Source organism: Asticcacaulis excentricus CB 48 (assembly GCF_000175215.2).
GTDB lineage: Bacteria > Pseudomonadota > Alphaproteobacteria > Caulobacterales > Caulobacteraceae > Asticcacaulis > Asticcacaulis excentricus.
On the sequence record NC_014819.1, the window covers coordinates 1 to 115,343 of the forward strand.

Consider the following 115,343-nt stretch of genomic DNA (forward strand, 5'->3'; position numbering starts at 1 on the left):
TAATGTACTTCAATAAACGGTCAATTTTACTCATTTATATTGACTAGCATCCAACAGCCTGTGACATGTATTCGAAATCTGCGTCAGCACACATCCGATCATAGTGTTGGATAAGCCCCCCCTGCCCTAGAAGCGGCAAACTCATTGCGCAGATTTAAATGTCTACTGGTGCATGTCCGACCGTAAATCTGTGCCCCTTTGATGTTCAGAGGCCCTCATGGCTTCCGGCGTCTTTCGAGGCGTAAGGGCGTTTGGTCCCCGGGCGTAGCCATTTGTTGGACTGATAGTGGGCGATCTTGTCGCTTTTGTCCCCGCATCGGCGTCATGCAGGCGCAGCTCATCCGCGCCTATGCGGCAGAATTTGGAGTAACAGTCGCGACCGGAATAGCGAAGATAACGTCACTACTTGACCGGGTCCGGTCTGACGAATCCGTGCCGGACCTGGCGTGGGACCTCTTTTGACAAGGCGACGTTGCCCCTTGATCTTATCCAATCTTGAGTTCGCTCTGGTGGTTGGTTGAGCTGCTCCCCATTTCTTGGACACCCGAAACTAGAATTTCTGGGGGTTAGGGCTCATGGTGCAGCGAGCGGCAAGTCTATATAATTATTCATAATATTTTCGAAGCGGACTCTCAACACATCACTTCACACCGCTTATCGTTTATTATTCTTGCCTTCAATTTTCTCACCAAGCTTTTCAATAAACTTATAAAAATAATGGAAACCTACACAAGCGACCATGAAACCGACCCCGGTCAATACATTAAACCAGCTTGCTCTACCGTGGCCGAAAGTCATTTCATACAGATAACTGAGGGTGATTATAGTCGCCACGCCAAAGGAAATGGTGAGTGGTAAGTGAAAAAACCAGCGCACGTTTGTAGCCTTTCTTTACTGACAGCCTAAGGGAGGGGTAGCGGCCGCTACCTTCCGCGTCCATCCGCGGGCAATATACGCTCCGTATCCTCGAACAGGTCCGCCTGACCAACCTGCGTCGCCACCGAAAGTACCTAGCGGTCCGCTTTGTTCGAACTCGATTTCCGCTCCTAGGTTCCAGGCAACCCCGCCTTGCAGAGAGCTAGCTGTTTCGTCACTACTCCAAACTGCTTTTGGGCCTGAAGCCTGTTCCCAGTTAAAAAGCTCCATGAAGCTTGGTACATCTTTGGTTTTGCCCCCGGCGCCGACGTAGAGACCGCCACCTGCTAAGATCGTACCTGAGCCTTCTAAATATAACTGCGACCCCGTGAAATCAAGTCTAGACCAGGCTCCTCTTGGAACGGATATCCCGGGGCTGAACTCTCCACTAAGACCACCAACCAGCACCATGGCTGTAGCCGAAGGTCCGAAGGGCAAATCATAGTTATCATATGGCCCCGCAGGGCAACTTGGTAACGTGTTTGTTTGAAGGATAAAGGGTTCGGACGTCGAGACTCGTTTTTTCTTGCCCCACCCGAGCTGCCGCTTCAGCCACTTCCAAAAGTTCCAAGCGTCTTTAGCTGTATCATCATCACCATTGTCGCTCCCCTTCCCTTTTTTCGAGCCGCAAATAACGATGACCTCTGGAGTGCTCTCTTCACACAGTCCCGATGGATCTTTCCCATTCATCGGGTCATTGTGAACGTAGGCGTACCAGTTCATGCCATCGTCGTAGCCGATAGGATCAGTCTGCAGGAAGCGGCCGAGCGTTGGCGAGTACATGCGGGCTTTATAATAGTAGAGGCCGATTTCTGAGAGGTAAGCTTGGCCGGTGTAGCGGAAACGGCTGAACAATGAACCACTGGTCGTGTAGGGCACGCCGTACTCGTCATAGGCATAAGTTGAATTCACCGTGCCGTTGCTGTTCAGAACCGCCTGAATCGATCCCTGGTGATCGCTCATAAAATAGTATTTGGTTCCTGTGCCAGAGCCCTCGTACCAGACAACTGGTTCATCGATCCCAGGGCCATGAACATAACGCCGCAGCAGATTGTTCGATCCGTCGTATTCCGCTATCAAGTCAGTACCGTCATAGAGGAACTTGGTCGTCACACCGGCTTTCGTGATCGAGAGCAAACGATTGGCCGCGTCATACGTAAGAGTCGCACCGGTGGACGTGGACGTGAGCATGTTGCCGACAGTGTAGCCATAATTGACCGCGCCATCGGAGGTCATGTTGCCGCGGCCATCATGGGAGAAGCCTGTTCCGTTGACGTTGGATATTTGATTCAGGCCATTGATCGCATAGGTCAAGGTTTTGTCAGCAGTCGGGATGACTTGGAACAGGCTGTTGGTCTGAGTACGGGTCGCAATCTGGTTAGCCGTATTATAAGTAAAGCCCTGCGAGTTCACTGAAGCGTTGGTAAGGGTACTGAGATTTGCGCGGATATCGAAGGTGTAGGTCGTATGCTGGCCATTGCCGCGGTACAGGTGCGCGCGCCGGCCGTGGGCATCATAGTCCATCGTCGCTAGCGTCGCCGAGCCGTCTTCATAAATACCTGCAAGGGAGCCATCCGGATTGTACGTGTAGAGGACGTGCAGTCCGCCCGGATAAATCAGCTTGGAACGGCGGCCATAGGCGTCGTACTCGTATGAAACCGTTCCCAAAGGCTGGACGTTAGTTTCAAGGGCACCAAGGGAGTTGAAGGTAAATGTCTCGGTCACTCCATTGTTGGTGTGGCTCGTGACTTGGGCGAAGTTGTTATAGCTAAAGCTTTCGCTGACAGCACTATTGCGCGTAGAAAGACGCCCTACAGCGTCGTACGTCAGGCCTATCACTGGGGAAACACCACCAGTCGGACGAAGATTTATGCTGTCAACCCTGCCGGTCGAAGCATTGAAATTGACCTGCTGACAGTCGGCGACGCTGGCAGCGCCACTCGGCGTTACAGTAGGGTAGCAGGTCTTGTACATACGATTGAAGCTGTCGTAGCTGTAAGCGGTCCAGTTGCTCGTGGCGTCACGTTCAAAGGTCAGGTTACCATTGGCGCTGTCATACTGCTTAAAGCGATCGACGCGGGCCTGGCCCGTTCCTATTCCGCTCTCGGAGGTAAGAAGGGCACCAATGGCATTGTAGGTGTACCGCGAGATACGATCGTTACCGTCCGACCCAGCAGTACCAAGGACACAGGCGTCAGTGGAAGAGATGCTGCCGAAAACACCTGGATTCATGCGTTGAGCAACGCACTTTACGCGCAGGAGCGTGTCGTAATTGCGCTGCGCAACCTGTCTCAGAGTGCCGCCGCCATCATAGTGGTAAGCCAAGTTCGGCAGGCCAGTCGCGGTCTCGAAGTATGTATGGTCGCGCGCTAGCAGCGTCATGTTCGTGATGGCCGTCCAATCCGTGCCGGTCACGCTACCTGTGTTAACCTGACCCACCCGATTATCGTTATCAACGAAGTATCGGATGGCAGGACGCCCGAGGCTGCCAGCACCATCAGGATCCATGCCAATCTTTCCGACTAGCCGATTACGATGATCATAGAACGAATAGACGGCGTCAAAGGTACCGGGCTGGGGACCATCGGAGATAACGAGATTTCCCTTGTAATCATAAGTTTCAGTCGCTGTCTGAGACAGCGTACCATTGCCACGGCTCACCGTCTTCGTCATCGGCAGCGCGTTAATGGCTGTATAGGTAATGCTCGTCTTGGCTTCATCCACCGTGCCGACGCAGCCGTCGGCTACATCGCCCACCATACAGGATGAGGTTTCCGACAGGCGCCAGACCCCCGGCTGAGGGACATTCCCGCCGACATCATTCTTGATTGTGGGGAAGACCTGAGTGTAACTGTAACGGACTTCCGGGCGCACACTGTTCACAGCAGGCTTCTTCTCGCTCAGAATCCCGCCATGCGTCGGATCATAGGTAAAATCAGTCCGGACGCCAGTAGGGTCGATGACGTAGTTGGGCTTGTTACAAGTCTTGATATTAGAACAGCTAGGGTCGTAATTCGCCTGGGCTGTCAGCGGCGTTCCGCCGTTTTTCGGATAAATCGTAATCTTAAAGACGTTTCCGCGCGCGTCATACTCATAGAAGGTGTAGCCGCCAGTCAGCGTAGTTCCACTATAGGTCGCGTCAGGGTTAATGACGCGGATAATGCGTCCGTTCGTGTCGTAATCGTATTTCGTTGTTTGATTAAGCTCGTTCTTGTCAGAAATCACCTTGCCCTTGGTCAGGTCGGTGACAATGACCCGCGTACTGCCGTTCACATCCGTGACTGTCGTCGTCTGGAGAGAACCGCTTGTGGAGTAAGCGTAGTTCCAATAGGTCGAGCCAACCTGGACTTTGGTGACCTTGTCGCCAGTGCGGGAAATCGTTTTCTGGGCGCCACTTGGCAACGTTACCGTCGTGCTAGCCGCAAACGGGCTTGTGCTCGACACGCTGACAAGGGCGGCGCCGGTACCATCCGAATAGAGCCCCGCCCCGATCGCCAGGGTCGGCCAACTTGTACTGTTGGGTGGTGTGCAACTGTCGGCAAAGATCCCGCAGTAATCTATGCCGGTGTTTATGATGTAGACCTTGTTGATGACCAGCTCATAGTTTCCAACTGACGACTCATATTTGATCATCCAGCCCAACGAGCTGGTAACGGTCAGTGGAACGCGATACGTGTAGGTGGTTGGCGGAGAGGCAGGCGCAGTAAAGGTTTGCGTCTTGTAGTAAATGCCGATGACTTCGCCATCTGGCTTCTCGATCTTGAACAAGCTTCCCGCATTAGCGGCAAGACCGGATGGCGCTGTCATCGAACGGTCAAAGGTCGCGACAGTCCCGTCCTTCATGGTGTAGGCGCACGTCGCAGGCACGCATGTTAGAGTGTTTACGCCCCCCTCAATCGGTGAGTAGGTCGACCCATTCAGCTTGAACTTTTCACTGCTCGTACCGATCGTGACAGTCAAATAGCTGCCATTGGCATCCGAAGAACTGTTCAGGACCCCGGAGAAGTTGTCGAGATATTTCGGATCGAAACTCGTTCGCGATTCGCTAATGCCCGCCGTCGAGATCGAAGGGATCGGGAACTCAAACTTCCCGCTCATCAAATCGACGCCGTTACCGTCGATCGACGTCGTAACAGGGACTGAAAGCGCGGTGCTTTGGGCGAATGCGGCATGACCGCTCGCTAAGGCAAACACCGAAAGTGCAGACAATGCAAGCGCGCGGATGCTCGTGGAAATTGTCAATTTCCCCTCCCCCAGTTATAGTTATATTTATCACGCTATGGGCGAATTAATTGTTTGTCAATCGGCATTAATTTCGCTACGGTTGAGAAAAGAACGTCGATAAGGGGGGAAACGTGAAAAATCGTCACAAATATGCAACCATATTTGCCGCGACCGTTCAGCTTTTGGTGGTCAGCGCCGCTTCAGCTCAAACCTATACATACGACGATTTGGGGCGCCTGAAGATCGTCACATATTCAAACGGAGTAAAGACCGGTTACAGCTACGACCCGGCAGATAACCGCACCAAGTCCCAGACGGCGTTGAATGGCGTCCTGAATTTCGGCTCGCCGCCGGTCTGCACGAACTGGACGATCGCAGTCGGGAACGTACCTCCACCTCCGATGGGCACCAATAACGTCACCATTAGCCCACCGGCAAATAGTTTTGTCAGCCATTGTACCGATCCAGACGGTAATTCCATGACGCTGACCTCACCTACAAACTTGAGCTTCCCTATCTCCAGAGGGCAGACCATATATGTACCGTACACGGTATCGGACGGACAGGGCGGCACGGGCAGCGCCACGCTAACTATCACATTCCCTTAGGGACGCACTAGGGTGTGGTGACAATTTAACTATTTGAGCCAGAGCATTATGGCGGCCAGCTTTATGAATCCGAGGAAGTTCGCAGCCAGTTTGTCATAGCGTGTTGCGATGCGTCGCCATTGCTTCAGCTTTGCGAAGAAGCTTTCGACTCCCCAGCGCTGCTTGTAGGCGATACGGTCATATTCGTGCTGATATCTGCGGTGCCGTCGTGGTGGAATGACCGGTTCGCCGCCTTGTTCAAGGATCACGTCATGCAAGCTGTCTGCGTCATAAGCGCGATCGGCAAGGACGTATTGTGCTGGCAGGCCGCGGATCAGATCACAGGCGGGGGCCATATCATTTTGCTGGCCGGGGCCGAGATCAAAGCGCACCGGTAAGCCCAAGATGATTGTTAGCGACAATGGCACCGAGTTCACCAGCAACGCCATCTTGACCTGGGCTGATCGCAGCCAGGTCGAGTGGCATTACATCGCTCCCGGCAAGCCCAACCAGAACGCCTTCGTGGAAAGCTTCAACGGCCGGCTAAGAGATGAACTGCTCAATGAGACGCTATTCAGCTCCATGGCTCATGCCCGCGTCATTCTCCAGACCTGGCGCAACGACTACAATACAAATCGTCCGCACTCGCGGATCGGCTGGTTGACGCCCGTGGAGTACGCCAGAAAATTCACCCCGCGTCGTGATCAGGCGCTGCGCTCAATGCGCGGCTCCGCGCCTGCCACCGACGCTCGCCCCAACACCAATTTCGGCAAAACCAACCGCCGGAGCGAACTCAAACGTGGATAAAATCTGGGGGCAACGTCGCCAGCGGCTCTGCAACGCTGAGCAAGTCGGGCATGGTTGTAGAAGAGCACCCCGTCCTCCGCCCGTGATTCGAGTGGCTGCCATGGTGCCCCCGGCCGGATTTGCTCCTGCGTTCAATGCGGCGTTTAACGCACTGACTTCACAACACTGCCCGTGGAAGGGCTTCACTGACTGAGAGCGAGCGATATCATTTAGCGCCTGCGTCAATGTTGGGTTTGTCGCGCCGCCGCCTGCACCGGTGCTCAGGCCAGTAAACACTTGCCCTTCCCGAGTGACCAATGCACCAGCCGTCCCTGTCGTTGCACCTCCCGCTCTTGCCGCCTGGCCAGCTAATCGCGCCTCGGCGATAGCAAGTTCGGACGCAACCATTCTACTTCCGGCATTGCCGGTACTCAACGCTGAGGGAACGCCACTCAAGTTTCCGTTGAAAGCACCCTCAAGCGCACCACCAAATAGCTCTGCTCCCATCCCAATAGCTGTATCCACAGGGTATCGAGCCATTTCTCCGAAGCTTGGTTGACTCGTATCGACTGAACCTAAAGGCCAGATTGCGTCGGGGCTTGTCAGCGCTTGCCGCGTGGACTCCGCTGTATCCGGGTACATTAACTGAGGAAAAGTTTGCGTCCCTGAATGCCCTATGGGCATCTAGGGACAAGTGCTATGGGAACCTGCTACTCGCACATTGATTTCAAAGAACGCTTCAAGCTTTTCGATTTGGCAAAGGCCGGAATTTTGTCGATCGACGAAATCGCGCGCATGTTGGGCCGTCATCGCTCGACGATCTATCGCGAAATCAGTCGAAACTATCACAATGACGTCTATACAGAGTTCCGAGGCTGGTTTCCATAGACGGCGGATATGAAGGCGCGCAGACGTCGGCGTCGGACTGCCAGATTGAACCGACATAAGGCTCTGTGGGAATACGTGCTGAGCCGCCTCAGGATTGGGTGGTCCCCTGAACAGATTGCTGAGCGGTTGAAGCTAGAGATGCCGTCGTTTCCCATAATCTGCTGCGAAGCTATTTATCAGTTCATTTATTCGCGCTTTGGCCAGAGGCTTGGGCTTTACAAGACCTTGCATTGGCATCGGAAACGCCGGCGTAAGCGTGGTGGCCGCAAGCCGCGAGGATCTCATATCCCATTGTATTGCGACATAAATAATAGACCTGAAGATATCGCTAAGCGTGAAACTTTCGGCCATTGGGAAGGCGATTTGATCATTTTCAGGCGCGAGCATGGCAAACGCAATCTCACCAGCTTGGCAGAGCGTAAATCGCGCTTTCAGGTCCTTCTGAGCAACGCGGACCGTAAGTCAGCCGATGTCATAACGAAGATCATCGAACGCTTCGGCCCCCTCCCCGCACATGGCCGGGAGACCGTGACATTCGACCGCGGCACAGAATTCATGGCCTGGCGGATGCTGCATCAGAACATCGGAATCAAAAGCTATTTCTGCGACACAGGTTCGCCTTGGCAGAAAGGTTCTGTCGAAAATAGCAATGGCCGCTTGCGCCGACACCTACCGCTGGATACGGACCTCGCTCAGTTATCGGACGCCAAACTCCAAGCTATAACCGACGCCATGAATGCCAAACCACGCAATTGTCTTGGATTTCAAACGCCCCGGGAAGCTTTCGACCACCATTTGAGGCAACTCAATTGAAGTGCTATCATCAGCCAGAAAATGTCGCAGTTCAGATAGAACCCGCCGCCGTGGCCGTTGGCCGTTGGCCGTCAATGTGCCGCTCAAGATCGAGCTCAAACTGGCCATATGGGTTCACGTTAAGATAAATCAGCGGCGTCAGACCTGAAGATAGATTGCACCCCCATTGTGCAACCGTCAATGGCAACAGATTTGTTCGCTAAAAGTTCCTCGAATTGGCCAAAATCCCAGCAACGTTGTCATTGGGCCGATGAGTAGCGATCGGTCTGCGCGGGATGCCGGATAGATTAAGATCTATGCGGCTTGCCTCTGCGGGCGAGCACCCCTAGGTTTTCGGCACCTTCAATCTTCAATCCCGGTTGACTCAGTTGAACGAGCCTTTCTCGATAATCCGTACTTTAAAAAAACTGACAGACACGCGTACTTACGAGGCTGTCCGGCGTCACGTTTTAATGATCGCCATTACTAGTTGAATTTCTCCATTGCCAGAATCCAGATTGCGTGATTATTGTATACAATATCCGAAGTTGGGGAGGGTGATATGCTTCAATCGCGACGCACGGTCTTGACTGCCTGTATCTGTGCTTTGTCCGGGGCCATAGTGCTGACCCGCTCCAAAAGGGTTCTCGCGGCGGACATCACCTACAAGTATGACGACTTAGGGCGCGTGGTTCAGGTCAACTACCCAGACGGTACACAGACGGTGTACTCTTATGATCTGGCCGGCAATCGAACACAGGTGTCGAGATCAAATGTTAATGCCGCGACCTTAGTTCAGGTGACTTCCGCATCAAACCTGCGCGCCTTGGCCAACGCGGCTGGATATACAGGCGCAAGTAGCGCCAATTATCAGTTCGTAGTGGCTTCAGGAACGAGCGTGTTGGGCGCGGCCAATGGTGGCATTGCCATCGACACGGGGGCCTGGCCGGCTGGCGTCTCACTGGCTTTGGTCGTCAATGGCAATGTTTACGGCGGGGGCGGTAAAGGCGGGAATGGCAGTGCCTCCGTCGCCGGTGGCAACGGCGCTGCAGGTGGGGATGCTGTCTATTGCCAGTACCCGATAAGTATTACCGTCAATGCCGGAGGCTCGATCAAGGGCGGCGGTGGCGGTGGAGGTGGCGGCAGTTACAATACTGTTGCCGGGGGTAAAAAAGGCGGTGGCGGCGGTGGGGGCGGTTTTCCAAATGGTGGTGGCGGTTCCGGGGGCGTGGGCAACAAAGGGACTGGCGGCGTTGGTGCTGGGGGCACGACTAGCGGCGGTGGCGCGGGTGGCGCGAGCACCCCGGCCGGCAACGGCGGTTCCGGCGGAAATGCGGGCGCAGCGGGCAACCCGGGAAATGGCGAAGATTACACGAGCAGCGGAGGTGCTGCCGGATACGCTGTCCGTAAGAATGGCAACGCAGTAACGGTAAGCAATTCGGGCACCGTTACAGGTCCGGTGGGCTAGGGGGATGATTATGTGCAAAAATATTATCAAAAGCGCTGGCGCCATCCTTGGACTGATTGTGGCGACAAGTTTAGGCGGCGGCGCCTATGCGCAATCCAGCAGTCCAACGCCTGTCGCGCCTACAGTTACCTCCGTTGATCAGAACGACGTGGACCTGATCACTGGCAAATTGCGCATGCCAGCCATCACCGTCTCGGCGGGGAGCAATGGAAGTGGCATCGCCCGCTCTGGAACGTCATTCGGGTTCCCCGGTGAGGATAACTTCACCGGCGTAATGAACCAGGACGACTACAATTTGCGCGCGGTCAGCCTGGGCAACACGACAGAGAAATTTCAGGGGACATTCACGAACAACATTTGGTCCTACGTTCCCCTGGATGGCGCGACCAGTACGTTGAATTGCTCGTACAACCTCTGCAATTACACCTTGAAAGACGGCACAGTCGCTGTCTACGACATGAACCTTGCGTCTAACGTTGCCTATCCTGCGGACCTCGGAGCGCCAATCACGATAACGCGACCGGATGGTGAGGTCATCACCCTCACCTATAAAATGACGACGGTAAGTACGGTGAAGTACCGTCAGTTGGTTTCCGTGTCGAGTTCCCTAGGCTGGATGATCAAGTACAACCCGGCCGACGCCAATTCGAACAGAACGATACAGGTTATCAACACCGCCGTTGACTATTGCGATCCGGCGGCTGACACCTGCACCGCCCTTAGCCAAAGCTGGCCACAAGTTACGATCAGCCTTTTAGGGGCAGGCTGGGCTGTCAAGGATGCCAATAACAACCAGACGACCTACACCCTGACCGGCGGGGTGGGCTATACTGAAATAACCAACCCATCCGGATTAAAGCGAACGATCAGTTACTATTCGACCGGGGACTATAAAAACCGTGTCCACCAGGTCACTCAAGGCGGATCGACCTGGACCTATGCCTATAGCACCAGTGGAACCGTTCTCACGACCACGGTCACCAATCCGCAGGGCAACACGCGGGTGCTCCAATCGGATACCGGCAATCTGCATGTGCTTTCGGTGCAAGATGAAGCGGGCCGTGTCCTGTCCTACACCTACAGCCCGACGACAGGCTATGTCACACGGGTAACCAATCCGGATGGGAACACCGGCGGCGGCTATACCGATTATACCTACGACAGTCGCGGTAACGTCACCCAGATGACGGTTGTGCCGCAGTCCGGCTCGGGCCTGCCCAATATCGTCACGTCCGCAACCTACGAGACCGGCTGCGCCAACATCAAGACCTGTAATAAGCCATTGACGGTAACGGACGCGACAGGCGTCACCACCACCTACACATATGATGGCAACAGCGGCAGCGTTCTAACGGAAACCTCACCGACCGTAAACGGGGTCGCAACACAAATACGCTACTCTTATAGCCAGGTGACGCCGCAGATTAAGAACAGTGCGGGCGCACTGGTCGCAAGCACCCCAGTATGGCGGCTGACAAAAACCTCCACTTGCATGACCACGGCCAGTTGTGCCGATACGACCGATGAGGTCAAAACGGTTGTCAGTTATAACTCCCCGAATGTCTTCCCAACCACAACAACGACCAGCCGGGGTGACGGTTCATATGCGAACACGACGACCCTGACTTATGACGCCGTCGGCAACATCACCGTTTCTGACGGGCCGAAGCCCGGCACGGTCGATGCAACCTATTACTACTATGACAACCTGCGTCGGGTAGTGGGAATGATCGGGCCCGATCCCGATGGTTCAGGGCCACTGAACCGTCCTGCGGCACGCAAGACCTACGATGTTGATGGCCACTTGACTGTTGACGAGTCAGGGACCGTTACGACCGTCAGTTATGCCGCCCTCACCGGTTCCATGACGGTACAGGAAAAGGAAACGAACGAGTACAGTTCCACAACGGGCCTCGCCATGACCGCTCGCTACTACGACTCGGCGGGCTCCCTGAAGCGCGTAACGCAGCGATCGTATGACAGCCTGTTTCGTGTGGATTGCGTGGCTCAACGTCTGAACGAAGCCGCATTTACCTCTTTACCCGCCTCGGCCTGTACATTGGGAACGGCCGGCGCCGACGGCAATGATCGCATTTCTAAATACGCCTACGACGCCACGGGCGCCGTGACCAAGGTGACGAGCGCCTACGGCACATCCCTGGCATCGGACGATTTTGTAAAGGTGTATTTGCCCGCCAGCGGTCGTATCGAATCGATCTCCGACGCCAAGGGCAACAAAACGAGCTATTTCTATGATGGCCTGAACCGTCTCATCAAGACGTGCTTTCCGCAGGCAGGCAATGGTACTGTCAGTTCGACAACAGATTGCGAGCAGACAACTTACACTGGGGCAAGACCAACGTCCGTTACCTTGCGCGACGGACAAACCATCAATTTCGCCTATGACGCCATGGGGCGGGTCAACGGCAAATCCGGCGCCCTTACAGAGAGTTTCACTTACAATAATTTCGGTCAGTTGGTGTCGCACACTAATAATGGTGTGACATCGACCTCCGCCTACCTGTCGATGGGCTGGCTTGCCAGTGAGACCGGGCCCAAAGGGTCTGTATCTTATCAATACGACACCCATGGCAAGCGGACGCGTCTGACCTATCCCGATGGCTTCTATGTCACCTACGAATACAATGACGGCGACCAACTGGTCGCCATCAAGGAGAATGGCACGACAACCATCGCCTCCTTTACTGCGGACGATTACAGCCGCCGTCACGTTCTCAATCGCGGCAACGGCGTCACGACGACCTACGACTATGATAGCCAGTCTCGCCTGAATGGCCTGACAACGACCATTCCAGGCTCGCCCGCCGACAATATTGTTATGGGATACGCCTATTCGCCAGCGGACCAGATCAAGACCCGTAGCGTTGGAACAACTGGTTATTTGATGACTGGTATGTCGTCACAAACGACTGGCTACACGCCCAACGGCCTAAACCAGATCGCCACCGTCGCGGGCACCAATCTATCCTACGATGCACGTGGGAATATGACGTCGGATGGCGCCGTTACCTACAGCTACAATGTCAACAATTTGCTGACCGGTACCTCCACAGGGGCTAGCCTGGCATACGATTCCGAGAACCGCCTCTACACGATCAGCAAAGGCGGCGTGACGACCACATTTGTCTATGACGGCACGGATCTGATTGCCGAGTATAATGGTTCAACCCTGCTACGGCGCTATGTCCATGGCCCGGACAGCGATGAACCCTTGGTGTGGTACGAACCCAGCGAAACCGGCGTGTTGGCAAAGCGCTATTTTACTGCCGACAATCAAGGCAGCATCATTGGCATCACAGCTTCCAACGGCGCGAGTTGGGCGATCAATGCCTATGACGAATATGGCGTACCGCGCGCCGGAAACGCTGGCCGTTTCCAATACACGGGGCAGGTCTATCTGAGCGAAATCGGCCTCTACTATTACAAGGCGCGTCTGTACTCTCCGACGCTTGGCCGGTTCATGCAAACCGATCCGATTGGATACGGCGATGGCATGAACATCTATGCCTATGTCCAGAACGATCCGATCAACGGTTCTGATCCAACGGGTCTAACCGGCGCTACCGATTGCCATTCGGACTCCTGTCGGGGCAAGGCTCTGACAACCGATTGCCCGCTGGGCGATAAGGTCTGCGAACAAGCTGCAATGGCGGACGCATATAATGCCGTCCAGGAGGTGGTCGTCGTTGGAAAACGACGCAACGAGCGCCCGCTCCTTAAGTTTGCGGTTTCGATGCTTCCCGGGGGCGATCTGATCAACTGTGTTGCTTTTGGTTGCAACCGTCGCGAATGGGTAACGGCCGCCGTTTGGGGGGTGGTTGATCTCGCCGGAGGCGAGGCATTCAAAATTGGCGGCAAGATACTTATCAAGGTGGCACCAAAGGTCGCGGAGCTGACATTCACGACTTTCAAGGGAGTCGGGTATTTTACGAAGAAGTGTATGTGTCTGGTTGCAGACACCGAGGTAGCGACACCGACAGGCCTTGTGGCTATCCAGGACATTAAGGTTGGTGATCTGGTTCTGGCCTATAATGAAGCCAATGGCCAGGTCGTCGCGAAGCCCGTCTCAGCCCTGATCCGTCCGGCACCGCAAGCCACCTTCGAGGTTAAGCTCGAAGCCGCCGCCAATCAGGACCGTGAAGTCTTCCGCGCCAGTGCCGATCACCCCTGGCTCATGACCAATGGCCAATGGGTACATACTCAGGACCTAAAGGTCGGCCAGCACGTCAAGACCGCCACCGGTATCGACCTCGTCGTCACCGCTCTTAAGCCCACTGGCAAAAGCGAGCAGACCTACAACCTAACCGTCGATGACCTGCACACCTACCTCATCGGCAATGATCATGCCGTCGTGCATAACTCTGGAACATGCCGATTGCTGTGGAAACTTACCAAGGAGGGGGCCGAGAAAGTGGCAAATGGTCCATTTGGTAAGCTTTACAAAAGTGCTCCAGATAAGTTTGGTAATGTCTATTGGTGGTCAAAGGATATTGCGGGACATGGTGGATCAGCTTTCAAAGTATTTGAAGAAGGCTCGGATGGTCTACATTGGTATAAAGATGCCGACAAGTATGGAGATTTTATCGTAGGAAAGCACAAAGGGGACACTGGTTTATTCATTCCGTGGAGTCAGATACATTGATAGAATCAGCAGAAGAATTCATACGATTGAGATTTTCAGAAGTGCCAGAGGACTACCAAAGAAGTCATCTGGAACCGGCCTCGATAGAAGTCTGGAGGGAGCTTCTCACTAAAGATGCAGATGTGCGCTATTGGGTTGCGCACAATCGCACGGTTCCCATAGAAATATTAGAAATATTGTCTAATGACCCCGATGCAAAGGTGCGAGAGCGGGTCGCAGGAAAAGGGAAAATTGCTCGAACAATCTCCTTCCTCGAACACTTTTCAAAAGATAGTGAAGAGAAAATTCGGCGAAAAATTGCACTAAATAAGTTTACACCAGTCTACATCCTAGAAAATCTGGCAAAAGATGAGTGTGCATGGGTGAGCGACACCGCAAAACTCGAGTTAAAAAACCGAAATATTTAGGACGATCCGCGCCAGTGCCGCCCCCCCCCCCTGGCTCATGACCAATGGCCAATGGGTACACACTCAGGACCTGGAGGCCGGCCAGCACGTCAAGACCGCTACCGGTATTGATCTCATCGTCACCGCTCTCAAGCCCACCGGCAAGATCGAACAGACCTACAATCTCACCGTCGATGACCTGCACACCGACGTTGCCCCCAGGTTTTATCCACGTTTGAGTTCGCTCCGGCGGTTGGTTGAGCTGCTCCCCATTTCTTGGCCACCCGAAACTAGAATTTCCGGGGGTTATGAGGCTTCATGCCCCACGCGTTTGAGTTTACGCATGTAGGGTTTGAGGCACCGGTAAATGGCCTCAGGGTCTGTGGCTCAGAGAAATTGCAATCCAATTTTTCCATCATGCCGGGAATTTCACGCGCATGCGCCAAACTGTCCTGGAGTCGCACGCAATTCCGAAAAAGAGTGCGCTTAAATTTTTGCGTATAAGAAATGTCGTGAATCAAAAGGCGAATTGCCGTTCAAAGAGGGGAAGAAAAGCCTCACTAAGCCCCCGCCACGCTCCCTATCTGCGTGAGTGCCGTCAGAACGCCGCCCATCAGCGCACCGATCATCAGACCGAGACCAAGAATAAGCACCGGCCCCAGAATTTTGGACAGTTTGGATATCCGCGCTAAGGCCTCCGCCTCGCTACGCTCACCGGCACGAGCCAGCATGGGCCCCAGTTGACCGGAGGTTTCCCCAACCTCGCAGAGTTTGAGGATGGCTTTCGGGAATCCCGGCACCTGTCGCAGCGCCTCACTCAGCCGGCGGCCCTGTCGGACAGCCTGGACAACACCGTCTATCCGCTGTCGGGCAATCCCAGAGCCCATGCTTCGCTGGCTGAGGCGGATGGCTTCGGTAATCGCCGCCCCGCCCGAGAGCGTGTCACCTAAGCCCCGCGCAAAGCCACCATAGACGAGCCCCCGTACGATGGGCCCCATCGGCCCATCCAGCCACCACTGATCAGCAATATGTCTTAGCCCACCGTAGCGGTAGGCAAGGATGGTGCCAAGGCAGAGGAGAATCAGGGCTATAGACAGATACCCCCAGCCCCATTGCAAGGCTTGGCTCATCCATACGATTATCTGGAAATACACCGGCACGGATTGTCCGGTCTCATCAAGAAGTGGCGCAATAGCCGGCACCACAACAAGCAGAATGACGGTAAGAGCGGCCACCGCGGTGACAAAAACAAAGGCCGGATAACTCAGCGCTTCAATCAGTTGCTGCCGGATGAGGCGCCGGGCCGCTAATACCTTTGCGGCGGCCTCCAGCCCCGAAGGCAAATCCCCCCGCGCCTCACCCGCCGCGATCAAAGCGCCCAGATGCGCCTGTCCTGCCGGGAACAAAGGGGTCAGGGCCGCTTCAATCGTCGATCCGCTCAAAATCTTACCCGCCGCAGCCTTCAGCCCCTTGCCTTCATCATCCAGAATTCCCAGAGCCGTGCGGATATCCGCCCCTGTACGCAAAAGCACGCTGAGATTGGTCAGCAGCGCCTCAAGGTCTGCGGGTTTGTTACGAAAGACGGAGAGAAACGCGCCACCTGCCAATGGCTTGGTTGCGGCGTAGGGTGTGAGTTTGAGGGGCTGAAGTTGCTGAGCCCGCAATCTGGCAAACGCATCGGCTTCGTCACGGGCGTCGATTATACCCTTTTCGACACGCCCGGAGAGGCTCATAGCCCTATAACGATAGCGGCTAGTCATCCGTCACCGTCAACACATCTTCAAGCGTCGTTTCGCCCTGGCAGATCAGATCAAATCCCTCGTCCGTCATGGTGCGCAGGCCGAGCGTCCGCCCGTAGGTTTTCAGGACATCGAGACTGGCCCCCTCACCTACACGGGCGAGGAAGAGATCATCGGCCCAGAGGCCTTCGGCCAGCACCAGACGCCCGCTATAGCCCTGTCCCCGACAACGCGGGCACCCGACCGGCCGGAATACTCGCACCGGGGCTTGCCGCCCCAGACGCTCCGCATAGGCAGCGAGGGCCTCAGACGGTTTATCTTCCGTTTTACAGGCCCCGCACAGTCGGCGCACCAGCCGTTGCGCCATTACGCCTTTGAGCGAGGCGGCAAGCTGATAGGGCTCGACCCCCATATCGTTCAAACGCGGGGCGACGGCCAATGCCGTATTTGCATGCACGGAAGCGAGCACGAGGTGCCCCGTCATGGCGGCCTGAACTGCCACGGCCGCGGTTTCCGCGTCACGGATTTCACCTACGAGGATGACATCCGGATCGTGGCGGAGGAACGCCCGCAAGCAAGCGGCGAAGGTCAGACCGATCTGACTCTGGACCTGGGTTTGCGAGACATGTTCAAAATGCCTCTCGACGGGGTCTTCGACGCTGAGGATTTTCTTTCCCGAGCCCTTGAAGGCGGCCAGAAGGGCGTACAGCGTCGTCGTCTTGCCCGACCCCGTTGGACCGGTGACCAGAAACAGGCCATGCGGTGTTCGGACGGCGCGTTCAAGGAGCGCCGTGACAGTTTTTGGTAGGGCCAGTGACGCAATATCCTGAGGCGCCTGCGCCCGGTCCAAAAGACGCAAGACAGCGGATTCGCCAAACACGGTAGGCGCGGTCGCAACCCGCACATCAACCGCGCGGCCGGCATTGACGAAGGAGGCCCGTCCGTCCTGAGGGAGCCTACGCTCGCCGACATTCAGGTTCGAAAGCACCTTGATGCGCGAGACGACGGGCGCAGAAAGGTCGCTGGAGGCGGTCATCAGGTCAATCAGATGGCCATCGACACGCAGGCGTATCAAAAGGTCGTGCCTTCGGGGCTCAAAATGAATATCTGACGCGCCACGATCCACAGCGGCAGCAAAGGCCGTATTGACCAGTTCTACAGCCTGCCCTTCGACGCTGGCGTCTTCTACCAGTGCCAGATCGCGTTCGATGCGACGTTCATCGAACTCCGGTGGCGGTCCCTCGGCCCGCACATCAAAAGCGGTTCGCCAATCCATCACCCGTGCGATCAGAAAGCGCAGTTCCCTTCCGGTGGCAAACCCCAATCCCGCGCGCATCTCTGCGTCAAACGGGTCACAGACCGCACAGACGAGGACATCCTCCTCAAGACGCAAGGGCACGGCCCTGACCTTGCGCAGAAACTCCGGCCCCAGTCCGAGTGTTTCGGGCTCTATCTCGGAGGGTTCATTTTGTGCGTCCCAGACCCGGTACCCCGTGACTGCCGAATAGGCCTCGGCGAGATCATCGTCCGACAACTGACCGAGTTGGTTGAGTACAAGCTCGACAGGCTGAGAGGAGCGTCTCGCCACAGCTTCCGCTCTCGATATCGCCTCAACGCTTAAACGTCCCGACACCAGAAGATGATCGAGGACATCATCACGCTGAAAGGTCGCAAAGGCCTCCGTTTCAGAGATGCCCCAGGTCTCATTCATTGTACGCCTCCCAAGGTTTCAAGCGCCAGCCCATGCAGGATTGGGGCCTCAATAACGACCCCGACGACAAAGGCACCCGCGGCAATGAAGGGCCCGAAGGGTATGCGACCCCGTCGGCGCGTGAGGACGATGAATACTAAGGCACCCAGACTGGCCAGAGTGAAGGCATAGGCTACCGAAGAGCCGAGCCAAAGCGCCAGAGCCGACATCAGCTTGATATCCCCCTCACCCAAAGCCGCAACGCCGGATCGCTTTTGCAGAATAAACTGTAGCGCCTTGAGAACGATAAAGACGCCGGCTGCCCACAACAGGGAGGTCAACCCCTCGCCCCGCACAACCGACAAGAGACCGGAGAAGACGAGAACCATAAAAACCAACGGATTTGGCAGCCGAAAGGTCTGGATATCGATAAGGCTGAGCGCGAGTAACGCAAATCCCAAAAGCCCGACCGCAAGCGCCTGCGGCAGCGGTAGGAGGGATGCACTTAAACCGAGTACACCGGCGCCCGCGAACTCACCCCAAAAGTGGATCGGATCAATCTGAGCCCTGCACGTCCGGCAGCGTCCACCTTGAATTAGCAACGACACCATGGGGATCGTTTCGCTCCACCGAAGCGGCGTGCGACAGTGGTCGCAGACAGAACGCCCAAGGTGATTAGCCTCACCGCGCGTTGAGCGAACGGCTGTATTCGTCACAAAGGAGCCGATAACGAGGCCCACTACGGCACCAAGCGCCGCAAGACATGGCGCCGGGATATCGGGCAGGACTTGGCTTGGCGTGAGAGCGCTCATTGTAGGTCCGCCCTTCGTCAACGAACCGTGCCGATGATATCCTGATCGACGCCCTTACCACCCTCTTTTCCATCGGCCCCAAGGGACGTGACCGTCGCAACGCCGTCGGCGTTCAACGCGTACACGAGCGGACGCCCCCATGGGTCATTGAGAGATTTCTTGTCCTTCAGATACGGCCCAAGCCATGCTCCTTCTGCTGGCGCTGAGACCAGCGCCGTCAAACCCTCAGACGACGACGGATATTGCCCCATGTCCTCGCGGTAGTTTTCCAGGGCGGCCGTCGTCGTATCGATCTGGAGCGCGGCCGTCTTGGCGCGAGAACGAGACAACTGGCCGAGCAGCGAAGGTGTCAGGACCGCCGCAATCAGGGAGATAATGAGAATGACCACCAGCATTTCAGTCAGCGTATAGCCGGCCTCGGCCTCCATATCTCTTACAGAACGCATGACGGCATCTCCCTTAAGGTGTAGGTGTCATTGAGTATGACCGCAAAGGGCCTGACCGGGTCACCGGTAAACCGGATGAGTTGCTCACGGACCTCTTGACCCAAAACCGCCCGCAGGCGCCAGACCTGACCATCCTTGGCAGCATTCGCAAAGCCGCTAACGCGACTGGGTCGATCCTTGTCTGTCGGGCCGAAGCCGAAAGGAGACGCCAGTTGCCGGAAGCAGTCATTGACCGGCCATCTAAACCGCGGCTCCGTTCGGCCGTCCTTTACGGTCTTGAGGTCATTCGTCGTCACCGACTTAGTGCGATGCGCCAGCGTCACCGCAGAGACTTCAGACACTTTATCGATCGGCCACTTATAGGCTTCGTTCTCGGCGACCACCTGAACCGCACGTCCGCTCAGCGTGTAATCACGAGACAACACATACTCACCCTCTGAGGTCGTCACCTCCGCCGCAGCACGGGTAAGGGCTTCATCCATGGCGATATCCAGTTCGACCTGAACCAGTTCGCGTTCAGCCCGCTTGCGATCCTGCTGCGCGAGAGCGAGTATCGCGACACAGATGACACTCAAGGCCGCGCACAGAATAAGCGCTGTCATGGCGGCGTACCCTCCTTCACTGGACCGGTGCAAGGCGACGCCCCGCCAGATCACGAATATCCGCCCCAAAATCCTCCCACTGCCGATTAAAGGCTGCCGGATCCCGGAGAATTGTCACCTGAATGAGCACAATCAGTTCGGTCCGGTCTTTATTACGCGCCCTTTGCTTGAAGAGGTTGCCGAGGCCCGGAATGTCCTTCAGCAGCGGCGCTCCCCCCTCGCTATCGCTTTCCGACGAACTGATCAGGCCGCCCAGAGCCACAACGGTGCCTTCGGGGATGATGAGGCTACTCTCTAACTTGCGCTGCTTGATGGTCGGCGAGTCGATGCCAGAGGTCTGGGTCCGAGCGACCGAGCTGACCTCTTGCGTGACATCCATAGCCACCCGGTTATCGTTCAGAACCCGCGGGGTCACCTTCAGCGTAACGCCCGTATCCCGGTAGTCAATGGTCGAAACGATAGGGGCATTGCCGCCATTGGTCGATTGGGAGTTCTGTTTGACGATCGGCACCTGATCACCGATCTGAAGCGAGGCGGTTGCGTTTTCACGCGCCGTCATCTTGGGGGCGGAGACAATGCGGACCTTGGACTTGGAACTGAGGGCGTTGAGCGCCGCCTTGATATCGCTTCTCAGATAGTTGACAGAAAATCCGGGTGCCTGCGGGGCAAGGCTCGTGGAGTCGGTCGTGTAGTTCGAGAGACTGAGCGCGCCATTGATCGTTTGCCAGTCCACCCCAAAACTGAACTCGTTGTTCAGCGTCACTTCGACAATGGACGCTTCGATCGTCACCTGAGCCGGCTCGCGATCCACTTCGTTGAGCACGCTCTGGATGCGGACACGTTCGGCTTCCGGGGCGCTGACAATCACCGTATTGGTCTCCTTGTCCGCGACGATACGAATATTGCTGTCCGTATTCGTGTTCGTTGCCTCTGACGCGGTGGCGGTCGTCGCACTCTCTCCTGCCGGTGTTTCCCGGCTGGTCGAGGTTTCGCGGCTGGCCACGCTGCTGAGACCCAGAAGCTGATTAAGCGTGCGAGCCAGAGCTTCGGCCGATACCCCTCTCGGGCGATAGACCAGAAAACTCAGAGCCTGGTCGGTCGAGGGCACATCAAGACGGGTCACCCAGCCACTCAGTTCATCGAGCACCTCTTTCGAGCGCGAGAACGCAAACACGCCGTTGAGCCGCTTCATAGGCGCGATCGTTACGGAACCCGTCCCTGAGGCCTTGAGCATCTTCTCCAGATCGCCCGCCACTGTGGTCGCACTGGCATTGCGTAGCGAAAAGAATCGGATGCGGGCCTCCGACAAGGTACTCTGATCAAAGAGTCTGATCGAGGACATCGCGCTTTCGATCTCATCTGCCGTGCCGCCCAGAAGAATGAGCGACAACTTGTCCGAACTGAACAGGACAAGCTTCTCGCGCGACAGGCTTTCCAGCACTTTGGCGACTTCGGAGGCGGCCGCATACTGTATCGGGACCGCCCGGACCTGATATCCTACACGGCTCAGACGGCTCGACCCATCATTAATGGCCGCGCCCACAGAGGCGTTGGCGATGGGCCTGACCACCAGTGTTTCGCCTTCGCGGACAATAGCCATGTCATAGGCATTGAGTGCCCCTTCGAAGGCCGCAAGGAGCTGAGGCTTCGTCAGGCGCTGGTCTATCCGGAAGTTCATCTTGCCCGAGACGCCCGGATCAACGCGGTAACTGACACCGAGGCCGTTGCCGAGAATTTCCTCAGCGACCTGCGCAATATCGGCATCCTTGAAGTTATAGCTAAAAGCCGCAGGCCGGGGTTGCGCGGTATTTTGCGCCATGACCGGTGAGACGATCATCCCCGATGTCATTGTCAGACAGACGGCAAGGCCTGTCGCTTTCATCCACGTCAATTGCATTATCCTGCCCCGCCCACTGCGGGCTCATTGATACTGATCGTGCGCGCACCCACAGGGGTGTCAAAGCGCACGGCATTTGACCCGACCTCGATCAGAACCAGTTCATCCTGAGTTTCACCGATACCCATCCAAACAGCGGGCTGACCATCCACCGAAACGAGGGCGGCTCTACGACCGGGCGATATAGAAATTCCGATCAGTTTGACCGCCTTCTCCTTGTAGGCATTGGCGCCCGTTGACATAACAAAGATGGGCTGCTGAGCGAGCAGGGTGACGTCCGAAAGGGCGGCACCGACGGCAACGGGCCCCGCCTTTGGCAAGGCTTTAAGCTGCGACTGAATAAGGTCAAGGCGTGCATTTACAGGTTGGGTCGGATCGGCCACGAACACCGCGACCCCGCCAAGGCTCGCGGCAATAGCGGTCCCCAATGCCATCTTTTCCCAATCAATTACCGGCAAAAGACACGCCCCTTCAGATCGAGTTCAACCGCGTCAGTTTTATTGCGCACCGAGACTGAGTCCAGAAACAGTGTCGGACGGAACTTCGAAAGCCCATTGAGCCCATTGACCATCGCCTCGTATTGTCCGCTGGCTTTGATCGAAACCGCATAAGCCTGAAGAGGTGAGCGGGTATCCGTCGCTTGCGGCGGGGCGATATCGAGAGCCGTCACCTCTAAGCCACTGCCGCCCAGAGCCAGACCCAGTTGGTCCTTATAACCTGCAAAGAGCTTACCGCCACAGACACTCCCCGCCGGAAAGGCCTGAACGTCTCCCGGTGCCCGTGCAGAGGCCTGAAGCGATTTAAGCTGCGCCTCCATGGCCGCCAGCTTCCCTTCGGTTTCGCTGGGAACGCTAAGTGCATAAAGGCCCGCAGAGACGACCAGCATACCCGCGGCCGCCAGTCCGGCTGGCCAGAGGTCGCTCAGTGACGTGGTATGGCGTTTGGGTTTTGAGGTGAGGCTGATCACGGGACACGCTCCGTCGATGCGGGCGTGGTCGCACGAGGCTGGCTATAGACCCAAAGCGAGACACCCCGCCGCACGGGCTTTGGTGCCTTTTGCAGATCCACAGAGCCCGCCTTCAAAGGCACGGTCTCGCCCCGCACCTCCAGTGCCCAGTCTCCACGGTCCCAGTGAAACGCCTCAATCCGGGCAGAGGGGTCACGCGAGATCGTCACGGTGCGCAGAGCATTCACCGCGCCCTGAACATCGCGGCCCTGAAGGTCAAGTTCAGAAAGCGCCTGTGCATTCTGGCGGGTCTTGACCAGCCCTGCATTCAGTTTCGTCATTCGCTCAATCTGCGGCTGGAGTTGCGCAAGCCGGTCCTCGACCTCAGCGCGACGTTTCAGGACAAGCCCTATCTGGAGCACCAGCGACAATATGACGACGACGATGGCGCCTAAAAGCCATACCCGCTGGCGCAACTGAGCCGCCTGTGCCGTCTTCGAGGCAATCTCCACCTTTACCGGCTGGCCCTGCACATCGACCGTAAACGAAAGGCCCTGAGGCGGAACACTGCCTTTCAGATAAACCGCCGCAAAGCGACCCGACTCTCTCGGCCGCCAGGGCTTCAGGCGCTTCACCACAATCGTTAGACCGCCGCCGCTCATCCCCGCCATGGGCGAGGTATGACGCGCGTCGAGCTGAGCGGCTTTCTCCTGATCCCACGGGAAGGCCGGCGGCGTCGTAATCACGCGCGTAAACGGCTTGATCTCACCCGGTTGTGCATTGAGCGCGTTCAAGGCCCCTCCCCCGCGGACTGCGATGCTTGCGCTTCCCCACCTTGCGGTCTGCGGCACGCCCGGGAGATCATGTCAAACTGACAGTCTGCGGGATGATCCACCTTGAGCTCGATCGCAGCGGCTACCCTGCCCTCTTTGTCGAGTACAATCAAGGCGTTTAATCGCTCTTTGGTGGCATATCCTGAGGTTTCTTCCGAAGTGACAGACAGGGGCCATTGCGGTGTTTCCTGACCCGCCACCACATAGCGAAACTGATACCCTTTCGGAGGCTTTATCTCACACGGCTTCTGGGCACTGGGCAGGCAGGTTAGCCCCTGCGGCGTCGCTGAAAACTGGTCGGCATAGAGGGGTTCTAGGGCGTTTAGCTCCGTCTGCAGACGTTGCACACCGTCCCGGCGCGCCTTAGCCACGACGACCTGTTCGACTGTCCGTTTTTGGTCTTTGGCTGAAAGTCTTGCCAGTTGCAGAACGCCCGCGAGAGACAGGCTGATAACCAGCAGGGCAATAACTGCCTCGGTCAGCGTAAAACCGTCGTCATTGCCCGACTTCATGGTACAGTCCCCTCGCAGGGACGCAGACCACTCAGGCGATAGCTGCGTTTGAACCGAACATGCTTTAGCGCCAGGGTCACCCGACACGCGCTAAAGGCACCGACAGGCTCTTTGGAAATGTCCGCCTGATAACGAAACCCTGCCACGTCTCCGCTCTGGGTGCCGGGTGTCTTGGGAACCGTCGCCATCAGATAGGAAAACGCAACGGCGGCGGCACGATCCGTCTCGGCTCTCTGACGATAGCTGCGCGACAGGCCAAGAGCGGTCAGAACAACGGCCGCCATCAGGGCGATAATCATCACGCCCGTCACCGCGTCGATCATGATAAACCCGTCGTCGTGTGATCTCTTCGGCAATAGCCTACCCCCCCTAAGTCTGGGACATGTTAACTCAGGGCTTTTGTCCGCTCAACAAATTGGTGTATTCAATCACCATGTCTGAGGGCGGGTCATCACAGGTACACAATGGTCAGAAGGCGTTTGGCCTGCTACTTGCCGTTTGCCTGCACCTCGGCCTGATCTACGTGTTTGCCGTCTCATCTTCAAAGGGTCTGCCAATAGACGGCATGGACGGCAGCGAAGGCGATCTGATGCAGGGCTCGGAGATCGCCATGGATGTCTCCCTGATGGAGGCCACGGCTCCCATGCCATCGCCAGACACGCCCAACTCGACATCTGCGGTGGAGAAATTTATGGCGATGTCAGAGGCGACATCTGCCGAGACCGCCGTCGCGCTGACGGTTGCGCAACCCAGGGCAAGTTCATTAGCACAAGCCCTGGGAGAAGAGCTGTTCACCCCAAAAGGGGCGGAGACCGCGACTGGGCTCAAGACCGATGCGGCCACCTCAATAGTCAAGGTTGAGGGCCGCGACCGCAAAACGCCAAACGATCTCTGGAAAGCCATTGAGCCGTGCTGGCGGAGGATTGCTGACAAGGACACTCAGCCTGTGACGCTTGAGGTGACTTTCTCGCCGCTGGGCAATCTCGCGAAACCGCCAGTTATTAAACGCGATCCGACCGTGCCGCTGACCGACAAGGCTTTGCGATCAGAATCTCAAGCGATCACAGCGCTGTCACAGTGTGGCCCCTACCTGATGGCCTATGGACAGTCGGGTGTCGTGGTGGGTTTTCCGAAACCTTGAGCCGGGGCAGCTAAGAGAGCGGCGCGATACCACCACGGACTCAAAGCTGAGTTAAGCTGCATTCTTATCAGCGATAAGCTAAACTATATTACAATTTAGAAAATAAGGATTCCTATATTCATCAAACGACTGACGTAAATGCTTATCTAGGGCCTATCCGGAAAAATTATAAACTGATAAGGCCAAATTCTTTTCTTGCTTCTACCACATTTTATACAGCTTTCTGTAGTAATTGATCCTTTAAAAAGCCATCCGTATCCATCATCTGCGATATGCGTTGTACACCTAGGGCACCTCAAGAATGGATAATTTGAGGCCAAAATTACTCCGAACGTTAAAAGAAAAGGGAAAGCCAAGCCATTATTTGGAATAAAAGACATAGAAATCACCACTATAAAAAAACCTAAGACTGTGACGATATTTGAGCGAATTAACATTTAATTTGCCTTACAGTTTGACGGGAGCTTGCCCTTCTTAACAGCCAGATCAACCAAACTAGCGACCAATTTCGTCGTCGCAGACATACGTGTTGGGCCGTTTGAGAATGTACGAGTGAAATTTCTGGAGTAGGAGATCGTTCCCCAGGGCCCGCCACCGATTCCAACCGAGTAAAAGTTTGTGCCTTTCAGTGAAAAGTCCAGTGCTGAGGTCTGTGTTTGTCCGGCGCTCAAAGGGACACTTACGTACGGAGCTACTGGTACAGCGAAGTTGGCCTGATGAGAGAAACCTTGAACATTATCAACGGTGCCCATAAGAAACGTAACAGTCAAACTCCCCCCAAGGTTTTTTCCAATTTCTGCACCACCAGATACAAAGGTGCCAGTGCGGAATGATCCGTCTGCCCCGCGGCCTGCATAATAGCCGGCTCCTAAATCTGCACCAAAACCGGCTGTTGAATTTACTCCTGCTGTGTAAATGACGGTGCTGCAGGTGGCATATGCTACACCATTCAAAACCTCTTCAGGCTTAACATCTACATAATCGACCAAAGTGGAGACATACCTCCACAACTGTTCAGATCTCTGCTGCTGCTGTGAGTAGTAACGCTGACAATCAGAATCGCAATTACCTTTTAACCCATAAACTATTACTGTATCTATCTTCGGGCTTGCGCCCAATCCGCCACGAGTATCCCCGGTAAGACCCTTAGGATCCGTCATGTTGACCGGATCTCCGTGGACGTATGCGTACCAGTTCATCCCGTCACCGTAGCCGATGGGATCGGTCTGCATGAAGCGGCCAAGAACGGGATGATAGATACGCGCCTTGTAGTAGTACATGCCGATCTCTGGAAGGTAGGACTGCCCCGTGTACTGGAAGCGCCCGGCGTTGCCGGCCCGTGGCAAGCCATATTCATCGTAAGCGTTGGTGGCAACCTGCCCGCCGGAACCGTCGGTGATCAGGATGATCGACCCCTGCTCGTTGGCGTGTAGGAAGTATTTCGAGCCGTCTGCGTTATACTGAACAAGAGGCTCATCATCGCCCGGGCCGTGGACATAACGACGTTGAAGCGTACCGTTGCCATCGAATTCCGCGATCAGGTCAACGCCATCGTACAGGAACCGCGTGGTCGTGGAGTTCTTATTGACGCTGTAAAGACGGCCGGATGCATCATATCCAAGCGTGGTCATAATGCCCGACTGCGTCGCCGTCACCATCAGGTTGTTGGCGTTGTACGTAAACGTGCCGCCCGTATCCCCGGTGATGTTACCGCGCAGGTCGTGGCTCAGTGGCGTAGACCCGATCTGGCTCACCTGATTCAACCCATTGATGGTGTAACCAATCGACTGGTTGGTCGGGGTAAAGCCGTAGGCACTATTGTTTCCCGACTTTGACGCAATCTGATCGGCTGGATTATAGCCATAGGTGATCTGGTTGTAGTGAGAAGCACCGCTTGTGCCCTGCGTCAGATATTGTAAGCGTAGGCTGGCATCGTAGGCATAGCCCGTGTTCTGGCCGTTTTGGCGGACCAAAGCGGTTCGTTGACTGTAGTTGTTGAACGAGAAACCGGCGAGTTGTGTCGAGCCGTTCTCCTTAATGGACACCACCTCATCGCCATTGTTGTAGTCATAGGTGATAAATGGATTGCCCGCAGTCGGATAAGTTAAGCGGATGCGGCGCCCATAATCATCATACTGGTAGCTCACGGTTCCCATAGGCTGGGCCTCGCTCAGAAGCCACCCGTGAGCATTATAGGTGTAGCTACCTGTAGAGGGGTTGCCGTTGATCGTGTGCCCGTTAGTCGAGTTGGTACGGTAGGTGACCTGACTGAAATTATTGTAGGTAAAGGTCTCTGTAACTACCCCAGACTTGGAAGAGACGCGACCCAACGTGTCATACCCGAATGAGATCGTGCTCGTATTGTCGCGCAGGGTGACCTGGCTAACCAGACGAGTCGCCTGAGACGCGCCTGTGACAGTGGTTGCTCTATAGGTTGTCGTCTCGCAGTCCGAGGTGTTCGTAGACGCGCCGTTTGGAGCAGACGGATAGCAGGTCTTGAACAGGCGATTGAACCCATCGTACTCGTAGCCCGTCCGATTGCCCTTAGCATCGGTTATGGCCGTGAGGTTGCCTGTGGACGTCGTGGTGTCAAAATCAAATGTCTTGACGTATTCATTGCGCGAAAAGGCGGTACCAACCCCTGTGGTAACACTCGTCAGAATGCCCATCACCGGGTGGTAGTTGTGCTGGGTAATCCTATCCTTTGTCCCATCCGGATTCGCTGCCCCTTGCGCACATGCCGACGCAGGGAGGTTGCCGTAAACATTTGAATTAAGGCGGACGGCCTCGCAGGTCACGCGTCCCATATTATCATAGGATCGTTGGGTCAGGTCCTTAGGGGTACCAGCCTCTGCGCCAATGTAATGTCTTGCAATTATAGCCAGCCCGGTTGATGTATCGAACTGATTGGTGTCCGTTTGCTGGACAGTGAACGCGTTGAGATCAGATACCGCCTGATTCCAGCGGTCCAGCGCCGTCGAGCCAGAGTAGGTAGAGCCCGGCACTGTCCCGACCTCGACCTTGCGCGCGCGCCCATCTGAATCGTACTCGGTTTTCGATGCAACACGCTGACGTGCCGCATCGTTCAGGTCCGGGTCAACGCCTATTCCCGCCGTCTGGCGACCAAGTGTGTCGTAAACAGAATAAACTTCGTCAACCGCGCCAGGCTTTGGTCCATCCGCCACGATAGCCTGGCCATTATCATTATATGTGACAGTTGCGGTGATCGGCAGAGAGTTGTCCCCGAGCTTCGTCGTTGTCTGTGTGGGTAGAAGATTGTTAGTGCCGTAGGTAAACAGAGTCCTCTTCTCGTTAGCCCCACCTACACAAGACGCCAAGTCGCCAACCATACAGGTCGAGGTTTCGGTCAGCTTCCAGATTGGAGTTTGGGCGGTCATGCCCCCGGAAGAGTTTTTGATGAAAGGCGTGAGCTGCGCGTAGGTGTTCCGAACCTGGGGCCGCGCGCCATTTACGCTGGGGAGTGTAATCTTCTGCACCTGACCAGAGGGCGTATGATACTCGTACTCTGTACGAACGCCATTGGCGTCAATTACAGCCGTTGGCTTCATACAGTATTTGCGAGATGCGTCGTCGGTGCAGGCATTGCCATACTCTGAGGTCGTCACCAAAGCGGTGGCCATGTTGACGATCCCGTTCGAAGCGCCGCCTTTTGGTACAACGATGACTTTTGTTGGTCGCCCAACGGAGTCATACTGGTAGTCTGTGAATCCGCCGCTACCATCGCTATCAGGCGGGGACAGGCGCAATAACTGTCCAAACGCGAGGCCGCTACCGGTGTTATAAAAATAGTTCGTGGTTCGCCCGGCCTGATCCGTCGTCGAGGTCACCTTGCTCGATGGATTGATCCTCGTGATGCGAGATTTGCCATCAGGCCCCGTCACTGTGGTGTCGACATAGCCTCCGACACGAATGTAACTGTACGTCCATGTTCCCCCGCCGACGGTCACTTGGTAGACTAAGCCTGCATTGGCATGGCTGGCGGGATAGTGGGTAATTGTCTTTGTCACTCCAGATGGAGAAGAGATCGTCGTGGTATCGCCGCTGATGGTGTAAGAAACCAAAGGACTTCCATTGCGAGCGATAGACGTTGTCGAACCACTAGTCGTAGCCGTTACGGTCGGAAATGTAGAGGCCACAGCACAAGAGCTTGCTGCCACATCGCAGTAGGTAGACGCTGAATTTACGGCAGTAACCTTGATGACCTTGAACGCGGCATCCACCTCGTACTTCAACATCCAACCTGACGAACTGCTCGCGGTTTTGACGGCTCTGGCACCTGTACTGTCGGAATAATAGGTGTACGAGACAGTTTCGCCGTCCGGCCTCGTCACCTGAGATAGAACGGCCTTGGCTCCATTCGTGCGGGTATACTGGACAAGCGTTCCTTCTGACAGGACAAGGGTGCACGTCCCTGGATCTGATGGTGCAAGCATGGTGCAGGTGAGCTTTTCCAATCCACTGTCTGACGATGTGTACGGGCTGGGGGTCAACTGACCGTTCGTGGATTGGACGAAAAAGCGATAAACTGCGCCATTGTAGTTTGCTAGGTACGTGAACCCGATAAGGCCTGAAGGCGGTGCTGAAATATCGAGAAAGCCCGCATGATTGTCCGCGACACCTGCAGCCGACTGGAAGTACTGTGTAGCCCGCGCGATTCCACTGCCACTCGAACCAATGCCAACATCGAGATCGGGGAGTTTCTCTTTGCCAGTCGCCAAGTTTACGCCGTTCTCATCAACTAGGGACAGAACTGGCGGCTGAACAAGGTTTTGACCATGAGCCCCGCCACAGCCCACTGTGAATGCGCCGATAATAGCCGCATTGACCATTATGGCGCGCGCACGCCTGAGTAGGCTAAACATGCCATCCCCTCCCCTGTTTCCCTGCCGTTTGGGTTGAGAAATACCGCGAACGGCGATTTTGACAAGGGGGGTAAAAAACAGATTTTCACACGAAAATTGTCAGAAAAACCCAACCCAATGTTTTTTTAAAACAATTTGAAAAAATAATTTTTCGCTTGCCTGGAGTTGTGGTTGCGTCAATCATATGTCGAGAAACACGTTTTGCGGGCGGGGATAAACATCATGAAGTCAGATAGTTCGCGGCTCCTGGCGTGTGCAGTGTCGGCTGCAGCTTTGTTTTTGACACTCGTGCCAATTGTTGCCAATGCCCAGAACGTCTCCTACACCTACGACGATTTTGGTCGTGTGAAGGAAGCCGTTTATGCGGACGGAACGAAGACAACTTACAGCTATGATGCCGCCAATAATCGAACAGCAGTGACGACGGCACCTCAAGGGAGTAATCCCCCACCAAGTAGCAATCAGCCTCCGGTCTGTACAAATTGGTCGATTGTGCATTCAATCCCGGCACCTCCGCGCGGGACCAACACAGTCTCTGTGAGCCCGCCCGCAATAGCATATACGAGCCGCTGTTCTGATCCAGACGGCGGTACGATTACCCTCCTGTCCCCTTCTATGCCGTTCACAGTGACCACCAACCGGGGTGAAACCAAAACTTTCACTTACACCGTTTCCGACGGCCAGGGCGGAACAGCCAGCGCGCTTTTTACAGTTACCTTCAACCCCTAGTCGCGAGGCCAGAGTATTAACCATGAGCAAAAAGTCAAAACTCTTGCTAGGCAGCTTGATTATTGCTGTTGCTGGACTAACACCCGTTATCGCCTCCTCGGAAGCACAAAACACGGCTCCGGTATGCCAGCCTAAAACCATCACCATAAACTCCGCGGAGACGAACTACGTCACGAGCATTTCGGTCTCGCCGACAGAGTTGCAAGCCTGCGCAGACAGCGATGGCGACTCCGTTACTGTGATTACGGTAAAGAGCCCCGGCGCGCTTGCACCGGACGGACGCATAACAATTCCTTATCCCGGACAGGACGGTCAGGCCGTTACGGTTTCCTATGTTGTCTCCGACGGCAAAGGCGGCCAAAGCTCCTCAACAATTACGTTGAAGAACCCATAGGAATGGGTAGGCACCGACAGACCAGGCGAAGGAAGCACATGAAAGACAGCCGGTCATTGATGAGAAACTCAGTCCGATCGTCGCCCAGATTGTTCTGTGTCTGAATGACCAAGATCTTGAACATCATGACGGGTCAAAGGGTGGACGGCCACCCTTGGCACCGTCACCATAACCCACAGCAGCCTGTAGTGCCGGACGAAAAGCCTCGAAATCAACAAACCTGCCGTAGGCCTCGAGTTGGTCGCCGAGATCACTCAGCCGCTTCAGGCGATCTTCAACATCAAAAAATCCAGCCTGCCCCTTCATCGAAATCCCCGATGCAAACCCAGATCAGTGAATCACGATCCCTCCCTCTTGACGAGGGGTTTTTAGAGCCGTCCAACTGAATTGTTTGATCTGAAATTTACCTATATATTTTTCAATGATTTGCGACCCCCATATGATACAACTCCATTTTCGTTGAACAGTACGGGAAGGCTGGCGTTAGAGTAATGTTTCCACCTCTGAAATAATCTTGCGCGTAACTGAAAAATCAGCATCAAACTATTTTTCGAAACTAGGGTCCGGACCCAATAAGCGGGTTTTCATGGGTGGGATGTTGTGATTCACTGCCTCGTCCGAGAGGTTGTGAGATGGCTGATTTCTTTTGGTTTTCCGATGCGCAATGGGAGCGGATCGAGCCCCTGTTGCCGACTGATGTACGGGGCAAGCCGCGTGTTGATGATCGCCGGGTTCTGAGCGGCATCGTCCATGCACTGCGTTGTGGTGGTCGCTGGGCGGATTGCGCCGATATCTATGGGCCGAAGAAGACGCTCTACAATCGCTTCGTCCGCTGGTCCGAACGTGGCATATGGGAGGGCATTTTCAGCGCGCTTGCGGGTGCCGAGGATGCGCCGGATCGGCTGTTCATCGACAGCAGCTGCATCAAGGTCCACCGCTGCGCGGGAGGGGGAAAAGGGGGGCCTTGGCTCATGGTATCGGCCGCACGAAGGGCGGACGCAACACCAAACTCCACGCCCTCTGCGACGCGAAGGGGCGTCCTCACGTCCTGCTCCTGACACCCGGCAACGTCCACGATTGCAAGGTGGCCAAGCTGTGCATCGAGGCCCTGCCGCCCTCCGCCGAACTTGTCGCCGACAAAGGCTATGACAGCCAGGCCCTGCGTGAATGGCTCAACGCGCGCGGTACCGAGCCCATCATTCCGCCGCGCAAGAACCGCAAAATCCAATACGAATACGACAAGGCTATCTACAAACAGCGCAACGTCATTGAGCGCATGTTCTGCCGTCTAAAGGACTGGCGTCGCCTCGCCACACGCTTTGACCGAAACATCAAAAACTTCTTGAGCGCCGTCGCACTCGCCGCCGCTGTTATCTGGTGGCTGTAGTGAGTCCGGACCCTAGGCCGAAAACTCATAAAACGGGTTTTCAAGGTGGCGTATGCGTGATTCAAGGCTTTCATTGATTTGGAGGCCTTTTTCATGACCCGTCGCCGCTACGAGCTGACAGAGAAGGAATGGGAGATTATTGCACCGCTACTGCCGAACAAGCCTCGCGGTGTCCCTCGTGTTGATGATCGCCGCGTCATCAACGGCATCTTATGGCGGTTTCGGACAGGTTCGCCATGGGCGGATGTTCCGGAGCGGTACGGACCTTCGACCACCTGCTATAATCGCTTCGTCCGGTGGCGCAAAGCTGGCGTTTGGGACCGGATTTTTGCCGATATATCAAAGGCCTTTGACGGCGATATCATCATGATCGACTCCTCCTGCGTCCGCGTGCACCAACATGGTGCCACGGCAAAAAAGGGGGCCTTGACGATGGCTGCATGGGACGTTCCCGTGGCGGGTTGACGACCAAGATCCATGCGGTCGTCGATGCCGAATGCCGCCCAATCGCGCTGGAACTGACTGCCGGGCAGGCTCACGATAGCCAAATGGCTTTGCCTATGTTGAGCGCTATGAGGGAAGGTACGATCGTGCTGGGCGACAAAGCTTACGACACCAATGCATTGCGTATTGCCGTCAGCGAAAAGAAGGCGTGGGCCAATATCCCTGCCAAGAGCAATCGGAAGGCCAGTTTTGCCTTCAGCGGATGGGTTTACAGGCAAAGAAACCTGGTCGAACGCTTCTTCAGCAAGCTCAAGCAGTTCAGGGGAATTGCCACACGATACGACAAAAATCCCCTTAACTTCCTTGCCGCTGTCAAGATTGTAGCCTCTCGCATCTGGATCAAAGCGTTATGAGTCTACGGCCTAATCAAGTTAGAATCTTTTTGTGGGCCTGATTAATGCCAAAAGTCCGCGCCCTACCAAATAAACAATCCCACTTATCGTGAAAAACGGCAATATATACAGCCATAGCATAAAGCCGGCCCATTCATTCGAGAAGTCTGAATAGGAGCCGTAAGAAAGGGAGATGTAAACGAAAATATACAAGAATTCGATCAGAGTCAAGCAAATAAAAGACGAAATCACAAATGTAAAGTAATAAATAATTTTGCGACCAAAACACAAAAATCCATAAGCTGACGACAGGAATGAAGTAGTATAGAAAATCTGTAATGGATCTAAATTATTGAAAAAACCTCCATCACGCCCAATAATAACATGATCGGATATTATTTGGTGAAATATTGACAAGATAAAAGCCGCAATCAATATTGCGAAAATGAATATAAAATGATTTTTTTTTATTGACATTTCTAAATTTATTCCTTTTTTTCGTTGCTTGGCTCGGGCATTTCCAGTTCTACCCATCCATCCTGCCGAGCCTCTTCTGACTCAAGGTATTTTTGATCATCCTTTGGATTCATATTGTTCTTATGCTTTATATTCGCGGCATCCTGCGCTTTTTGAATCGCGTGGCCGCAGTTCGCCAAAGCAGCGTGATAATATGACCGAATCGATTTGGTGGCTGCAGCAATCAATCGCTTATCTTGACCCTTAGTTGTTGTCTTTTCGTAAGCTGCGTCATAGCCTCGATTTGCAGCGAATTGAAGAGCCTGTTCTTTCGTCTTGAACGTCTCTTCGACAGGTTCGAGAGCTCGCCCCCCAATGAGTTCATTGCCATCACTACGCCCCTCCTTCGATTGGAAGATCCATCCATCCTTTGCGTTGCCGACGATGTGTGCTTCATGAGCGATGTTGTTTCCCATGTCCGCAAAAACAACGATTTGATTTTCACCTTTCGGGTCGACCTTGTTGATCGGATCACCGGCGACGTAAGCGTACAGATTTAAGTCATCCTTCGTCCCAATAGGATCGGTTTGTAAAAACCGACCTTGTAATGGGTCGTAGACACGCGCTTTGTAATAATACAGCTGCGCCTCAGGCAAGACAGTCTGCCCTGTATAACGGAAGCGAGTTCCGGCAAAGGTAAGCTGATCAGAAGCGTTGCGCGGCTCTCCATAAGGCCCGTACTTATACGTTTCCGTCAAAGCGCCGAAGCCATCCGAAAGACCCACAATTGACCCTTGGTAATTAGTATGGAAATAACTTACAGACGCTGGCGATACACTAGCCCCGACGAGTTCAGCCCACGGGTCATCCTCGTTGACACCATGCAAATACCTTCGAGCGACATCACCCGATGCGTTAAATTCCGCAATCAGGTCCGAGCCATCGTGCAGAAACTGAGTGGTCAGACCATTTGCCGTATAACTCGCAATTCGCCCTTCTGGGTCGTAGGTTATGGTCAAAGACATCCCATTCGAATTTAGCGAGATCAACCTGTTAAACAGATCATAGGTCATTATTCTCGACCCGTCATTGCTCAAATTGCCTCTTCGGTCATACCCCCCGATGACCGAAGCGACGGTGGCATCCCGATTCAAACCATCGAATGCTCTATAGTCGGCGGCCCCGGTTGGCACCCTGTAATCAAATGCATCAGTATTCGTGCCGGATACATTGGTGATTTGGGAAGCCGGGTTATACCCTAAGGTCCAAAGAGTGTTTCTGGTGGAGTCAGGAAAATGGAATCGAACCTCCGACCTGCGACCCATTCCGTCGTAACCAAAAATAGAAGTGGTGCCATTGCTGCGACTTTGTGCTTCAACTTTACCCTTATTGTTATATTTTATGTAAAGCGCCACCCCGCTGCCGCTCACATCAGTATATGTGAGCCGGTTCGTACTGTCGTATGCGTAGTACTGATTTTTACCGTCTGGAAAAACCATGCCTGTGCGAGCAGAAGCTTGGTTATAACCATAGACCAGAGTGCGACCAAACATATCTGTAGACGACTGAAGGCGCCCCAATCCATCGTAAGAGTATGAAACTCCAGGTCCATCCCAATGGTCGAAACGCTTCTTTACAACGTGCCCGACCAGATCGTAGCTTGTATAAATGGGGCGCGACAAGTTGCCATTTTCGTGAATCTGCACAACCTGCCTGTTTAACGCGTCATATGTCGTACGGACAATATTCCCGTCTCTGCGCACCCATCGCGTTCTATTACCATTGGCATCGTACTCGTACCATTCAGTGTCTTGTACATTGATATCTCCAGCAGTTGCAATTGCACTCTGGGGAGTTGATGAGTCGAAATTCGATGGCCTGCCCGCGTCAGGGTAATTCAACGAGGAAAGCCGGTCGTAGCCGTCATATGAAAGACGGGTTCGATTTCCATTCGAATCGATCAAATGAATTATTTTACCATTGGGCGAATAAGTATAGGTTCGAGCCGCGCGGCGATCTGACGTGCCAAACCCCTCTACTTCCTGTATAACCTGCCCGACGGCGTCATAATATAATCGCGTAATTCGGTCCGCACCTTCGATACCCTGTACGCCCATGTCGCATGCGCTTTCGGGAGTTGCACCTAGCTGTTGGGAGTTCATACGAACGGTCGAACACTCCAAGCGACCAGCAGCGTCGTATGACAGTTGGGTTACCGCAATGACAGAGTCTGCGAAAGCAGATGTCGTGGATAGAAGGCCTGCAGATGCGGCCACTACTGCCGTGCACGAAATTATAAGTTTGTAAGACACAACTATCCCCCTCAGCCTCAAGGTACCAACGTTTCGGTTTTAGTCAGCTGTCCCGCGCCGTTGTACGTCATCCGCTTGGCAGAGGTCCATGTAAAGTCCGACCCATCGACATTGTTTCCGTTCCCGAATTCCGTGCGTATTTCCTCGTTGTTCAGGTTATAAAAGTGCCTTGTTATCTGCCGTTTCAAACACCCATCACCATTCACATGACAGGCCCCATCTGGGTCGGGTCCGATTTCAAAAACAATACGGCGCCTTTGATCGTATGTTGTGTAAGCGGTATCATCAACATCAGTACGAGGCCCGTCAATCGAGGTAACATTTCCCATTTGGTCGTAACCAAAGCTTTTAGTTGTTACCAACGATCCATCACCAGATTTAACCGTTTCGGAGGTAACGTATAGGTTGTCGTTATTATAGGAGTACTCTTTTATTTGCTCGCGCGGGCCGCCGATGCAACTTGAAATATTATCTGGCGCAGATTCTAAACACGAAGACTCTCTTTTCAATTTATAAATAGGACCACTATTGGCGACGACATTGCCTGCAGAGTCCTTAAAATTTACAAACATTGGTTCGAAGTAGTATCTAATTTGAGATACAGGTACGTTATTTAAATCATACCGCGTCGCAGATTTTAGCCCGCCGTGATCTTCGTAATATTCTAAGTATATATAACTTCCGTTAGGATCTCTGATGGATTGCGGCTTATTGCATGTGACTCTGTTTGTGCAGTTAGAGATGTAGGTGTGCTCCTCTATCAGAGGCGGCAATCCGTGGCTAGGTTTCGACATATTTAGGAACCTAGTCATATTCCCTCTCATATCGTATGCAACTCTAAAAATATCCCCTTCTTTGTTCTTAAAATCCTTTTGCACAGATTTGAAAATATACTGATCATATTCATAGCTCGTGCTAAATCCATCGGCGTAATCTATTTTTGATATATTCTTTGCCCACGTACTTCCAGATATGTGATAAATAGTTTGATTGTTGAGTGCATCTTGAATTATAGCCGTATCTGGCGGAGCTTGCAAGTTAGACTGATTTGAGTTGAAAAATGTGTATCTCAACTCTTTTCCGGATGCATCAATCTGTCTCGTTAACTGTAAGTAATTATCAGACAGTCTATTTCCGATAAATTCTTTGTAATAATTAATTATACTGACGGTACCATTGCCATCCAAAATCCTGTTAATGATTGCCGGGTGTCCAAAATTGTATGAGTCATACTCATATCTTTCAATTTGACCTATCCCGTCGCTGACGCCATACAGAGATGCTACATTTGTGCCGTAATCAAATGTGACGTTCAAGAAGTCATAAAAAATTGATCGATACGCACTGCTGCCTGGATCGCAAAGATCGATCGCCTGTACAGGACCTTCTTGTCCCACGGCACAGACATTATTCGTTGTGAATGTTCGAATTTCATTCACGTAGTTAAGTATATCATTTGTTCTATAAAAACGCACTACATGACCATAATTATTAGAAACCTGCATCAACCTATATTCGTCGTTCATGTAATCATATTTAAAGTATACTTTTTCACCGGTTGGAAATTCCCACGACGACGCTTTAAAGCACCAACTTACTTCACCCGCAGGGCAGGTACTAGAGTCCCTTGCGGTGAAGAATGTAATCCTGCTCCCGTCCGGGCCAGTCGCAACCAGAGTATGAAATTTGTATTCATAGCCCATTCCAGGAGTGTATGTACCTTGACCTGTCGTCCGCAACGTCCACCCCCCACCGGGTTCAGTCATCGTATAATCGTTAGAACCGATTAGACTACAAGAATACACTCCAGCTGTTGGGCAGTCTAGTTCATGAGCCTGACCCATGATATTTAAAGCAGCTTTCAGCCTACCAATGGTATATGTTATATCAAAAGAATTCGAAAACCTGCTACCAAAAACTGTATACTGCAAATTTTTACTGCTGTAAGTTCTTCTTATGCTTAACATCTGCGGGAACTCGCCGCCCCCCGCGTATCCATCCAATCGGCTAAATGTGAATGCTCCAGTAGTCAAATCTGCACCCAGATCACTGGAACTTTTCGGCGCACTCATATTGGTAGTAGGATCGCTGATATTCGATATTTGTGGTTGGGTTTGAGCAAAGACATTTGACACTAAAATAAATGTCAGAATCAGAGGCGCCGTAAAAATTGCCACTTTACTTACGCTTTGCGTATTGTATACGAAGTTGCTCATGTTTGACCGCTTATTATGATTTTCAAATATTATATGATTCTGCTTTTGGGAATTTGTGTATTCAAGCACTATCGGAATATACTTCAAAATACCCCGAACACGTACCACCGCGCCCATCTGTTGCGGTATAGTCAACGCGGTAGTAAAAGTCAGTGGGCATACCTTCAAAAACTATGTTTCCCGCCGCCGTCATTACGCCCATCGAAGAGGATGAAAACCGCACCTGATCACCATCCGGATCTGACAGTCCTAGATAGTAGGGATAAATCGTCGTAGAATATTCATGGCGATATAGAGCTATCTCGCTTCCCGACGTGCATATCGGATTGGAGTTAGGGGTTCCAGCAGCCGAGACACCAAGGATCTGCGTGCGATTACCGGCTTTGTCATATTGGAATGTTGTAGAGCTTCCATCGGGATAGGTTACGCCAGTTACCCGTCCCAGCGTGTTGTAGGTATACTGCGTGTTGCCGGCATTTGCGGGCGGGACGATAAATGTGCCGATCGCAAGCGCGCATAGATAGTAATTTCGCATGCCCCCCCCTAATTACTTTGCATCGTTACGATTTACGATTACCGATGATTGCACCTCACGCCCATCAGAGTCTCTAATCACAAAATGATATGTGTTTGGAACGGACTGTGCCCCCAAGTCGATTGTCAAACCTTCGGAAGGGCTTACGAGCTTAAGCGTCTTTCCAGTATATGAATGGCACCTAGATACCAATAGTTCGGGTGGGTAGTGCAATCTAACTTTTGGTCGATCGTTCTCTGTTGGCAATTTTATGTTAAGAGGTTCACAAACAATGGTATTTTCAACTGATGGAAACACTGTCGCTGCAGCGGCGTAGAGCATTGCAATAAACATCGGTGAACCTTATAATTTAAGACAAAGAAATAAGTGCTCAGTCGCTGCGCGCATTAGCCGGACATGGAACGAACTATAGCAAACATAGGTGCTGGACCTACGCACCCTCCTCCGAGCAACATCAAAAGGGCTATCATTTCAATATTTCAATTTTAAGACGAATATATTCCTTTTTTTTGCGCGCGCCGACATGCGATAGGAAATTGGTCCAGCCAAAGCGCCTGATTGGCCTTCCAGCGAATATGTGGATTTCTGGCAAGATACGCGGCTCGATCCTCTGACGATAGCTTCGCCAGATGACCCAATGACAACGTCGGTGTGATTTTGGCCAACTCAGAGAACGTTTAGCTTTCAACCGGCGCGGAAAAGGGACCCACCTTTTTGGTTTGAGAGCGGCGTAGCACGTAGCTGATAAGCGGAGCGAAGCGCGCAGCCGCCTTTATCAACGGACCGTTGATCTGCGCCCGGAGGGGGGTGTGGGGGGGAGGTTGAACAGATTGTGGATGGTTTTAGGTGCGGTGTAGTAAGCGCTAGCTTTCGTTGCCGGTCTCGATGATGTCGCAGTGGTGGGTCAACCGGTCGAACAGCGCCGTGGTCATCTGAGGTGGTCCCGGTTTCACGGACAGGAATGCGGCTTAGCTAAGCTTGTGTCTGTGGTGTGATTATGCCGCTTGCCTCGTTATTCCCGATCCCAGGTAGGCCTCGTCTGGTGTCTGTCCGCCGAGGGTCGAGTGGGGTCGGTGTCGATTGTAGTATTCGATCCATCTGCCGATGCCAAGCCGGGCCTCCGATCCGGCCTCGAAGGCATGGAGATAGACGCACTCATACTTCAACGAGCGCCAAAGCCGCTCGATAAAAACATTGTCGAGCCAGCGTCCGCGTCCGTCCATGGACAGGCGGACGCTGGCGTCACGCAAGAGCTCTGTGAACCTCGGACTGGTGAACTGGCTGCCCTGATCGGTATTGAAGATGTCCGGCCAGCCGTGTTTCGCCATCGCCTCTTCCAGTGCCTCGATACAGAATTCGACATCCATTGTATTGCTGAGCCGCCAGGCCAGGACCTTGCGGCTGAACCAGTCCATGATGGCGACGAGGTACAGGAAGCCGCGGCGCATGGGGACGTACGTAATGTCAGCGCACCAGACCTGATTGGGCCGGTCTATGACCAAGCCGCGCAGCAGATAAGGATAGGTACGATGCTCTGGATGTCGCACCGTCGTCTTGGGCTTCTGGTATATCGCCTGCAAACCCATCCTGGCCATCAGGCGCCGGATACGTTTGCGCCCGACTTCATAGCCTTGGCGCTTGAGGTGACGCGCCATCTGGCGACTGCCGTAGAACGGGGTCTCCATGAACTGCTCGTCAATGGGGACTGTCAGGAATTTCGTGTGTGGGCGTGCATAATGGGAGCAAAGGAGATCGATTCCCATGGCACGCAGGAAAGAGCCAGTAATCCCTGATAGTATCCTCGATCAGCTTTTGAACGGGGCAGACGCGAAGACGGCGTTCGAAACTAATGGTCTTTTCGATCAATTGAAGAAGGCGTTGGCGGATCGGATTTTGAACGCAGAGATGGACCACCATCTTTCTGGTGAAGACCAGGTGGGCAACATTCGCAATGGCTATGGCAAGAAGACAGTTTTGACGAACGATGGCCCTCTTGAGCTGAGCATTCCTCGGGATCGGCAAGGCAGTTTCGATCCGCAATTGCTGGGTAAGTATCAGCGGCGTTTCCCCGGTTTCGACGAGAAGATCATATCGATGTACGCCCGCGGCATGAGTGCCCGCGAGATTGTCGGGCACTTGCGGGAACTCTACGGCATCGACGTTTCGCCTGATATGATCAGCGCAGTGACGGATGCGGTACTGGATGAGGTAGCAACGTGGCAGGGCCGGCCTTTAGATCCAGTCTATGCGCTCGTTTTCTTTGACGCTTTGCGAGTGAAAATTCGTGATGAAGGCTTGGTTCGAAACAAGGCCGTACATGTTGCTCTGGGCGTGCGCTCTGATGGCGCGAAGGAGATCCTGGGGCTATGGATTGAGACCAATGAGGGCGCTAAGTTTTGGCTGAAGGTCATGAACGAGCTCAGGAATCGCGGTGTCGAAGATATCCTGATCGCGGTTGTTGACGGTTTGAAGGGCTTTCTGGATGCCATCAACGCCGTTTTTCCCGAGACGACCGTTCAAACTTGCATCGTCCATCTGCTGCGAAACTCGCTGGACTTCGTTTCCTACAAGGATCGGCGGGAGTTGGCGGCGAATTTAAAGACGATCTATTCCGCCCTGGATGATAAGGCGGCTGAGGCGGCTCTAGGCGAGTTTGAAGCTTCCGAATGGGGGCGAAAATATCCGGCCATAGGACAAATCTGGCGTCGGGCCTGGCAAGAAGTCATTCCGTTTTTTGCCTTCCCGAAAGATGTCCGCCGGATCATCTACACCACGAATGCCATCGAGGCCTTGAACTCAAAGCTCCGGCGGGCGGTACGCGCCAGGGGCCATTTCCCTACCGACGAAGCGGCCATGAAACTGCTATTTTTGGTCTTGAACCGATCCGAAAAGGAATGGAAAATGCCACCTCGTGAATGGTCCATGGCCAAGTCACAATTTGCCGTCATGTTTGGCGATCGTTTCAAAGCGGCAATGGTGTAAGCGTTGAGTTTAACCGCACGCCCACACACGAAATTCCTGACAGTCCCCGTCAATGAGCCGCATCAATGTGAGGTTCAAAACGCTCTCGCCCTGCCGGCCGCCGTAGAAACACGACCGGCTGATCGAGACCAACTGGCATTGGCGTTTCACTAACAGGGTCGGATGTTTCGGATCGATCATCTCTCGCCTCCGCCCGGCACTTAGCGACCGGAGGCTTTGCGCAAAAAATCTCGCTCCACCAATAACTGGCCGATCTTCGCGTGAAGCTTTTCGACCTCGGATTCCCGATCTGCCTGAGCCTGCTCGGCCTTGCTAGAAAACGCCGACGCCATGTTCTCTATCGCCTGCCGTTTCCAGCTATTGATCAGCGTCTGGTGAACGCCGTGTTTGGCTGCCAGTTGCGCCAAGGTCATCTCGCCCTTGATCGCTTCCAGCGCCACCTTCGCTTTAAAATCACCCGAATACTTCGTGCGTTTGCCTGTCATTTGTCTCGTCCTTCTCAGAGAACGACACAAGCTTAGCACCTTGTCCGATTTTCGGGGACCACCTCAATCTTCGGATCGCCGAAGCTGGACTAACGCCCGCTATCGCCTCCGCTGAAGCACAAAACACGGCACCCATATGCCAGCCTAAAACCGTCACCATAAACGCTGCGGAGACGAACTCTGTCATGAGCATTTCGGTCTCGCCGACCGAGTTGCAAGCCTGCGCAGACAGCGAAGGCGACTCCGTCACCGTGATTACGGTAAAGAGCCCCGGCGCTCTTGCACCGGATGGACGCATAACGATTCCTTACCCCGGACAGGACGGTCAGGCCGTTACGGTTTCTCGCGCTATGTCGTTGCCTGGAAGCTTTGCACCAATATGAAGTACCAGGACGTCACCGCCACGGTCGAGATGGCGCTTGAAGCCACCGGCCTCGGCAAGGCCAAGCGAATCGCCTGCGACGTTGCCGCTTGATGTTATCCAATCTTGAGTTCGCCAGGGCGTTTGATCGACTCCATCACTTCTCAGCGGAAATCAACAGATTGAGATGTAATTGGCCTTTACACGCTTCACTCAAATCCTAAATAGAATGTCGTTCTGGGCGATGTGCTTTTCTCCAATGTCTTTCTCCTTGCTCGATGATTTCTGATCTTCGGTAATGTGGTGCCCTCCCGGGTTTGCGACCTCGGACTTTTCTTTTTCGGTCTCCTTTGCCTTTGCAGTCACCGGCTCCGGTTTCGGGATTTCAGGGGCCTTGTCCGGCTGAGGTGCGGGTTTGACGCGATCCGCTTTGTCAGCGAGGTCCATGGCTCGGTCGATGTGGTTGAGCGCGCTAGGATTGATGCCGTCATTCTCCGCCAGCCGACGAAACAGGCTCTTCAGGTCGTCCGTCACCCACTGAAATTCCTGCCTAGGTCGCGACGCCATGACGTAGCCGCGGGCCTGGTTGGCGAACTCACCCATGTAAGAGCCAAGCACCGCGACGACCTTGCCGAACGACGCGCCTTGCGCCCGGTTGGCCGTCAGGCTGTAACCATGAGACATGAACCGCGCGACCGGGTCGTTTTCCAGATCGAAGACCTGGGTTTTAAGCGTCCTGACGCCATCGATCTCGACCTCTCTCTGTGTGGCGAGTTTGCTGCCCTTAATCGCGGCGACGGTGAAGGCATCATTGTTGGTGACCCCTGCTTTCTTGTCGGTGATATTCCATGCGAGCTGGTCACCTACGGACAGCTTGATGGTCTGCTCGCGATAGACTCCGAACGTCGGCTCATCGCGGCCGGAGGTCAGCCCCGCCAGGTTATAGGATCGCTTGCCGTATTCGGTGCTTTGCAGCGTGAGCCGGTTGGTCCGCATATCGATGCCGACGACACTATGCACAGTATGTCGCCCGATGCGGTTGGCCTCGTCGGCCTTATGGAAGATGATGCGCTGCCCGAGCGCGTACGCCGTGATCATACCGAGCTGTTCAGGGCTACGGTTTTCCGAAACGTAGGTCTTATGCGCCACATCCTCCCGACCAACGAGGCCCATACCCTGCAGCTCGGTGCGGATCATGGCATTGGCGAGCCCCCGCATCTTGTTGGTGCCCACTACGACCTTGGTGTCCGGACCCATTTCGCGCCATTTGGCCACAGCTGCGCGCGCGAGGATCTGATCGTCGTTCGACCGCGTCTCCGTCACATAAGGCCGGATCGACGGCAGGGCTTCCCAAGGTTTGCCGTCGGCCATTTTCATAATGCCGGCGCGCAGAACGGGCATTTGAGCCTGGCGAACATTGTCCTTCAGATAGACGGTCGAGGCCCCGGCGTGCATGGCCAGCCGAGTTGGCGCTCCGGCCTCCATGGCGGCTAGCTGGCGTTCATCGAAGGAGAATATGACCTTATCCACGCCTGAGCGTTCGGCCACATCGATGATCCTGTCCATCTGAACGTTGGACAGCATGGAGCCTTCATCGACCAGAAGCCACTTGCCCTTGAGGTTGGCCATCTGACTGGACGGCGCTGTCTGAGTAGAGCCTTTCTGCTGCTGCAGCAGGAACATCTGGACAGTCTCGGTCGCGATGCCCGCCCGGTCTGCAAGCTCGCCTTTAGCCTTGTGGGTGGGGGCCAAGGCGACAATCTCGATCTGACCTGCGGACAATCTGTCGAGCGTTTGGCGCACCAGATCGAAGGTGGTGGTCTTGCCCGTGCCGGCGGACCCGTGAATGACTGAGTAGCGCGCGCCATCTGTCAGGACGTGCTGGACAACGGCGGCTTGCTGCGTGTTGGGCGCAAGCGCCTTGCCGTCGGCGACGATGCCGTACATGGCTCGATCGCTCACATCTGGGGTGAAGGCTTTGGAACGCGCCTGCGAACGGATCACCCGCTCGACGATGGCGTCCTCCATAGTGATAGCGCGCTGGGTCGTGATGTGCGCGAGCTTCTCCCTATCGGCCTTAACGATTTCCGGACGCTGCAGAAAGCCGGTGGCCTGATAATCCTGAATCCGGTGCCGGTTGCCGTTGGCGAGCATGGCATCGAAGATAACGGCGTAGGGGGTGAAGATCGTGGATTGACGTTCTTGACTGCGCAGACCGAGCGCCAATGAGGCCTCAGCGGATAGATCTCGGGTACGTCCTAAAACCTTCTCGTCGATATAAGCCATGACCTTACCAGCCAGACCGATATCGCCCTTGCGCTGAGGTGTCAGGTCTTGCCCGACCTCCCTGGTTTTGGCAGCACTGACGATCTGGTCGAGATCGACGCCAGCGTCCCTGGCAACCTCTTTCCATAAAGCTTGCTGCACGTCTCTGTCAGTCAGCAGCTTCTGCGGCCGGTCTTTCAGGATCAGTGTCTGGCGCTCGCCCTTGCTCAGTTCGCGGCCCTTGTCGGCCTCGGCTGCCGCTATCTTCCCCATTATCTCAACATGGCGCTTCGAGAAGGTATCGATCAGGAGGTCGGCCGGGCCGATCCCGGCCTTGTCGTTTTCACCGCGATAAGCCGCGGAGAACTCCGCGATCTCCCAGGTCCCCTGTGTTTTTCCCTGAACGAGATTATAGCCGAGCTTCTTAAGCTCGTGGGCGAACTCGGCTTTCTGGACATTTCCCAGGAACTGTTGGTGCTTATAGAGGGGGGCAGTTTCCAGCGCCCGCCACGTCCCGTCCTCCATCCGGGTCGCATTGGCAAGGACGACGTGATTGTGCATCTCCGGATCGCCCGCGCGCGACATCGAATGGCTCGTCGTGGCATAGGTTAAGTTCCCCGTGAGGATTTGCTTCGGTGCGCCTCCGTCGGTCCGCTGGCGGGTGATGGCGAAGTGCTTTTCGGCGTAGTCCATGGTGCTCTGAACCGACCGATTGAACGCCGCCTGTATGCGGTCGTCGCCGGCGACCAGGGCCATGATCGAGGCTGACTTGGTGGCAGAAAAGGTCATGTCCCAACCGGGAGCGTGTTTCGGTATTGTCCTTTCCGGGTCCGTCTCGCCAGACGCCCCCGCCTGTTCACGCAAGGCTTCATCCGCCTTCGACAGGGCCGAACCGTCAGGGTCGGGGTTGATGCCCTTCAGTAGCTTTTTGAAGTCCAGACTGTTGGCTTCACCGACCAGGCCAAGTTGGGCCGCGCCCTCCCCACCCCAGCGCAGGTTCGGCGTATTGGCCTCGCCGGTGACGTAATAATCGTCTTTTCCGTAATAGTCGCCGGAGCGAGAGGCGCTTTTCAAACGGGTGATCTTCAACATCAGGGCAGCCCGATGTATCCGTCGTGGTCGAACAGGGTGCGTTGGCGATCCTCCTCATCCGACTTCGAATTCTGCTGGGCGGCTGTGGTATCTGAAGGGGACGGTTGCGACCTTGCGCCCTCCTCGGCCACGGGTCTCGTATCGATTTCCGAATCTGGCACTTCGCGCTTGGCCTCAGTGGCATCCGGCGCCAGAAAGCCTTCGGCTATGCCCGCCCGTTTTTCCGGGTTCTGCGCGTCGAAGCCCTCATCCGAGTGTGCCGCTCCGCTGCTGACGGATTTCCCGTCCGGGGTCGAGACACTTCGCGAGGATGACAGGTCCTGCGCGGTGACCTCCCGATTGTCCGCGCCCTGGCCTTCCGCTTTAATCTTGTCGAGAAGGGCGTAGAGTTTGGAGCTGGACCGGTCCTTCTTCATGAACTCGTCAATCGGGTCGGGACCAAGGCGCGGCATAAAGCCCTCGGTGCCTGTCGACCTTTCGCGGTAGCGGAACTTTACCGGCGCGACCGGGAAGGGTCGGCCTTCGCGCACGTTCGAGACGCGAAGCACACCCTGGAACATGGGGAAGTTCATGATCTCTTCGGGCATGAAGACAAACTCGGTCTGCTCCTTGGTATTGAGCGAGACCCCGTCGCGCAGTTGGTGGGCACCGTATGAGGTGTTCTCCTGGGTCCGGCTCACTTCCCTCTGGCCTATCTGCTCAGCCATGAAGCGCGCCGTGTCCGGGTCCTGACAGCGCAGGATCAGCTTCGTCGCGAGCTGCCCAATGATCGTCTGGGCTTTCTTGTCGCCGTAGATGTCATCGAGCTGCGAGACCTGCTGCATGCCCATGATAATCGACCCGCCGTATTTACGCAGACGCGCCGGAGCATCGGCGAGGATCTCAACCTTCCCCAGAGAATGGAACTCATCGAGAATGATGTGGGTGATCTTTTTCGACTGCGCCGGGGTGCGGGTGAACAGGGTCGTAATGGCAATCGACGACCAGTGGGCGATCAGCGGACTGAGCGAGGCTTCCAGATGCTGGGGTCGGGACAGGAACAGCAAGCCATGGGTCTGAGGGCTGTTGATCCATTCAGCAATCGAGAAGTCTTCGCGGCCGTTCAGCAGGTGCATCATCCGGGTGATGCCGTTGACGATCACCGAGCGCAAAGACTCCGATCGCAGGCCTTCTTTTTCCCCGAGGGTGCGCTCCGCCGGGGTGTTCTTCAGAAAGTAATGCAGGGTTTCGAAATCGCCGATGATGAGCCAGATCAGCTCCTCGATGGTCGGTTTCTCGTTGAAGTGCTGGCGTTTGATGACGCCCAGCTTGTAGCCAGCGTTGCAGTAAATCTGGCGCGACGCCAGCGTCCAGTACGGGTCCTGGCTGCCTTTTGGAAGCGGGAATAGATCCGCCGCCGCCTGCTCCCATGAGGCATAGTCGGCGAGATCGTTGAAGGGCGACCAACTCGCCGTCCGACTATCGAACGGGTTCAGGATGACGTCGCGCCCAGCCTTGTAGTGGGCGCGGATATATTCCAGTTCCGGGTCGTAGATGATGGCGCATTCGCGCCGATGGTTGATGGATTCGATCAGGCCATGGATGGCCTGTGACTTGCCGGAACCCGGTGAGCCCACAACAAGCGAGTGCTGATAAAGCGAATTTATAGGCAGTTCGACACCGACAATTCGGTGATGCTCGTAGTCGCTGAACCGCTCGTAAATGTCCGACAGCCCTGCGGCGCGCGCGCGAATGGTGAGATCGTGGACGATATCCGCGTCGGACTTGGCCAGCGTTCCGGACACCCAGTTGGGCAGGTCTATTGCGCGGTAATACCGCAAGGCCTGACCGTGCAGCGCCACGCTTGCGCTACCCGCATAGGGGACTAGGGCGGTGCCGGTTGATGGCGCTGGCAGGGCTAGAAATGGCCGCGACGGTTGGAGGCGACGGCGCAGGATGGCGAACGCATCCGAGGGCCTTTCGACTATGCATTTCAGCACATATAGGGCGTCGCGCCAGCCCGCTTTGAAACCGGTTTCCGAATGCTTTTCAATCGGCGGCGCCGGCTTGCCGACGAGGGCTTCAATGGCTTTTCGATTGAGTTTACGGATTTCATCGGCGTTGAATTTCTGAATTTGCTGACGCAGAGACGCGACCGATGCAATGGTCTGGCCACGTAGCTCCTTGTCCTCCAGCTTCTGCTGACCTTGGCGGATGAACAGGATCGTAGCCAGCGCCAGAAGTGCGGCCGCGCCCGCGAAGAACAGCAGGCCAGCGTAGAAGAGTAATTCACCGTACCGGTCGAGAACGCCCGCCACGTAGGGCAGGCTTTCATAGTCGGAGACGGACACCACCACAGAGGTCCCGTCCGGCTGTTTGACCGTTACCTGTTGCGGCAATGGGGCGCCAAAGAACCGGCAAAGCTTTGCGACTATCGCAAGGCCACCATAGAGCTGCTCGTCGTCTGTGGCGTGCCTGTTGACGCTGTAGATGCAGAACACGCCCCACAGGGCGAGCATGATGAGGAATTTCTTGGCGATCTCCCAAACCATTTCGACGGTGTGGGATACGGTCTGGCCGCCACGCAACCAGGCCGCACCGGTCGTCCGTTCGGGACGGGGTTTCTGTTCGGACATGATGGCTTCCCTCCCTACCCTACGCGGCTTCGTCAGCGTTGACGTAGGCTTCAAGTAGCCGGGCGAATTCGAGCACGAAGCCATCCTGGGCCGTCTCGATCCGGGCGCGCACCTCTTCAGGAAGCGCGGGTGTCGATCCGAAGGTCTGGGTGAAAGTGCCGGTTATCCGATCCAGTCGGCCGCGCAGATCTTCCGGCGGCAGGAGCTTTGTGGCAATTTGCAGGGCCATGGACGCGCCAATGTAGGCGTAGCGGGCCGACTGATGCAGAAGGTAGTCGCGCGCCTCGACGGTGTGCTTTTCGAGAGCGTTCTGGATGAGGTAGCGGATGGGGATGCCGGATTGCTCAGATTGAGCGACGAGTCTGGCGTAGGTTTCTTCGCGAATATATACGCGAAGTTCCTTGATGTTTTCCCGGGGCATGACGGGGCCGTCCTTGAGACAGCTGACAAAGTGTCAGCTAACGGCCACGGTCTAAGGTACTGAATAGGCTATAGAATCCACCCGAAAAGGGCAAGTAAATTCGGATACGACACACTGTCGTACGCCACCCCCTCATAAGCCATTGATTTCGCGCCAATTACTTATCCACACCCGTGCGTCAGGTGTACCTCTCTTTTTACCCATTTTCGGGCCTGTTTCTGATCAAGTTTCGGGGTCTTCATTTCAGCTCTAAGGGTTTGTGAATAGGGGCTTTGCGGCGATCCGAGTGAAATCTGAAAGATTTCGGCGCCGGCCCTCGTCGATCGCCGGAATGTGCTCTGGAGACAGTAAAGTCGCATCAGGGGGCGCATATAGCTCCATTTGCCGAGCCACCATACAAGCCCGCACTTTACGGGCTGATGTTTGCCGAATCTCTCCTAAGACCGGATCCTGATGGTATAAATTCTGATCGGATGAATCGCTGGTTTACAATAGTCCAGTCTCAATTATTTCGACGCTCAGGAGATAGCGATCCGGCCATGCGTACCCCATCGATCGACCCATCAGTGCGCGCGCGATTCAAAGAGATAGCGAGGCGGATTATTGCAAATGACCGCCAGGCAAGAAAAACCGGGACGTCCCAGAACACCATCGGCGACATCGAGCGAGCCCTTGTCCAAGCCTACCAAGTCGGTGCAGGATGGCTCATGTTCCCCCCGCCGGACGCCGGATATGGGGGTGCATTGGAGTGGGAGACCCTGCCTCCCCGTAGCCGGGAGATCCTCGGAATCCTCACCTCCGGTCTGAGCCAAAGGATCACCCACGGTACCGGGTCAATATGTCAGATTTCCAAAGTTGAAGCCGGCAAGGGGGCGCGATGGCATGTCCGGTATGACGACGGCGAACTCAGCGATTTCTCATATGCGTCAGGGGGTGTGAACGGCCTCATGAAGCTCAGCCTATTGGCTCCCAGTTCTGACACACCCAGCGATTGCTACGTGACGGAATTGGGCATTGAAACGGCAAAAGCTTATTGGGCAAGGTCGGATCGAGAAGACCCGACCCTTCCCCTACAAAGCCTCCGCAGATAGTCGAGCGACGAAAGCTGACTCCGGCTTGATTGTCCGTTTAAAGTCAGTCTTCCAGTCTCATCCCCGTCTGCGGATCCCTCGTTTCAACCCATGTCTATCAGTGTGATCATCCCCTGACAGTCTTCCCCAAACGGCACGGCCGGGCGTCCAGACAGGGGTGGCTGCCGGGTAGAGAAACGCTGCAAGGTTCCGGACCAAAATCCGGTTTCTAACGGACGAAACGCTGCGGATAGCCACTATGAAACAGTTGTGTTGCACTCACTCTTAATCAAGAGCGACGCGGTCGAAGTCATCTCGAAAACAAGAAAGAGGCCCGCCAGATGTCCTGACGGGCCTTGTGTTTCTATCGAACGAAAGCCGCTTCCCGCGCCTCCCGCTCTGCCGCCCATTGCCGTTCCAAAGCCGTGACCATGGCCTCCAGTTCGGCGTCAAATGCCACGTCAGAAGCCTTGGATTCAGTCTGGTGAAATTGCGTTTGCATGGTCGTGATCCTTTCCTATCGAAATCGATGATAGGACCGAGGAACAGATCGGAGCCCTCGAATGTCACCGCCGGAAAGGGCCTGCCCTTTCCGAGGGGGAACGGCGCAGCCGTTGACATTGGAGGTGATCTGGTACGCTGGGACGATCATTGATGAGATGACCGTACCGGCGACCAGCCGGTACACGACGCGCCCGAAGGTCGAAGACCGAGCGGCGGCCAGGCCCAGGCCACGGGCCGGCCTGCACATCAGCCACACGCGCTACGCCTCAGATGAAACACCTACGCGCGCCGTCTATGCGATAGGGATCGAGGCCCGAAGGGCGAAGACCCGCGATCAGCGGGGCTGACCCGCGACGAGCCCGGCCCGCAAAGGGGGATCGCCCTTCGCTGCCTACTGCAGAACTTCGAGGATTGCCGGTGCCGAGGGATCGACTGGCTTGCCCTGTAGATCATAGGTCTGACCGGCAATGTCATAGTGCAGACCGCACCGATCAGCGACGAAAATCGGACGCCGGTGCCCCCGAATATCGAGCCGAACTTTCGCACCATCATGCAATTGGACGCACGGGGTCGTTGTCTGAATTCTGTCAAACATGGGTCGCACCAGAAGGAGTGAATGTATCCACAACCTACAGCCGCTTCACCACGGAGTCGAGTCTTTTGTTCGCTTTTTGTTCCGATGCCAAAGGTCTGTGGAAAGATCGGACCGATACCATCATAAAAGCAGGGACGCCGATATTGAAAGATGTTGGGGTTGAGGCACCATGGGGAACACAGAGGAAACGGAGATTGGGATAAAACGGGCAGTTGTAATCGCACTGGCCATGTCACCGCAGGGAAACGGCAACGCCGTTGACGGATCGGTATGGCTGGTAGGATGGCTAGGCCTTGCGCGGCCCAATTCGTCGCGCACCGCGTCTAGCGAAGCGGCGGTGCGGCCATCGGAGCAGGGCCCTGATGCACGGCCCGCGGTGTGGAGGCCCAAAGCCTCCAGCGCCGCTGACCGCACGTTCTGGTTCACTCGTCACCTTGCCTGCGTTGAGCCTCGGCAATCCCATAAAACTCGGCCAGTTCCAGGCGGTAGTCTTCTGAGACCTCTTCGAAATGGTCCTCCGCGCGGGCAGCGCCAAGAATATGCGCCCACCCCTCGGTATCTGGACCGTCCTCTTCACCCATCCCGACAGAAAGCGGAAATGCCATAGTATCTCTCCCAAAAAGAATGCCCTCCAACCGAAGCTGGAGGGCTGTGACAGTCAGAACGGAATGTCGTCGTGGTCGTTGCCCGCGCCACCGCTGGCCCCCTGCTCGCTGGGCTGGCCATCGTTGAAGGAGAGCGGCATGATGTTCGTGCCATTGATGACAGGAACCTTGTTCTTCACGCCCTCGCGATCGGTGTACTCCTCGTAGCGGAAGGCGCCTTCGATTTCGACCAGTTGGCCCTTGGCCATATTGCGTTGGATGAAGCCGATCGTGCCTTCCGACCAGAACTTGACGCGATGCCAGGTGGTACGGCGCTGGGCCTGGCCCTGCTTGTCCTTCCAGTATTCTTCAGTGGCGACAGACAGATTGGCGACCTGGGCGCTGTTCGGGAGGGTGGTGATTTCCGGGTCTGCACCGAGGCGGCCGATCAGCTGAACTTTGCATTTCATGGGTAGCTCCATTTAACCTGACCCTCGGGGCTCATCCCCTCGGGCTCGCGGCTTTACCGCGATCATGCTGAGGGATTTCCCGGCCTGAGAGCCGGGGCGCACCCGAAGGGTCGAAACGGAGTGGAGAAGGGCTTGCCCTTGAGCCCCGGCGCGGCTGGGATAGACCTGGCGTGATTGATCGTGGTCGGGCAAACGCGGTCTGAGGGATGAGCCCAGGATCGGATCTGGAGCGACCGTGCACAGTTTAGCCGGCCGCGGGACAGTCCTGCAGTTTCAAGGCTGAGATGGCCATTTCCAGTAAGCCGCTCGTGCTCTGGAACTCAATGCCTTCGGCATGGATCAGCGTGGCGCTCCCACCGAACCCATCCGGACGCATTTTGGTGCAGGTGTGGGCGACCTCGACGGTGAGGTAAGACAGGGTGGGCGAGCGACGGACAATATCCTGAAGGATCACCTCGTAGGGATAGGTGTTCAGATGCGCGTCGAGATCGAAATCGGTCTCCGAGTCGGCATCGGCGTCACTCACCTCGTCGAGCCACAGCCTGACCGCTGGCAGGATCTGGCTTTCGAAGGCGAGACTATCGGCATAGGCCTGACGCAAGGCACCTACGAGGACGGTCGGCATGTGGTCGATTGATTGCTCTGCGTACAGAAACAGGCCTTCTGCTTCCAGATCGGACTGGAAGAACTGTGTCAGCAGGAACAGCTCCAGCGGGCTCATATCGCTCAGCGGAATTTTGGGATCGACAACGCTCGTGGAGTGATAATCGGTCATGTCAGGCTCCTTTTGGCTAAAGACGCCTGCCCGACCCTTCCCTTTTTCCTTGAAGGTAACTGCAGCCCACCATGGCGGTAAGCGCAGCTCAGTGCGTCAATTTGCTGCAGTCCGGATAAAGTGACAGACTGGCGGCGAAAGGAGGTATTGCCATGATTAAGACAATCGATCTCAGCCGGAATGCGACTGCCGCCGCAGCGCAGGCCGATCAGGCCTTGGGATTGTTGCGCGAAACGCCTGATAAGACGGTCTTGATCACCGCATCAAACGGGCAGGTTGCGATCGACTCGGCATATCTGACGCTCGCATTGGACCTGTTCCATCACGTCCTTCAGTCACAGACAGAGAACAGCGCTCATCGTCGCAACGCGCTGGATGAACTGGCCGCGTTTACACAAGCGTTCGACGTTTAGATATCAAACGAAAAAAGCCCTGGTCTCTCTCCCAGGGGCTTTCTCTATCGATAGTAGGAGCTTTGGCCGTCACCCCGGTTCGATAGTTCCGGGATAGCGGCAAAGAAATAAACGCGTGATGAGGATGTCGGATTTTCGATTGCGTAGATAGCACGAATGCCCCTTAGAGAGACCGGGGCCTTCGGACCGCTGCGCTGACCACACAAGCAACCGCGATTATCCGCAGGCGGTCCGAGAAGCTATCCAATTGCCGCATAAGGTTTCGATCCCTTGACGTTGGGTAATGCGGCTACCCCAACCGGCGATATTCGACACAGGCATTGAGGCAGCCTATGTCGCAGCCCCGGCGAGAGTGATTTGGTCCACTAGACCTTCAGCTTTTACGCTTGTCGGGCGGCTCAACCCTGATATCGGTAACTCCATTCGCTGGATGGACACTAATGACTACCGAAGACGTACCCCCCGAAGAGATCAAACCGCCAAGAGTGCCTCCTCGCCTGAAGGCTGTGCCTGCGATCAGGGATCTGTTCTGGTGCGATTTTCCTGAGGATGCGCAACTCCCCGAATTCTGGAAGCGACGCCCTGTTATCGTGGTTAGCTACCGTAACGCGTTATCTGGTGCGATTACTGTCATCCCCTGCTCCTCCCAGCCTCAACCTGGCAATAAATGGGCGGTCGAACTGGCGACGACCATTGACGGGACCCAATCATGGGCCATATGCGATAAGCCGACGACGGTAGCAGTCAGTCGATTGTCACCACAAAAAGGGGGCCGCAGGCGTTTGCCGGAAGCAGAGTTCAATATTGTGCTCAAACGGCTATTTGAATGGCTACCTGTGGTACCAGAGGAAGAACCGCCAGCTTAGCGTTACGGATCGCAAGGTTATACCGTTCGTAGGTTCAACTTGACATTTGAGGCTTAGAAGCCTATACAGACACTACTTGCGGCCCTTCGGGTGTCCGTTTCCCATATGGGAGCTACGTGCCAAGGGAGCCGAAAGGCTCCCTTTGGTTTTTGTGCGCATCCCGACGTGAGCTTGCAGCCTCGCGCCTCCCCTCACATCCATTTCGATACATCGTCTAGTGACGGCTGGCCGTTCGCGTATCGAAGCCTCTAAGTGCCTGCTCGAAGCTTTGACGCCGAAGACCTTCCAACATAGCTACCTTCTCCTCTTCGGAGACAACCCTCTGATTGAAGCCCGGATTGCAACTGGGGTCGAGGATAATTGGAAAGGCTTTTTCATCGCCTTCTGGTGACCGGCCGGTGACGTGGCTCTCGTAGCCCGCCTTGAGCCGTTTCACCGGTACATCGCATACGACCATACAGGCGGCGGCCGTACTCAACCGATCGAGGCCACGAGCATTGCACAGCCACTGGAAATCTCTGCGTTCAAGCCACAGGGTGAGATGCGATAAACCCGCGCAGCGCGCCAAGTCGATTGAGTGAACGAGCCGTCCCTCTACTCGATCGACCGGGGTGCCCGCAGCCGACTGCGCGGCATGGGCAGACATCAGTTCGACCAAATGCTGAAAAGCAAAATGCGGATTTCGTGCGCTCATTGAGGGATGATGCCGCTGTTCGCCACGCAGTCAACTGGGCGGGTTGGACATTCACGTCGGACGCTGCACCCTACGTGTGCCCAAGCCTGCGCGCTAAAGGACTTGCGACTTTTTACGTCGCCCAATCGATTTCTGACGATTTTGTGATGATCGCCGCCGTGATTTCGAACGAATCTTCGCCTATGTAGAAGTTGTCGCCGGGATCATCCCCCCCCCCTCGAATCCGGCGGCATGCAGCGGGCGTCCTTTTGCGAGGACGCCCGTTTGACGTTTGTAAGCCTGAAGGTGACCGATGAGCGTGGCGTTCACACGAGAAGAAGACCTTGAGGCCACCGCGGCTGACCTGCCTGATCGGCCGATCTCGCCGCATCCCAATCTGGTGACCCCTGAAGGTCTCGCCGAACTGGAAGCAGCCTTTGCCTCCGCGAAGGCTGCGTATCAGGCGGCCCAGTCCAGTGACACGGTCAGCCAGGATCGTACGGCCATGGCCCGCGCGACGCGCGATCTGCGCTACTACACGGCCCGCCTCGGTTCTGCCCAGCCCGTTGCGCCCGTAGCGAATGCGAACAAGGTCGTCTTCGGATGCACGGTCGAGATTGCGCGCGACGATGGCCGGGTCCAGACTTTCAAGATCGTCGGCGAAGACGAGGCCAATCCTAAGGTAGGCAAGATCTCTTATGTGTCACCGCTGGCGCGGGCGCTTCTGGGCCGCGAGGCTGGAGATGAAACGCAGATCTCCGGGGCGAGCGTGGAAATCCTGACAGTCAAATAAAACGGCCAGAGCGGTTTACATGCACCCGCCCTGGCCGGAAGACTACATAGAAATGTAAAACGCGATCGCGCCCTGTCCTTAATTCCCAAACCGCCAAGCGGGCCCATCCTGCCCGTCATCGGCGGTGGAAAGCGCCTGAGGCAGGTAGGCGGCATTGCCTTGCACAACTCTCGCATCCCTTACGGGCGTTTCGTCGAGAACGGCCACGTGTGTGACCCGATCATCCTCGACCTCGACATTGACGGGCACCCTGAACTGAAAAACGACCTGCCAACCGCCTGTATCCGGTGGCGCGTCCGCCTCTGGCAATGCCCGGCAACCCTTGAAGGCGCATCGGTTGCGGTCTTTCAAGCCCTCATCGTAACCGAAGTGGAAGGCCGTGGTGCTGTGGATCTGGCACGGCAGTCCACCTTTGCCGGCGCGATAGCCGAGCGTCCATTGATTCTGCATTGTCCCCTCGCCTCAGTCGATGGCTCTGGAAATCAGGACAGACTCAGGGTGGCGATAAGAGAACTCCCTCAGCTTTTCGTAGTTGGTCGCAATCGCGTCCGAGGGATAGCGAAACGACAGGTGGGACAGGGTGAAAAGGGTCGCGACGATGCCCGCCGCATCCTCGCTCATCTCGTCATCGAAGAAGTTGCCGTCGCACATCAATCGCATCTGGCCGTAGCCGGTCGGGGCCGAGTAAAGCGCGCCGTTGTGGGTGCGGTAATAGTTCCAGAGCCCACCTCGATAGTCGCGGCACAGATTGCTGAGAATATCGAAGATGTAGTTCTCCGCCATGATGAGCGGCACGCCCGGCAAGAGCTTCGGAATGAAGCTTCCGCGTTCCTCGTCGGGAATCAGGGTGATGGGAGAAACGGCGGCAACCAGGGCTTGGGACATGAAAAAGGCCTCCTTCAGGCGTTAAATCCGCCTTCCGAAGACCTCTCTTTTTCTTTTCAGCTGTCTGCGGGGCCGATGTCTGTCGCTCAGGCTGGCTCGCCTTTTTCTAGTGCCTACCGCCCATGAAACCGTTGCCATACTTACATCTCGTACCAAGACAGGCATCGGTCCAGCGGCATTGGTATCGGCCATGACGCGACCGTCCGTCCCCATCCCAAAGGGGTGGGGGTATTCAGAGGCTCGGACATTTAAAAGAGCCTAACCCAGCATCGCCAGGAGTTGCGCGTCGGTCATGTCGGTGATGTCGACAAGTTCGGACGTGGCGAGTGTTTCATGGATTTCCATGAAACGAACGAGCTGTTGGTGATCGACAAGGCCGGCCTCCTGCGCGAGCTCGGCAGGGATGCTATTTGCAAACGCCGCTTTGGAAATGATGTCGGTCATGGCTATCTTCTGTTTCGATACTACGGCCGAAAGCCCTAAAAAAAGCAATTGCGATCCCATAGGGGGCTGAGCGATCAATTCGCGGGCTCAGATACGGCAACCACCTCGAACTGCCGCTCGCTGATCTTCGGAATTCGATAGAGGCCGCCATTGGCCGCCCGATAGACGGTACGCATCCGCCCTCTGCGCGAATACTGAACCACCGTAAACTCGGTGTGCCGTGTCCCGTCAACGAATGGAATGGGTTCGGCAAACTTCAAGCGACTGCCGGGCGCCGGAGGTTTACCGCTCCGCTTTGTCTTCGTATAGGCGCGGCACCGCTCGCGCCAGTTTCGCGCATATTCACTGTCGGTCTCGGTCAGTAAATCGAGAATACCGGCAGGGCACTTGGATGCCACCGGCCCCATGTCCTCGCACATGTCCTTGTATCCGAAGACCAGACCATCCTTGGCGCGTGGACAGGACTTGGTCAGAACGACCGCGGCCCAGACCTGACGCTTCCCCTCCGGTTTGCTCACACTTTCGACAGCCGCGTAATAGACGCTTCCCACCTTTGCCGACTTGAGTGGGCGCGCCTTCACACCTTCGTTCTCCCAGGTGAGGGTTTCGTCGAGATAGTCTTTCGATGTTTTTCCGTTGAGGGAATAGAGGAAGGTCCAGCCCATATCTTGCTCCTTTGCGCAGGTTCAATCGGGCCGTCCCTTCCTTCGTCTTTCGAGACGACCGGGACAGGGCCGTCGAAATCGCGTTCCCACACACACTCGACACGCGTTCGATAGAGCCTTGAAACGCCTGTCGTTTAGCCGCGTTTCGGAAGCTGGTATCCGGCAGGCACGAATCCGCAGAAGGTGCGGGCGATGTAGCGGATACGGTACAACTCATCCAACGTGATCCTGCCCACCAACTCCGCACCGCGGGCGTTGAGATCCATGGTCTGAACCTGATTGGCGAGGGCGACGGATGGCCTGTCATCCTTGAGCGAGGTGATGGGAACCTCCCAGCCCATGTTGCGAATTTTCGTCGTCATCGGCACACAGATCATCATGCCACTCTTGTTGAAGGCTTGCTTCGAAAGAACGACAGCCGGGCGTTTGCCTTGTTGCTCATGCCCGGCTGAGGGATCAAAATCTGTGTAGACGACGTGACCTTCATCGGGGATGAAGTGCGCGTTGTCGTCAGTCAAAGCAACTCCTCCCCGCGCGGTTTACCCTTCAGGAGAGAGGCATCGACGGTGTCGGGCGACATGCCGAACGTCAACTCGTCAAAGAGCCTGTTATGTTCTGCCTCCTCATCCGAGGGCATATGGAAAGGCTCGACGACGATCTTACCGTCGATGAAGTCCATCCGGAAGCGCAAGCTCGGTGTCAGATTATGCGCTGCTGTGAAGTCCTTCGGCATATGAAGGGCAAGGCTGTTGCCTGATTTCTTGAGATGGGTGATGACGGACATGATGGGTCTCCCACAGAGGATTACATTGTAATCCCGTTTCGGCCGGGGGGCAAGGCGGAACGGTTTACGCCTCATTACTCGCCCCCTTCGTTTCCGGGACGAGCTGGTCGAACGCCCTCACCTTCTCTTTCGACCAGCGGTGACGGGGGGAGACGGGCGGAACTTACCGATGGCATTTCCAACGCGTGCGCGAGGGATCGAGGCCGAAGGCGAAGACCCGCGAAGCGGGGCTGACCTGCGACGAGCCCGGTCTGGCCACCGGCCGGACGCGCCACCGCAACGAGCGTTCTCAATGCGCGCCTGTCATCCATGTATGGGATATTGCATAGCATGATTACGCTGAACCGCGTATCGTTAAATCAACCACCAACGAGAGGTTTCCCGACCAAAATAGGAAAAGACCTCAAGAGCGGATGGAAGGCCCTGACTCTTAACGGAGCCAGGGTCTTTTAGCATTTGGGGGTGGTTAAGCCTCATCTACGATGGTGACCAGGCCAATCGCAATCAGTAGCGACAATAGATCAGGCTCGACGTCGCCGGCGCGCGCCACATGCTCCACAGTCAACGCGCGCATGTAGTCCATTGCCGTCATGCCCTTCGCGTAACCGCCCCAGAGCTTTTCAAGTTGTGCGGTTGCTGCGGCGGCCGACGGTGGACGACGAGTGGTATGGCCCTCGAAATGACGAACGAGAAGGGCTTCGTGCGTCGGGTCCTGCCAGATTACGGTGACACCCAGGCGCTCGGCCAGACGGCGCGCCTTATCCGCCCGATCCGGGGTCAGGCGGTTCTGGTCGGTGTCGAGGAGAGCGTATTTGTGCTCAAAGGGGTCCCGCCGCGCCTCTTCCTTGGCGATGTAGTCCTCCATCCATTCCAAACGCGCCAGGGCGTCACCGCCTCGTAATTTCGGCGGATCGATATGGACAAACAAACCTTTCTCGTCTGCGCGCCGCCGAAGGTGAACCGCATATCCAATCTCGGACTCGCCCTCACACCCGACCAGGATGCGCGTGCGCTCTCGCTGTTGCTTTTTCATCAGCCAATCACCGGTACACCGCCGAACGCACCCGACAGGTATTTTTTGTACAGATTCGCCGAGCGTCGGACGGCCTCCTTGTCTTCCCGCGCCGCGACATCGGTTAGCGAATAGATGGATGTGCGACCGCCAGTGTCCTTCTCGGCGATCACCACCTCTTCCTTAACCAGATATTCAAGCAAGGTCGCCGAGTGACAGCTCATCCAGATCTGCGCGTCCTCCCGGTTTCGGGTTTCATTGTCGTAGAACCACCTCAGTATCTCCGGAAGGACCAGAGGATGGATAAGCGTGTCGAACTCGTCCACCAGCGCTACGGCTCCTTCATCCAGCGCAATCGTCAATAGGGGGAACAAACGAACGAAGGCCTGCGTACCCTGACTCTCCAGATGCCAGGGCAATTCGCGACCGTGACCACTATGCTTAAAGCGTGCCTCAGGTCCGCGATTGGGCACATCCTCGATGCGCAACTGCTCGATGCCAACGTCAATCCGGCTGAGATCGCGATTGAGCTTGGCAAGCATAGAGGGGCTACGCTGCAGGAAGGTCATCAGATCGGTCTCACCAACCGTCATCGCCAGGCCGCCGAGGTTGGTGAAAACCTGTCGCGCAATGTTTGCGTAGAATTCTGCCGGCGGGAAATTGAAGTAGCTAAAGGACGAGATCACCGACGCATCGGCTCGAAGCGTGGAAATGAGATGACGAAACTTCGTGCCAAGCCTGAACGTCACGGAATCCGTCAGCGTTTCCCCTACGCGTTCAAACACGCGCACCCATTTTCCGCGCCCCTGCGGGCGTTGCTGGAGGGTCTCGGACACCACATGATCGACTTGACCGTCCTTCATCTGCACGACGAGCTCGTAGCGTAACAGACCGTATTCCGGGTCTTCTTCGTTCTCTTCGAAATGCGGGTTCATTACGGCGCCGAGCTCAACAGCTATACGTGTCGGCGACATTGCCGACTCTTCATCATTGAACGGGTATCCGCGAATGCTCTTCATTTCGGGCAGTGCCGAGGCTGAAATGAAGGCGGTGACGAAGCTGAGGGCTTGCAGGATCGTCGTCTTCCCTGACGCATTTGCTCCGTAGATGGCCACCACCTTGGGAACACGCATCTCAGACCCCGGATAGACTGCGGCAAATCGGCCATCGGAGTCCGGCACATTTGCCGCTACGGTCAGGTCGAGAACCTGCGTTTCTCTGATCGAATAGAAGTTTTCGATCTCAATCTTATACAACATGGCACTCTCCCAGGGTCTATAATTGGGATTTTAACCCAAAAATGTCAATCTTTTGATTACAGAGAGAGATTGGGAAGATGCCCCCGTGAAGCGGGGGCTGCGGCCCTTAGGCCGCTACCTTCGCTGCGTTGGCGGCGACCTTGAAGACCGGAATGCCGCGCTCCGATGCCTTCTGCGAGATGTTCAGAACGATACCCGACGGCTCGGCATCCTGCGCATTGGTTGGATTGACCGGAGTCGGCATGTAGAAGACCATGACCGGCTTCAGGGCCAGCAGGGTATCGTTGGCAACGAACGGGGCGCGGCGACCGGCGGCTTTCGAGAAATCCGCCTTGTGTACGATCACGTTGTTAGACCGGGCCCACATCATCGCGATCTTTTCTGAACCCAGATTACCCGTGCAGGCCAGTTGCATGTCCGGGCACTGCGAGCGCGCATAGTTCAGCGCCGCGAATATCCGTTCGGCATCTGCTTGCGTGTTGGCCGATTGAACGCCGCGGAAGACAACGTAGCGCGCGGTCGGTTCTGCCCCCTTCTGGGCGTGCTGACGCTTACGGCGCAGGGTCTCACCGGCCTCCATGACGGCGTAGGTGGTCAGACGGTTTGAGGCCGAACCGCGATAGGGCGTCCAGACGTCACCGGTCTGAACTTCGTAAGTCAGCTCGGCCTGCTTGCGGAAGGTCTCCAGCACAACGGCAACGGCTTCGAAATAGCGGGACTTTTCGGTGGCGTCCTGAATCTGGGTGTCTTTGACCTCAGAGCCGTCGAATTCACGGTGCAGGCCGTTGAGTTCGAGGGTGGCGCGGTCATATTCGCGCTCGATACGCTGTTGCGCCGCGTGAATGCCGCCGATGATGCAGTGGGCGATCATGCTGGCGTGCTCCTCCAGCGCGTCCTTGCCGAAGGTGTCGATAATCTCGGTGATGAGGACACGACCCAGATGCTCCACTTCCCCATAAGACGGAAAGGGGCGCGGATCGGAAGTTTGCGAGACGATGAAGTCGTAGGACGGGGTGTCAGCGGCGAAAAGAGACATGAGCGTGATCCTTAAAGGTCGAATGAAGGAAACCGATTGACGGTGAGGCCAATGCGATCTGGCCCCTGAACCCGACCGTCCGCCGCCAGGGGCGCGCACAAGGGGTCGCCGCAGGCGACAAGCGAAGCGCCTGCCCCTTGTGCGATTGAGCCACGAAGCGGTGGCAGGGCTTCAGAGATAAGAGCCAGATCGGAGAGCGAACCTAAGACCCTCCGGTTTCCTCGACCCGGACACGCGGGCGAGACGCTAAACCTCGTTTGACTCAGAGATGAAACCAGCGCTCCGCCTCGGCTTCGGCAGGTGAAGTCTTGGTCGACGGCACCGTTCAGCGCCGCACACCTGTACGCGTGGCAAGGACCGCGCTGTATGACGGCCGTGGCCTGCCGAACGCAAAAGCTGGACCCGACATCACGACCGCACGCTATCGATAGGTGGGATGTCGGGACACTCCACGCTCGCACATGTCACCCCGGTCGGAGGCGATCCTGCCAATGCCGATAGAGCGCCTGAACATCCCCACTGGTCACAAGTGCCATAACGGGCTGCAGGTCCGCTTCCGGCAGTCCAACGATTTCAGTTCGAGCCGCATGGCCACGGCCTCATCATCGAAGCGCTGGCCGATGCGCTTGGCGAGATTGCCTCCGACAATCATATAGGGCTCCACATTGCGGGGCACGACAAAGCGGGTTCCGATGATCGCCCCTTCAACGACACACGCATGGCATGATGATGGCCTCCGACCCGATCCATACGTCGTTGCCGATTACGGTGTCTCCGGCGGGCAGATATCCGTTGGCCGCACCTGTGAAGGTCCGGACGTTCCGCATCCAGAAGAACGGAAAGGTGCTGATCCAGTCATGCCGATGGCCCTGATTGCCCGCCATGATGAAGGCGGCACCGGACCCGATGGAACAGAAGCTGCCGATACGCAGCTTGTCCGCATGCTCATCTGGCAGCAGAAGGCGGGCACAGTCGTCGAAACCGTGTCCGTGACAGTAGCCGGAATAGCGACCGACGATGATTTTGGGGTGGGTCACCTGTTTATCGAGGGTGATGCCCTTGAACGGCCTCTCGAAAACCCTGGCCATGATGATATCTCTCTGCATGAGGGATCGACGCGCTTTGGACACGCGGATGCACGGTGAGACACGACGGCATCTCACCTGCCCCATATGCCGGTGGCACCGGGGCTGGATGCAGGGCGTATGCGAGGCTTCAACCATGCCCTACCCTACAGGCTGACGGAGGTAACGACGCAATCCTGCCGGCCGTTGATCCATTGAAGCGAGCGCGAGCGCTATCCGAGACCAGTGATTGGCGTCGCCGCCGGATATTGCGGCTACGGGGCGTCCCGACTCCCCGCCTTACACACCGGTTCGCCGCGGTGGGTTCTGGCATAAACCGAGCTGTCCGGGCGGCCGCGCGACGCGACCGACACCCCAGGGGATTCAGCCCTTTGCGGCCACATGCATCGCCAGCCAGGCTTGCTTGCCCTCACTCAGCCAGTCGCTGCGGCGCTGCCGGAAAATCTCTGCGGCATTGCGGGTGGCGTCGTTTTTCAGGCTGAAGACGAAGCCGGAATTGAGCCCTGCGTGTTCGCGGGCGTCGGCGATGCGCGATAGAAACTTCTCCGGGATTACCCCGCGACGGGGTTCGATGAACTCTACCGAGTGAGCGACTTCGCCTGAGTCACTATATACGATGAGGCTAAAAATCTGATTGAATTCCAGCGTCTTCGTCACGTCGCGAAGATACCAGCTGACCCCTTCGGTATCGCGCGTGTACTTTATCCACTCTCGAAGTTTAGCGAGGTCCATTGAGGATGATTTCTAAAAAAAATGGGCGTCGGACACAGATTCACTTACTCGGACGGAATCACCGCCCGAGCCGAACAGCGCGCTGCGTTTCTAGTATAGACCCCTAACCTTGGGAATTAGCATTTTGCCACAGCGCGACAAATCCCCATGCAACGCATGGGGATCATAACAAAAGTCGCCTCAACCGAAACGCCTTTTACGCGGCCACGGGCAAGGGCTGCGCGGTGCGCTGGCTCTGCGCGAAGAGAAAGTCTACTGCACGTGAGGCCTGGCCGCTGGCCTTGATGAGTTCACCGGGGTGATCTTTGAGTAGACGCACCCACGACTGAAGATAGCCCGCATGATTGTCGAAAAGCTTCTCTTCGACCGGCAGGCCGATCAATAGCCCCAGCTGCAAGGCGCCCAACTCGGCCACAAGTTCTTCCCGTGCCCGGCAATCATGATAGCGATAGGTCTCAAGTTTTCGATCCAGCCGATTCTTCGCGCCTGTCCAGTGGACCAGTTCGTGTCCGAGGGTGGCATTGTATCGGTCCAAATCTTCGAACTGTGCCGGATTTGGCATAACAATCTGGTCGTTTTCCGGATTGTAGAACGCCATGTCCCCCTTGTGGATCAGTTTGAATTCGATGCTACGGAAGAAGGCATTGACCGCGTCGGGATCGACCGCCTTCGCCTCAGAGACCAGATAGCAGTCGTCGGGAAGGCCTTCGATCTGCTCGGCGTTGAAGCAGACATAGCTTTTGAGAAAACGCAGGATCTTCGGATCGTCGCCATCGGCCTGGTCGACGGCGGTCTGTTTGTACAGAATGGCCGGACACCCCTTCTCGCCCTTGCGGACATGACCGCCCAGATCCTTTGCCTGGTTGAAGGTGTAGAACCGGGGATTGGACCAGCCATGCATGGCCATTTGCATGGCCAGAATCCATAGATTGGTTCCGGAAAAGGTTTGCCCGTCTGCCCGGGTGGGCAATTGGGGCGTAGCCTGGTTCTTCCACGGTCGGCGCCAGGGCAGTTCGCCCTGATCCATACGGTTGATGAGTTCGGCGAGCAGGGTATCGAGGGCGTTAGGCTTCATCTGGAAATCTACTTCATTCACCTCCCCGTGGAGGCTCGCCTTCGATGTCCCTTTCCTTCCTCCTTCCCTGTGCCCGCCGCACTCACCGCCGGTACAACAATCACATGGCGACGTCGGTGACCGGGTATTTCTCGATGATCCGGGTCAGTACGTCGTCATTGGCCGGAACGAAGACGCGCGGCACACCGTGCAGAAGCTCGATGACGCAACCGAGGGACCGCAAGGTGGGGAATTCGGCGCGATTGCCAGCAACCTCCAGACGCTTTTCGCCCATGAACCGGACGGATTTGAGCAATAACCCGGGCGACAGGGACAGCGAAGCGCGTTCGTCCATAACCAGCTCGCGACAGCGGTGCGCGGTATTGGGCATGGATCGGGAGACGTCGTGGCCGAGCACCCGCAGGAATGCCAGCCCCTCCCCCTCATTGAGAATTCGCCCAAGCCAGCGCTCCCCTGAAGGCGACTTCAGTCGCTTGACGCGCGTATGCCCCTTCGACAGGTGCTTCCAGACGGGCAGGAGCAGACCGGAGACGAGATAGAGACGGTTGGTGTCCCACGGATCGAGCCCCGCATGTTCGGCGGCCCAGAGGCCCTCCCAGGCGGAAAGCTCGGTCTCCTGCCAGCTCGACTCTTCGTAAATCGATAGCGCCACCAATGAGCGCGATCCGTCGGGACGATAGATACGGACAGCCGGCACCAGTTGATCCTTGTCATCAGTCGTGGTGAGACCCGTCACGAGAAGCCCAGTCCGATTAGACTTGGCGTTGGTGATGGGACTGGCACGACGCAGATTGTCGCGCATGACCCGACGGGCATAGTCGAGGTCGTAAAGGTCCCGCCGGTGGCGTACTTTGAACTCGATCATCTGTGTCTCGGCACCGGTCTCATCGACCCGCACCACGCGACTATCGATCAGCTCCAGTTCGTCGGCAACCAGGTCTTCAACCCCGTTGTCGATCGTGCCGGCCGCGTCGGCTTTTTCGATGATGCCTCGCAGGCGTGACTCGAACGCTTCGAACAGGGCGTTCTGGTCATCAATGCGTTGGGCCAGCAGGCGATTGAGGAAGGTTGAAATGGGCGGCAGGTCTTCGGCAGACTTGATGACCCCTTCCCCGTCGCGGAGTTGAAGTGCTGTCTTGTCCTCGAATTCGGCAAGCGACATGCATTCGATTTGCCCCATATCCATGGCCTGAAAGAAGGAGACCAGAGCCCGACGCGCGAAGGCGTTTTCCAGACTATCCTCGGCCTTGAACATGCCGTTGGACGTCGACCGGCGTTCACCCTTTGACAGGGCACCCAGACTGTCGAGACGGCGCGCGATGGTGCTGAGGAACCGCTTCTCGCCCTTGATGTCGGTCGTCACCGGGCGGAAGATCGGGGCGTGGAGCTGGTTGGTCCTATGCGTCCGGCCGATGCCCTGGATGGCGACGTCAGCGCGCCAGCCGGGTTCAGCCAGATATTGGCAGCGACGACGCGTGTTCGCGAACCTCCGGTCGGCATGATAGCTGCGGCCGGTACCTCCCGCCGCTGTGAAGCACAGGATCAGTTTTTCGCCATTGTTGAACGCATCGGTTTCGGCCTTGTTGGCGGTTGCACCGCGGCGCTCCAGTACCTGCTTGCCGTTCTTCATCACCACGCGTCGGGAGCGCCCGGTGACCTCTGCGACCTTCTCAGGTCCGAAGTGGTGCAGAATAGCGTCCAGAGCGCCCGGCACGGCGGGCAATAGAGCCAGCGACAACAGGGCGTCCTCGCGCAAGGCCAGCGCCTCCTGCGACACGATCGCCCTCCCCTGCGCGTCCAGAAGCGGCTTTACGGTCTTATTGCCGTTTTCGTCCTCGGCTTCCTGCATGGCATGCACGGGGAAAGCATTCGACAGATATTCCGTCACGAAGTCGCGCGGCGTGAGGTCGATATTCAGGTCGTTCCAGTCGGCGGGCGACACCTCGTTCAGCCGGCGTTCCATCGAGGCTTCGTTGGTGGAAATCAACTGAACGACGCAGCAGTGGCCGGTCTCGATCTGTTTTTCCATATCCCGGATGATCGTGGGCGCTTTCAGGCCGCACAGCAGCGCGTTGAAGAAGCGCTGGCTGGTCGATGCGAAGGCGGATTTGGCGGCGGCCTTGTGCTGGCCGGAATTGGTGCCTTCTGCACCCACAATGTTTGTGGCTTCCAGTGCCTTGTCCAGATTGCGATGGATCATCTGGAAACCGGCCGCCCACGCATCCCAGATGGCGACGTCCTGCTCGGTCAGCACATGGCGTAGCGGATCAATCTCGATCCCCTCGAAGCTGATCATGCGCGCCAGATAAAGGCCTTTGGCCTTCAGTTCGCGCGCCACAAGCTCCATAAAGGCAATGCCCCCTTCATCGGCGGCCTTCATGAAATCCTCCCGTGTGAGGAAGGGGGCTTGCACGCTGCCCCAAAGACCCAGTCGGGGCGCGTATGAGAGATTGGCGGGCTCGGTGGCCCCCGTCGCGGAGACGTAAAGGACGCGGGCATTCGGTACCCGATATTGCAACAGAAGGCCTGCCAGACCCTGCTGGGAAGCCTTTTTCACCCCCCGAGTGCCCTTGCCAGAGGCGGCGTTGGCCATCTCGTGGCTCTCATCGAAGACGAGCGCACCTTCGAAATCACTGCCGAGCCAATCGACCACCTGATCGAGACGCGACGTCTTGCCGTTGCGCGCGGCCTGCCGGAGCGTGGCGTAGGTTGTAAACAGGATGCCCCGATCCATACGGATGGGCGTGCCGAACTTATAGGTCGAGAGGCCGACGATATCATTGGCATCGCCGCCCACGGAGATCCAGTCGCGACGCGCATCTTCGATAAGCGTATCGTTCTTCGATACCCAGATGGCCTTCGTTCGCCCCTGTGCCATGTTCTCGGCGATAACGGCAGAGACCGACGTGCCCTTCCCTACACCGGTGCCATCACCCAGGAAGAAGCCCTGGCGCAATCTGAACCCGTTTTCATCGTCCTCCTTCACCGACGAGAAGCCCTGAGCGTCCTCATCGAGCTTCCAGCGCCCCGGAAGCACCTTCGAATGCGCCTGGCCCGCGTAGATGACCACTTCAAGCTGGGCTTCGGAGATGTGGCTGGCGACGGATGCGGCGGGCAGGCGCGGGACGTAGGTGACCTCAGGCGCCGGCGTCGTGGCCATGGCGGACGACTCGACGAGGGTCGCCGGGTGTGGGCGCTCGCGATCCGGAACAAACCGTGACACCTGATAGGCTGAATAGAGGCCCACGTCGCGCGTCTGGCCAGACCAGGCCTTAGGCGTGTAGCTGAGGTCGCCAACTGATGACAGCAAGCGCAAACGTCCGGAAGCCAGAGGTCGAACCGACGGGGCATCAGTGACCGCCGGAGCCACCGTCCGGAAAAGGCGGGGCCTGGCGTTGGCGCGTGGCGCGACGCCTTGCGCGGCGCGGACGGCGTCATCCAGCGTTTCGCACACAACCAAATCCGGTAGTCCGGCGCCACCTGTCGCCCGATCGATCACGATCAGGCCGGTATCAACCGAGGTACCGTGTTTGTAGAAGGCGTTTGCGGGCAGCATGATGAGACTGACGACTTGAAAGTCGGCAGCCAGTCGCTTCAGCTCGGGGCTGACGAAATAGCCCGCCGGGACGATGGCGGCGACCCGACCGTTGTCAGCAAGGGCAGCGACGGCGGCCCGGAGGTGGTCGTCGAGACCGGTGAACGGCGGGTTCATCACCACGGCGTCAAAGCTGCCAGAGGTCGAAATTCGATCCTTCAACTGGCGCGCATCGAAGGCGGAATGACCGGCCTGAGGAAACAGGCCTTTCAACGTCCCGTGGCGGGTCGGGGCGAGTTCATTGAGATGAAGCTTCCCGCCCGCGGCCTCGGCTATGACCGCCAGCATGCCGTTGCCGGCCGATGGCTCCAGAACCTGATCGCCCGGCCGGATTTGCGCGGCCAGAACCGCAAGGGCCGCAATTTCCAGTGGCGTCGAAAACTGGTCGAGTTCCACCTGCTCTTCTGAGCGGCGGCTATGGGTCATACCCAGTTCGGCGTACGACGCCAGCAGACGTACAGTTTCCATCGGAGCGTCTTCCAGCCGCCCTATCTGGCTACTGATGCGCCGTGCGTTGATGACCTGAGCCACTTCGATGGCCTCATAGGCCTGTTTCCATGTCCAGTGGCCATCGGCGTCGGAGCCGCCAAAGGCAAACGCCATGATGTCGCGCATCAGACCGGCCTCAATCTTGCGCCCACGGGTGAGCGACGGAAACACCGATCGGCCAGCGCCGAGGATGGCGGTCGCTTCGTCGAGGGGTTTGGGTGCAGCGGTAAAGAGGGACAGGTTCATCGGGCAGTTCCTTGTTTTGACGTGCCCGGTCATCGGGCATCTGCCCTCCCCGTCCCTTCCCTTCTTCTTTTACCCGTGGCGGCCGCTGGCGCCGAACGGCTCCAATGAAAAAGGCCCCCTGACGGGGCCTCCCTCACGCGGCAATCGCTTCACTGGCGTCCGCCTCCGATATGCCTGTCTCATTGCCATCCGCGACTGCGGGTAGGTTGCCCTCTTCACCTTCCAACTCGCTCTGCCCCCTGTCGTCGTCATCGCCAAAGGCTCCGATCTCCGGCGAGGCCTGTTCCAGATAGTCCTCTTCATGGAAGTTCAACGCCGGCGGGACATAGCCGCGTTCATGGGCCAGACCGTGAAGGGTTTCAGCCAGATGTCCGCGCTTGAGGTGACTGTATTCTTCCGGATCGAGGCCTATCTTGATAAGGATGGCCAGGAGCGCCTTTTTCGAGAATGCCGCGTAATAGTCCGGCTCGACCTGCATGTGCGCCTTGAAATCATGCCCAATGGTGCGCGAAATCAAAATGGCTTCCGCACGCGCTTCCTGGCGCACGAAGTCCGTTCGGGACTCAGCCATATCGACCTGAGCGGCAGTGATATAGGCCAGAAGGTCCAGTTTCTCGCTGGGCGTCAGCCCCGATACCCATTCGAACGGGTGCATGCCGCTGTCGTCGTACTGGGCCTTGTATGCTTCGAGCCTTTCGATGACGGGATCCAAAAGCGGATTGTCGGCACCTTGCAATCCGCTCAATCGCGCGCTGGCGCACACCTTGAGCACGTACTTATTCGCGTCATGGCTCCGACCCAGTACCACCTGTTGGAACTGCGCAGACAACTGGACATCAAGCGCGACCATCGGCGTCTCCGCAAGGCTTCGTCCCATAGACCGGCCTGCCAGGGTCGTAGTCCGAAGGTGATGCGCGTGGCCATAGAGAGTGACATCGGGACGCAGGTTGGTCTTCGGCAGCGGGGTGGCATCGACGACAGGCCGGTGGGAGTAGCCGCTGCCTGGTACCTCATCGTCCTCCCGGTCGGCAGCCATGTGCGCATCGTATTCGGCCTTATCGACGTAGAAGGTCACCTTTACATGCCCATGTGCGCCGGCAGTTGCCTTGCACGCCCTCGCTATGAGCGGTCTGGCTTCCTCGTTGAAGGCTTCAAGGGACTTGGCGGCAAACGCCTTCGACAGTTCGATCAAAGCGGCATGGTCGCCACGTGTGCCCGCCTGTTCCAACTCAGATGTCAGTGTGGCGACTTCGACCTTCAGTTCCGCAAGGCGCGCTTGGTCTGCTTCGCTGACACGTCGGAACTCCCACCCCAGGTCCCGAAAGCCGTCGGGATTGCCGTACGGCAGATTAACACCGAACTCCACCGTCAGACCCGACGCCTTCAGGGCCTTTATCACGGGCTTCATAGCCGATTTCCACAGATCGCCGACAATCTTGGGATCAAGGATTTTGTCGGGTTGCTCCTCGAACAGGTCCTGCTCGATGCGCCCCCCCTTAGCGAGGTAGGTGGCCATCGGAAAGGCGTTCATCAGGACTGTGGTCGCAAAAAGCGTCTCATCGAAGAGGTCCCTGATGTTGTAATCCTGGATCGGACCATCGGACTCTTCGATGTATTCGATAAGCGCTTCCATTTTCTCCGCCTCTTTGATGCGCGCCATCTGGCGGAGTAGCGGGAGCCTGAAGCGCTGTGCCTTAAAGGCCTGCAAAATGCGCACGTCGAGCTGGCCTAGGACGGACATTTTACGCACCTCCTTGGCTTCGATGCCCAGCGACCGACCTATGGCTTCAAAGCCGTAATGCTCGGAGATCAGACGATTGATCGTGAGCAGCACGTCGGCGAACTGAATTTCCTTACGCATGGCGTTGGCGATCACTACGGCCTGGGCGATTTCATCCTCGGTCTCGCAAACCTTAACGGTCACGGGGTGATTTGCCGTGATGACTCCGGCTTCGACAAGTGAGGTCCAGGCCAAATAACGGCGACGGCCATCGAGAATCTCATAGGTATCAGGTTGGGCAGCCGGTTTGACAAAGAGTTCGACCAATTGACCGGCGGCTCCGGGCGCAAGCGTCGCGGCGAGTTCCGGGATCTGCGCGTCAGGCCCCTCCCCTGCCCGGAGGTTCAACTCAGACAGGATAAGTTGCGAGAACAGGACAGAGATGTAGGGCTTTGAGACAATGGACGTCATTTTTCGTAGGTTCCTGGATCACCTGAGGCCCATCCTCAGATCCGATCTGCCTCAAAAAGCCCTTTCTCCTTCTTTCACGGATCCGGAAGCCGGTACGGCGTTGGCAACTTCAACGGTGTCGTCCGCCGCTGCTGCGGCTACCCTCCCCCGCCATAGAAGGCGTTGAAGTCAGAAAGTCCTTCAGGCGGAAACTCGCGTCGACACCTGTACCCTTCTCTCAACAAAGCCACCTGCAGCAGCCCCGAGAACTTTTCGCCGGCGCCCCCCGGTTCTGCGGCGATAACGACATGCCGGACGCCGGCTGGCGGTCTCCAGCTGGGGAAGGACTTGACGCCGAGCAGCGCATGGCATGGCAGATCGAAATACTGGCTGGCAGACAGCGCGGATGTGACCCCTTCGGCTACCACCATTTCTGTGGCGACCGGATCGATATGGACGGACGCCCCGGGCGGTTTGGAACCAACAAGTTTGCGGGGAATGCGCAGATGTATGGCTTTCCGTCCAGTGGGCGTGAGATAAGTGATTTCCGTTCCGGTGTGTTCACCATCGCGCTGCGTCACTTTCGCCAGAAATGCATGTGAGCCACTCGCAAACTTCGGGTCGTAGACCCTATAGGGCACGTCTCTTGCGTGGCGGAGCACGGCCGAAGCCAGCGGTCGGGCTATCTTGCGTGCCATCCGAAGCCAACATTCGGAGACGGTGCCTGTCACGGGGAGCCCCTGAGACCAAAGGGAACGTGCAACTGATGTTCTCTGCATTTCCGTGGGCACCGGTGTATAGGTCAGTTCGGGGGTTGGTCCGCCTAGGAGCCGGTGTTCTGATGAGACGAGGCCGTTGGCTTTCAACCAGTCCATGACTTCGCGCCAGTCATGGTCGCTGAACGCGTGGACCCGAACCTTTCCACTGGGCGAGAGTAGCAGAGAGATGGATCGGTCCTGGCGGCTATGACCGGGGCCTGGTATGACGGCTCGGCGTCCGCCACCGTATAGTTCGCCCCCGAGACGGGCAACGATTGCGTGCATTTGTAACTCCATTGACGGCGTTCGATCGCGGTGCGGAACCTCTTTCCTTCACGCCCAAATCACCTCACCCTGAAGCCCTCTCTCCTCTTCTCTCAACAGAGACCACTTGCTCTCGGACAAGAGCGACAAAGAGGCGTCAGCGCAAAACACAACAGACCGATACAAAGCGCGACACGCCAGATGCCTTCTAATGCGAACCGTTTTGCGCAGGCCTGTTTTGCCTTGAATGCATCTGACCTATTGCGTGTGGTCTGAAATCGTTGTATCCAATTGTCAATTGTTTCGGATAAACCACGCCACAACAGTTTTATTTGAAACACGACACAATCATTTTGTTTTATAGGCTACTGGTCTGAGCAAGGTTGTGTTAGTTAGAAGCGGGTACAACAACGCACTCTGAAATGAGTGCGTACACTCTTGGAAAGCAGTTATGCCGGTAATCACTTTTGCCAATTCGAAGGGCGGTTCAGGAAAGACCACCAGTTCGCTGTTGCTGGCCTGCGCGCTGGCCCAAAACACCGCGACGGCGATCGTTGACGCTGATCCGCGTAAGCCCCTCGCAAGCTGGAAGAAAAAATCGTTGGACAACGGCACCTTCCCTAAGAACTTGACCGTCGTTTCCGATATATCGGAGGACAACATCACCAAGACAATTGAGGGGCTCGCCGAAGCCAATACCTTCGTCGCTGTCGACCTCGAAGGTCTGGCGTCGCGTATGATGTCCTTTGCTATCTCTCGGTCTGATTACATCATCGTCCCGTGTAAGGAGCAGCAGCAGGATGTGGAGGCCGCTTTGGACGTGCTGAAGAAGCTTGGTCAGGATTTCGACATGCTGGGCCGCCGAATTCCGTTCGCACTGCTGTTCACCATGACCAAGTACGTGAAGTCTCGCTCATCCCGAGCTATCATCGAGCAGCTGAAAAACTCGCCCATCAACGTGTTCCGCACAGAGATCACCGAGCGTGACCCTTTCAGCCAGATTTTCATGCGTGGGGGCACCATTTACGACCTGGATAAGAAGGTCGTCACCAATATCGACAAGGCCATCGAGGAGGTCGACGCCTTCACGCTTGAGGTTGTGGACCGACTGAAACAAGCCCGTCAGGCCGCAGCGTAAGGAGCAACCGATGAGCAATTCCAAGATATCCAGCCTGGACTTTACCGAGTTCACCAATCCTGCGCCAAAGCCAGCGACTGCAGGGGAGGGGACTCTACCCGCGCCGCGTTCCAAGGAAGAAGAACGCGCAATTCTGCAGGCCCATTCCGCGTTTCCTTCGCGCGAAGTGAAAGTCGCGGCGCGCAAGGTCAACATGAACCTGTATCTTGACCCGGACTTTGCGGAACTGGTCAAGTCCACGTCTAAAATGCACCGCTATTCATACGGCGAGCTATTTGAGATGGCGCTGAAGCACCTGCTGGACACCAAGGGTATCAAGTAGCATCGTGCTGTCAGATCGGTTTTACGTCAGGCCCGCCTTAACCGGCGGGTCTTTTGTTGAGCGCTATATACCCACAGGCACCTTACTGCCGAGCCCCTCTGTGTTATATATGTGTTAAGTATAGTGTTAAGGTACCAGAAGTCTGTCGCAAGCCGATGACTCTGTGAGGGAAATTAAGGACGTCGCGTGGGCGATTTGACGTTAGATGGCGGGTGATTTATCGCCAAGGGGTGGGTGATTTATCGAATTTCGTATCTCGGTCCAGAAATGGACGCGATAATAGCCTCAATGAGCCCGTCAGGTGGGTGATTTGACGAGCGATTCTTCTCCTTTCGCAATTACCGAATCAGTAACTCACTGAATTCATGGAATCATTAGCTGCGGTGGGTGATTTGACGAAGGAAATTGCACTGCATTTTGCTTTAAGGACTGGGCGGAAGCTGCTGGATTCTAAGCAGGAATCGGAGAAGTTAATCCTCAGATGTCACTTTAATTGAAGGCTTTCGGGGATCGACCGAGCAGCGGGTGGGTAATTTGACGAATTTTCCCTTGCATTGGTGGGTGATTTGACGAAATAATTTAACGTTCTCTCATTCCGATTCCTTGCCGCACAGACCCGTAGTCCTTGGCTGGTGCGACTTTTCACGTATCGGGTGGGTGATTTGACGAAAATGGATTAACTTTTTAGCCCACTAGGTGGGTGATTTATCGCCCCCTGATTCTTTGGTGGGTGATTTGACGATTCACCCGGTGGGTGATTTAACGAAAGAAATTCCGGATACCGAACGGAACCATGGCGCCGCGAAAGAGTAAGATATCCACAGGCCCGGAAACGGAGGATCTGTTCAGGATTCCGACCGCCAAGGCGTCGGCGCAGGCGGAAGCACGTGCGGCTTCGGCCATCCCCGATGACAGGGACGAAGAGACCGAGCGAGGTCACCTGGATGATGCCAATCCGGTGAAGCGCCAGGCCTTGCTCCCCAATCGTCGACCCGAAGACCTACTGTACTTTCTCATCGAGCCCCTCGAGGTCGTACTGAAAGATGATATGGCTTCAATGGAAAGCCCTATCTATTCCCTGAGCAAATCGATCGATACGACGATCATCCGCTACGAACACAATGGCAACTGGCTCGAAATCGTTCCGTCGGTAAAGGGGAGGGCGACGATCTACGACAAGGACCTCATCCTTTATTGTACGAGCCATATCGTGCGCGCGGTAAACGAGGGACGTCCAGTGTCGCCGACAATTCGGTTCTCCGCCTACGACTTTCTTCAATTTGCGAACCGCACCAAAAGCGGCGTCGCCTACAATTCGCTGCGCGACACGCTTGTCCGCCTCAATGGTACGCGCATCACGACCAATATCGTCACGGGCAAGGAGCGCCACGAATCCGTGTTCGGTCTGATCGAGCATGGGACGATCATCAGCGAGACCCGCGACGGGCGGATGAAAGAAATCGAGGTGAAGCTCTCGGAGTGGGTTTTCCGAGGGATCGCGAATGCTGAAGTGCTAACCCTGCACCAGGATTATTTCAGGCTGCGCCGACCACTAGAGCGGCGTCTTTACGAACTCGCCCGGAAGCATTGCGGTTCTAAAGAAGAATGGGCGATGTCTATGGAACTGTGCATGAAGAAGGCGGGGTCGAAGGGGCCGCTCAAAGAGTTCCGGCGCATGGTGCGGGAGATCGTTGAAGACAATGAGCAGACCGACCACTTTCCGGATTATAGCGTGGCGATTGAGGGTGACAGCATCGTCTTTCGTCGAAAAGCGAGAGCAAAGCTCGGCGGTCGCAAGGAGCCTGCAAAGGTGGCTCAACCGAAGCTCAATCCGGACAGCTATGCCAAGGCCAGGGCGGTCGCGCCAGGGTGGGATGTCTATGCCCTGGAAGCGGAATGGATCGAGTTCTGGAACACGTCTGGTCGGCCTGAATTCAAATCGGCCGATGCAGCCTTCATCGGTTTCTGCAAATCCCGCGCTCGCGATCAGAAGCGATAGTCACTTTTAGCTGACTTCCAGCCGCGTGGCCGCCGTGCTACGGTCGGGCCATGTCGGCAGAGAAAAACAGACGCGAATTAGAATGTCCGCTGGAATACCGCGGCGGATACGATGCGGTTCCCGTCGGTCGTCGCGCTGGCGTGTGGAAGGTGCTGCTTCTGCTGGCTATTCTCGTGTTGCTTGGCGCGGTCGGATACGGTGTCGCAACTTCGTACTGGCGGCGCGCAGATTTCAGCCGGGCAGGGGAGGGCGCTGGTGCCAACCTGTTACAGACCCCGCGCCGGTCCTGACCTGTCGTCTAACCTTGCCGACCGCAGATCGCCATCGATAGAACGGGCTGCGCAGGTCAAGCAGCTGATCTGACTTGCCGCGTCCGAGGAATGATATTACCCACCCCGCCGGATTTCTAACGGCCGGATCGAACATCGCCTGCAGCAGAATCATCGCCGCACCCTGTTCACCATAGCGGGATATGAGCTGAGCGAAGACGTCTCGCGTCACGCCTATATGTGCCGCGGCGCTTCGGCTGTAAAGCAACAGAGATCGCTGGGGCGGCATGTCTTCAGAGGCGAAGGCCGATAGGCCCAACTTCTGGAAACCGATCTCGACAGTCATCGCCAAGTCGGCCGCATCGGGCCCGCGCACAGGCGCGTAGCACGGCTCTACTGCGGCAGGTTCTTCCGCTCTAAGGCTGCACTCAGCCGTCACAGGCATCTGACCTTTCGGCTCTACATCAAGAATAGAAGACCTGAGAGTGTTCGTCAGAGGGGCGTTCGGATCGACGCCCTGGGGTGACTCGTCTTTACCGTCTTCTAACCGAAGCAAAACACAGCCCTTGAGATCATCCACCGCCTGCTGCACATCTGTCAGGATTTCTAATCCACGGCCTGTATCCGTCATTCGTCGGCCAACGTCGCAACGTCGAGTCAGGCTGCCAATACGATGGCAAACCTCGGGATCTGCAAAGCGATTTAGTCCTGCCAGCTCGATTTTGAGGCGGGCGAATTCGACCTGCATGAACCGTGCAGCCTTGCGAGCGTCGGTTCGCGCCGCGATCGTGGCGCTGAACTCTTCTATTCGCGAGAACAGGGGAAGTAGGTTGATGCCCGCGCTTCTGGTGCGGTTGCGGCTGGGCGCATCGTTGCACCAGACAAGCCGCATTTCTCGAAGCTCGGCAAGCGCCTTCTGAATGGTGCGCCGGCTTAGGTTGAGCATCTGCTCGAAGGTGGCGTTTTTAGCGAAGACCGTAAACGCACTGAGGCACCATCCCTCATTGCAACCATCCTGAGCCAGGATGGTTTGAGCCTGAAGCTGCAGCATCGCCTGCAAGAGGAATTTTGCCCGTGAGCTTAGTGCGTCACTTGCGCTGATGTAACGGCGGATGATCTTGAGCGATGCGTGAAAATCAAGGCCCTCAGGCAGGCCTTGAAATCCCTTCGCGAGCCACTCCGCGCGCAGAGAGTTAGGCGTGACGGGTCGATGACCGGTAGGACCGTTCATGAATAAACCTCAGTAGGGGGAGGTTTTAGGCAAAGCTCCGCCGTCGCTCATTCTGAGCGGTTTAAGTTTGACAGGTGTAGGGCGCGGAGACTATAAGTTCTGTGCGAATAATAACTTTTCGGGCTTGCCGATTATCTCCCCGCCTCAACTCTGTTGTGGCGGTTTTTCTTTGTCTATCCTCCTGTTGATAATTCAGTGTGAGTTACCGCTCGCGTAGGTTCAGAGCGGGTAACTGGGCGGTAGGGGTTCAGAGAAGCGGATCGACGTTCATTTGCGAAAAAAGGCTTAGCCGCAATCGATCCGAATTTCAGACAACAGCAAGCGCTGCTTGCTGTCTCTAGTTGTCGTGATTCTGTGTCGTGTTCAGCTTAATTCACTGCGAACGACCTATCGATGAGTTCGCGGACTTCTCCTACCGTGCGAGGCCGACCCTGAGGCGTGTAGTAAACGCTCTTATTACTGGCTGCCGCGCGCGGCGTCACGACGTCAGCGAGGTCCTTCAGGTTCGCTCTGAGGAAGCGGTTCCCTTCGTCGATACCGAGAAAATGCAGCGTGTACAGCTCCCCGGATGTCGGCTCACGACCCAATAGACTGCGCAGGGCCGATTGATGATCCTTGGTAAGCTCTGCCGCCATCGTTGAGTTCAGAGTGGGGTCATATCGGAGGGCAAGCAGACGCCAGCGGGCGAGGGGGGAGTCGATCGAGCAACGTCCCGATGGCCTCCGAGTGATCATCCTTGCCTGATCGATGCCCGCTGCTGGTCCATGGAGGCGAAGCACACAGAGCCAAGTGTTTTCGGTGAACTGAAATAGTCCGGCCGCTGATGAGGTCGGCGCTCTGGCCATATGGTTGAACCCGCTTTCCCGCGCGGCCAGTCCGAGAAAATAGGACAGGTTGATGCGATGCGATAACGCGGCCCGTGCAACCAGCCCTTCGTTAGTCTGTCGCCTTAAGTTTTGAACTGCCGACCGAAGGTGCCTGCGAGGGCGCGTCCTTCGGTGCCCTGCCGGCGTGGCATGGGTATAGGTTTCATAAAAGCTAAGACGAGCCCTGTGGATCGAAATGCGCGCGTCGGGCGAAATGCTCATTTCCGTTAGAAATGCCGTGAAGTCGTCCGCATCGAATGAAATGGGGTCCCGTGAGGAACAGTGAGGCTCGCAAGCTGTGGCCGCGGCTGCCATGGTCGCTGGCGCTATCATCAGCGCGAGGGTAAAGAGCGCACTACGCAGACTTGGACTGAACATTCATACTGCGAGATTGAGGCGAGTTGAAGCGTCGCTGTATCAGGGCGGACACCTTGAAATTCATGTCCTGCGTCGAAACGTAGGTTTCTGCGATTTCCATGATCTCAAAGTTCGGCACACCCAGATATTTGACCAATGCGAAGAGGTGTTCGACCTTCCCGGCATCCCCATGGAGTAGCTTTTTCAATGTAGGTGGGGAAAACCTGACGCGCTCGCAGATTACCATGTTCTGCATGCCCTGCGGATCAGAGGCTGAGCGCGTGCTGATGAAGCATTTTAGCACGCGTGACACGCGGCCGCGCAGCTCATCTGGTTCGAAAGACAAGAGCTGATCTTGCAACATTGTGGCCGCCCCAATTTGAAAGAACGGCTAGGTGCCATGCGTTCGCAATCAAATCAAGCGGCGCTTGCTACCTAAAATTCGGTAGGCGGATAACGTCGCTCTTATCGTGGCGAATGGAGTTCCGGCACTAAATGCGGGAAACCGGGCTTACCGACCAACGGCACTCAATGCCGCCGCCTGCTCGGCGGGCAGCATGTAGCGGTTGCCGTTATGGGCAATGAGATAGAGACAATAGAGATAAAGGGCAGCGACAGCGATCATCCGCTTGTTCCAACGCGCCCGGATGAGTTTATCGGCACAGGTTCGCTGGATGGCCTCGACTGTTCTTTGCAGATGTGCGTTCAGTTTCGGGTCCAGGTTGATCCCCTGACGCTTTTGCTGGTCGTAGGTGTATTTGTCGTAGGTAAGCCGCCAAAGCTCATCGCCTGACAGCCGAGAGACATAATCCAGCGCTTCTGGAAGGATGTTCTTGGTGGAGGCCGGCTTCTTATAGCGACCGATATATTCCGCCAGGCCAAGTTCCAGAACGGTTCGGAATTCGACATCATCGATAAGATTTAAGACGACCCGTTGGCCGTTCGCCATCGGACCCGGAACTGAGCCGTTCTTGGACGAGGATGCTGAGCCTGAAAGGGCGCGCTTCCTGGTGCGGGCTTCTTGTGTGTTCAATTTTCGCATAGTTCGTCTGCAGTTCCCGTTTCTACGGACATAAGCTCCGATGGGGCAAGGGTAAAGTCAAGCGGCGCTTGGTGCGGCAAGTTTGTGGAAAATGGCTTGCGCCATCTGACCGCGCCCACCCTTTCGTGCACCGTCGGAGTTCGATCGTTTCAAAATTATTTCCGCTTCATCGGATCAAGCAAATGCTTCAAGCACTGGAGCATTCGTTGTGTCGAGTTGAGCGTTTGCAACGGTCAATGTATCTAATGCTCGACTCAGATTAGCATATAAATAAAGGAGCACTCTTTCTGTGTAGTGGTCCGTTTGACCAAGTCCGTTCGTCAGTGAATGATTAAGGCGCGTTAATATCTGATACGCGCTTCATTCATTTCTCCGAAGGACTCAAAATGAAAAAGCATCTTATGCTTAAGGCGGACCTCGCCGCTGCACTCGGCATGGTCGCTGTTACCGGCCTCGCACTGGTTGCGGCTCAGGCCGGTACCGACACGACTTTCGATGCAACGACCACTGTGCTCACCGGCTGGGCGGAAGGCTCGCTCGGTAAGATGGCCGCGGTCGCTGGTGTCGCCGGCGCACTCGTCGGTCTCGTCATGAAGTTTGACTGGCGCTTGATCGCCGGTGCCGCCGGTATTGGTCTGACGGCTTCGACCGGCCCAGGCATCGTCTCAGCTCTGACCTCCGCTATCTTCTAGTTGGTTTCGCCGCGCAACCGGTGAAGAGGTCCAGGCCACGGAAATCCACCGGAATGGGGGGAGCCCACAGGTTCCCCTCGCGCGATCGAAGCGCGAGCTGACACGACAGGGGCTGTCGGAGACCCCGCTCGTGAAAGTCTTGGGTAGGAAACTCAATGGACACCCGTATTCCTCAGTATCTGGACGAGCCAGAGCGATACTTCATTTTTACACCGGATGAGTTGGTCGTAGTCGTTGTCCCTCTGGGCATTCTGACGATCGTCGCCAACTTTCTGATCGGTCTCGTCGCGGGTCTGACAGCCTTTTGGCTGCTCCGCCGCTTGAAGAAGGGCGGCTCGCTGACGCGCCTGCTCTGGCTGATGTTCTGGATTCTGCCCTACGAGGTGATGGGTCTGAAGAAAACCCCGCCGGCTCAACATCGTCTGATGGTGGGTTAGATGGACTTTGCCAAGACCCAGCAGGAGCGCAAACTCTACGCTTCGCGACTTTCGGTCATGACCGTCGTCGCTGCCGCCAGCATTGTGACCAATGCCTGTCTGTCGATGGTGTTGGTCGGACAATCTCGAACTATCATTATACCAACCATTCCTGCGGAAGTTTCCATAGACGCCTACGGCGCAGCCGATCCCCTATATCTCGAACGCTTCGCCCGTGATGTCTCGTTCCTGTTTCTGAATCGCTCTCCCGAAACCCTGCTCTATTTCCAGCGGGAGGCGCAGAAGATCATGGAGCCGACAGCCTATCAGGAGATGCACAAGATACTGGTGCGTGACCGTCAGGAGGCCATCCGGGAAAACCGTTCGCAATCCTGGTTTCCCAACGACTTCTATGTCGATCCCAAGACCATGTACGTCGAGATCCGCGGCACGATCCGGATCGAGGCAGGGGGCCGCGAGGTCGATGCCCAGAACAAGATCTATGCACTGACCTTTTCCAAGAACGGTCAGCTGGTTCGCCTGAAAAGCTTCACCGAGATCACGCCGGAAGACGCGCGCGGTGAAAAGATCAAACCACTTCAAACGCTTACAGAAGGATAGGGAACATGTTGAGATCCCTCTTGCTCGGCGCCGCCGCGATGATGATGGCTGCGTCAGCCGGCGCCGAAACCCTGAATGTCAAGGGTGACCAGGCGCTGTTGCAGGTTTCCTCGTCGCAGATGTCGCGCATCCACATTCAGGGCGAACGCATCGCGACGGTGCGCACCATACAGGGTGGAGACGGCGCCGAACTCCTAATTGAAAAAGATGAGACGACCGGTGACGTCTATGTTGGCTTCGACGGCGATACGTCGGGTCAATCCTTCTCTGCATTTTTGACCACGGAGAGCGGAAAGACCGTACAGGCGACCTTTCACCCGGTCGATGACACCGCCAAGACTTTTGAGCTGAAGCTTGAAGGCACTCTGTCAGCATCCAGCCCGGCCGCCTTACAGTTCAAGCGGAACGGCTATCCAGAGACGATGGCCGCCTTCGTCAAGCTCATGTTCAATCCGGATCGGCCGGACGGTGTGGTTTGTCGGCAGGGCCGGGCGCAACCGACACAGACCACGAACTTCCGGGTCTGGACTATCGAGCGGTGTGATGCCGAAGGCATCGCCGGTACCGTGCTGCATTTTAAAAACATATCGACCGTCCCGCAAACCTTGAGCGCCGATGGCTTTCTTGTCCGGCAGGTGCTGGCCGTCGGGATCACCGATGAGCTGCTGTCGCCAGGCGAAGAGGCCCGCGTTTACATCGTCGAAGAGGCCCGCTGATGGACGGTATCTCGACCCCACCCGCCGAAGAGGCGACCGACGAGCGCGTCGTCTCGCCCAACGCCGAGGCCAAGAAGAACTCGACGCTCCTTTGGGCGTCGATCATTGGTGTAGCGGCTGTACTCGGCGGCTTTGCCGTCTACAGCGCCGTCTTTCCGCCTGACCCCAAACCCAAGCAGAAACTGACCAAAGAAGAGGCGGTTCGCATTAAGGGCACGGCGAGCGTCGCCAGCGGCGTGCCGATTTCGCCGACGGCAGAGAATGCGCAACTCAAGTCCGAACGCTCGGACATGGACGCGCGGTTGCGCCAGCTCGAAGCCGAGAACGCGGCCCTCAGCGCCGAGAGGGATACCCTCAACTCCCGCAATCTCCAGGACCGCGAAGAGGCCTATCAAATGCTTCAGGCGGAACGAGATCGTCGAGGTGGCAGCGATCCGCATCCTACCCGCGGATACCCCACCGAGGCGGCAGATGGTGCCGGATTTTCCCCGACCCCAAATCCGGCACCATCGCTTCAGCCGGATGCCAACGGCAAGGAACGGCCCCGTCGTTCTTTCCGAACGGTCTCAATGAACGCGTCATCAGCGGGGAACGGCGAACTCGCAGCCCAACCGGTGGCGCAAAAGGCGAGTGCGGTGACCGATCGAATCGAGACGTTCGACCCGTCTGAATATGTGCCTCCCAATTCTTACGCGACCGCGCGCGTTCTGGTCGGCGTCGATATGCAGACCGGCGTCAGCGGGAACTCCGATCCCAAGCCTGTGTTGCTCAGGATCCGAACGCCGGCATTCGGTGTCGGCATGGACGGCAAGTTCCAATCGTCAGACCTGCGGGGCTGCACGATCAATGGCGCCGCCTATGCCGAGCTGTCGTCTGAGAAGGTCTATGTCAAACTTCAGCGCATCACCTGCGAAGGCAAAAACGGAAAGTTCCTGACCTCGCCGGTCGAGGGCTATGTCACCTACAAGGGCAAGACCGGCGTGCGCGGCAAGGTCGTGCGCCGGGAGGGCGACTATGCCTCGAAGGCTTTTATCGCTGGCACCTTCCAGGGATTGGGGCAGGCCATGGAGAAGAATGTCCAGGGCACGATCTCCGGCAAGTTTGGCGAGAGCGATGCGGGATCGATCATCAATGCCCGTCCGCTGAGTTCAGGCGAGATCGGGCAGGCCTCGGTCGGCTCCGGTGTCAGCAACGCCGGGGGGATGCTGGCCGACTACTACATCAAGCGCGCCGAGCAATACCAGCCCGTGATCGAAATGCCGACCGGCATCGATGTCGAGATCGTCTTCCTCGCGGGCTTCCGCTTCAAAGAAACCACCCGGAAATAGGTCATCGTATGTTGCCTCTCTCTAAGCCCAAACTCATTGTGCCTGCTATGCTGGCACTGGTGGCGATCGCGGTCACCGGCACCTTCCTCCTCGGTCCGAAAACAGAGGAAACCGTCAAGACAAAGATCGCGGCTCATTTTCCCAATAGCACAGTCAATTCGGTTTCATGTAAAACCGCCATCGGCCTGTGCGAGGTCGTCATGGGGAAGAACCTCCTCTATGCGACCCGAGACGGGCGTTATGTGGTGGTGGGCGCGGTCCTCGACCTCAAAGCCCGCAAAGACCTGACCGATCAGCGGTTGAAGGAGTTGGCGGCAGTCGATGCGGCCACCACTTCGGTTGAAGGCCAGCGCGTCGAGGCTCCGGTGAAAGCTGCCGCCGGCAAGCTCAGCGTCACCCTGCCAAAGGCTAACGCCGTCATCCATAATCCAGGTGCGCCGCTGAAGATGACTGTCTTCGGTGACTATAGCTGCGGCTACTGCCATCAGCTTTTCGCTCAACTGGCCGGCACGACCAACATCGAAATCACCGAATATCCCATCGCCATTCTGGGCCCACAATCGGCGGAGAAGGCGCGCCTGGTTATGTGCGCTGGCGACCGGGCCGCGGCGGCGGAAGCCGCCTACACGGGTGGTGAGATCAAGACGGGTGCCGACTGCGCAAAGTTTGATGCTGTGATCGCCGAGAACACCCGCTTCGCGCAGGCCAACGGCATCAACGGGACGCCGGCGATCATCCGTGCCGACGGTACGGTCAACGCCGGCTTCCTGCCCTTGCCGGATCTTATCCGCTTCCTGGAGGGCAAGAATGTTTAAGCGCCTGATCGTCATGCTTCCACTGCTGCTCAGCGCGTGCGCGTCCAGCAACACCTCGACCAAGTGGACCTGCATCGCCGAAGGCGATCACTGCACCACGATTGCCGATACCGACTCGCGGAAAGATCGCCCGCAAAGACTGTCGGGCGACCCGGTCATTTTCGACGCGAAACCGGCACGCTGGTGGCAACCCAATGCGCCTGGCACGGCAACGCGCGATTTCGATCCACGCCGCGACGGCGACCAGGTGATGCGCGTCATCGTGGCACCCTATGTCGATGCTCAGGGTGATTATCATGCGCGGAGCGAAATATTCGCGGTCGTCCGCCGGGCTCAATGGTGGCTGACGCCGCCCGTGGCCAAGACTGCTGCACCCGAAGCCGGCACGGATCTGAGTGTCGACGAAAAGCCCAAAGTCAGTTCAGGGGAAAAACCATGAACCTGAACTTCGACGCGGTCAGGCGGGAGGTGTTTCGAAGCGCGCAGAAGCTGGTGGCCGAGCGCATCTTCGGCGACATGCCTTCCGTCGACACCGGTATCAGCTGTGAGTTTCCCCCGAGCCTGTCCGGCTACTTGCCCTATCGGTCATTTGATGAGGTTCGCCAGCTTTATGTGCAGGATGCCACGGTCGGTCTGGTTCTGGAACTGATCCCGCTGCTGGGCGTGACCGACGCGCAGCACGCGCTTCTGGCGCAGGTGTTCAATGACGCCCTGCCCGATGGCGCGCATGTCCAGATCATCAACTATGCGTCGCCACGTACGGGGCACATTGTCGACAGCTGGGCGCGCAGTAGATCGGCCGGTGGGGAGATATTCGAGGAACTGGCCCGGCACCGCCGTCAGCATCTGATGAACGGTATATGGACGTCGTTTTCGAAGTCTGCCCCTTTCAGCATGCGCGACTACCGCGTCATCCTGGCCATTGAGGTGAGAGGCGATGTCAGCGGACCCGCTGGCGACGCCCTCGCGGAGTTGCGCGAGGTAATCAAGGGCACGCTGGCATCGATGGGGGGTGCGGCCTTCACCCTGATGCCGGATCAGTTGCTGTCGTTCTGCGCGGCTGTCCTCAATCCGACCTCTTCGACGGTGTATGACTCTATACCGTACGACCGGGAGGACTGGCTTAACCAGCAGATCGTCAGGCGCGACACGACCGTCACGCAATATCGCGACCGGCTTGTCGCCACGACAGCCTATGCCGGCGATGGCTACGATCAGGACCTTCTGCCCAAGGGCAGCCGTCGAGAGCGCTGGGAGTTTCGAGCCTTTTCGCCGGTCCGATATCCGGAAAATGCCTCGCAGGCCGTGGTGGCGCGGCTCATCGGCGACTTCTTCAACAATCAGCTTCAGAACATCGGCTCGAACCTGACGGTGCTCTATTTTTCGCCGATGACGCTCGATGAGAGCAAGACCACGGTCGAGATGAAGACGATGCGCACGAGCCAGCAGGCCAGCTCGCCGACGGCCAAGTTCTTTCCGGCGATCCAGAGGGCGGCGGACGACTGGACAGCCGCCAACCAGGCCGTCTCCATGGGTGCCAAGCTCTGCCATATGGGCATGTTCGCCATCTCCATCACGCCGCTGCAGGATGCCGACCGTGCCGAGCGCCAGCTTCGGGCGGTCTGGGGCGGGGCGGGTTTCGAGCTCTCACGCTCTGATGTCCTGCATCTGCAGACGCTTCTTGCGGCGCTGCCGCTGACCATGGGCGACGGTCTGGCCGACGACTATAAGGCCCATAAGCGTCTACGGCGGATGCCGACCAGCTGTATGGCTATGTTGGCACCTTTTCAGGGAGAGTTTCGGGGCTTTCAGCGACCGGACATGCTGTTCCTCGGCCGTCGGGGCCAGCCCTTTTTCTTCTCGCCCTTCTCCAACGAGGAGGAGGGGATGGGCGGTGGCAACCACAATGTGTCTGTGATCGGCGCATCGGGGTCCGGCAAGTCGGTTTTGATGCAGGAGATGGCCGGGGGACTGCGCGGGCGCGGCGCCGATGTCATCGTGCTCGACGACGGATATTCGTTTCGCAACACCTGCAAGATTCAGGGTGGGCAGTTCATCGAGTTTAATCTGTCGAGCGATCTGAACATTAATCCGTTTTCGCTGGTCGATTATCAGGAAGCCGATCTTGATGAGGAGTATCGGTCCGAGTCGATCAACGCCCTCAAATATACCGTTCTTCAGATGGCGAAGGGGGATGATCTCTACCTGAAGGAAGAGCTGGGTATGATCGAGCGCGCGGTCGTCGAGGTGTTCGAGACGAAGCGCGCCGAGGGCGGCATTGAGGACGTCGCACTCTATCTGGAGGCTCATTTTGGTGATCCGGGCCGCGCCATGGCGATCGCCATGGAGCCTTACCGGCTGCGCGGTAGCTACGGCAAACTCTATAACGGCCAGGCCAATCTGGAGATCAGCAGTCCCTTCACGGTGTTCGAGCTGTCCCCCCTCGAATCCAAGAAGGATTTGCGCGCGGTCGTCATCCTCTCGCTGCTGATGGTCATCCGCCAGCGCATGAAGCATGGCGGCCGCGCTCGGAAGAAGGCCCTGTTCATCGACGAAGCCTGGCAGTTGCTGGGCGACGGGGCGGCGGGTCCGTTCATCGAGGGCTTTGCGCGGCGCTGCCGGAAAGAGGGCGGGGCACTGATCACCGGCACTCAATCCCTGGAAGACTATCAGCGGACGGCGGGCGGCCGGGCCTGTATCCAGAATTCGGAATGGAACATCATCCTGAAGCTGAAACCGGAGTCCGTCGATGCCTTTGCCAATGAAGGCATTCTGCGGGCATCTGAGGCCGAGCTTGAACTGATCCGATCGCTGTTCACGTCTCAGGGCGAGTATTCTGAGGCCTATATCCGGGGTGCCGGCACGAAATTCATCGGTCGCCTTGTGCTCGATCCTTATTCCCTGGCGCTCTATTCGACGAAGCCGGAAGTGCTCGACGCGATCGAGCGTCTGGTCAGTGCTGGCTATTCCGCCAAGGAGGCCGTCCGATCCGTTGCGTTCAAGGTCCCGATCGAGACCCACTGGTCCAAGGCGCAGATCCGGCAAGCCGAACTTTTGATGGGTGACGGTGAACTCAAGCCGTTCATCGAGCGCTATGGCGCCATGTCGAGCCGGGAACGCAGGATCTTCGCGCACCGCCTTTTCGGAGAACTGGAGGGCAACGATGCGCAGGCATCTCTGTAACGCCCTAGCCGCGACCCGCCAGTATCTGCCCGGTTGGAGCTGGTCGGGTCTGTTTCACCAATTGGAGACTGCGGCCATCGCGTTTGCTGTTTCAATAGGCCTGACGCTCGTCGTCTTCGGTTTTCAGGTGGATTCCTGGATGCACGAATGGGCCAACTTCCTGCGCCACTACGTGGGCGCCGCACCTGTCGCCCGCGCCCCTGTGAACCTCTTCCTCTTCGCTGTCTATCTGACCCTGTTCGCCGTTGTCTGGCTGAGCCGCCGGTCCAAAAGGAAGCCCGATGCAAGCCTCGCCTGAAGCTGAAGCCGAAACGCCCTCGCCGGCGCCGAAACCCGCCCCGAAGCGCGAGGCCGCATTGCCGCGCCTGAGAGGACAGCACGTGCTGATCGGGTTGCTGGCCATCAACATGGTGGTCACCGGCGCTTTGTGGTTTCGGGTGATGACCGACACCCGTCCGGTCATCGCGACCGTCGGTCTGACGAGCCTCGCGCGCAATTACGCCCAGTCCCTGGCGAGCGATCCCACCATATCCGCAGAAGCCTTGCAGATACGCACTCAGCTTTTCATGGCCGAAGGCCAGAAGGAGATCGACCGACTGACAGCGGACGGTGGCATGGTGCTGCTGGCGCGCGAATGCGTGCTGAAAGGGGAGGATGTCGATCTTACCCCGCAATTCGCAGCTTCACTGAACACGCAGCTGGCAGCGACGAAATCGCCTGCCGTGGGGGCGGTCGCCAATGTCCCTGAGCAATAGGTTTCCGAAGATAAGCCGCTCGGCAAAGATCATCTGGTCGGTGGCGGCCGCACTTGCCGTTTCGCAGCTTGGCGGCGCTATCGCGTCTGACTACCAGTTCTTCCTGAACGAGACCGACAGTCTGCCCAATTGGGCCTTTTGGGTGAACAAGAACCAGATCGCGCCACAGCGCGGCGATTATTTTGCCTTTGTGGCCCCTCCCAACCCCTATTATCCGGCAGGGTTTCGCTTTGCCAAACAGGTCGTTGGCGTGCCGGGTGATGTGGTCGAAGTGCGCGGCCGCGAATTCTGGATCGATGGACGTCTGGTTGGCATTGCCAAGACCCATGATCAGGCAGGCAATCCCGTCGCCATGTCGTCTCCGGGCGTCATACCCGCCGACAAGTATTTTGTGGTTACACCTCACAAGGATTCCTTCGACAGCCGCTATGCGCTGATCGGATTGATCGACCGCAAGACGCTGGTCGGGAAAGCCTATCCGGTGCTCTGATGGGTCACGTGCGCGCCTCGCTCTTCATCGCGATGACGATATGCGCCTGTTTGCCCGCGCAGGCGGGCGACCTTGGCGCCTATGGCCCGACCTTCGAGATCATCGAAACGGATCTACTGAAAGACATCCTGTCGAAACTCAGGAAGGCGGAAAAGGATGGCCGGATCGATGAGTTGAATCGGAAGTTTGCCGATGCAACCCGGAAGAGGGTCGAGAGCCCGCCGCCGGTGCCCGGCATTGTCACCACGGTAAAGACGCGCACCTGGCTTTACGATCCGTCGATCGTCGTGCCGCAGGAAATAGCCGACGACAAGGGACGGGTATTCGCCCGTCGGGGTGAGCGGATCAATCCACTGGAGCGGCTGCCGTCCTACAATAAGGTTCTGATCTTCATCGACGGGCGTGACGCGCGTCAGGTCGAGTTTGCTGTCGCGCAGTCCAAAAAGCTTGGTCAGGACCGCACGATCATGGTGCTGGTCAACGGCTCGCCCATGGCCACGATGCGCGCCCGTAAGCAGGCCTTCTACTTCGACCAGCTTGGCACGCTGACCACAAAGTTCGGTATCACGCAGGTGCCCGCCACCGTCACCAAGGAAGGGACTGCGCTCAGGGTCCGCGAGGTGGCGCTATGAGGTGGGTGGCCTTACTGACACTTTTTGTTAGCCTCGCGTTTGCAGGGGCGGCGACGGCATCGCCGGCCGACGCCCTTCGGGTCTGCACCGGGCGTTTCGTCAACCCGATCACTGCGCCCTGTTGGGATTGCATCTTCCCTCTGACCATCGGCTCGGTGCCGATCTGGCGGGGGAAGGGGGTACGCATCGATGCGCCCAATCCGCCCAGTCCCATCTGTGCCTGCGGCACGCCGATCCCGCGCGTCGGCTTAACCATAGGCTATTGGGAGCCATCGCGTCTGATGGACGTCACCCAGAAGCCGTTCTGTTTCCCGAACCTCGGTGGGCTCTCGATCAGCCCCGGCTTTGGCTATGCCGGCAAGAGCGAATACCGGCAAGAGAGCGGCGCGGCACGCACGGCGTATCATGCCCACTACTATGTCTACCCGCTTCTGGCTTGGCTTCAGATCCTGACCGACTTCGTGTGCATGGAGTCGTCGGGTTTCGATATCGCTTACATGACCGAGTTCGACCCGTTGTGGAATTCCGATGAGCTGAGCGCGATCATAAATCCCGAGGTCTTCCTGTTCGCCAACCCGATTGCCCAACTGGCGTGCAGCGCGGACTGCGTGGCGGCGACCACGGTGGGTCGGCCGATACAAAAGCTTTTCTGGTGCGCTGGCTGTCAGGGCAGCCTTTACCCGATGACGGGGCAGGTGGCCGGTGACTATGGGCCGCTGACCGGTTCGCTGCATGTCGCCGAGAAGTTTCAGGCTAAGCTGCACCGAGAGCTACTGGCCTGGGGGACACGCGGCAGCCTGTCGCTGTGCCAGCCCATCCCTCAACCGACCATGGACAAACTCCAGTACCGGTTCCAGCTCGTGACGCCGGTGGCCCACAAGAACCTCTTCAGCTGCACCGCCATCGGCAAGTCGACCGTGCCCTATGAACACCTCAAGGTCATTCCGGTTAAGGGGGAGGACATCGGATACCTCGTCTGGAAGAAGAGGAACTGCTGTGCACTCTGATCCAAAGCTTAAAACCCTCGCCTGCGCCGTCGGCGCGCTGCTCCTGTTGTCCGGTCCTACGCCCGCTCAGGAAAATCGCTTCGAGATCGAGGATCTGGTGAAGAGCGCGCAGGCGCGGTCGGACGCCATGAAGGCAGATTTGACCGGCCTCAATGCCAGCACCGTCGAGAAAACCAAGCGCTATGCGCAGGATGCCATCCAACTCGCCAAGGGCAATCGCGAGCGGCTGAGAACCGGCCTGACCTATCTCGGCAAGCAATATGATATCGACTTTTTCGACACCGAAGCCGAGGTCGAGGGCGGAGTGGTCTATGTAGCCGTTTCGCTGTCCATGCCGCGCGAGGCGCTTCGCCAATTGTCGGCTGATGCGCAGAAGGCCGGCGCCGTTCTGGTCATCCGGGGATTTGTCGGCGGCAGTTTCAAGACGACGCGCCAGATTCTTCTCAAGACCTTCAGCGAAGAGGCGGCCGCGGGCGTTCTGATCGATCCGCGGGTCTTCCAGCAGTATCGCATAGATCGCGTACCGAGTTTCGTGGCGGCCAATACGCCGGTGGCCTCGTGTGAAGACGGCGGACTTGAGTGCGCGCGAACCGATGTGCCTTTTGATCTTGTCAGGGGCAATATTCCTCTGGCCACGGCCCTGAAGGTGCTGGCGGAGAAGGGTGACGCCGCGCCGCGCGCCGCGCGCACGGCCATGGATCGTCTGGAGAGCTCGCTATGAACCGGCTCCTGCTCATCGCTGCTGCCTTATCCATTGCCCTGCCGCTGAGCTTTGCGGTTGCGCAGGCGCCGAAACGCGAAGATTTCGGGGCGGCTCTCAACGCCTCGAACGCTGCGACCAATACGAGCGATCTGTACCAGACCCTGCCGGGCTATAAGGGCGACGCACCGGATATGCAGGCCAGATCCGATGATGCCCCTGAGGACTTAAACGCCAGTGGCATGCTTGCCTCGACCTCCAACAGCCTTACGCCTGTGATCCAATCGAACCAGAGCTTCCTCGGCGCTAACCGCATCGATGAGAATGCGGAGTGGGTGAAGAACGCCCTGGCCATCAATGCCGATTCGACCGCGACAGCCGGTGGCGCGGCGGGGTCCGGTTCTAACGCCTGCCATTTGCAGACGACGTCCTCGACGGAAACGACGCTCTACACCTGCGAAAGCGGCAATATGATCGGCGAGGGCGACTTTAGCTGCTCCGTTACGCGCGCTTTCCGCAAGAAAGACCCGGTCACCGGGGCTTGCGTCACCAGCCGTCTGACCGGGGTCTATGGCGCAGTGCCTGACGGCTATCGCTATATCCATCACTGTCAGCGCGCCATCATGCATCATGGTTTGCCGGACGCCAGTAATGGCTGCGGGTATTTGACAGGATCAGGCAGTTGCCTTGCGCTATATGGTTCTGGTCCCGACTGGTCGACGATCTGCAATCGCGTGGTCACGGGCCGGTCGAAGGTGACCTATATCGGACTGTACGAAGAAACCTGCGGAGAGACCGCGGCCTGCACCCTTCAGTCGTCCGTTTGCCGGTCGGACTTTGGTATAGGGTTTTGCGAGCGGGAGGAGCGCAACTATCTGTGCGATGCGGGCGGCTTCGAGGATCTGGGTATAAGCGACAGCGGCTGTACCGCGCTGCTGGCCAATCCGACCTGCGCCTTGCGCAGTCAGATCTGCACCCAAACCGCCAGCATGTTCCCCGAAATCATGGCGCACTTCGGCTTTGCGGCGGACACCTGTTTCTCGACGGCCTTCAGCTACACCTGCCAGAACATCATCGGCAATGGCAGCAACTGTACGCCTGACGCCAGTTGTAGCTTCAAGACGCGAAACTGTATCGACGCGACCGCGTCTGGTGATGCGTCCTGCCAGAGCTGGGAGAATGTCTACGAGTGCAAGAAGGCCGTGACCACGCCGGTCGATGCCTCGGTGTGCGACGCCTCCTGGGTGATGGGCACGACGACGATCGAAGCCGTCGATGATCCCGATCAGGACATCGCCTCGGCGGTGTCGGCCCTGAATGCCGTCAAGGCCGCCTCGAACACCTACGAGGCGGAAATGTCCATCTTCAAGGGACAGGACCTGCGCTGTGGCAAGGCGGTTATGGGCTTCGCCAACTGCTGCAAGGATTCCGGCTGGGGCACGGATGTCGGGCTGGCAGAATGCGACTCCAATGAACTGAAGCTGATGGAGAGCCAGAAAAAGAAGGCCTGCCACTATGTCGGCACCTACTGCAGCAAGGACAGCCTCTTCGGGTGCCTGCAAAAGAGCATGACCTATTGCTGTTACGGCAACAGCCTGGCGCGGATTATTCAGGAAGCGGGCCATCAGCAACTCGGCATCGGCTGGGGCAGCGCCAAATCCCCGAACTGCGCCGGGTTCAGCGTCGAAGACTTCCAGAAGCTCGACCTGACCAATGTCGATTTCTCAGACTTTTACAATGAGAAGCTGGGTCAGCTGGCCGAGACCGACAGGGCCTCGACGGTGACCGCCATTACCACCTCCATCGAAGCCATGAACGGCTCGGGTTCACCGAAGAAGTGACGCCATGAATAAACTCGCTCACGCTCTTGCCATTGCCATTGCGATTTTGACGCCCGCCATGGCGCACGCCCAAGCGCCGGAGGCGCTGGCCTCCACGCCTGCAGAGCCTGAGGTGGGAACGGACTATTGCGAGCGTCGACTGGGGCAGTGGTTCTACTGCGAGGTACCGGTCGCGCCCAAACCGAAGCCGAGGGCTAAAGGCACGGCAAAGCGTGACGACGCGCCCGCTAAACATCCCGATCTTGTCGCGGCCGAACAGTTCAAGAAGGACATGGAGGAGGCCCGTCTCATCGCTGTCTGGAATCCGTCGGCCGAGAACATTCAGCGGTATTACGCCTATCAGCAAATGGTCCTGGAGAAGGGCGGCACGTTTGCCGATACGTGGAGGCGTATGGTCTGGGAGAATCCTGACAAGGATTACACCCTGCAGCGGCCGATCAACACGGCCGGAAAGGCCGAGTGGCTTCAGGCGCGCAATACCGATCGCGACCTGTTCTTCAGGGCCGCTTACGACCAGATCGGCATCTTCTATGTCTATCGTGGCGACTGCGGGCCTTGCCGGGTTGCGTCCCCGATCGTGCGAGCGTTCGCCACCCGGTATGGGATTTCGGTCAGGGCGATTTCAGCGGACGGTGGAGCGAACCCGCACTTTCCGGATGCGCAGATCGACAAGGGGCAGCTTAAGGCCTGGGGTCTGACCTCGGCGGTGACGCCGGCCTACATGATTTTTCAGAAACCGACCACGACCGGCAAGGACGGCATCAAACCGGTCTCGTTCCGGGTGACCGATGGCAAGACGATCACGCTGCGGCCGTGCCGTAACCCGAAGGGGTGCCTGACCTATATGGGCGCCGGTGTGTTGTCGGTCGATGAACTGGCCGACCGGCTTTTTGTGACCCTGGCCACCGAGCCGGGCAAGGATTTTTAGGAGGGGTAATCGTGAAAGCACATCTGAAGGCGGGCGCCTGCATTGTCCTGACGCTTCTGGCAGCGACCCCGGCGACGGCCGATGTCGACGGCGCCATGGATGATTTCTGGTCGGATTCCATGACAGCGACGAACGGCTCCGGGCCATCGGTGTACCAGGGACAAGCGGCGGGGTATTACACACTCGGCAACTACAGCTACCGCGCGCCGCAGATGAACACCCAGATTGCCTCGGTCGGCGTTCCATCGGTGAAGTCGGGCTGTGGCGGCATCGACATTTACGGCGGCTCGTTCAGCTTCATCAACTCCGACCAGATCGTCGCCACGATGAAGGCCATTGCTCAGAATGCGCTGGGCCTGCTGTTCCAGATGGCGGTCGACTCCCTGTCGGAACTGTTGGGCTCGAACATCAAGGACGCCTTCAAGAAGATGCAGGACCTCAACGGGGTCAACATCAATAGCTGCGAGGCGGCGCAGAACCTGGTGGCCGGCACCGTGAACCGGATACAGGCCGCGCAGGCGAAATCCTGTACCGAGGTCGGCACGACGAGCGGTCTGTTCAGTGACTGGGCGAAGGCAAAGGAGCAATGCGGGGTGGGTGGCCAGGCTGAAGCCACGGCAGCAACGGCCGCAGCGGATCAGAAGCCGGTCAATCGCAATGTCGCCTGGGAGGCAATCCAGAAGCATCCCCTGTTTCGCGACGACACCGAGTTGGCCCTGACCATGATGACCCTGACCGGGACGGTCGTCATCGGCTCGAACGGCGGGGTGACCTCCATCGATGTCATTCCGGGCGATGCCAACAAGGACGGCATGATCACCAAGTTTCTCGACGGCGGCACCTATCGGGTTCACCAGTGTGCCAACACCGAATGTACTCAGGTGACCAAATATTCCCGGGATGTGACGCTCGATGTGAACCGCAGCCTGAAGCGCCGGGTGTCGGCCATGCTGGTCTCGATCGTCAACAAGATCCGCTCACGCACGGCTCTGTCCGAAGATGAAAAGTCTTTCCTCGGACTGGTGAGCCTGCCGGTTTACAAGATGGCGAGCGTCCAGGTCGCCTATCAGGGCGGGTTCGCGGCGATTGAGATGGAGCGCTATTCAGACGTCATTGCCCTCGATCTCGTCCTCACCTGGATGTCCCAGAACATGGCCGAAATGACGGCGGCATCGCAGAACCTCGTCGGTGTTGACGAGAAGCTGCTGGTCGACTGGCAGGAGAATGTTCAGTCCGTACGGCAGGAACTCTTCCAGCGCCAGGCCCTGGTGCAGGACCGGATCGTCGCCATGGAGTCGATTATCGCCAAGACGCGCGAGGTCGAGAAGATCATCTTCTCCGAGGGCAATTCGCGGATCGCGCAAAGCCTGATGTTCTCCAGCACCTTCAAGAACTAGGACCGCAACATGTGGGAAGTACCCGTATATGGCGGCGGCGAGCTTTATCGCAGCATCTTCAGCGCCGTGGCCCTGATGACGGGCATGGATGCAGCGGGCTCGATGATCGGGCTCGCCATGATCCTCGGACTGATTTTCGGCATCATCAAAGCGATCTGGGACGTCAACCTCGGCAAGATCGTCAAATGGTACATCATGTGCGCCATCATCTACGGCGTCATGTGGGTGCCGAAGGTGACGATTCAGGTCACAGACAAGCTCAACCCATCGGTCACCTATGCGAACGTCGCCAATGTACCCTTGGGTGTCGGCGTTACCGCCTCGCTGGTCAGCCGGGTGGGGGAGCGGGTGATCCAGTTGACCGAGACGGCCTTTGCCGATCCGGCTGACCTGCAATACTCCAGATACGGAATGGTGTTCGGGGCGAAACTCTATTCGCGGATCGCCGAGGCGCGCCCGATTGACCAGCAGCTCTACGTCAACCTGAAGACCTATATACAGGACTGTGTTTTTTACGACATTCTGGACGGCACGATCGCGCCGGATGCGCTCAACAAGTCCGCCGATCTTTGGGGTGTCATCTCCAATAGCCCTAACCCGGCCCGCACCATGCTCTACTATTCGGGGGCGGCGAGCGAGATTAAGACCTGTGATGAGGTTGGTAACGGCACGGGCGGGCTTCTGGCACCGCTTATTGCTGCTGACCTCACGAATGTGCAGAAGGTCATTCAGCGCAATGTGGATCCCTATGCCGTTGAAGCCAGCCTGACGACCCGCAATGCTGGCGCATCGAGCGCCATGCTCACCTCCATGGGTGTGGCGTCACAAAACTCGACGGATGTCCTGCGTCAGGCGGTCATCGCCAATATGCTGAAGGATGGTCTGGGTAACAGCCCAACTACGTCGGATGCTCTGGCGTCCGCGCACGCGGAGATCCAGACCCACAACGCGCAGAAGCTCTTGGGCGTTATCGGCGAAAAGGCGGTCGTCAACCTCAAGATCCTGATCGATCTGCTGTTCATTGGGATATTCCCGACCATCTTCCCGATCTTCCTCTTTCCTGACATCGGCCCGCGCATGATCAAGGGGTATCTGTCGGGCTTCGTCTATCTCCAGCTCTGGGGACCGATGTATGTGATCCTGCACAAGATCATGATGTTCAACGCGGTCAATCGCTCAACCGAGGCCATGTATCTGCCGGGGGCTGGAACCGAACTGAACCTGATGAACATGGATGCAGTGTCGAAAGCGAATGACGATGTCTGTGCGCTGGCCGGCTCGATGATGCTGATGATCCCGGTTATCGCCGGGATGCTAACCAAGGGTGCCATGGCGGTCGGTGCGCAGGGTGAAACGCTATTGAGCAATTTCAGGTCCGGAGCGGAATCGGCTGCCTCGTCGCAGACAACGGGGAATTTCAGCTACGGCAATGTCACGTTTGATACGGCGAGCTTCAACAACGTTCACGGCAATCAGCAGGTCACCAGCGCTCGGCATGACAACGGCAATGCCCGCGTCGTCGACGGCTACGGCAACGAGACCTTCTATGGTGCCAACGGTTCAACCGGTATCGTGGCGAACACCTCGAAGATGGCGACGGGCCTCCTGTCGAACCAGGGCTGGTCGGAAAGCCTTGGGAAGACGAGTCAATCCTACCAGGACACCGGCACAGGCCTTCGCCATTCGGTACAGGTCGGCTCTTCGGTGGCGAATTCTCAGATTAAGGAGGCCTTCTCCAACTGGTCGCAGGGAAAGGAATGGCGGAACTCCAATAACAGCGGCCATCAGGCGCAAATCGGCCAGATGCTGTCCATTGCCGATCAGGCTGTAAAATATCGCCAGACCCGGTATGGCGAGAGCGAGTCTGAGGCGAAGGCACAGATCGCGGCAGGGAGCATGGGCATCGGCGGTCAGGCGGGGGTCAGTACGCCGGGCGGCAAACTCAAAGGCTTCGACGCGAGTGCCTCGGTTACTGCCAATGCCAGCAAAACAGGTCAAACTACGGGCACGGAGGCGAGGTCGAGTGGTCGAGACGCCGGTCTGGATCAGCGCTTCAACCAGTCACTCACCGATACCTATCAACGTATCGCGACGGACCAGGCTCAGAAGTCATACTCGTCCTTCCGCTCGACCGGGAAGGGCGGCCGTGATGTCGATGCGACGACCTGGACCAGTACGCGGTCCATCAGCGACACAGCTGACGCTTATCAGAATGCGGGCAATCGGCTGAGCGCAGAAAAATCGAATGTCCAAATCTCAGGGGAGTCGATTTCATCGGACGAGACCCGTGCCTTCTACGATTGGCTGGTGCACACAAAGGGTATCGACAAGATGTCGGCAAGCGAAATCGCTGCTGGCGTTTCACCTCAAGCCCTCCAGACGGGCCGGGCCTATGGCATGGAGTATTTCGATTGGAAGGCTGACCAGTTAGGCGACACGAGCCTCCGAACTGATTGGGCAGGCGTGGCGGCACCCAATGCGATTGACAGTGCTGAGGTTGAGCGCGATCTGCGGCGCGCCGAGGCGTTGGACAACAAGGACTATAAATCGGCGAGGGATATTGGTGTGACGAAGAGTGATGGCGGCGCGTCCGGCGGCGGAACAGCCGCACCCCGTCGCGCTCGATCAAAAACTGCCGCCAAAGGCAACGGCACCGCAGATGCCGAAGCTCCTTCCGACGCAGGGAATCTGAGGTGGAGCGGAATTGCTGGCGGTGTCGATCAGATGATGGACACCGCCGGGGCAGGCATTCGGAGCGGTCGAGGAGGGATCGATGGTGAATTCAACCGACTGCAAGGGCAAGCGATCGATACCGAGCAATCTATCATGGGCAACGGTCGAGAGACGTTGGAGAAGGTTATCGATTCACCTGTCTCGGCAGCTATTCCAGGTCTCACACCGATCCGCGCAGCGCGAACATTGTCCAGGCGAGCGAAGAACAGTGAAAACTGATCGCTACAGCTTCAGGTACAAGTTCCAGAAATGGCGGGCGCCCAGCACGAACCCTACGGGGACCAACGCCATTATAATGATTGCAGTCACTGCCGTTGGGTCACTTGGCGGGTCGCGCAGAATTGAGTCCAACCCGAAAAGGACGGAGCCTGCTCCCAAGCAAAGTAAAACCAGCGACATAACAAGGTAAGAATTCTTGTGGGCTTGATATGTCTGGGTAAGGTGGAAGTTCGAAAGCTTGTCGAGATTGGCCTGGGCCTCTGGTGTGAGATTCACACCGCCCGCGCGGCCAGCCGCCATCTCATTCAGCATCTTCACGGCTTCCGGCGATAGTTTCGTTTTTGTTGTCTCGGTCATCGCCGTCTCCTTTTGTGTTCTTCTCTTGTTCCCGTTCTAGCCGCGACGGTTCGCGAAGGTCAACGCCAGAACCCCACAAACCGACAATCAAGCAGCGCTTGATGTTTTTCAATCACTGATTTTAGGAGTTCGCCAGTGGAATGGTTCGATTTGCTTTCAAATGAAGACCTCAAACCGAAAGTGGAGGTGGCGGGAAATGCGGACGGATTGACGGTCCGTCTTGGCAAGACGTTATGCGACAAGATGAACTGGAAGGAAGGGGCCGTCCGTGTGCAGTATGCAGAAAGCGCGGGCCGTGCCTTTGCGCGTGTTCTGCGCGACCCCACGGCCGATTGGGCTTTGCAGTCGGCGGGCAAAGGCGGTGGGCTACTCCTGCGGTGCCGACAATTGGCACCACAGGCCGCCTTTACTGGGCAGATGTGCAGCATTGACTCGGAGAGCTCAGGGGCACTCGTCGTATCTCTGCCGCACGACTACGCACTTGCCAATGGGAGTATGCGAAAGCCGCGCCGGGCTATGCGCAGGCCTAATGCTGACCGTCAGGTGTAGCGCTCAAAACTGTCCACACGCTATTGAGGCAAATTCGATGGTTGCGCTAAAATTACCATTCACAAGTTGAAAACCACAACTATAAGGGCGCAATTCATCCGATTAAATCATTATGACAGAGACTAGGAATGGCTGATTGGGTTGACATCGAAATGTTGAACTCGTTCCATGTAGACGTGAACAAGCAAAAGAAGATTATCACTTTTGTCTATCCATTGCAGAATATCAAAATCGATGTGCCTCAGATCATACTGAGCAGTTTTTTGCAGCAAGTCGAACCGTGGACCTTCGATCTTCTTACAGACATGTCGGGCTTTGAGGGATTCGTGCCCTGGCCACAATTAGAAGAGATGGCGGATATATGGTCGCATTCTGTCGGTGTTAAGGACGCCGGGCGTGCAGTCGCAATTGTTTCGCAGCAGAATTTAATTCATGAACGGCTGGATGGTTACCAGGAGCTTTGGCCCAATCGGGAGTTCAAGATCTTCCATACGGTTGACGAGGCCAGTGAGTGGCTACTGAACAGGCGCAACTGAACAGCAACTCCGCGTCAGTTGCTATCTGGCAGAGGGCGTAGCAGTTCCAGGTAGTGCACGCCCAGAGCCTGAGAAATTTCGTAAACCGTTATGATGGTAGGGTTGCGTTTACCGCGTTCCAGCCCACTCAAATACTGCTGGCTTAGGCCTGATCGTGATTCCAGAACCTCCTGGGTCAGGCCTTTTTCCTGACGCAGGCGCTTCAGATTCTCTCCGACCATCTTGCGCATATCCATGCGATTGGGATCGCAGTTTACATACTATAAGTTTATCAACTATAATATGTAGGCATCTGTTTGTTGCCGTGAATGGCGCGAACCCGACGCTAAATCGATGGGGGCTATCATCAGATCACCAACTGACATCGACGCCCATGTGGGTGCACGACTGCGGCTACGTCGTCGTGAGCTTGGGATCAGTCAGGCGAAGCTCGGCGCCGCGCTTCATATTACCTTTCAACAGATCCAAAAATATGAGTTGGGCCGCAATCGTATGAGCGCATCTACCTTGTATGAAGTTGCGATGATACTCGATGTGCCTGTCGGTTGGCTGTTCGATGGACTGGGTCAGAAGTCCTCCGACCGTACCGCATTGGCTGCTGACTTCTGGACGAGCCCCGATGGCGAAGTTGTTCTTAATGCCCTGCCGAAGGTAAGAAATCGGGAGGTTCAAGCGAACATCGTACAGCTCATTCATAAATTGGCAGATCAATCGCTATGATGTTTTCAGAATAAAACAGCGGTAAAAATGCGGACTGTATTTGCAGTGTTTTCTGAATGCAGTTAAATCGGTCCAGATTCAAACCTCACAGGATTATTAAGTGGAACAGAATTCAACGACGACCAACCTTACCGTTGAGATCGTGAGCGCTTTTGTCGGCAACAACCCATTACCGGCCAGCGAACTTCCGCAACTCATTCAGAGTGTTTACACGTCGCTGAACAGCCTGTCATCTGCGCCACCCGTTGAACCAGAGGCTCGTGTGCCGGCCGTATCGATCAAGAAGTCGGTCGGTGCAGACTACATCATTTGCCTGGAAGACGGTCGCAAGTTCAAGTCGCTGAAGCGGCATCTCGCCAGCAAGTACAACCTGACGCCTGACGAATATCGGGCGAAGTGGAACCTGCCGAAGGACTACCCCATGGTTGCCCCTGCTTATGCGGAAGCCCGATCCCATCTTGCGAAGCAGATAGGCCTCGGCACGGGCGGTCGTAAGGCGGCGCCGGCCAAGCCCGTTCGGGGGAAAGGCAAGGCGGGCTAAGTCCTGCCTTCCGGATAGTCGATTCATCACCGTCAGCTGGCGCGCCGCTATGAGCGCATCTACACGCCGTAGCGCGCGCTTGCGCGTGACAGACGCAACCGACATCTTCCCGTGGCTTTTCTGCGTGGGCGCGGGCGTCGAAAAAATCTGAGGTGTCTGCGGCCAATGCTCGTTATAATGGGCCATGGACTCGCAACTGGACATGTTTGGTATAACGCCCGCAAGCTTGCCTGCGTCACCTAAGTCACGGCCCGTCCGCCTTAAAGCCCAAGAGCTCAAGCCGCTGCACGAGCTGGATATGGTACGTCAACTTGAAGAGACGGGCCGTTATCGTATCCTGCGTAAGCTAATCCCGCGTGAGGTTTGCGCAAACCCGCGTCCGGGATTCCCCCGCATCGGGGTCATCATCGATACTGAAACCACAGGTCTGAATAAGGCAGAAGATGCCGTGATCGAAATTGGCGCCATCGCGTTCCGCTTCGATGATCGGGGCGTGGTGGGCGATCTGATCGAGGTCTATGGAGCCCTTCAGGATCCGGGCTTTCCCATACCGGCAAACATAACGGAATTGACCGGTATAGACGATGCCATGGTTAAGGGGCAGTCGATCGATTTCCATGTCCTGGAAGCTCTGATCAAGCCGGCGGATTTGATTATTGCCCACAATGCGGCCTTTGACCGGCCCTATTGCGAACGGCTTTCACCAGCTTTTGCCGATAAGGCGTGGGCCTGCTCGAATTCAGAAATCGACTGGAAGGCGCGCGGCTTTGAGGGCTCGAAGCTCGGTTATCTAATCACTCAGTCGGGTTATTTTCACGATGGCCACCGCGCCGTTGACGACTGCTTTGCCCTGCTGGAGGTCTTGCTGCAACCTGGAGTGAACGGTATAACGCCATTTTCCGAGCTTTATAACGCTTCCCAGCGCGATCGAGTACGGCTGTGGGCAATGCACAGTCCTTTCGACAAGAAGGATTTGCTGAAGGCGCGCGGTTATCGTTGGTCGGGAGGGGAAGGGGCGGAGCCTAAGGCGTGGTGGACCGAGGTCGATGCCACAGCGCTTGACGCTGAAATGCGCTATCTCGAGACCGAGATCTACAACCGGACTGACATCGACCTTATGGCTCGCCGTCTGACAGCCGTCGAACGGTTTAAGGGATAGCCGTCGTGCGAAGCGGAAACGGGTCCGCTTCGCGGTATTGAGCTTTAGGCGTTTAGGCGGTCCTTGACGGGCTTACCCGGCTTGAAAACCAGTTTTCTCGACGCCGCTATCTGGATGGTCGCGCCAGTCGAGAGGTTACGGCCTTCACGTGCAGGCTTTGCCTGCACCTGAAACTTGCCGAACGCTGGGAGGTTCACTTCCTGGCCGAGCACGGCGGCTTCGGTGATGCTGGCGAAGACGCTGTCGACGATTCCCGGCACCCGATCCGTACGGACCTCATAGATCGATAGCCGCGAAAACCGGGATCGCGTGGCCACGCCAAGTCAGCCGACCAAAATCCGCATTACCTAGCCGTTTTTGTCTTTCGGGCCAAACTGTTAGCAATAATGGCATCGTAGTTGTCTGTTAACCGGTAGTCGCCTAATAAGATTTGTTAACCTTGTGACGGGCGCTCGTGAACAACATTCGCAAATTGTCTTGGAGTGAGTTAGGCCAGGCCCCTGTCGGGCCTGGTGTTTATGCGTGGTACTACGAACCCCAAATCACGCAATATGACCTAAACCAAGCGGTAGGAGCGGTAGGTGATCGAATGGCGGCCGGTGATCGGGCCGGCGCCGAGGCTGTTATTAATCGCCTCTTCAATGACAATGTCCTCAAGTATTTTCACCAGAACCCATATGACGTGACCCTATCAGGCCCCTTAAAGCCAAGGTACACAGGTACGGTGGAACACGACCAAAGGATTTCGCCCGGCCTGGTACAACGTATTTTAGACGACCCAACTCGGCTGACTGGGCTTCGTGATTTTTTGATCGGGTCTGCTCCCTATTTTGCAAGTCCTATCTATATTGGTATGTCAGACTCTCTGCGTACAAGGCTTAGTACGCATAGATCACTTATCGAAAAATATAGAGACCAAGAGCTTCGTCGGGGTTTGACCGACGATACAACCGTAAATGAAGATGCCGGCTTTGCTCGACGGGTAGTTACTCGTCGAATACCGCCAGACAACTTATTCGTAATGGTTTTGGAGACTTCGAGTGTAAACGGCTTACATATCGATCTCGAAAATCTACTAAACCGCATATATTATCCGATCTTAGGAAGGAACTGACATGGCTTTGTCACTTCGTAAATCTTCAGCCTTGAACCTGGAGCTGGAAGGATCGACGGGGTCGTTCCGCGTTGGCAGCATTGCCGGCACCAACAATACGCTGGAGGTGAAGTATTTCCTCACTGACCTGAGCCTGGACTATGAGAGCGGTGCCAGTGCGCAGGTGTTAAGCCATCTGGCGCCAGTGCGGGAGCTTTTTGAAACCGAAAAGCTTGAATTCGACGAGATTATGCAGCGCGATATCGACGATGCACGTGTGTCTGCCGAACTCGTGCCTTACCTCCTCGATAAAAACTCACGGGATATGGTGAAGTTGTTTCCGCCGATCGTCGTCGTCATCCTGCCAACTGTTCCGAATGCCAATCGTCCAGCGGATAAATATCCTCCGGTTGTTACCGAAGACGGAACCAGTGCGGATGGCCAAGAAGAAAGACGGACCCGGTCCGGCGCGATCGGTCAGGAAGTGTTCGAGTTCTCCCAACCGATTTTAGACGGCGAAGTAGTCAAACATGACCTCAATCGATTGAAGCTGAACACAGAAAGAACAAGACTTGTAATCGTGGATGGGCAGCACCGTGCCATGGCGCTGCTGGCTCTTTATCGCAATCTTCAAGACAAATGGACTGACGAGCGTCGCGCGCCATACAAGGATTTTTACGAGGAGTGGACGCCCAATTACATTCGGCAGTTCCAGCTTTCGCACATCAGCCTTCCTGTCATGTTCTGCACATTCCCCGAGCTGGACGAACACTATAAAGGCGACTTCGACCTCAAAAAGGCCGCGCGTTCCATTTTCCTTACCCTCAATAAGACGGCTCGTAAGGTTTCAGAGTCCCGCAATCGCTTGCTCGATGATAACGACCTTATCGCCTTGTTCCTGCGGAAAACCTTGTCGGCAATCAAAAATCGAGACGTACTAAGCCAGAATTCGATCCGCATTTTCAATGTGGAACTCGACCAATCGGGCGACCGTATCAAAATCGAAAGTGCGATCGCCGTCACCGGCGTGAACCATATCTACTACATAATTGAGCACCTGCTGCTCAATAAGCCTGACGATGTCAGCGGTATCAGCGCGCGTGCCGGCAAGTATTACAAGCGGACAGATCTTGAAGCGTATGGTGCCTCGCGGCGGCTGGATGCCCGTAACATTTTGGGCGCCGCATTGGCGGACACAACATACAGAGACATCTTCTCTCGCGACGCCGGCGACAAGCTCGCAGAGCAATATGACACGAATTATGGCGCTTTCTTGTTAGAATTTTATGTGCGCTTCGCACCAATCGAGGCTCATTGTAGAGCCAGCCTCTCCCTGGAAGAAAACCTCAAGAGCCAAGAAAATCGCAAGCTACGACCTATCCTGTTTGAAGGGCAGGGGATGAGCCGTGTTTTCAATGACCATCGCGATAATTTGCGAGAAAAGCTGAAAAGCAAAGAGTTCGGTAGCGAAGCTACGAAGATCGAAGAAATCATCAAGAATCTTGATATCACCGCTGGCCAAATCAAGAGCGCAATCGATCGCTTCAAAGGACAACGTGCGGTCAATTTCGTAGATTCCATCAGCGATAAAAATAAGCTCAAAGACGGCACGGACATTCATCCTAAGATCGTGGGTTTCATTTCCGATCTTTATGACAACGTATTCTCCAGTGTAGCGTTCCAAACAGCTGCCGTCGCAACCTTCTTTGGGGAAGTTGAACGCGCTCAAGCCGAAGCAAAAAAGGTCGGCGCCGCTAAAATCGACGTTACCGCAGAATTCGACGCCTATCTGACATCGCTCCATGCCTTGTTCGTTCCAAAATCTGTTTCCCAATTCCGCAGCCTAGTTGAAGTCTTCGTCGGTAAAGTCGAAGGGGAAATCACTGAGTGGAAGTTGGTTCGGACGCCTCACACATTCCGGGAAGTGGTCTATCCGGGAGAAATGCAGCCTGACCAATGGCCCAAGTATCGCTATATGATGCTGGAGCTATGGCGGCCGCAGAATGAGCACCTTCAAGCAGTTGTTGCCGCGTCCCGCGACGTCTGTCGCGCCCAAGTCTTTAAGGCCTTGGTGGGTCGGCGCAAAGACGAATTCACGCGCAATGAGGTTAAGCGCGAAGAAGACCTCACCCCGGCCGAACGCGCAACATTTGTGACGCAGGCCTACGAGGCCATCCGGACGCTGCTCAATAATTTGGGATGGAAGACTACTGAAATTCCGTCGAAAAAGACTTTTGAAGGTCTCAGCGCGGAACCGGCTGAGATCAGTCCAGCGGCGGTCGCCGAAGAGGACGAGGTTTGGGAATCTGCTGAAGATGCCGCCGACGAAGGCATTAGCAGCGCCGAGTGATCGTTTCCGGGCGAAAGGGGACGGGAGGGTCGGATGGACGAGGTAATGTTAGATAAATCGTTGGGTTCAACGGCACCACGCAACGAACCCATTTACTTGGATAACTTTTCAACGACACCCATCGCGCCTGAAGTGGCAAAGGCGATCATTGATGCTTGGTCGCTGCCTAGCAACGCCAGTTCGCCGCACACTATGGGCGCGCGAGCTGAGGCAATTGTTGCTGAGGCCAGGGGAGACGTGGCGAACCTTATTGGAGCGGCACCAAGCGAAATAGTCTTTACATCTGGGGCCACTGAAGCAAATAATTTGATCCTTTTGGGTGTGGCCGAAGCGGCAGTTGTTGCTGGGATCAACAGAAGAAAGATTGTTCTATCCTCTATCGAACACAAGTCGGTTTTGGTGCCAGCGGGTACACTTGAGGATAGGGGGTTTGAAGTCATCTTGGTGCCTGCTCACGATACCGGTGTGATTGATATGCGGGCATTGGCTGCCGCAGTCGATGATCGGACCTTGTTAGTATCTGTGATGGGCGCAAACAACGAGACAGGAGCCTTGCAGCCGATAAGGGAGATTGTTGCCATCGCCAGCAAAGTCGGTGCCTATGTTCATTCTGATTGCGCACAATTGGTAGGCAAGCTGCCCATAGACGTACTCGACCTTGGTATCGACTATTTGAGCATCTCAGGTCACAAGATGTACGGCCCAATGGGCATCGGGGCAGCTTTTATTTCTGCCTCTGCGTTGAAGCCCAAGGCGATAGCATTTGGCGGCGGTCAGCAGGCTGGGGTACGGCCGGGAACTGAGCCTGTACCAATCATTGCGGGGCTTGGGACGGCGGCTCGGCTAGCGGGGTCGCGTATGGAACTGGATGCCGCTCACGGCACGCTTTTGCGCAACATGTTTTTGGATGAGCTGAGCAGCCTAAATAGTGATGTAGAGATCATCACTCAAAATTCAGAAACGCTGCCGGGGACTGTATGTTTAAAGGTCAATGGCATAATCGCAGACGACTTGATCGAAAGCGTCCAGCGTCAAATGTCAATTTCTACGGGGTCTGCTTGTAATTCTGGACAGGTCATTCCCTCCCACGTTCTTATGGGTATGGGATTTGGTCAAGTTGTCGCTAGATCAATATTTAGAATTTACTTTAGTAGATACAATTCTAAACAGGACGCCATTGAATCTGCATTTATTTTGGCCAAAGCGATCGGCCATTTGAGGCATCCCGCTGGACAACCCCGCCAGTAGGCGGTACAAACAGAAGCATGAAACATGCTCTATTCGATTCGGCTGACTCGTTGCAATTTGCCGGGCACGAAACCTTCCCGTTGCGCATCCTATGGCTGAAAAAGGCTTATGACGCCGTGCAATATGGCGTGCCCTCCGGAACATTTCAAGAACGTTCCGCAATTGCTCGTTTTGGGGTGGGGCGGAATATGGCTGTGGCCATGCGTTATTGGGCGCTGGCGTCGGGCTTTATTGAGGAAAGCGGGAAAGAGCTCCGCCCTACGCCTCTTGGCACTGCGATCCTCTCCGACGATGGGGCAGACCCGTATATTGAAAGGCCTGCGACTGTGTGGTTGACGCATTGGGCGATGGCTTCAACTCCCCAATACACTACCACTACCTACTACGCTTTCAATGGAATGGCTGCGAATGAATTTGACCACTCAACGTTGGTCGATGAAATTTTCGGAATTGTAGAGGCGAGGGACCGGAAGGCTACCGTAGGCACCATTAAGCGTGATGTTGAAGTTTTTTTACGCGGCTACGTTCGTCGCGACGGCGCGGCTTCCGAGGACGCGGCAGAGCCGTTATTGGCTGAACTTGGCCTCATCAGAGAGGCGCGGTTCGGTGGCTGGTTTGAGTTCGTTCGCGGACCAAAGCCGTCGCTGTCGGACCCCATTTTTGCCTACGCTCTAGCGGAGTTTTGGGAGCGATTTGGCGGCGGAAATACCCTTACTGTTGAGCACATTTGTTATGCTCCAGGCTCTCCAGGTCGTGTCTTTAAGCTAGACGAGGATAGCGTGGTGACGCGCCTCATCGCCATGGAGAAAGTAACCGACGGCGCTTGGATTTGGACGGATACCGCTGGGCTTAGGCAAATACAGCGTGCGGGCCCGGTAGATCGTATGGCCCTTATCGAAAAGTCATATCCTGCAAATGCCCTAAAGGCGGTGGCCTAATGGCTTTAGCTGATTTCGTTGAAATAAACCGTCGTTTCGCTCGGTCTGCGCGTTTGGATGCTGACTTAAACGGCACGCCTCCTTTGGTGGGGTACGTGTTGCAGGCGAGCGTTGAAAAAGCGTTGAGCACGCTTGCGAATTCCCAAATGGATAGCAAGCAAGGCGCGTTTACCTGGACGGGACCCTACGGCGGCGGTAAGTCAAGCGCGGCACTGCTAATGGCTAACCTCGTTGCCGGGGCTAACGAGAACCGGAAAATTGCCAAGGGAATTGCCGGAAAGACTTTAACAGCCACTTTCACCAAGGCCTTTCCAGAAGATAATGGTCCGTGGGCCGTTGTCCCTGTGACGGGGAGCAGGGCGGGCCTGCGAGCGGCGATTGGAGAATCGGCGCGTATAGCACTGGGCTGGACGGATCGGACGTTCCAAAAGGCGATCGCAAGTGACGATACGCTTATTGAGATGCTGACGTCCGAGGCTTCCAAAGGTCGAAGCGGCCTGCTTCTTATACTTGATGAACTTGGTAAAATGCTGGAGCATGAGGCGGCCTCTGGCGGTGACATCCACCTTTTGCAAGACATTGCTGAGAGAAGTTCACGAAGCAAAGGCAGGCTGGTCGTTATTGGCATTCTGCACCAATCATTTGACCAATACGCGGCTAAGGCTGCGCGAGACGCCCGGCAAGAGTGGGCTAAAGTTCAAGGTCGATACCAAGACATCTCGTTCCTTGCGGCGGCGGATGAAACCGTCTCATTGTTGTCGAGGGCGATTTCCTGCGCGGCACGGCCGGCTGCTGCCAAGTCTCTCGCAGCCACGGTGGCCGAAGCCGTGGCCAAACGTCGGCCGACCGATTTTGACCAGCTGACGAATGCCTTAGCGTTGACCTGGCCTTTAAATCCGGTGACGGCTATGCTGTTGGGACCGGTGTCGCGTCAACGGTTCGCTCAAAACGAACGAAGCGTGTTCGGCTTCCTTAGTTCGGCTGAACCGGCTGGATTCCAAGACTTTCTCAAATCGGCCACGGATGACGAGACGTATGGTCCGGAACGCCTTTGGGATTATCTGGCTTTCAATTTTGGAATGGTCTTAACCGGTGGGTCTGATAGCTCTCGGTTCAGCTTGGCATTCGAAGCCATTGAGCGGGCAGGGGCTAAAGGCACCTCTTTACACGTCGCCCTTACTAAATGTGCTGCCGCGATCGAATTTTTCCGCAACGGTTCAGGGCTGGCCCTCGCTGACGATTTTTTAGCGGCGGCAACCCCGTGGGTCTCCGACGATGAGCGAAAGCGTGCAATTCAGGACCTACTTGATTGGGCGGTCTTGACAAAACAGCCGCGCTTAAACGGTTACGCGCTGTTCGCAGGTAGCGATTTCGACCTGGAAGACGCGATTTCAAGGGCGCGGGCGCCACTTACACCGGATCAAGTACGCGGTATTCCGCAGCGCGTAGGGATGGGGTTTGTTGCAGCGAAACGCCATTACTTTAGAACCGGAGCACTCCGCACATTTGAAATTGCGATCCATCTAATTTCAGACTCGGACAAGCCCGCCAAAATGGCAGCAGACATTGCTGCGAAACAGGGTGCGGGAGCTGGGACAATCGTGCTAATGCTCGGCAGCGGCTCTCAGGATGCAGTTGAAATTGATCGTGTCTGCAAGTCAATTGCTAAAGAACTTCATAAGTTAGGCGCCATTGCGGCTGTAGGTGGGGCGACCAGAAGTTATGGTCTCCGCGAAAGCGCACTTGAGTTGTTTGCAGTCGAGCGGGTGCATCGTGAATATCCTCAGCTTGAGGGTGATCGCATTGCTCGCCGCGAAGTCGCCGGCAGACGGTCGGCCGCCGTTGATAGCGTTCATCGTGATCTGGAAACTGCTTTAGATGCTGCTCGCTGGTATCTGACACCTGATCCCTCCAAGCCGCTTCGTGAGCCGTTGGCGATTGTCGCTACCGAACTTGCAGACAGCACCTTCGCAAAGGCGCCAATTCTACAAAGCGAGCTTCTTCAACGAGACAAACCTTCGGCCAGTGCGATGGCTGGGTTGCGCGCTCTGCTACATGCAATGGTAAAAAAGTCAGACTCGCCGGACCTTGGTATTGATGGCTACCCAGTCGAGATGGGTCTTTACCTCACAGTGATTAAGCCTTTCGGCCTCCACCAAGAGGTCAAACCTGGAAAATTTGATTTTTCTGGACCTGACGACAGCGAAGCGGGTAAAAGTTTGATCACGGCTTGGGAGGAACTGGACAGGGTCAAGGATATCTCCCTTGAAGCGCTTTATAGCGTCTGGTCAAAGCCGCCCTATGGAATGAAGGCGGGCATTATGCCAGCACTGGCCCTTGCACATCTGTTAGCCAGTCGCAACCGCTTGGCCGTGTATGTCGAAGGTGTCTTCCAAACAGCCTTGGACGAAGTTTTTGTTGATAAGATGCTTCAGAAGCCTGCAGATATACGGCTTCGCCGTATCGATAGGTCCATCCGCGAAATGGCCTTCTTGAACGGGCTATCTACGCGGCTGGGTCTTGGCGATGAAACGTCATCTCTCCCTATCGCCCAAGCAATTTTTCGACGGTTTGCATCCCTCCCGACGTACTCTAAGCGGACGGAGACGGCAAGCGCATCAACACTTCGAGTCCGGTCGATCGTGTTGAAAGCGACTGATCCAGAAGCGTTGTTGTTTGAGGACCTGCCAGGAGCTTTGGGGGACGATTTGTCGGCTGATTTGGTCTACCAGTCGCTTGTTGAGCTGGAAGGACTGTACGGCGTGTTGCTGTCTCATCTTAAGGCGGCATTAGCTCGCGCTTTGGCAGTTGACCCGCATAGCTTCGCAGGCCTCAAAGATCGCCTGCAACCGATCAAAAACCTCACCAATGATTTCCGATTCGATGCGTTCGCGATGCGAGCGGCCGCGTTCGATGGAGAGGAGGGCGACGTCGAAGGCATTGCCAGTCTTTTGATCCATAAGCCTGCTCATAGCTGGTCGGATCGCGACCGCGACCAAGCCTTCCTCGAACTCGCGAGGTATGGCCGGCAGTTCCGCGAACTTGAAGTTTTAGCGGCCGTGCGGAACCGCCACTCCAATACCGAAGCGCTCGCGCTCGTCGTCGGCGTTGATCCTAAGATGCCACCTCTGTTGCGACGCTTTATCCTCACTGAGGCCGAACGATCTGAAGCTACTGACCTCGCGGAACGATTACTCAAGACTCTCAGTAGCGACGGCCAGCATGGCCGCATACAATTTGCGGCGCTGGCTAGGGTGGTGGCCAGTCTAGCCGCCGCAAACGATGAAACGGAGGTTGCATGACCCATTCTGAACGGCACATATTAGGTGTATCTGGCGGGCGAGACAGCGCGGCTTTGGCAGTTTATATGCGCCAGCATTATCCTGACCTTCCACTGGAATACTTTTTCACCGACACCGGCAAGGAATTGCCAGAAGTCTACACCTTCCTTGATCGCCTTGAGGGCTTTCTAGGCAAGCCAATCCTTCGCCTGAATCCTGATCGTGACTTCGACTTCTGGTTAGATGAGTACGGCCACTTTTTGCCCTCGGCAAGGACTAGGTGGTGCACCCGTCAATTAAAGCTGCGCCCGCTTGAGCAATGGATTCGCCCCGATCTGGAAAGCGGGACAATAATCCATTCTTACGTGGCTATCCGAGCCGACGAACCAACTCGCGAAGGCTATCAGGCCACGCACCCAAATATGCGGGTTCATTTGCCCCTGCGTGAAGCCGGTATCGATCGGCAGGGCGTAATCGAAATGCTAGATCAGGCAGATGTAGGCGAGCCCGAATACTACAAATGGCGATCTCGGTCAGGGTGCACTTTTTGCTTTTTCCAGCAAAAAATCGAATGGGTGCGACTGGCGGAACACCACCCAGATCGATTCGAAGAGGCAGTACGTTACGAGAAAACCGCGTTAAAAGACGGTTCGCCCTTTACCTGGAGTCAAGGCGAGAGCCTGCCGGAACTTATCGAACCAGCACGTGTCGAACAAATAAAGGCTGACTATGAGCGCAGAGTCGCGCGCCTTCGCGACCGTCGCAACCGCAATCCGTTGGCGGTCGGCCTGCCGGAGTCTGTAGACGATATATATGGGATTGACGAGGCCGCTGGTGGCTGCGTTATCTGTCACAAATAAACGTAGCTGCTATTTTCCATCGCCAAGAGCTTTCAGCGCTGCGAATAGGGCAATGCGTTTCTGCTCTACGCATGGTTTGGATGGGGTGCCAATATCGACAGTGTCATCGATCTTACCATTCCTTGAGCGTATAACCATCCTAGCATGCGCGATCCAACAATCTTGGGGCACAAATCCATAGTTTGCTCGGACGTAAGAGACGATTTCCTTGTTGGTTGCCATTTGCTTCCTCAACAACCAATTGCTTCATCTAGGGAGGCTGCGAAGGCCTTGCCGTTGACAGGCCTTCGAGCGCTCTTGTGTTGGAGGGCCATTACTAGTGGGTCAAATAACCAATCAGGCCCTGTCCAATCTTCTTGACATAACAGACCACTCGGATGTCGGCCTGTGACAACGTACCAAAACACAGCAGCAAGCTGAAACACATCCGAAGCTTCGCAAATCGCATCACTTTGACCGATGCGACGGTTATGTGCTTCCGGCGATAACCAAAATTTCGGTCCCAAGACTTGATCGGCCGGCGTCATATCTACGTCTTTGGCTTGAGAATATTTGCAAAGGCCGTAATCGCTCAGCAACCATCTATCGCCCGAAATCAAGATGTTTTCCGGCTTTATGTCGCGATGTATCGCTTTCGCATGTAATTCGGCAAGACCGCGCGCCAAGCCTCGAAATTGACCGACGTACACTTCAGATGGAACGTTTGAACCCTTTACTATATTCGAAAGATTGCCTTCGGCTATTTCCATTATAATAAACGGTAGTCTCGCGCTGCGATTGGCGGCACCCGCTCGGCCCGTGCCTCGATATTCTATGATGTGGTCGTGGCGCAGCTCCTTGAGAAGCCGAGCCTCTTTAAAGAACCGGTTTCGAGATCTTTCGCCTCGTTGCATTAAGAATTTGACGGCGTATTCATTGCCGGAACTGCGCTCGATGCACTTGAACACAGAAGCATTTCCACCGCGCGCCAACCATTCTCCGACTATGTAGGTGCGGCCCTCTTCCGTTATTAGCTCATCATCGATTTCGAAGTACTGCCCCTTTCGGAGTTCTTCGGGATCAAAGAAAACAAAACTACTCATTTTCGCCCTCTACCGGGCGCTCGATGATGAGCAAATCACCACTGTCACCAATGCACTCCGCGTGAACCCAGGCCGCATTGCTGATTTGAAATGCCTTCGCCGACGCATCCCACCCAATAAAATCTTTTCCCTTTTCATACTCTACCAGGTCATCACAAACGGGACATTCATACTCAATCGGCTTACAAATGCCCGCACGGTCCGCTTCCACACAATCCTCGAACACCCTGTAGTATAGACCTCTGTAAGCATCGCTCGCAGGGAGTCCTATATAAGTTCCAGACAGTAAACCCTTTAGAAAATTCAATCGCCATTTCCTGCTCGAAGCAGAATTCGCCTGCGACACACATTTAATTGCGTATTCGCTGAATATGCCCACCGTCGCCTCTGGCCTTATGCCGAGATCGAGCAGACGGATGTCGTCCCTGAGATCGCTCAAGTCCTTCCCCGCCAAGTCATGGCCCTCTTGGCGCAGCTCATCAATTGCTAGGAATAAACTATAGAAATCAGCTTTCTGCCGAAAGCGCGTTTCACGAATATTCCCCGGTATATCTTTAAAAATTTCGCCGATGTCCGCGATCGCTTCGTTGAACCGCTTGACGATTTTCTTCCGATCTTCAACCGGCCAATTAGTATATTTTATGTAATAATTGTCTAACTCGACCTTTTTATCCAGCGTTCCATCTATAAGACCGGCAATTAACTCTGAACTATACTCTGCGTCCGCGTAGCGCCTTCGGTCCGTGGGCGAGAAAATTCCTGCTGTTTCAAAAAAAGGGATCACCGATAGTTCTTCGGAAACAGTCAGGAAATCACCCGGATAATCAGCCCGTCGCAATTCCTGCTTCGTCAATGGAACGGTGTATTTATTGACGCGCATGTACACATCGCGCACCTCCCGATCAGTCGGGTTATCCGCCTCATTGAAATCGATACGATATCTTAAAAAGCTATCGACTTCATCCGGCGTGAAATCTTGAAATCGCTTACCTAGGTGAGGGCCTTCGTAAGGAGCTTCGAGCGAGAACTCATTCCTCAAAAAGCCGAGAATTGCAGAAATGCGCTGCTGACCATCGATTACTTGGCGATGGACGCTCCCGTTCTTAATTGTCTTGGCCAAAAATATCTTCGGTAGGGGAATGTCACTGAGGATGGAATCGATCAACATGATCTTGGCACTGTGCGCCCAAACTTCGCGACGTTGGAAGTCGGGTTGCAATTCTAACCGTTTAGCATCACTCCAATCCCGAACATCAGCAATTGGATGAGGGCTGATGTTCCAATGAACCATGTTAAAGTTTCCGTCCGAAGGTTAAGGGGTCTCGCGTGTCAGCAAAACCTACGACCTTGCTCTGTCAACACATCTCCGCGCAACCTATCTTCGGAAGCCGATTCTCGCAACTGGACCCAATGACAACGTCGGTGTGATTTTGGCCAAATCTAAGAACTTTTGGTGAACGTTGGTGCGTTCCACGCTGTCGCTGCGTCGGGCTTTTGAGGCCAGCCGGCTGATGGTTGCTCTGTGAACGCGGAACAAACGAGCCAGGTCGGCGGCCGAGCGTCCGGCATTCAGCATGTCCAAAATCTCTCGCTGCTGGGCGGGGGCGAGCTTAGTTGGCTGGCCTCCACCATTGCCTCTGGAGCATGCGGCTTCTTGGCCCTCGGCTGTTCGAGTGCGAAGCTTTGTGCGTTCAAAGTTGCCAATCGACTGCACCATTTGCATCAGTATACGGTCAGAATCTCCTGATTTGTCAGTACCGTCTCTCAGTGACCGGAAGTACGCTCCGCAGTTGTTTATTTTGTTGAGAATACCAGAGAGATCTCCGAGTGAACTCGCGATCCGATCCAGCTCGGTGACGACAACGACGTCTTCAGGGCGCAAATCATCGAGCATTTGCTTGAGTTGCGGGCGGTCCCTGCGGCCACCGGTCGGGAATTCCGCGAAGGGTTTTTCACACCCGGCGGCCTTCAGGGCATCAACTTGCGGGGTCGTATCCTCGGCCTCGGATTTCAAGATGCGGGCGTAACCGATCAACATGCACAACCCTGTTGCATACCTGCCAATTGCGCAACAGGGTTCCGCACGCGGCCAGTGGTTCGGACGTTCGCCCATGACTTTTTAAGAAAAATCGCACAACATATTGATATTGCGCCATATATTTCCCATAATATATCTTATGAGCCAAATTTTTGTAGCCGGGTGGACTCTATTTTGAAGTGCGAATGATCAACCAAATCAGTCGTCTCTTCAAAAGCGAGATATACCATTGGTCATCATTACCGCCACATCGACATGGCTGAGCGCCGGCAGATCATGAAGCTGGACGGCTCTAAAAACCGTTTGATCTCATGGCCTCTGAACATTAAAGGGACACGGGATTACGGTAGGAACGG

98 protein-coding genes and 7 pseudogenes (1 of these 105 running past the window's edge) are annotated in these 115,343 nt (G+C 56.3%); 48 read left to right on the plus strand and 57 right to left on the minus strand.

What is annotated here, in order from left to right; all coding sequences use genetic code 11:
* Positions 1–654: 654 nt before the first annotated feature.
* Positions 655–876, minus strand: a complete 222-nt coding sequence (locus tag ASTEX_RS18395; protein WP_013481141.1) for a hypothetical protein — start codon at positions 874–876, stop codon at positions 655–657.
* Between the two features lie 15 nt (positions 877–891).
* The gene (locus tag ASTEX_RS19590) at positions 892–5,157 is read right to left on the minus strand and encodes an RHS repeat domain-containing protein (protein WP_013481142.1); all 4,266 of its coding nucleotides are present in this window, start codon (positions 5,155–5,157) and stop codon (positions 892–894) included.
* Positions 5,158–5,270: 113 nt separating this feature from the next.
* Between ASTEX_RS19590 and ASTEX_RS20030 the strand changes: the two genes are divergently transcribed.
* Positions 5,271–5,747, plus strand: coding sequence for an RHS repeat domain-containing protein (locus ASTEX_RS20030; RefSeq protein WP_013481143.1), 477 nt, complete (start codon positions 5,271–5,273; stop codon positions 5,745–5,747).
* 29 nt (positions 5,748–5,776) lie between these two features.
* Here the strand turns inward: ASTEX_RS20030 and ASTEX_RS18410 are convergent.
* Positions 5,777–6,130: pseudogene (locus tag ASTEX_RS18410) on the minus strand (IS5 family transposase); the annotation flags it as partial.
* Here ASTEX_RS18410 and ASTEX_RS18415 point away from each other — a divergent pair.
* The 6 genes and pseudogenes from ASTEX_RS18415 to ASTEX_RS20045 all read left to right on the plus strand — a co-directional run.
* Positions 6,120–6,533: pseudogene (locus tag ASTEX_RS18415) on the plus strand (integrase core domain-containing protein); the annotation flags it as partial. The pseudogenes ASTEX_RS18410 and ASTEX_RS18415 sit on opposite strands and share 11 nt — an antisense overlap.
* Positions 6,534–7,211: 678 nt before the next feature.
* A complete protein-coding gene (locus ASTEX_RS19595) occupies positions 7,212–7,400 on the plus strand; it encodes a helix-turn-helix domain-containing protein (protein ID WP_049781791.1) in 189 nt (62 codons plus the stop codon).
* A 9-nt stretch (positions 7,401–7,409) separates the two neighbouring features.
* The gene (locus tag ASTEX_RS20040; protein WP_083805656.1) at positions 7,410–8,213 is read left to right on the plus strand and encodes an IS30 family transposase; all 804 of its coding nucleotides are present in this window, start codon (positions 7,410–7,412) and stop codon (positions 8,211–8,213) included.
* A 541-nt stretch (positions 8,214–8,754) separates the two neighbouring features.
* Positions 8,755–9,660: an RHS repeat domain-containing protein gene (locus tag ASTEX_RS20980; RefSeq protein ID WP_013481146.1), complete on the plus strand. Its 906-nt coding sequence runs from the start codon at positions 8,755–8,757 to the stop codon at positions 9,658–9,660.
* Positions 9,661–9,670: 10 nt separating this feature from the next.
* Positions 9,671–14,323 (plus strand): RHS repeat-associated core domain-containing protein, encoded by a 4,653-nt coding sequence (locus ASTEX_RS19605; protein ID WP_013481147.1) that lies wholly within the window; start codon positions 9,671–9,673, stop codon positions 14,321–14,323.
* Positions 14,320–14,730: a hypothetical protein gene (locus tag ASTEX_RS20045; RefSeq protein WP_013481148.1), complete on the plus strand. Its 411-nt coding sequence runs from the start codon at positions 14,320–14,322 to the stop codon at positions 14,728–14,730. Before ASTEX_RS19605 ends, ASTEX_RS20045 begins: the two co-directional genes overlap by 4 nt.
* A gap of 539 nt (positions 14,731–15,269) precedes the next feature.
* Here the strand turns inward: ASTEX_RS20045 and ASTEX_RS18445 are convergent.
* The 11 genes from ASTEX_RS18445 to ASTEX_RS18495 are packed head-to-tail and all read right to left on the minus strand — an operon-like array spanning position 15,270 to position 24,542.
* Complete coding sequence (locus tag ASTEX_RS18445; RefSeq protein ID WP_013481149.1) at positions 15,270–16,442, minus strand: type II secretion system F family protein; 1,173 nt, start codon at positions 16,440–16,442, stop codon at positions 15,270–15,272.
* A gap of 19 nt (positions 16,443–16,461) precedes the next feature.
* Positions 16,462–18,159: a GspE/PulE family protein gene (locus ASTEX_RS18450; protein ID WP_013481150.1), complete on the minus strand. Its 1,698-nt coding sequence runs from the start codon at positions 18,157–18,159 to the stop codon at positions 16,462–16,464.
* Positions 18,156–18,950 (minus strand): prepilin peptidase, encoded by a 795-nt coding sequence (locus tag ASTEX_RS19610; RefSeq protein ID WP_013481151.1) that lies wholly within the window; start codon positions 18,948–18,950, stop codon positions 18,156–18,158. The genes ASTEX_RS18450 and ASTEX_RS19610 overlap by 4 nt, the downstream gene beginning before the upstream one ends.
* A 17-nt stretch (positions 18,951–18,967) precedes the next feature.
* Complete coding sequence (gspG, locus tag ASTEX_RS18460) at positions 18,968–19,396, minus strand: type II secretion system major pseudopilin GspG (protein WP_013481152.1); 429 nt, start codon at positions 19,394–19,396, stop codon at positions 18,968–18,970.
* On the minus strand, positions 19,384–19,998 hold the full coding sequence (locus tag ASTEX_RS18465) for a hypothetical protein (protein WP_013481153.1): 615 nt from the start codon (positions 19,996–19,998) through the stop codon (positions 19,384–19,386). The genes gspG and ASTEX_RS18465 overlap by 13 nt, the downstream gene beginning before the upstream one ends.
* Positions 19,999–20,014: 16 nt before the next feature.
* Positions 20,015–21,895, minus strand: coding sequence for a type II secretion system secretin GspD (gene gspD / locus ASTEX_RS18470; RefSeq protein ID WP_013481154.1), 1,881 nt, complete (start codon positions 21,893–21,895; stop codon positions 20,015–20,017).
* Entirely contained in the window at positions 21,895–22,353 is a 459-nt protein-coding gene (locus ASTEX_RS18475) for a hypothetical protein (protein WP_013481155.1), read from the minus strand. The genes gspD and ASTEX_RS18475 overlap by 1 nt, the downstream gene beginning before the upstream one ends.
* Entirely contained in the window at positions 22,344–22,862 is a 519-nt protein-coding gene (locus ASTEX_RS18480; RefSeq protein WP_013481156.1) for a GspMb/PilO family protein, read from the minus strand. The genes ASTEX_RS18475 and ASTEX_RS18480 overlap by 10 nt, the downstream gene beginning before the upstream one ends.
* The gene (locus ASTEX_RS18485) at positions 22,859–23,635 is read right to left on the minus strand and encodes a hypothetical protein (protein WP_013481157.1); all 777 of its coding nucleotides are present in this window, start codon (positions 23,633–23,635) and stop codon (positions 22,859–22,861) included. The genes ASTEX_RS18480 and ASTEX_RS18485 overlap by 4 nt, the downstream gene beginning before the upstream one ends.
* Entirely contained in the window at positions 23,632–24,186 is a 555-nt protein-coding gene (locus tag ASTEX_RS18490; RefSeq protein WP_013481158.1) for a type IV pilus modification PilV family protein, read from the minus strand. Before ASTEX_RS18490 ends, ASTEX_RS18485 begins: the two co-directional genes overlap by 4 nt.
* On the minus strand, positions 24,183–24,542 hold the full coding sequence (locus tag ASTEX_RS18495; protein ID WP_013481159.1) for a hypothetical protein: 360 nt from the start codon (positions 24,540–24,542) through the stop codon (positions 24,183–24,185). Before ASTEX_RS18495 ends, ASTEX_RS18490 begins: the two co-directional genes overlap by 4 nt.
* 26 nt (positions 24,543–24,568) lie before the next feature.
* On the opposite strand from ASTEX_RS18495, the gene ASTEX_RS18500 reads away from it, so the two are divergent.
* A complete protein-coding gene (locus ASTEX_RS18500; protein ID WP_013481160.1) occupies positions 24,569–25,327 on the plus strand; it encodes a hypothetical protein in 759 nt (252 codons plus the stop codon).
* A gap of 437 nt (positions 25,328–25,764) precedes the next feature.
* Here ASTEX_RS18500 and ASTEX_RS19615 read toward each other — a convergent pair whose 3' ends face one another.
* Positions 25,765–30,210, minus strand: a complete 4,446-nt coding sequence (locus ASTEX_RS19615; RefSeq protein WP_013481161.1) for an RHS repeat domain-containing protein — start codon at positions 30,208–30,210, stop codon at positions 25,765–25,767.
* Between the two features lie 222 nt (positions 30,211–30,432).
* Here ASTEX_RS19615 and ASTEX_RS20050 point away from each other — a divergent pair, with 222 nt between their 5' ends.
* Positions 30,433–30,939: an Ig-like domain-containing protein gene (locus tag ASTEX_RS20050; protein WP_144004834.1), complete on the plus strand. Its 507-nt coding sequence runs from the start codon at positions 30,433–30,435 to the stop codon at positions 30,937–30,939.
* 22 nt (positions 30,940–30,961) lie between these two features.
* On the plus strand, positions 30,962–31,333 hold the full coding sequence (locus tag ASTEX_RS20405) for an Ig-like domain-containing protein (RefSeq protein WP_144004835.1): 372 nt from the start codon (positions 30,962–30,964) through the stop codon (positions 31,331–31,333).
* A 22-nt stretch (positions 31,334–31,355) separates the two neighbouring features.
* Here ASTEX_RS20405 and ASTEX_RS20055 read toward each other — a convergent pair.
* Positions 31,356–31,639 (minus strand): annotated as a pseudogene (locus ASTEX_RS20055) (transposase); the annotation flags it as partial.
* A gap of 326 nt (positions 31,640–31,965) precedes the next feature.
* On the opposite strand from ASTEX_RS20055, the gene ASTEX_RS20060 reads away from it, so the two are divergent.
* Together ASTEX_RS20060 and ASTEX_RS20065 are read left to right on the plus strand one after the other, a co-directional pair.
* A protein-coding gene (locus ASTEX_RS20060) for an IS5 family transposase (protein ID WP_425359028.1) occupies positions 31,966–32,720 on the plus strand; the annotation gives its coding sequence in 2 pieces (ribosomal slippage) (positions 31,966–32,307 and positions 32,310–32,720; 753 coding nt in all).
* 93 nt (positions 32,721–32,813) lie between these two features.
* Positions 32,814–33,577 (plus strand): IS5 family transposase gene (locus ASTEX_RS20065; RefSeq protein WP_174266580.1). Its coding sequence is split into 2 segments (ribosomal slippage): positions 32,814–33,132 and positions 33,132–33,577, totalling 765 coding nucleotides; the frame shifts between segments, so codons are not numbered across the junction.
* A 950-nt stretch (positions 33,578–34,527) separates the two neighbouring features.
* On the opposite strand, the pseudogene ASTEX_RS20070 reads toward ASTEX_RS20065, so the two are convergent.
* From ASTEX_RS20070 to ASTEX_RS18545, 5 genes and pseudogenes are all read right to left on the minus strand, one after another.
* Positions 34,528–36,174 (minus strand): annotated as a pseudogene (locus tag ASTEX_RS20070) (RHS repeat-associated core domain-containing protein); the annotation flags it as partial.
* Between the two features lie 167 nt (positions 36,175–36,341).
* Positions 36,342–38,540 carry a hypothetical protein gene (locus ASTEX_RS20075; RefSeq protein WP_013481166.1) on the minus strand — a complete coding sequence of 733 codons (2,199 nt, stop codon included), beginning with the start codon at positions 38,538–38,540 and terminating at the stop codon, positions 36,342–36,344.
* A 61-nt stretch (positions 38,541–38,601) separates the two neighbouring features.
* Positions 38,602–39,075 (minus strand): RHS repeat domain-containing protein, encoded by a 474-nt coding sequence (locus ASTEX_RS20080; protein ID WP_013481167.1) that lies wholly within the window; start codon positions 39,073–39,075, stop codon positions 38,602–38,604.
* Between the two features lie 863 nt (positions 39,076–39,938).
* Positions 39,939–40,019, minus strand: a pseudogene (locus ASTEX_RS20730) (ATP-binding protein); the annotation flags it as partial.
* 51 nt (positions 40,020–40,070) lie between these two features.
* Positions 40,071–40,838 (minus strand): IS3 family transposase, encoded by a 768-nt coding sequence (locus ASTEX_RS18545; RefSeq protein ID WP_425359029.1) that lies wholly within the window; start codon positions 40,836–40,838, stop codon positions 40,071–40,073.
* Here ASTEX_RS18545 and ASTEX_RS18550 point away from each other — a divergent pair.
* On the plus strand, positions 40,837–42,057 hold the full coding sequence (locus ASTEX_RS18550) for an IS256 family transposase (RefSeq protein WP_013481168.1): 1,221 nt from the start codon (positions 40,837–40,839) through the stop codon (positions 42,055–42,057). The genes ASTEX_RS18545 and ASTEX_RS18550 overlap by 2 nt on opposite strands.
* A 48-nt stretch (positions 42,058–42,105) precedes the next feature.
* Here the strand turns inward: ASTEX_RS18550 and ASTEX_RS18555 are convergent.
* The 5 genes and pseudogenes from ASTEX_RS18555 to ASTEX_RS20615 all read right to left on the minus strand — a co-directional run.
* A pseudogene (locus ASTEX_RS18555) lies at positions 42,106–42,542 on the minus strand (transposase); the annotation flags it as partial.
* A 574-nt stretch (positions 42,543–43,116) separates the two neighbouring features.
* Positions 43,117–46,260 carry a MobF family relaxase gene (gene mobF, locus ASTEX_RS18565; protein WP_013481171.1) on the minus strand — a complete coding sequence of 1,048 codons (3,144 nt, stop codon included), beginning with the start codon at positions 46,258–46,260 and terminating at the stop codon, positions 43,117–43,119.
* Positions 46,260–48,875 (minus strand): type IV secretion system DNA-binding domain-containing protein, encoded by a 2,616-nt coding sequence (locus tag ASTEX_RS18570; protein ID WP_013481172.1) that lies wholly within the window; start codon positions 48,873–48,875, stop codon positions 46,260–46,262. Before ASTEX_RS18570 ends, mobF begins: the two co-directional genes overlap by 1 nt.
* Before the next feature lie 19 nt (positions 48,876–48,894).
* Positions 48,895–49,296, minus strand: coding sequence for a hypothetical protein (locus tag ASTEX_RS18575; protein ID WP_013481173.1), 402 nt, complete (start codon positions 49,294–49,296; stop codon positions 48,895–48,897).
* Positions 49,297–50,730: 1,434 nt separating this feature from the next.
* Positions 50,731–50,868 carry a hypothetical protein gene (locus ASTEX_RS20615; protein ID WP_013481175.1) on the minus strand — a complete coding sequence of 46 codons (138 nt, stop codon included), beginning with the start codon at positions 50,866–50,868 and terminating at the stop codon, positions 50,731–50,733.
* A 61-nt stretch (positions 50,869–50,929) separates the two neighbouring features.
* Here ASTEX_RS20615 and ASTEX_RS18585 point away from each other — a divergent pair, with 61 nt between their 5' ends.
* Positions 50,930–51,217, plus strand: a complete 288-nt coding sequence (locus ASTEX_RS18585) for a hypothetical protein (protein WP_013481176.1) — start codon at positions 50,930–50,932, stop codon at positions 51,215–51,217.
* Between the two features lie 44 nt (positions 51,218–51,261).
* On the opposite strand, the gene ASTEX_RS20415 is transcribed toward ASTEX_RS18585, so the two are convergent.
* The 4 genes from ASTEX_RS20415 to ASTEX_RS18600 form a co-directional block, all read right to left on the minus strand.
* Positions 51,262–51,465, minus strand: a complete 204-nt coding sequence (locus ASTEX_RS20415; RefSeq protein WP_144004838.1) for a hypothetical protein — start codon at positions 51,463–51,465, stop codon at positions 51,262–51,264.
* 422 nt (positions 51,466–51,887) lie between these two features.
* Positions 51,888–52,070, minus strand: a complete 183-nt coding sequence (locus ASTEX_RS18590) for a hypothetical protein (RefSeq protein ID WP_013481177.1) — start codon at positions 52,068–52,070, stop codon at positions 51,888–51,890.
* Between the two features lie 53 nt (positions 52,071–52,123).
* Entirely contained in the window at positions 52,124–52,519 is a 396-nt protein-coding gene (gene ssb, locus ASTEX_RS18595; protein ID WP_049781798.1) for a single-stranded DNA-binding protein, read from the minus strand.
* 244 nt (positions 52,520–52,763) lie between these two features.
* Positions 52,764–53,294: a hypothetical protein gene (locus ASTEX_RS18600; RefSeq protein WP_013481179.1), complete on the minus strand. Its 531-nt coding sequence runs from the start codon at positions 53,292–53,294 to the stop codon at positions 52,764–52,766.
* Positions 53,295–53,446: 152 nt separating this feature from the next.
* On the opposite strand from ASTEX_RS18600, the gene ASTEX_RS18605 reads away from it, so the two are divergent.
* Complete coding sequence (locus ASTEX_RS18605) at positions 53,447–53,707, plus strand: hypothetical protein (protein ID WP_013481180.1); 261 nt, start codon at positions 53,447–53,449, stop codon at positions 53,705–53,707.
* A 440-nt stretch (positions 53,708–54,147) separates the two neighbouring features.
* Complete coding sequence (locus ASTEX_RS20090) at positions 54,148–54,573, plus strand: type II toxin-antitoxin system PemK/MazF family toxin (protein WP_013481181.1); 426 nt, start codon at positions 54,148–54,150, stop codon at positions 54,571–54,573.
* Between the two features lie 214 nt (positions 54,574–54,787).
* Here the strand turns inward: ASTEX_RS20090 and ASTEX_RS18610 are convergent, their stop codons facing one another.
* Positions 54,788–55,267 carry a hypothetical protein gene (locus ASTEX_RS18610; protein WP_013481182.1) on the minus strand — a complete coding sequence of 160 codons (480 nt, stop codon included), beginning with the start codon at positions 55,265–55,267 and terminating at the stop codon, positions 54,788–54,790.
* 292 nt (positions 55,268–55,559) lie between these two features.
* Here ASTEX_RS18610 and greA point away from each other — a divergent pair, with 292 nt between their 5' ends.
* Complete coding sequence (gene greA, locus ASTEX_RS18615) at positions 55,560–56,039, plus strand: transcription elongation factor GreA (protein ID WP_013481183.1); 480 nt, start codon at positions 55,560–55,562, stop codon at positions 56,037–56,039.
* A gap of 78 nt (positions 56,040–56,117) precedes the next feature.
* Here greA and ASTEX_RS21020 read toward each other — a convergent pair whose 3' ends face one another.
* The 15 genes and pseudogenes from ASTEX_RS21020 to ASTEX_RS21150 all read right to left on the minus strand — a co-directional run bounded on the left by ASTEX_RS21020 (position 56,118) and on the right by ASTEX_RS21150 (position 72,571).
* Positions 56,118–56,489, minus strand: a complete 372-nt coding sequence (locus ASTEX_RS21020) for a hypothetical protein (protein ID WP_013481184.1) — start codon at positions 56,487–56,489, stop codon at positions 56,118–56,120.
* Between the two features lie 12 nt (positions 56,490–56,501).
* A complete protein-coding gene (locus tag ASTEX_RS18625; protein WP_013481185.1) occupies positions 56,502–56,924 on the minus strand; it encodes an antirestriction protein in 423 nt (140 codons plus the stop codon).
* Between the two features lie 258 nt (positions 56,925–57,182).
* Positions 57,183–57,368 (minus strand): hypothetical protein, encoded by a 186-nt coding sequence (locus ASTEX_RS18630; RefSeq protein ID WP_041659807.1) that lies wholly within the window; start codon positions 57,366–57,368, stop codon positions 57,183–57,185.
* 74 nt (positions 57,369–57,442) lie between these two features.
* The gene (locus tag ASTEX_RS18635; protein WP_013481187.1) at positions 57,443–58,033 is read right to left on the minus strand and encodes a DUF6927 domain-containing protein; all 591 of its coding nucleotides are present in this window, start codon (positions 58,031–58,033) and stop codon (positions 57,443–57,445) included.
* A 134-nt stretch (positions 58,034–58,167) separates the two neighbouring features.
* Positions 58,168–58,551: a type II toxin-antitoxin system PemK/MazF family toxin gene (locus tag ASTEX_RS18640; RefSeq protein ID WP_013481188.1), complete on the minus strand. Its 384-nt coding sequence runs from the start codon at positions 58,549–58,551 to the stop codon at positions 58,168–58,170.
* A complete protein-coding gene (locus ASTEX_RS18645; protein ID WP_013481189.1) occupies positions 58,548–58,817 on the minus strand; it encodes an AbrB/MazE/SpoVT family DNA-binding domain-containing protein in 270 nt (89 codons plus the stop codon). Before ASTEX_RS18645 ends, ASTEX_RS18640 begins: the two co-directional genes overlap by 4 nt.
* Positions 58,818–59,283: 466 nt before the next feature.
* Positions 59,284–59,850, minus strand: a complete 567-nt coding sequence (locus tag ASTEX_RS18650; protein WP_013481190.1) for an RloB domain-containing protein — start codon at positions 59,848–59,850, stop codon at positions 59,284–59,286.
* Positions 59,850–61,088 (minus strand): AAA family ATPase, encoded by a 1,239-nt coding sequence (locus ASTEX_RS18655; RefSeq protein WP_013481191.1) that lies wholly within the window; start codon positions 61,086–61,088, stop codon positions 59,850–59,852. The genes ASTEX_RS18650 and ASTEX_RS18655 overlap by 1 nt, the downstream gene beginning before the upstream one ends.
* 106 nt (positions 61,089–61,194) lie before the next feature.
* Positions 61,195–62,124 (minus strand): DUF2493 domain-containing protein, encoded by a 930-nt coding sequence (locus ASTEX_RS18660; RefSeq protein ID WP_013481192.1) that lies wholly within the window; start codon positions 62,122–62,124, stop codon positions 61,195–61,197.
* A gap of 464 nt (positions 62,125–62,588) precedes the next feature.
* Positions 62,589–63,212 (minus strand): annotated as a pseudogene (locus ASTEX_RS18665) (CatB-related O-acetyltransferase).
* Between the two features lie 360 nt (positions 63,213–63,572).
* Positions 63,573–63,941, minus strand: a complete 369-nt coding sequence (locus tag ASTEX_RS18670; RefSeq protein WP_013481193.1) for a hypothetical protein — start codon at positions 63,939–63,941, stop codon at positions 63,573–63,575.
* A gap of 196 nt (positions 63,942–64,137) precedes the next feature.
* Positions 64,138–65,016 carry an ArdC family protein gene (locus ASTEX_RS18675; RefSeq protein ID WP_041659850.1) on the minus strand — a complete coding sequence of 293 codons (879 nt, stop codon included), beginning with the start codon at positions 65,014–65,016 and terminating at the stop codon, positions 64,138–64,140.
* Positions 65,017–65,116: 100 nt separating this feature from the next.
* A complete protein-coding gene (locus tag ASTEX_RS18680; protein ID WP_013481195.1) occupies positions 65,117–69,346 on the minus strand; it encodes a strawberry notch-like NTP hydrolase domain-containing protein in 4,230 nt (1,409 codons plus the stop codon).
* A 133-nt stretch (positions 69,347–69,479) separates the two neighbouring features.
* Positions 69,480–71,537, minus strand: a complete 2,058-nt coding sequence (locus ASTEX_RS18685; protein WP_013481196.1) for a ParB/RepB/Spo0J family partition protein — start codon at positions 71,535–71,537, stop codon at positions 69,480–69,482.
* Positions 71,538–71,674: 137 nt separating this feature from the next.
* Positions 71,675–72,571 carry a DUF7146 domain-containing protein gene (locus ASTEX_RS21150; RefSeq protein ID WP_041659810.1) on the minus strand — a complete coding sequence of 299 codons (897 nt, stop codon included), beginning with the start codon at positions 72,569–72,571 and terminating at the stop codon, positions 71,675–71,677.
* A 418-nt stretch (positions 72,572–72,989) separates the two neighbouring features.
* Between ASTEX_RS21150 and ASTEX_RS18695 the strand changes: the two genes are divergently transcribed.
* The 3 genes from ASTEX_RS18695 to ASTEX_RS18705 all read left to right on the plus strand — a co-directional run bounded on the left by ASTEX_RS18695 (position 72,990) and on the right by ASTEX_RS18705 (position 75,997).
* Positions 72,990–73,676, plus strand: coding sequence for a ParA family protein (locus tag ASTEX_RS18695; protein ID WP_013481198.1), 687 nt, complete (start codon positions 72,990–72,992; stop codon positions 73,674–73,676).
* A gap of 10 nt (positions 73,677–73,686) precedes the next feature.
* On the plus strand, positions 73,687–73,998 hold the full coding sequence (locus tag ASTEX_RS18700) for a hypothetical protein (protein WP_013481199.1): 312 nt from the start codon (positions 73,687–73,689) through the stop codon (positions 73,996–73,998).
* A gap of 793 nt (positions 73,999–74,791) precedes the next feature.
* Positions 74,792–75,997: a replication initiator protein A gene (locus ASTEX_RS18705; protein WP_013481200.1), complete on the plus strand. Its 1,206-nt coding sequence runs from the start codon at positions 74,792–74,794 to the stop codon at positions 75,995–75,997.
* A 231-nt stretch (positions 75,998–76,228) separates the two neighbouring features.
* On the opposite strand, the gene ASTEX_RS18710 is transcribed toward ASTEX_RS18705, so the two are convergent.
* The 4 genes from ASTEX_RS18710 to ASTEX_RS18725 all read right to left on the minus strand — a co-directional run bounded on the left by ASTEX_RS18710 (position 76,229) and on the right by ASTEX_RS18725 (position 79,762).
* Positions 76,229–77,497 carry a helix-turn-helix domain-containing protein gene (locus tag ASTEX_RS18710; RefSeq protein WP_013481201.1) on the minus strand — a complete coding sequence of 423 codons (1,269 nt, stop codon included), beginning with the start codon at positions 77,495–77,497 and terminating at the stop codon, positions 76,229–76,231.
* A gap of 368 nt (positions 77,498–77,865) precedes the next feature.
* Entirely contained in the window at positions 77,866–78,741 is an 876-nt protein-coding gene (locus tag ASTEX_RS21155; protein WP_425359030.1) for a transglycosylase SLT domain-containing protein, read from the minus strand.
* Positions 78,719–79,066, minus strand: a complete 348-nt coding sequence (locus ASTEX_RS18720; protein WP_144004840.1) for a hypothetical protein — start codon at positions 79,064–79,066, stop codon at positions 78,719–78,721. Before ASTEX_RS18720 ends, ASTEX_RS21155 begins: the two co-directional genes overlap by 23 nt.
* A gap of 165 nt (positions 79,067–79,231) precedes the next feature.
* A complete protein-coding gene (locus ASTEX_RS18725) occupies positions 79,232–79,762 on the minus strand; it encodes a hypothetical protein (RefSeq protein ID WP_013481204.1) in 531 nt (176 codons plus the stop codon).
* Positions 79,763–80,148: 386 nt separating this feature from the next.
* Here ASTEX_RS18725 and ASTEX_RS18730 point away from each other — a divergent pair, with 386 nt between their 5' ends.
* From ASTEX_RS18730 to ASTEX_RS18810, 18 genes are all read left to right on the plus strand, one after another.
* Positions 80,149–80,454, plus strand: a complete 306-nt coding sequence (locus ASTEX_RS18730) for a hypothetical protein (RefSeq protein ID WP_013481205.1) — start codon at positions 80,149–80,151, stop codon at positions 80,452–80,454.
* Positions 80,455–80,609: 155 nt separating this feature from the next.
* Complete coding sequence (gene traL / locus ASTEX_RS18735; protein ID WP_013481206.1) at positions 80,610–80,891, plus strand: type IV conjugative transfer system protein TraL; 282 nt, start codon at positions 80,610–80,612, stop codon at positions 80,889–80,891.
* Positions 80,892–81,491 (plus strand): type IV conjugative transfer system protein TraE, encoded by a 600-nt coding sequence (locus ASTEX_RS18740; RefSeq protein ID WP_013481207.1) that lies wholly within the window; start codon positions 80,892–80,894, stop codon positions 81,489–81,491.
* 5 nt (positions 81,492–81,496) lie between these two features.
* Entirely contained in the window at positions 81,497–82,207 is a 711-nt protein-coding gene (locus ASTEX_RS18745) for a type-F conjugative transfer system secretin TraK (RefSeq protein ID WP_013481208.1), read from the plus strand.
* Positions 82,207–83,535, plus strand: coding sequence for a TrbI/VirB10 family protein (locus tag ASTEX_RS19630; protein WP_013481209.1), 1,329 nt, complete (start codon positions 82,207–82,209; stop codon positions 83,533–83,535). The genes ASTEX_RS18745 and ASTEX_RS19630 overlap by 1 nt, the downstream gene beginning before the upstream one ends.
* An 8-nt stretch (positions 83,536–83,543) precedes the next feature.
* Complete coding sequence (locus tag ASTEX_RS18755; protein ID WP_013481210.1) at positions 83,544–84,350, plus strand: DsbC family protein; 807 nt, start codon at positions 83,544–83,546, stop codon at positions 84,348–84,350.
* Entirely contained in the window at positions 84,343–84,789 is a 447-nt protein-coding gene (locus ASTEX_RS18760) for a TraV family lipoprotein (RefSeq protein ID WP_013481211.1), read from the plus strand. The genes ASTEX_RS18755 and ASTEX_RS18760 overlap by 8 nt, the downstream gene beginning before the upstream one ends.
* Positions 84,786–87,533: a type IV secretion system protein TraC gene (traC, locus tag ASTEX_RS18765; RefSeq protein WP_013481212.1), complete on the plus strand. Its 2,748-nt coding sequence runs from the start codon at positions 84,786–84,788 to the stop codon at positions 87,531–87,533. The genes ASTEX_RS18760 and traC overlap by 4 nt, the downstream gene beginning before the upstream one ends.
* Positions 87,514–87,831: a purine-cytosine permease-like transporter gene (locus ASTEX_RS20105; RefSeq protein WP_013481213.1), complete on the plus strand. Its 318-nt coding sequence runs from the start codon at positions 87,514–87,516 to the stop codon at positions 87,829–87,831. The genes traC and ASTEX_RS20105 overlap by 20 nt, the downstream gene beginning before the upstream one ends.
* On the plus strand, positions 87,815–88,288 hold the full coding sequence (locus tag ASTEX_RS20110; protein WP_013481214.1) for a TrbI F-type domain-containing protein: 474 nt from the start codon (positions 87,815–87,817) through the stop codon (positions 88,286–88,288). Before ASTEX_RS20105 ends, ASTEX_RS20110 begins: the two co-directional genes overlap by 17 nt.
* Positions 88,272–88,778 carry a signal peptidase I gene (gene lepB / locus ASTEX_RS18775; RefSeq protein WP_013481215.1) on the plus strand — a complete coding sequence of 169 codons (507 nt, stop codon included), beginning with the start codon at positions 88,272–88,274 and terminating at the stop codon, positions 88,776–88,778. The genes ASTEX_RS20110 and lepB overlap by 17 nt, the downstream gene beginning before the upstream one ends.
* Positions 88,778–89,410: a type-F conjugative transfer system protein TraW gene (gene traW / locus ASTEX_RS18780; RefSeq protein WP_013481216.1), complete on the plus strand. Its 633-nt coding sequence runs from the start codon at positions 88,778–88,780 to the stop codon at positions 89,408–89,410. The genes lepB and traW overlap by 1 nt, the downstream gene beginning before the upstream one ends.
* A complete protein-coding gene (gene traU, locus ASTEX_RS18785; protein ID WP_013481217.1) occupies positions 89,407–90,417 on the plus strand; it encodes a conjugal transfer pilus assembly protein TraU in 1,011 nt (336 codons plus the stop codon). The genes traW and traU overlap by 4 nt, the downstream gene beginning before the upstream one ends.
* A complete protein-coding gene (trbC, locus tag ASTEX_RS18790) occupies positions 90,407–91,138 on the plus strand; it encodes a type-F conjugative transfer system pilin assembly protein TrbC (RefSeq protein ID WP_013481218.1) in 732 nt (243 codons plus the stop codon). The genes traU and trbC overlap by 11 nt, the downstream gene beginning before the upstream one ends.
* On the plus strand, positions 91,135–92,958 hold the full coding sequence (gene traN / locus ASTEX_RS18795) for a conjugal transfer protein TraN (protein ID WP_013481219.1): 1,824 nt from the start codon (positions 91,135–91,137) through the stop codon (positions 92,956–92,958). The genes trbC and traN overlap by 4 nt, the downstream gene beginning before the upstream one ends.
* A gap of 4 nt (positions 92,959–92,962) precedes the next feature.
* Positions 92,963–93,886 (plus strand): conjugal transfer protein TraF, encoded by a 924-nt coding sequence (locus ASTEX_RS18800; protein ID WP_013481220.1) that lies wholly within the window; start codon positions 92,963–92,965, stop codon positions 93,884–93,886.
* Positions 93,887–93,897: 11 nt separating this feature from the next.
* Positions 93,898–95,283, plus strand: coding sequence for a conjugal transfer protein TraH (locus ASTEX_RS18805; RefSeq protein WP_013481221.1), 1,386 nt, complete (start codon positions 93,898–93,900; stop codon positions 95,281–95,283).
* Positions 95,284–95,292: 9 nt separating this feature from the next.
* The gene (locus ASTEX_RS18810) at positions 95,293–98,235 is read left to right on the plus strand and encodes a conjugal transfer protein TraG N-terminal domain-containing protein (RefSeq protein ID WP_013481222.1); all 2,943 of its coding nucleotides are present in this window, start codon (positions 95,293–95,295) and stop codon (positions 98,233–98,235) included.
* Between the two features lie 3 nt (positions 98,236–98,238).
* On the opposite strand, the gene ASTEX_RS18815 is transcribed toward ASTEX_RS18810, so the two are convergent.
* Positions 98,239–98,592 carry a hypothetical protein gene (locus tag ASTEX_RS18815; RefSeq protein ID WP_013481223.1) on the minus strand — a complete coding sequence of 118 codons (354 nt, stop codon included), beginning with the start codon at positions 98,590–98,592 and terminating at the stop codon, positions 98,239–98,241.
* Between the two features lie 135 nt (positions 98,593–98,727).
* Here ASTEX_RS18815 and ASTEX_RS18820 point away from each other — a divergent pair, with 135 nt between their 5' ends.
* Together ASTEX_RS18820 and ASTEX_RS18825 are read left to right on the plus strand one after the other, a co-directional pair.
* The gene (locus ASTEX_RS18820) at positions 98,728–99,141 is read left to right on the plus strand and encodes a hypothetical protein (RefSeq protein ID WP_013481224.1); all 414 of its coding nucleotides are present in this window, start codon (positions 98,728–98,730) and stop codon (positions 99,139–99,141) included.
* Between the two features lie 128 nt (positions 99,142–99,269).
* Positions 99,270–99,677: a hypothetical protein gene (locus ASTEX_RS18825; RefSeq protein ID WP_013481225.1), complete on the plus strand. Its 408-nt coding sequence runs from the start codon at positions 99,270–99,272 to the stop codon at positions 99,675–99,677.
* A 14-nt stretch (positions 99,678–99,691) separates the two neighbouring features.
* On the opposite strand, the gene ASTEX_RS18830 is transcribed toward ASTEX_RS18825, so the two are convergent.
* The gene (locus ASTEX_RS18830; RefSeq protein ID WP_041659813.1) at positions 99,692–99,913 is read right to left on the minus strand and encodes a helix-turn-helix domain-containing protein; all 222 of its coding nucleotides are present in this window, start codon (positions 99,911–99,913) and stop codon (positions 99,692–99,694) included.
* A 97-nt stretch (positions 99,914–100,010) separates the two neighbouring features.
* Between ASTEX_RS18830 and ASTEX_RS20115 the strand changes: the two genes are divergently transcribed.
* The 3 genes from ASTEX_RS20115 (at position 100,011) to ASTEX_RS18845 (ending at position 102,097) form a co-directional block, all read left to right on the plus strand.
* A complete protein-coding gene (locus tag ASTEX_RS20115; RefSeq protein ID WP_083805657.1) occupies positions 100,011–100,397 on the plus strand; it encodes a helix-turn-helix domain-containing protein in 387 nt (128 codons plus the stop codon).
* Between the two features lie 100 nt (positions 100,398–100,497).
* Entirely contained in the window at positions 100,498–100,938 is a 441-nt protein-coding gene (locus ASTEX_RS18840; RefSeq protein ID WP_013481228.1) for a Ros/MucR family transcriptional regulator, read from the plus strand.
* A gap of 184 nt (positions 100,939–101,122) precedes the next feature.
* Positions 101,123–102,097: a 3'-5' exonuclease gene (locus ASTEX_RS18845; RefSeq protein ID WP_013481229.1), complete on the plus strand. Its 975-nt coding sequence runs from the start codon at positions 101,123–101,125 to the stop codon at positions 102,095–102,097.
* A 44-nt stretch (positions 102,098–102,141) separates the two neighbouring features.
* Here ASTEX_RS18845 and ASTEX_RS18850 read toward each other — a convergent pair whose 3' ends face one another.
* A complete protein-coding gene (locus ASTEX_RS18850) occupies positions 102,142–102,381 on the minus strand; it encodes an HU family DNA-binding protein (RefSeq protein ID WP_049781804.1) in 240 nt (79 codons plus the stop codon).
* An 831-nt stretch (positions 102,382–103,212) separates the two neighbouring features.
* Between ASTEX_RS18850 and ASTEX_RS18855 the strand changes: the two genes are divergently transcribed.
* The 5 genes from ASTEX_RS18855 to ASTEX_RS18875 are packed head-to-tail and all read left to right on the plus strand — an operon-like array spanning position 103,213 to position 111,867.
* Positions 103,213–105,540: a ParB N-terminal domain-containing protein gene (locus ASTEX_RS18855; RefSeq protein WP_013481231.1), complete on the plus strand. Its 2,328-nt coding sequence runs from the start codon at positions 103,213–103,215 to the stop codon at positions 105,538–105,540.
* A gap of 33 nt (positions 105,541–105,573) precedes the next feature.
* Positions 105,574–106,788 carry a cysteine desulfurase family protein gene (locus tag ASTEX_RS18860; protein ID WP_013481232.1) on the plus strand — a complete coding sequence of 405 codons (1,215 nt, stop codon included), beginning with the start codon at positions 105,574–105,576 and terminating at the stop codon, positions 106,786–106,788.
* A gap of 17 nt (positions 106,789–106,805) precedes the next feature.
* Positions 106,806–107,726 carry a DUF4007 family protein gene (locus ASTEX_RS18865; RefSeq protein WP_013481233.1) on the plus strand — a complete coding sequence of 307 codons (921 nt, stop codon included), beginning with the start codon at positions 106,806–106,808 and terminating at the stop codon, positions 107,724–107,726.
* Positions 107,726–111,028 carry a hypothetical protein gene (locus ASTEX_RS20620; protein ID WP_013481234.1) on the plus strand — a complete coding sequence of 1,101 codons (3,303 nt, stop codon included), beginning with the start codon at positions 107,726–107,728 and terminating at the stop codon, positions 111,026–111,028. Before ASTEX_RS18865 ends, ASTEX_RS20620 begins: the two co-directional genes overlap by 1 nt.
* The gene (locus ASTEX_RS18875) at positions 111,025–111,867 is read left to right on the plus strand and encodes a phosphoadenosine phosphosulfate reductase family protein (protein WP_013481235.1); all 843 of its coding nucleotides are present in this window, start codon (positions 111,025–111,027) and stop codon (positions 111,865–111,867) included. Before ASTEX_RS20620 ends, ASTEX_RS18875 begins: the two co-directional genes overlap by 4 nt.
* Positions 111,868–112,097: 230 nt before the next feature.
* Here ASTEX_RS18875 and ASTEX_RS18880 read toward each other — a convergent pair whose 3' ends face one another.
* The 4 genes from ASTEX_RS18880 to ASTEX_RS18895 form a co-directional block, all read right to left on the minus strand.
* On the minus strand, positions 112,098–112,949 hold the full coding sequence (locus tag ASTEX_RS18880) for a serine/threonine protein kinase (protein WP_013481237.1): 852 nt from the start codon (positions 112,947–112,949) through the stop codon (positions 112,098–112,100).
* Positions 112,942–114,240 (minus strand): DUF262 domain-containing protein, encoded by a 1,299-nt coding sequence (locus ASTEX_RS18885; RefSeq protein WP_013481238.1) that lies wholly within the window; start codon positions 114,238–114,240, stop codon positions 112,942–112,944. Before ASTEX_RS18885 ends, ASTEX_RS18880 begins: the two co-directional genes overlap by 8 nt.
* Before the next feature lie 84 nt (positions 114,241–114,324).
* Positions 114,325–114,987, minus strand: a complete 663-nt coding sequence (locus ASTEX_RS18890; RefSeq protein WP_013481239.1) for a recombinase family protein — start codon at positions 114,985–114,987, stop codon at positions 114,325–114,327.
* A gap of 341 nt (positions 114,988–115,328) precedes the next feature.
* Positions 115,329–115,343, minus strand: partial view of a Tn3 family transposase gene (locus ASTEX_RS18895; protein ID WP_013481240.1) — the end only. 2,964 nt of this gene lie beyond the right edge of the window; the window shows 15 of its 2,979 coding nt (coding positions 2,965–2,979); its start codon lies off the right edge, out of view; its stop codon occupies positions 115,329–115,331.

Bases quoted from the DNA above. Each gene is read 5' to 3' on its own strand.
- ASTEX_RS19595 (WP_049781791.1), top strand. From the start codon at position 7,212: ATGGGAACCTGCTACTCGCACATTGATTTCAAAGAACGCTTCAAGCTT.
- ASTEX_RS18575 (WP_013481173.1), bottom strand. From the start codon at position 49,296: ATGCCCCGGGAAAACATCAAGGAACTTCGCGTATATATTCGCGAAGAA.
- ASTEX_RS18630 (WP_041659807.1), bottom strand. From the start codon at position 57,368: ATGACCGACATCATTTCCAAAGCGGCGTTTGCAAATAGCATCCCTGCC.
- ASTEX_RS18800 (WP_013481220.1), top strand. From the start codon at position 92,963: ATGAATAAACTCGCTCACGCTCTTGCCATTGCCATTGCGATTTTGACG.
- ASTEX_RS18635 (WP_013481187.1), bottom strand. From the start codon at position 58,033: ATGGGCTGGACCTTCCTCTATTCCCTCAACGGAAAAACATCGAAAGAC.
- ASTEX_RS18845 (WP_013481229.1), top strand. From the start codon at position 101,123: ATGGACTCGCAACTGGACATGTTTGGTATAACGCCCGCAAGCTTGCCT.
- ASTEX_RS19610 (WP_013481151.1), bottom strand. From the start codon at position 18,950: ATGAGCGCTCTCACGCCAAGCCAAGTCCTGCCCGATATCCCGGCGCCA.
- ASTEX_RS18865 (WP_013481233.1), top strand. From the start codon at position 106,806: ATGAAACATGCTCTATTCGATTCGGCTGACTCGTTGCAATTTGCCGGG.
- ASTEX_RS20110 (WP_013481214.1), top strand. From the start codon at position 87,815: ATGCAAGCCTCGCCTGAAGCTGAAGCCGAAACGCCCTCGCCGGCGCCG.
- ASTEX_RS18605 (WP_013481180.1), top strand. From the start codon at position 53,447: ATGATTAAGACAATCGATCTCAGCCGGAATGCGACTGCCGCCGCAGCG.
- ASTEX_RS20090 (WP_013481181.1), top strand. From the start codon at position 54,148: ATGACTACCGAAGACGTACCCCCCGAAGAGATCAAACCGCCAAGAGTG.
- ASTEX_RS18710 (WP_013481201.1), bottom strand. From the start codon at position 77,497: ATGAACGGTCCTACCGGTCATCGACCCGTCACGCCTAACTCTCTGCGC.
- ASTEX_RS18490 (WP_013481158.1), bottom strand. From the start codon at position 24,186: ATGAAGTCGGGCAATGACGACGGTTTTACGCTGACCGAGGCAGTTATT.
- ASTEX_RS18680 (WP_013481195.1), bottom strand. From the start codon at position 69,346: ATGAACCTGTCCCTCTTTACCGCTGCACCCAAACCCCTCGACGAAGCG.
- ASTEX_RS18465 (WP_013481153.1), bottom strand. From the start codon at position 19,998: ATGACAGCGCTTATTCTGTGCGCGGCCTTGAGTGTCATCTGTGTCGCG.
- greA (WP_013481183.1), top strand. From the start codon at position 55,560: ATGAGCGTGGCGTTCACACGAGAAGAAGACCTTGAGGCCACCGCGGCT.
- ASTEX_RS18445 (WP_013481149.1), bottom strand. From the start codon at position 16,442: ATGAGCCTCTCCGGGCGTGTCGAAAAGGGTATAATCGACGCCCGTGAC.
- ASTEX_RS18610 (WP_013481182.1), bottom strand. From the start codon at position 55,267: ATGAGCGCACGAAATCCGCATTTTGCTTTTCAGCATTTGGTCGAACTG.
- ASTEX_RS20415 (WP_144004838.1), bottom strand. From the start codon at position 51,465: ATGTTTGACAGAATTCAGACAACGACCCCGTGCGTCCAATTGCATGAT.
- ASTEX_RS18585 (WP_013481176.1), top strand. From the start codon at position 50,930: ATGTCACCGCCGGAAAGGGCCTGCCCTTTCCGAGGGGGAACGGCGCAG.
- ASTEX_RS19605 (WP_013481147.1), top strand. From the start codon at position 9,671: ATGTGCAAAAATATTATCAAAAGCGCTGGCGCCATCCTTGGACTGATT.
- ASTEX_RS18875 (WP_013481235.1), top strand. From the start codon at position 111,025: ATGACCCATTCTGAACGGCACATATTAGGTGTATCTGGCGGGCGAGAC.
- ASTEX_RS20080 (WP_013481167.1), bottom strand. From the start codon at position 39,075: ATGCGAAATTACTATCTATGCGCGCTTGCGATCGGCACATTTATCGTC.
- ASTEX_RS18880 (WP_013481237.1), bottom strand. From the start codon at position 112,949: ATGAGTAGTTTTGTTTTCTTTGATCCCGAAGAACTCCGAAAGGGGCAG.
- ASTEX_RS18830 (WP_041659813.1), bottom strand. From the start codon at position 99,913: ATGGATATGCGCAAGATGGTCGGAGAGAATCTGAAGCGCCTGCGTCAG.
- lepB (WP_013481215.1), top strand. From the start codon at position 88,272: ATGTCCCTGAGCAATAGGTTTCCGAAGATAAGCCGCTCGGCAAAGATC.
- ASTEX_RS18855 (WP_013481231.1), top strand. From the start codon at position 103,213: ATGGCTTTGTCACTTCGTAAATCTTCAGCCTTGAACCTGGAGCTGGAA.
- traU (WP_013481217.1), top strand. From the start codon at position 89,407: ATGAGGTGGGTGGCCTTACTGACACTTTTTGTTAGCCTCGCGTTTGCA.
- ASTEX_RS18745 (WP_013481208.1), top strand. From the start codon at position 81,497: ATGTTGAGATCCCTCTTGCTCGGCGCCGCCGCGATGATGATGGCTGCG.
- ASTEX_RS18645 (WP_013481189.1), bottom strand. From the start codon at position 58,817: ATGTCCGTCATCACCCATCTCAAGAAATCAGGCAACAGCCTTGCCCTT.
- ASTEX_RS21150 (WP_041659810.1), bottom strand. From the start codon at position 72,571: ATGGAGTTACAAATGCACGCAATCGTTGCCCGTCTCGGGGGCGAACTA.
- ASTEX_RS18815 (WP_013481223.1), bottom strand. From the start codon at position 98,592: ATGACCGAGACAACAAAAACGAAACTATCGCCGGAAGCCGTGAAGATG.
- ASTEX_RS20615 (WP_013481175.1), bottom strand. From the start codon at position 50,868: ATGCAAACGCAATTTCACCAGACTGAATCCAAGGCTTCTGACGTGGCA.
- ASTEX_RS18730 (WP_013481205.1), top strand. From the start codon at position 80,149: ATGAAAAAGCATCTTATGCTTAAGGCGGACCTCGCCGCTGCACTCGGC.
- traN (WP_013481219.1), top strand. From the start codon at position 91,135: ATGAACCGGCTCCTGCTCATCGCTGCTGCCTTATCCATTGCCCTGCCG.
- ASTEX_RS18700 (WP_013481199.1), top strand. From the start codon at position 73,687: ATGAGCAATTCCAAGATATCCAGCCTGGACTTTACCGAGTTCACCAAT.
- ASTEX_RS18755 (WP_013481210.1), top strand. From the start codon at position 83,544: ATGTTGCCTCTCTCTAAGCCCAAACTCATTGTGCCTGCTATGCTGGCA.
- ASTEX_RS18450 (WP_013481150.1), bottom strand. From the start codon at position 18,159: ATGAATGAGACCTGGGGCATCTCTGAAACGGAGGCCTTTGCGACCTTT.
- ASTEX_RS20075 (WP_013481166.1), bottom strand. From the start codon at position 38,540: ATGAGCAACTTCGTATACAATACGCAAAGCGTAAGTAAAGTGGCAATT.
- ASTEX_RS18860 (WP_013481232.1), top strand. From the start codon at position 105,574: ATGGACGAGGTAATGTTAGATAAATCGTTGGGTTCAACGGCACCACGC.
- ASTEX_RS18695 (WP_013481198.1), top strand. From the start codon at position 72,990: ATGCCGGTAATCACTTTTGCCAATTCGAAGGGCGGTTCAGGAAAGACC.
- ASTEX_RS18655 (WP_013481191.1), bottom strand. From the start codon at position 61,088: ATGTTGTATAAGATTGAGATCGAAAACTTCTATTCGATCAGAGAAACG.
- ASTEX_RS20405 (WP_144004835.1), top strand. From the start codon at position 30,962: ATGAGCAAAAAGTCAAAACTCTTGCTAGGCAGCTTGATTATTGCTGTT.
- ASTEX_RS19630 (WP_013481209.1), top strand. From the start codon at position 82,207: ATGGACGGTATCTCGACCCCACCCGCCGAAGAGGCGACCGACGAGCGC.
- ASTEX_RS18760 (WP_013481211.1), top strand. From the start codon at position 84,343: ATGTTTAAGCGCCTGATCGTCATGCTTCCACTGCTGCTCAGCGCGTGC.
- ASTEX_RS18885 (WP_013481238.1), bottom strand. From the start codon at position 114,240: ATGGTTCATTGGAACATCAGCCCTCATCCAATTGCTGATGTTCGGGAT.
- ASTEX_RS21020 (WP_013481184.1), bottom strand. From the start codon at position 56,489: ATGCAGAATCAATGGACGCTCGGCTATCGCGCCGGCAAAGGTGGACTG.
- ASTEX_RS18705 (WP_013481200.1), top strand. From the start codon at position 74,792: ATGGCGCCGCGAAAGAGTAAGATATCCACAGGCCCGGAAACGGAGGAT.
- ASTEX_RS20050 (WP_144004834.1), top strand. From the start codon at position 30,433: ATGAAGTCAGATAGTTCGCGGCTCCTGGCGTGTGCAGTGTCGGCTGCA.
- ASTEX_RS18670 (WP_013481193.1), bottom strand. From the start codon at position 63,941: ATGGACCTCGCTAAACTTCGAGAGTGGATAAAGTACACGCGCGATACC.
- ASTEX_RS20105 (WP_013481213.1), top strand. From the start codon at position 87,514: ATGCGCAGGCATCTCTGTAACGCCCTAGCCGCGACCCGCCAGTATCTG.
- ASTEX_RS18810 (WP_013481222.1), top strand. From the start codon at position 95,293: ATGTGGGAAGTACCCGTATATGGCGGCGGCGAGCTTTATCGCAGCATC.
- ASTEX_RS18545 (WP_425359029.1), bottom strand. From the start codon at position 40,838: ATGGGAATCGATCTCCTTTGCTCCCATTATGCACGCCCACACACGAAA.
- ASTEX_RS20620 (WP_013481234.1), top strand. From the start codon at position 107,726: ATGGCTTTAGCTGATTTCGTTGAAATAAACCGTCGTTTCGCTCGGTCT.
- traC (WP_013481212.1), top strand. From the start codon at position 84,786: ATGAACCTGAACTTCGACGCGGTCAGGCGGGAGGTGTTTCGAAGCGCG.
- ASTEX_RS18650 (WP_013481190.1), bottom strand. From the start codon at position 59,850: ATGAAAAAGCAACAGCGAGAGCGCACGCGCATCCTGGTCGGGTGTGAG.
- ASTEX_RS18685 (WP_013481196.1), bottom strand. From the start codon at position 71,537: ATGACGTCCATTGTCTCAAAGCCCTACATCTCTGTCCTGTTCTCGCAA.
- ASTEX_RS18500 (WP_013481160.1), top strand. From the start codon at position 24,569: ATGTTAACTCAGGGCTTTTGTCCGCTCAACAAATTGGTGTATTCAATC.
- ASTEX_RS20980 (WP_013481146.1), top strand. From the start codon at position 8,755: ATGCTTCAATCGCGACGCACGGTCTTGACTGCCTGTATCTGTGCTTTG.
- traW (WP_013481216.1), top strand. From the start codon at position 88,778: ATGGGTCACGTGCGCGCCTCGCTCTTCATCGCGATGACGATATGCGCC.
- ASTEX_RS18570 (WP_013481172.1), bottom strand. From the start codon at position 48,875: ATGTCCGAACAGAAACCCCGTCCCGAACGGACGACCGGTGCGGCCTGG.
- ASTEX_RS18550 (WP_013481168.1), top strand. From the start codon at position 40,837: ATGGCACGCAGGAAAGAGCCAGTAATCCCTGATAGTATCCTCGATCAG.
- mobF (WP_013481171.1), bottom strand. From the start codon at position 46,260: ATGTTGAAGATCACCCGTTTGAAAAGCGCCTCTCGCTCCGGCGACTAT.
- ASTEX_RS20115 (WP_083805657.1), top strand. From the start codon at position 100,011: ATGGGGGCTATCATCAGATCACCAACTGACATCGACGCCCATGTGGGT.
- traL (WP_013481206.1), top strand. From the start codon at position 80,610: ATGGACACCCGTATTCCTCAGTATCTGGACGAGCCAGAGCGATACTTC.
- ASTEX_RS18590 (WP_013481177.1), bottom strand. From the start codon at position 52,070: ATGGCATTTCCGCTTTCTGTCGGGATGGGTGAAGAGGACGGTCCAGAT.
- ASTEX_RS20040 (WP_083805656.1), top strand. From the start codon at position 7,410: ATGAAGGCGCGCAGACGTCGGCGTCGGACTGCCAGATTGAACCGACAT.
- ASTEX_RS18675 (WP_041659850.1), bottom strand. From the start codon at position 65,016: ATGAAGCCTAACGCCCTCGATACCCTGCTCGCCGAACTCATCAACCGT.
- ASTEX_RS18600 (WP_013481179.1), bottom strand. From the start codon at position 53,294: ATGACCGATTATCACTCCACGAGCGTTGTCGATCCCAAAATTCCGCTG.
- ASTEX_RS18725 (WP_013481204.1), bottom strand. From the start codon at position 79,762: ATGCGAAAATTGAACACACAAGAAGCCCGCACCAGGAAGCGCGCCCTT.
- ASTEX_RS21155 (WP_425359030.1), bottom strand. From the start codon at position 78,741: ATGTTCAGTCCAAGTCTGCGTAGTGCGCTCTTTACCCTCGCGCTGATG.
- gspG (WP_013481152.1), bottom strand. From the start codon at position 19,396: ATGCGTTCTGTAAGAGATATGGAGGCCGAGGCCGGCTATACGCTGACT.
- ASTEX_RS18625 (WP_013481185.1), bottom strand. From the start codon at position 56,924: ATGTCCCAAGCCCTGGTTGCCGCCGTTTCTCCCATCACCCTGATTCCC.
- ASTEX_RS18825 (WP_013481225.1), top strand. From the start codon at position 99,270: ATGGCTGATTGGGTTGACATCGAAATGTTGAACTCGTTCCATGTAGAC.
- gspD (WP_013481154.1), bottom strand. From the start codon at position 21,895: ATGCAATTGACGTGGATGAAAGCGACAGGCCTTGCCGTCTGTCTGACA.
- ASTEX_RS18660 (WP_013481192.1), bottom strand. From the start codon at position 62,124: ATGTCTCTTTTCGCCGCTGACACCCCGTCCTACGACTTCATCGTCTCG.
- ASTEX_RS18890 (WP_013481239.1), bottom strand. From the start codon at position 114,987: ATGTTGATCGGTTACGCCCGCATCTTGAAATCCGAGGCCGAGGATACG.
- ASTEX_RS18740 (WP_013481207.1), top strand. From the start codon at position 80,892: ATGGACTTTGCCAAGACCCAGCAGGAGCGCAAACTCTACGCTTCGCGA.
- ASTEX_RS19615 (WP_013481161.1), bottom strand. From the start codon at position 30,210: ATGTTTAGCCTACTCAGGCGTGCGCGCGCCATAATGGTCAATGCGGCT.
- ssb (WP_049781798.1), bottom strand. From the start codon at position 52,519: ATGAAATGCAAAGTTCAGCTGATCGGCCGCCTCGGTGCAGACCCGGAA.